The organism is Actinoplanes flavus (assembly GCF_017592555.1).
Taxonomy (GTDB): Bacteria; Actinomycetota; Actinomycetes; order Mycobacteriales; family Micromonosporaceae; genus Actinoplanes; species Actinoplanes flavus.
The window spans coordinates 169,212-274,782 of sequence record NZ_JAGFNS010000012.1; the positions used below are offsets into that span (position 1 = coordinate 169,212).

Below are 105,571 nucleotides of genomic sequence, written 5' to 3' on the forward strand. Positions count from 1 at the left end.
CGTCCCGCCCACCGACGTCGCGGACCAGACGATCGACCTGTCGGTGCTGGACGAACTGGCCGCCGGGCTGCCGGCCGCGCCGCGGGCGGTGCCCCGCAACTCGGCGCCGCCGGCTCTCGACGCGCCGGATCTCGAGGTGCCGGATCTCGAGGTGCCGGATCTCGAGGCACCGTCGACCGCCGAGGCGCCGGCTCTGGAGACTCCGTCGACGGAGGACACCGAGACGACCGTGTCCCTGCCGGACCTGTCCGGCTGCGTGACCGGCGAGGACGGGCTGCCCCGCCGGGTCCGTCAGGCCAGCCTGGCGCCGCAGTTGCGGCAGGCGCCGCCGGCCGAGGAGCCACCGTCTACCGCACCGCCTCGCAGCCCGGAGCAGGTCCGTACGCTGATGAGCGCACTACAGCTCGGCACCACCCGCGGTCGCGTCGACGCGGCCCGCGCCGAATCGGCCGCCGGACACGCCGGAGCACCCAACGATGTGACGCCCGACGATGCGGCTACCGTCAGTCTCCCGGCCCCGCCGACGGCCGGGGAGAACGAGAACGCACCATCCGGGCCGGAGGTCGGCGTGAGCGGCGACCACGCCGAAGGTCCCGGGGAGAACCTCTTGCTGGAGAAGGACGCATAAGTGGCACAGACGAAGCAGAGCGCGAATCTCACCTGGCTCCTCGACGACCTGGTCGAGCGGGTGCCAACCGCGCAGCAGGCGGTGGTGCTCTCGGCCGACGGGCTGATGCTCGGAGCCTCCGCGGCGATGAGCCGGGAGGACGCGGAGCACCTGTCGGCCATGGCGGCCGGCTTCCAGAGCCTGGCCAAGGGGGCGAGCCGGCATTTCCGGGCCGGTCAGGTCCGGCAGACGGTGGTGGAGATGGAGGAGGCCTTCCTCTTCGTCACGGCCGCGGGCCAGGGCGCCTGCCTGGCCGTGCTGGCCTCCGCCGATGCCGACCTCGGCCTGATCGCCTACGAGATGGCCATGCTGGTCACCCGGGTGGGCCAGACCATGGCCGCCCCCGAGCGGTCGGTGCTGACACCGTCCGACGTCCTTTGAGCAGCCGCGAGTGACCCACGACTGGCTGGACAACGAGGCGGGCCCGGTGGTGCGTCCCTACGCGATGACCCAGGGACGCGTCGCCCCGGCCGACTGTGACTTCGACCTGGTGGCGTTCGTCGTGGCGACCGTGCCCGACATGCCACCCGGTCAGCACCTGCAGCCGGAGCACCACGCCATCGTGGCCGCGGCCTGGGAGCCGATCTCCGTGGTGGAGCTGGCCTCCCAGCTGGATCTGGCACTCGGTGTGATCCGGGTGTTACTCGGTGATCTACGCTCAGCGGGTCTCATCTCGCTGTACGAACCCCCGGCGGCGTCGCAGCCGCATGACGTCGACGTACTCAAGGCGGTTGTCAATGGACTCCGTGCGCTCTGACCGTAACGGCTCGTCGCGCATCCCCGTCGCTCTCAAGATTCTCATCGCCGGTGGGTTCGGCGCGGGCAAGACCACCATGGTCGGGTCGGTCAGTGAGATCCGCCCGTTGCAGACCGAGGAGGTCCTCACCGGGGCGGAGGGTGCCGACGACGTCTCCGGTGTGGAGGGTAAGACCACCACGACGGTCACCATGGACTTCGGCCGGATCACCATCACCGAGGACCTGCAGCTCTACCTGTTCGGCACGCCCGGCCAGGACCGGTTCTGGTTTCTGTGGGACGAGCTGTCCCAGGGTGCGCTCGGCGCGGTGGTGCTGGCCGACACCCGGCGGCTGGCCGACTGCTTCCCGTCGATCGACTACTTCGAGCAGCGGGGCACCCCGTTCGTGGTGGCGGTGAACTGCTTCGACGAGCAGCACCGGTTCGCCCCGGAGGCGGTGGCCCGGGCCCTCGACCTGGACCCGGGTGTCCCGGTGGTCCTCTTCGACGCCCGCGACCAGGTGGCCGCCCGCAACGTGCTGATCGAGCTGGTGGAGTACGTGGCCCGCCGTCAGCTGACGACCGCGGCCCGCCGCTAGCGGATCGCCGGAGGCGGGGCGGCCTGCCCGGGCGGGACGCAGATCAGCCACGGCTGGATCCGGTGCAGCGTGCGGTCGGTCAGCAGTCCGCGCCGGGCCAGATCGTCCGGGCTGTGGTAGGGCCCCCGCTCGTACCGGTCGAGGGCGATCCGGTGCGCCTCGATCGGGGTGACGCCGCGCAGCCGGGCGATCTCCTGCGGTGGCGCGTGGTTCAGGTCGACCAGCCCGCCGTCGTCGAACGACCGCAGCAGATCGGGCCGCCCGATCCCGGCCTGCCGGGCGCCGCCCGGGTGGACCGCCGCGAACTGCCGGGCCAGTTGCCTCCTGGTGCGGGCGCCCCGGGTGTCGCCGGGATGGCAGGCGAGGATCGCGCCGTGCACCGCGGCGACCGGGATGGTCAGGAACGCCAGGGTGAACCCGATGTCCTCGGCCGCGGAGGTGGTCTCGCTGTCCAGGTCACTCGGGTCGATCGCCAGGAAGAAGATGACGGCGAGGAACGCGGCCACGTAGAACGCCGCGGTGAGCACGTCCCGCGGGGTGCGCCGCTGGAACGCCGCGTAGACGAAGTACGCCCAGGCGCCCATCGAGCAGGTGACCACCGGCAGGATCCCGGCCACCACGGCCTCGGCCACCGGGATGCCGGTCCGGCGCGGCGACATCAGGTGACCCGGCATCACGGCCGGCGGCTGGTAGGCGATCGCGGGCCCGTACGGCGGCGGTGACCACGGCTGCGCCGGCACCGGGTCGGCGGCCGGCGGCGGTGGTGGCGGCGCCGGGGACGACGGCGGTGGCGTGGGTTCGGCGCGGTCGGCCCACGGGTCGACCGGTTCGGCGTAGAACGGCTCGTTGCGCAGGATCCGCCGGTGCGTCTCCTGGAGCCGCTCGCCGGGTTCGGCGCCCAGCTCGTCCAGGAAGTACTCCCGGGCGTCCCGGAACGCGGCCAGCGCCTCGGCCTGCCGCCCGCTGCGGTACAGCGCGATCATCAGCTGCGCCCGCAGGCCCTCCCGCAGCGGGAATTCCTGGACCAGGCGGGACAGTTCGGAGACCAGGCCGGCGAACCCGCCCCGGGACAGTTCGATCTCGGCCCACAGTTCCCAGGCGCTGGCCCGCTCCTCGCTCAGCCGCAGCCGGGCGGCCTCGAAGACGCCGCCGGTGAGGCCGCTGAGCGCCTCGCCATGCCACAGGTCGAGCGCGACCCGGGCCCGGCGGGCGGCCTCCTCGAGATCGCCGCCACGGCGCTCCGCGTCGGCCCGGGCCAGTCCGGTGCGGAAGTCCTCGGCGTCCAGGGCGCCGACGCGCAGCACGTACCCACCGTCGGTCAGCGCGATCAGCTCGCCGGGAGTGCGCGGGCTGCGGTCCGGATCGAGCACCCGGCGCAGGCCGGCCACGTACTTCTGCACCACGTTGGTGCCGTTCTCCGGGGGGACGTCACCCCAGACCGCGTCCACGATCCGGTGGACGGGCACCGGCTTGCCGGGGTTGAGCAGCAGGACGGCCAGGACCGCGCGCTGCTTCGCCGGCCCCAGATCGAGCGGCGCACCGTCCCGGAGCGCGCGGACGACGCCCAGGATCTCGAACCGCAGCGGGTCGGCCGCCGGGTGGACGGTCACCCCAGCACCCCCCTGTTGAGCAGCAGTTTCCCCCCATGGCAGCGGAACCGCAGCCGGCAGCAGCATAGCCGCAGCGCATCGGCAGCGGTCTTCCGGAGGCTTCGTCCATCAACCCCGTACGTTCGAGGAAAGACGAAGCGATGAACGTTCTCACCAAGACAGCGAGCACCCTGTTGATCGTCGGCGTGACGCTGACCGGATGCGGCGTGGGCGAGGCCGTCGAGGAGACGGTCGCGCAGGTCTCCGCGGCCACCACGCTGGCCGAGGGTGTCCCGACCACCGAGACCCCGGTGTTCCACTACGTCATCAAGGGCGGCCAGCAGCCGCTCTCCGGTGTGGTCGACGGCCCGCACCGGGCCCTCACCACCGAGGCCCAGGAGAAGATCCCGGACAGCGACATCACCCTGAGCATGAAGTTCCTGGTCGTCGGCGACGAAGCCTGGACCAAGATCGCCTTCAAGAACGCGGGCGCCGGGTCCGGTCTGCCGAAGCTGCCGAAGAAGTGGATGAAGCTGGACCAGACGAAGCTCGCCGCGGACTCCGGCGAGGACTTCACCTACCAGGGCGAGTCCGACCCCGGCTACGTCAGCGACCTGCTGCGGGCCGCCGCGGACCTCAAGGAGACCGGCAAGGGCGTCTACGCCGGCACCACCGACCTGACCAGGTCGACCGAGGCCGAGATCGTCGACGCCGACACCCTGGCCGCGCTGGGCGAGCAGGCCAAGTCCGTGCCGTTGGAGCTGACCCTGGACGCCGAGGGCCGGATCACCAGGGCGCTCGTCACGATCCCGGCGGCCGGCAAGGCCAAGGCCGCCACCTACGAGGTCGTCTACGACCAGTACGGCACCGCCGCCCCGGTGACCGCCCCGACCGACGGGGTGGCCGCTCCGGCCGACGTCTACGACATGCTGAACGGCTGACCTCCGGGCCGGCGCGGGATCACCGCCACCGGCGGCGCGGGCGACAACGGGGGTCCGCGCCGCCGGCCGCGGTGATGCTGCCGTGCGAACGCCCGATCCTGTGGTGGGATCGGGGCATGGGTTCCAGCGATGAATACGTCTTCGTCGGGTGCTACACCGGTGACAAGGGAGGCGAGGGTGACGGCATCACGCTGCTACGGCGTGACCCGGCGACCGGGGATCTGATCCGGCTCGGGTTGGTCGCGCGCACCCCGTCGCCCTCCTTCCTGGCACAGCACCCCACACTCCCGGTCCTGTACGCCGTGAACGAGCTGGACCAGGGCAGCGTCTCGGCCTTCACGGTGGCCGAGGACTGCTCGCTGATCCCGCTGGCGGTCCGCCCGACCGGCGGCTCGGACCCGTGTCACCTGGCCGTCACGGCGGACGGCCGGCACCTCGTGGTGGCGAACTACGCGAGCGGCTCGGTGTCCGTACATCCTCTCGACGCCGAAGGCGCCCCCGGGGAGCGCAGCGATCTGCTCACCCTGACCGGCGGCGGGCCGGACGCGGAGCGTCAGGCCGGACCACACGCCCACCAGGTGGTTCCGGAGAGCAACGGCCCCGACGTGCTGATCTCCGACCTGGGCTCGGACCGGGTGTGGCGTTCCCGGCTGGACCCCAACTCGGGCCGGCTGGGCCTGCCGGAGCCGGCCGTGGAGGCGAAGCCGGGCACCGGCCCGCGGCACATGCTCCACTCGGCCGACGGCGCCCTGCTGCTGGTCGGCGAGCTGACCGGAAACCTCGCGTGGTACCGCCCGGCGGGTGGTCCCACGCTCGAATCGTGGGGCGAGACGCCGTCGAGCACGTCGTCCGGCGCGGTCTACCCGTCGGAGATCACGATGGGCCGGGACGGCAGGTTCGTCTATGTGGCGAACCGGGGCCCGGACACCGTCTCGGTCTTCTCCTGGGACGGCGAGCAGGCCACGCTGGTCGCCGAGGTGCCCACCGGAGGGGTGTGGCCGAGGCACATGGTCCTGCTCGGAGATCACCTCTACGTAACCAATCAGCGTTCACACACCGTGACCGTTTTCCGCATCGATCCGGACACCGGAATTCCCGGTGTCCAGGGTGAACCGACCGGCGAACCGACACCGACCTGCCTACATCGCTGGAATCCGGTAGTGATCAGGCCATAGGTTAGATCAGGCATTGCGGCGTGTCGGTGATTCCCTGGGGCAAATCCGGCACGCCGCGGGTGGATCTCGATACCGATCGGAACGGCGTCATCACGCTTCGTGTTTTCTAGATCAGGAAGCGCCAATCTGAGTAATTTTCGTCCGAACGTATATGGCATTCAGCTTCGGACATGCGCACTATGGAGCGCGTGTCTGGCCGCCATCGTAGAAACTTCAACTCCAAGGGAGCGGGCGTCGTCGGAGGTGCGATGGCGATAGTCGTCGTAATTGCGGGGACGTGGATCGGTTACCAGCAGGTCGCCGACTCCGAGTGCTCCGGAGCAGTGAACCTCACCGTCACCGCCTCTCCCGAGATCGCCCCTGCCGTCGACAACGTCGCCAAGCAGTGGAGCGCCGCGGGCGCCGAGGTGGACGGGACCTGTGTTCAGGTGACCGTCGCCGAGGAGGTCTCGTCGACCATCGCCGGCGCCGTGTCCCGCGACCACGCCGTGACCCTCGTGGGTCTGGACACCGCACCAGATGCGGTCCAGGTGCCCGACGTGTGGATCCCGGACTCGTCGGCCTGGCTGATGCGCCTGCAGCAGGAGGCCGCCGGCTTCCTGCCGAGCAAGGTCACCTCGGTCGCGCAGAGCCCACTCGTGCTCGCCGCGCCCGAGCCGATCGCCACCAAGATGGGCTGGCCGGACAAGAAGATCGGCTGGACCGAGCTGGTCGGCAACTTCAGCGCCGCCGAGCCGCTCTCGGTGGGGATCATGGACCCGACCGTGGACGCGTCCGGTCTGACCAGCCTCGTGGCGATGAACCAGGCGACCGGCAACGCGTCGCCCGCCGCCCTCCAGGCGAAGACCCGCGCGCTGACCGCCGTGTCGCAGAACAAGTTCAAGCTGCGCGAGGAGCTGCTGGCGAAGTTCCCGAAGTCGATCGGCGAACTCACCAACCCCGACTCGGTGGCCATCGCGCCGCTCTCCGAGGAGGACGTGGTCGCCTACAACGCCCAGCGCCCGGCCGTGCAGCTCAGCGCCATCTACCTGGAGCCGTCCCCGGCGCCGCTGGACTACCCGTACACGATCATGCCGCAGGTGGTGGACCAGCAGAAGTCGGCCGCCGCCGAGGGCCTGCTCAAGCAGCTCGCCGAGAGCGGCGCCAAGGACGCGCTGGCAGCGGTCGGTCTGCGGGCGCCGGACGGCACCTACGGCGCGGCCTTCAACGCCCCGATGGGCGCCCCGCAGGCCTCGCCGGCGGTCACCGCCTCGGCCACCAAGGCCGCGGACGGCGGCGCTGCCGCGGGTGGCGTCACCGGTGCCGAGCTGAGCCAGGTGGTGGGTAGCTGGATCGCCCTCACCAAGCCCGGTCAGGCCCTCACCGTCTTCGACGTCTCCGGCTCGATGGGCGACCCGGTGCCGACCGCCGGTGGCAAGACCCGCGCCCAGGTCACCCAGGCTGCGGCGAGCGTCGGTCTGTCGCTGTTCAGCAACAAGTGGTCGGTCGGTGTGTGGCGCTTCTCCACCCGGCTGAAGGGCAAGCAGCCGTGGGAGCAGTTGGTCCCGATCAAGTCGCTGGCCACCTCCCGTCAGGAGGTGCAGGACTCGATCGGCCGGCTGGACCCGACGAACGGCGGCACCGGTCTCTACGACACGATCCTGGACGCCTACAACCACGTGAAGGCGAACTACGCCCAGAACAAGTCGAACTCGGTCATCCTCTTCACCGACGGTGAGAACCAGAACGCCGACGGCATGACCCGGCCGCAGCTCCTGTCCGCGCTCAAGAAGGCTCAGGACCCGAAGACGCCGATCCGGCTGGTGCTCATCGCCGTCGGCCCGGACGTCAACCTGGACGAGCTGAAGGAGATCAGCGGCGTGGTGAAGGGCAGCGGCGTGTTCCCGGCCGAGGACCCCACCAAGATCACCGCGATCTTCGCCCAGGCCATCGGCAGCCGGACCGGCGTCAGCTGACCCGGCGCGGACCCTACTGAGAACGGCCGTCGTCCCCTCGGGGCGGCGGCCGTTTCCGTGCGGTGGGGGCGGCTTTACGCGTACCGCTCGGAAGAGCGACGGAGCCAGGTCGCGGGATTCTCCCGGACCGCCCGGATGATCGCGTCCGCCGCGCCGCGCATGGCCGCGTCGGCGCCGAGCGCCGCCGGGCGCAGCACGACCGGCGCGAGACCCGACGTGAGGACCCGCTGCCGCAGCTCGGCCTCGATGCCCTCCCGCAGCCTTTCGAAGATCGGGGCGTACGCCCCACCGAGCACGATCACCGGTACGTCGAGCAGGTTGACCACCGCGGACAGGGCGATCCCGAGCGCCGCCGCGGCGAGCGGCTCACCGGACTCCAGGGCCTCCTGGCCGGCGTACTGCTCCAGGCAGCCCCGTGAGCCGCAACGGCACGGCCGCCCGTCGGGGTAGACGGTGACGTGCCCGATCTCCCCGCTCCAGCCGCGCACCCCCCGGTAGAGCTCGCCGTCGAGGACCAGCCCGGCGCCGATGCCGATCTCGCCGGAGATGTAGAGGAAGGTGGGGTCGCCGCCGGTCACCCGCAGCTCGCCGAGGGCGGCCAGGTTGGCCTCGTTGTCCACGGTGACGGGCAGGCCGGCCAGCTCCGGTACGCGATGCAGTTCGGCGACCGCGTCGATGTCCTGCCAGCCGAGGTTGGGCGCCACCCGGACCAGGCCGCCACCGGCCACCAGGCCGGGCACCGCCAGCGCCGCCCCGGCGACGGTCAGCCCGTCGGCCTCGGCGGCGAGCCGGGCCCGGGCGGCCAGCGCGCCGAGCGTGGCCAGGGCCCGTGCCGGGTCGGCGGGACGCTGGTCGGCGTGCTCGACGAAGCGCTGCCGCACCGCGCCGGTCAGGTCCACCACGCAGGCGGCCAGGTAGTCGACGTTGATCTCGAGCCCCAGCCCGGCGGGCCCGGTGGAGGTGAGGGTGAGCCCGACCGCGGGCCGGCCCGCGCCGGTGCGCGGCGGCGGGTCGACCTCGACCAGCAGGCCGCCCGCCACCAGGTCGTCGACAAGGGCGGAAACGGTCGCGCGGGTGAGCCCGGTGGCCGCGGACACCGCCGCACGTGATGGCTGATTTGTGCTGTTCGCGACTGTTTGCAGCACCAGCGCGAGATTATGGGCCCGCACGCTTGCCTGGCGAACCGGTGTCGTGGATGGGCTCAACACGCCCTTGACAGTGCCATACCCCAGCCAAATAATTCAACCACTAAACAATTTCGGGGAGGTAACCCGTGTCCGTGCAGGCCACACGCGAAGACAAGTTCTCCTTCGGTCTCTGGACCGTCGGCTGGCAGGCCCGCGACCCGTTCGGCGACGCGACCCGGCCCGCGCTCGACCCGGTCGAGGCGGTCCACAAGCTCGCCGAGATCGGCGCCTACGGCATCACGTTCCACGACGACGACCTGGTGCCGTTCGGCGCCGACGCGCAGACCCGGGACGGCATCGTCGCGGGCTTCAAGAAGGCGCTCGACGAGACCGGCCTGATCGTTCCCATGATCACCACCAACCTGTTCACCCACCCGGTGTTCAAGGACGGCGGCTTCACCAGCAACGACCGCAACGTCCGGCGGTATGCGGTCCGCAAGGTGCTGCGGCAGATGGACCTCGGCGCGGAGCTGGGCGCCAAGACCCTGGTGCTGTGGGGCGGCCGCGAGGGTGCGGAGTACGACTCGGCCAAGGACGTGAAGGCCGCGCTCGACCGCTACCGGGAGGCGCTCAACCTGCTGGCGCAGTACTCGGAGGACCGTGGCTACGGCTTCCGCTTCGCCATCGAGCCCAAGCCCAACGAGCCCCGCGGCGACATCCTGCTCCCGACCGCCGGCCACGCCATCGCGTTCACGCAGGAGCTGGAGCGCCCCGAGCTGTTCGGCATCAACCCGGAGGTCGGCCACGAGCAGATGGCCGGTCTGAACTTCACCCAGGGCATCGCCCAGGCGCTGTGGCACAAGAAGCTCTTCCACATCGACCTGAACGGGCAGCACGGCCCCAAGTACGACCAGGACCTGGTCTTCGGTCACGGTGACCTGCTCAGCGCGTTCTCCCTGGTCGACCTCCTGGAGAACGGCCCGGACGGCGGCCCGGCCTACGAGGGCCCGCGCCACTTCGACTACAAGCCCTCGCGTACCGAGGACTTCGACGGCGTCTGGGAGTCGGCCAAGGCCAACATCCGGATGTACCTGCTGCTCAAGGAGCGGGCCAAGGCGTTCCGCGCGGACCCCGAGGTGCAGGCGGCGCTGGCCGCGTCCAAGGTGGCCGAACTGAGCACGCCGACCCTGAACCCGGGCGAGAGCTACGCCGACCTGCTGGCCGACCGCAGCGCGTTCGAGGACTTCGACGCCGACGCCGCCGGCGCGCAGGGCTACGGCTTCGTCAAGCTGAACCAGCTCGCCATCGAGCACCTCATCGGGGCTCGGGCGTGACCGACCGAAGGGAGGGCGCGCCCGGCCCTTTCCCCGCTCGTGAATCCTGAGAGGAGGGACAGCTGATGGCGCTCGTGGCCGGGATCGACAGCTCCACCCAGTCCTGCAAGGTGGTGATCCGCGACGCCGAGACCGGTGAGCTGGTCCGGCAGGGCCGGGCGGCGCACCCGGACGGCACCGAGGTGCACCCGGACGCCTGGTGGGCCGCGCTCCAGCAGGCGATCGAGGAGGCCGGCGGCCTGGACGACGTGGCCGCCGCCTCGGTCGCCGGGCAGCAGCACGGCATGGTCGTGCTGGACGAAGACGGCGAGGTGGTCCGGCCGGCGCTGCTGTGGAACGACACCCGCAGCGCCGGCGCGGCCGCCGACCTGATCGAGGAACTCGGCGGCGGCGACAAGTGGGCGGACGCGGTCGGCATCGTGCCGGTCGCCAGCTTTACCCTGACCAAGCTGCGCTGGCTGGCCCGCAACGAGCCGGCGAACGCGGCACGGGTGTCCACGGTCTGCCTGCCGCACGACTGGCTGACCTGGAAGCTGTCCGGCAAGTCCGGCCTCTACACCGACCGCAGCGACGCCAGCGGCACCCTCTACTGGTCGGCCCAGACCAACGAGTACCGGCACGACCTGCTGGAACTCGGGTTCGGCCGGTCCCTGCGGGTCCCGGAGGTGCTCGGCCCGACCGGGATCGCCGGTCACCTGCCCAACGGTGCTCCGCTGGGCCCGGGCGCCGGGGACAACGCGGCGGCCGCCCTCGGCACCGGCGCGCTGCCCGGCGACGTGATCGTCTCGATCGGCACGTCCGGCACGGTCTTCGCCTCGTCCGAGGTGGCGCCGAACGACCCGACCGGAACGGTGGCCGGGTTCGCCGACACCACCGGCCGGTTCCTGCCGATCGTGGTCACCCTCAACGCGGCCCGGGTGCTGGACGCCGCGGCCAAGCTGCTCGGGGTGGACCACGACGAGCTGTCCCGGCTCGCGCTGTCCGCTCCGGCGGGCGCGGACGGGCTGGTCCTGGTGCCGTACCTGGAGGGCGAGCGGACCCCGAACCGGCCGGACGCCACCGGCGCGATCCACGGGCTCACCCTCCGGACGTCGACCCCGGCGCACCTGGCCCGGGCCGCCGTCGAGGGCATGCTCTGCGCGCTCGCCGACGGTCTGGACGCGCTGGTCGCGACCGGTGCGGTGGCCGACCGGATCGTCCTGGTCGGCGGCGGGGCGCGCAGCGAGGCGGTCCGCCGCATCGCGCCCGCGCTCTTCGGCCGGCCGGTCGTCGTACCGCCGCCCGGTGAGTACGTCGCCGACGGTGCGGCCCGCCAGGCCGCGTGGATCGCCCTGGGCGGGGACGTTCCGCCCGCGTGGTCGGCGGCAACCCCGGAGGTGTACGAGGACGGCGGCGTCCCGCTGATCCGGGAGCAGTACGCGGCGGCCCAGCAGGCGGTCCTCGACCGCAGACGCTGACGCTGACGCGCACGCCGGCCGGTTCTCCAGGTGAGAACCGGCCGGATCATTTTCCCGGGTTTTTGTCGTCACCCCGCCCACGCGGCATCTACGTGCACAGGAACACCGGCCGACATCCCCGATCGGCCGTCATCCCCGCACGTGAGGAAGGACCGCAGTGGCAGAGAGAAAGTCTCGCGAACGGCACTGCTCGGCGTGGCGGCCGCACTGGTCGTGCCCACCGCGTTCGTCGGCTGGTCGGTCATGCCGTCGAACGCGGTGGCGGCTCCGGCCCCCGGCAACACCTACACGCTGGCCGTGAAGAAGAGTGGCATGTGCGTCGACGTGCCGGGCGCGTCGACCGCCTCGGGCGCGTCGATCATCCAGGAGACCTGCACCGCCAACTCCAACAAGCAGTTCGCCGTCACCCCGGTGACCGGGTCTTCCACCGGCCGCACCTGGGCGTCCACTCCGGACGGTTTCGCCTCCACCGGCGGCGGCACCACCGGCGGCGCGGCCGGCGCCACGGTCACCGTGACCAACCTGGCCGACCTGACCAGGTACGTCACCGCCACCGAGCCCTACGTGATCAAGGTGGCGAACGCCATCACGATCACCCCGAAGGGCACCGAGCTGAAGGTCGAGTCGAACAAGACCATCGTCGGCGCCGGCACCAAGGGCGAGATCGTCGGCGGCGGCTTCTTCCTCGGCACCGGGGTCAGGAACGTCATCATCCGGAACCTCACCATCCGGGACACCCAGATGACCGAGGACGACCCGGACGACAAGACGTACGACTACGACGGCATCCAGATGGACACCGCGGACCACGTCTGGATCGACCACAACAGGATCACCCGGATGAACGACGGCATGATCGACAGCCGTAAGGACACCAGCTACCTGACCGTGTCCTGGAACATCCTGGACACCGGCAACAAGGCGTTCGGCATCGGCTGGACCGAGAACGTGACGTCGCGGATGACGATCCACCACAACTGGATCAGGAACACCGTGCAGCGGAACCCGAGCACCGACAACGTCGCGTACGCGCACCTCTACAACAACCACATGCAGAACATCACCTCGTACGGCAACCTGTCCCGGGGCGCCACGAAGATGGTTCTGGAGAACAGCTACTTCGACAACGTCGTGAACCCGTACTACAACGACACGTCGGCCGCCCAGCTCAAGCAGTCGGGCAGCATCGTCAAGAACTCCTCGGGCCGGCAGCAGACCAACGGCTCCGCCTTCGACCCGAAGAGCTTCTACCCGTACACCCTCGATGCCGCGGCGGACGTTCCGGCGCTGCCGGCGAAGTACGCCGGTCCGCAGGCCGACATCGGCGGCTGAGCATCACCGGGGGGTGAGGAGGAGGCGGCGCCGCCCGGTGCGGCGCCGCCTCCTCGCCCGTCCGGCAGGAGCCGGGTGCAGCGGATAGCCTCTACCGGGTGATGAGCAGGGGCGGAAGCGTGCACCGGGCGTACAGCGTGGTGGTGTTCGTGATCCTGGCCGCGCTGGACAACGTGGCGATCGGCCTGGTTCCCCCGCTCTACGGCAGCATCGGCGCCGATCTCGGGGTGAGCGAGGGCCACATCGCGCTCGCCACCACGGTCATGTTCCTGATCAGTGCGGTCGCGGCGATCGGTTTCGCGTACGTCGGGGACCGCACCGACCGCAAACCGGTGCTGATCGTGGGCACCGTCATCTGGGTGGCCGGCACCACGTGGTCCGGGCTGGCCGGCGACTACGGGCAGTTCCTGGCCTCCCAGGCGGTCGCCGCGTTCGGGCTCGGCGGCGTCGCCTCGGTGAGCTTCTCGGTGGTCAGCGACCTGATCTCGCCGCGGCGCCGGGGTCTCGTGATGAGCTTCTGGGGCCTGTCGCAGGGCGTCGGCACACTGGCCGGCACCCTGGTCGGCGGGATTCTCGGGCACGACGACTGGCGGCGGCCGTTCCTGTTCGCGGCGGCCGCCGGGGTGGTCGCGCTGCTGGCCTACCTGTTCACCTACAGCGTGCCGCGCGGCGACAGCCAGCCGGAGCTGGCCGGGGTCGACTACGAGGAGCGGATCCACCACGAGGACCTGCCGGTCATCCTGAAACGGCGCACCAACGTCTGGCTGATCCTGCAGGGCGGCACCGCGCAGATCGCGTTCGGCTCGATGGTGTGGCTGCCGGTGCTGTTCCGGGCCCGGGCCGAGGACCAGGGCTACACCACCGGCACGGCGGTGCTGATCGGCAGCGTCTTCGCGACCGTGTTCCAGCTCGGGGCGGCGCTGTCGATCCTCGGCGGGCTGGCCGGCGACCGGCTGCAACGGCGCACACCCCGGGGGCGGGCACTCGTCGCGTCGATCGGGGTGCTCGCCGCCGTACCCCTCTATGTGGTGTTGTTCTTCGTGCCCATGAAGATCACCGTTCCGGACGGCGCGGGCGCCGGCGCGGTGATCAGCGGGGTGCTGACCAACGTCCTGACCGAGCCGACCGTCGGGATCTGCCTCGCGGTCGCGGTCGTGGCGGTGATGCTGACCTCGGCGAACTCGCCGAACTGGTTCGCCATGATCGCCGACGTGAACCCGCCGCAGCACCGGGGCACCGTCTACAGCCTCGGCAACCTGATCAACGGAGCCGGCCGGGCGGGCGGCAACGTGCTGGTGGCGGTGGCCTTCGCGAGCCTCGCCGGGGCCTTCCCGCCACCGCTCAACTACGCCGTCGGGCTGGCCGCCTTCCAGTTCTTCTTCATCCCGACCGGGATCATGTACTGGCTGGCCAGCCGGACGGTGGCGAAGGACATGGCCGACACGCACACCGCCCTGCTGGCGGTCGCCTCAGAGCATCGCCCAGACCGTCACGTCGGTGGGGACCAGCCCGCCGGCGTCCAGCGGCTCGCTGCTCAGCAGGATCTGGGCCCCACCGGGTAAGGCCACCGGCTCGTCGCCGAAATTGGTGACCACCACGACGTCGCCGTTGCGGAACGCCAGCGCCCCCGGATCGGTCGCCAGCCAGACCAGCTCGCCGGAACCCAGCTCGTGGGTACGCCGGGTGCGCAGCGCCGACCGGTACAGCTCGTACGTCGAGCCGGGCACGCCCACCTGCCGGTCCAGCGCGTACTCCGCCCAGACGGCCGGCTGCGGCAGCCAGCTCGCGTCGGCCGGGCCGAACCCGAAGGACGGGGCGTCGGCCTCCCACGGGATCGGCACCCGGCACCCGTCCCGGCCGCGCTCGACGTGCCCGGACCGCTCCCACGCCGGGTCCTGCCGCACCTCGTCCGGTAGCCCGGTGTGCTCCGGAAGGCCCAGCTCCTCGCCCTGGTAGAGGTAGGCCGAACCGGGCAGCGCCAGCATCAGCAGGGTGGCGGCGCGGGCCCGGCGCAGGCCCAGCCCGGCGTCCGGTTGCGGGTCGCCGATCCCGATGCCGGGCCGGCGGCCCTCACCGGGCGGGAAACCGAGCCGGGACGCGTGCCGCACCACGTCGTGGTTGGAGAGCACCCAGGTGGTGGTCGCGCCGACCTCGTCGTTGGCGGCCAGCGACGAGTCGATGATCTCCCGCAGTTCGGTGGCGGCCCACGGCGCCTCCAGGTAGGGGAAGTTGAACGCCTGGTGCATCTCGTCCGGGCGCACGTACCGGGCCAGCCGCTCCTCCGGCTGCACCCAGGCCTCGGCCACCAGGATCCGGCCGCCCGGGTACTCGTCCAGGACCGACCGCCACTGCCGGTAGATCTCGTGCACGCCCTCCTGGTCCCACATCGGCGGCGGCGGGCCGGCCGGTTCCAGACCGCCGAGGACCACCGACGGCGCGGTCCAGTCGGTCAGGTCGGCGTCCTTGATCAGGCCGTGCGCCACGTCCACCCGGAACCCGTCCACCCCGCGGTCCAGCCAGAACCGCAGGATGTCCAGGAACTCGGCGCGGACCTCCGGGTGATCCCAGTTCAGGTCGGGCTGCGAGGCGTCGAACAGGTGCAGGTACCACTGGCCGTCCGGCAGCCGCTCCCACGCCGGGCCGCCGAAGACGCTCTGCCACGAGTTGGGCGGCTCCGCACCGTCGCGGAAGATGTACCGCTGCCGCTCCGGGCTGCCCGGTCCGGCGGCCAGGGCGGCCCGGAACCAGGCGTGCTCGCTGGACGTGTGGTTCGGCACCAGGTCGACGATGACCCGCAGGCCCAGCTCGTGGGCCGTGTCGATCAGCTTGTCCGCGTCACCGAGCGAACCGAAGCGGGGGTCGACGCCGCGGTAGTCGGCCACGTCGTACCCGGCGTCGTGCTGCGGGCTGGGGTAGAAGGGCGAGAGCCAGATCGCGTCGACGCCGAGCCGCCGCAACTCGGGCAGGCGTGCGGTGATGCCGGGCAGGTCACCCATGCCGTCGCCGTCCGAGTCGGCGAACGACCGGGGATAGATCTGGTAGATGACCGCATCGCGCCACCAGGCTTCAGTAGGCATGGCCCCACCATAGGTCGGGTATCCCGCTCACCCCCCTCACTCGTCCAGGATGGCGGCGAAGCGCTCCTCGGCGAGGTCGAGCTGATCCAGGATGTGCTCCTTGGCCTGGGTGGAGAGCGGCGTGTCCGGGCGCCCGACCAGCTCACGCAGCTTGGGTACGAGAGGCCGGTACTTCGTCGCCGACCGGTACGCCTTGTCCATCGTGGTGTGGATGACGCCGACCCCGTTGTCGGTGAAGTCGGAGATCTTGATGATCCGGGCCCACGGGTCGCGCTCCAGGTTCTCCGCCACGTGGGTGCGGTACTGCTCGTGCTTGTCGCCCTCCGGGTCGTACTCCGGGTTGGTGACCGACCGGACCAGCTCGGCGACCCGCGGGTTGAAGCGGCGGGACAGCTCGGCCAGGGCGGCCTCGGTGGCCTCCGCGCTGGGCGCCTCCGGGTCCGTCCCGCCCAGCTCGGCCGGGTGATCCTCGACGGCGTCGTGCAGCAGCGCGGCGACCAGTACGTCGGTGTCCCGCACCCCGTAGTAGCGGATGATCCGGATCGCCACCCGCAGCAGGTGGTTCAGGTACGGCTCGCGCACCCGGCGGTCGGCGGCGTGCAGGTCGGAGGCCAGGTCCAGCGCCTCGGCGAGGGTTTTGCGGTCGTCGGGCGGGAAGGACTCCAGCTCCAGAGCGAAACGGTCCCGTAGGCCGGCTTCTCCGTACACCTCGGTGATGGCGTGCAGTGGCATCGAGAGCAGCATCCGTGGCGCCATGCCGTTCAGGTATACCGGATCCCGGGCGGCGACGGGTTTCGATCAGCTACCGGATGTGGCGGGCGGCACCGCCGACGACGGCGCCGCGGCGGGACGGGGTGACGGCCGCGGCCCGGGAGAGGGACGGACGGCGCCGGCGTTCCGGTTGCCGACCACGGCCCGCGCCGCCGGGCTGAGCCGCATGGCGCCCGCCGAGGACTGCTTGACCGACCACGGCTGCGGGGACTCGGCGTGCACGCCGCGTTTCGGGGTGCCGGCCCCGTCGGTGAACTCCTCCTCGGTCATCGCCTGCAGCGCGCTCAGCGCCACGGCGACCATGGTCGCCGTGGTGATCAGGATGATCGGCACCAGCATGGTGAGCGGCCGGATCCCGCCGGACGCGGGTGCGCCCGGGTGCAGCTCGATCGACATGGCCGCCATACCGGTGTAGTGCATGCCGCAGACCGCGACGGCCATCACGGCGGCCGCGCCGGTGATCTTGGCCCAGCCCCGGACCGAGACGGCGAACCACAGCGCCACCGTGCTGGCCGCGATCGCGATCAGGGCCGAGGCCACCATCAGCGGCGGCGAGTAGTGGATGGTGGCGGGGAGCCGGATGCCCTCCATGCCGGTGTAGTGCATGGCGATCACGCCGGTCCCGGTGAGCAGGCCGGCCGCCATGGTCTTCGGGACGCTGCGCGCGCCGTGGCCGGCCACCATCAGCCCGATGCCGACCGTCACCACCGCGAAGGCCAGGCTCAGCAGGGTCATCGCGAGGTCGTAACGGACCGGGCTCTCCGGGACCTCGAAGCCCAGCATCGCGGAGAAGTGCATGAGCCAGATCCCGCCGCCGATCGCGAACGCCGCGATCACCAGCCACCGGTTGCGCCGGCCGCGGGTGCGCGCGTCCCGGGCCCGGCCGGTGAAGAGCAGCCCGAGAAAGGAACCGAGGAACGCGAGCAGATACGCGGCTATCGGATTGAACACGCCGTAGGCGAAGTGATGGACGTCGGCCACGCCCGGGATTGAGTCAGAAATCAGCGGCAGTACAACGCACCCGCTGTGCGGTGGATCCCTAAAGAGGACCGGGGCCGCCGGGGCCGGGTCCGAATCGGACCCCGCCCCGGCGACCCCGGTCCGGGTCGGCGGGATGGCGGATGACGAGGAGAATCAGGTGAAGATGCTGACGCCGCCGGGACCCACCAGGAGACCGACGATGATCAGCACAACGCCCCACAGGATCTGCCGCCGGAACAGCGCGAGGATGCCGGCGACCACGAGGATTACGGCGAGAATCCAAAGCAGTAGGTCCATGTCTCAGCGATTACCCGGACCGCCGAAACCGGAAACCTGACATCAGGCGGGTACGAGCGGCGCGTCCACCGACTCGGACAGCAGCTGATACACGTTGTACGCCTGCTTGATGACCGGGTGGGCGACGTTGCGGACCGGCACCCCACCGGGCGTACGGCCGCGCTCCGAACCGTGGTGGGCGTGCCCGTGCAGGGCCAGGGCGGTCGGCGCCGAGTCGATGGCGTGACCGAGCTGGTAACAACCCAGGAACGCGTAGATCTCCAGTGGCTCGCCGACCAGGGTGTCCGGCACCGGCGAGTAGTGGGTGAGCGCCACCAGCGCGTCACATCGGACCGAGCGCAGCGCCTCGCCGAGCCGGGCTGAGATCTCCTCGGTGGTGCCGACGAACGTCTTCATCTCCCGTTCGCCGAAGTTGCTGGCGCAGGCGCCGGCGAAACCCCCGCCGAACCCCTTCGCGCCGGCGATGCCGAGCCGGTGCCCGCGGATCTCCAGCACCGTGGCCGAGCACTCCAGGACGGTGATCCCGGAGTTGGTCAGCACCTCGGCGACCTGCTGCTCCTGGTCACTCTGGTGGTCGTGGTTGCCGAGCACCACCACGACCGGTACGGCCAGCCCGCCGAACTCCGTGGCGAAGCACTTCGCCTCCTCGACCGTCCCGTGCCGGGTCAGGTCGCCGGCGACGAGCAGCGCGTCGGCCCGGTCGGGCAACTCCTCGAGGGCGGGCCGGAAGCGGCCCACCACGTCCTTGTCCACGTGGACGTCGCCCACGGCGGCGATCCGGATCATGAAATCTCCTCCACCTCGCTGGGTGCCTGCGACCGGGTGATGCCGATGTCGCAGGTGATCGCCATGTCGGGGAAGTGCGAGGTGATCTGCCGGCAGATCTCGTCGCGCCGGTGGGTGCTCTCCACCTCCCCGCAGAGCACCACCACGTTCTCCCGGCGGTGCACGGTGATGCCCTGCTCGGCGATCTGTTCGTGTTCGATGAGCAGGCGATGGATCTCGGCCTCGAGATCGATCTGGTTCGTCATGTCATCCCCCAACCTTGAGTTCCGTCGCGCCGGGGAAGGAGACGACGTCCAGACGGTCGAGCAGCACCAGGAACGCCTCCGCGTACGGCGACTTCATGGTCTCCCGGCGGACCCGGCCCCAGTCGATCTGTTCCCGCAGCGAACGGGCGACCGGCAGCCCGGTCGCGAAGTCGCAGTAGTGCTGGCTGTAGCTGAGCAGCTTGTGCACCATGAGCCGGGTCGCGGAGAGCACCGGCATGTAGATCGCCTCGACCGAGATCTGATCGGTGTCGTGCAGTGTCTCGTCGTCCACCGGCGACTCCACCGGACGGTAGATGAGATCCACCATCCGGCCCTCGTCGTATACCTTGACCAGCCAATCCTCGGGGGGCTGTTCGGTGCGGCAGCCGACCGCGGCCAGCTCCTGCAGAGCCCGGTCCTTGTCCTGCTCGCGTATCAGGAAGTCGACGTCATGGTCACTGGAATAGCCGCCCCTGGCGTACACCGCGAAGCTTCCGCCCAGGGCGAAGGGTATGTCCGCGCTCTTGAGCGTCGATGCGACGCGCTTGAGGGTGATGGCCAAACCCTCGTCCACACGGTGTGGCATGGCGACCTCCTGTCCCTTTCCGGTGGATGACCGACTACCCGGAGTCGCGACACCTTGAACCCCTGCGCTCATTCTGGAGGACCGGCACGCCCCGCGGCGTGGAACAGAAGGTGCGGTACCCGGCTACCGTCAGTTGGTATGGCCCTCCCCGCGCAGTCCAGGCCGGCGGCGCTCCCCGCCCGTGGCGACCGACGGTCGCCGCGCACCATCGCGCTCGTCGGCATAGACGGCTCCGGCAAGACCACCCAGGCCCGCGGTCTGGCCGCCGGCCTGATCGCGGACGGCTTCCCGGCCGCCTACCGGCAGAACGCCGGTGGCCGGCACTGGTTCGGCCGGATCGCGGTGCTGGTCGGCCGGGCGGACGCCGAGGACCTGTTCGGCCGCCGGGGCACGCTCGCCGTCGAGTCGGCGCTGCGCTGGCTGGCCATCGCCCGCACCCTGCTGCGCCGGGCGGTGCGCCGGGAGATCGCGGTGATGGACCGGTACGCCGTCTGCCAGTACGCCAGTCTCCGGGCGCACGGTGCCCGCCCGACCGCCGAACGGTTCGCCCGGCTGGCCTACCGCCTCTTCCCCAGCCCGGACGTGACGTTCTTCCTCGCCGTCGACCCGGAGATCGCCCAGGAGCGGATCGAGCGGCGCGGCTACGACCACGAGTCGCTCGAGTACCTGCGGGCCGCGACGGACGCCTACCGGTCGCTGCCGGAGTACCCGGGCTTCGTCGTGATCGACGCCAACGGCACGCCCGACCAGGTCCTCAAGGCACTCCGTACCGAGCTCGGCCTGGATCAGGCCGGACCGTAGACCGGGATCTGCGCGCCACTGGTCGGCGCCGACGCGTCCGAGGCCAGGAAGAGGATCACCGCGGCGATCTCCGCCGGGCTCACCCAGCGGCCGTGGTCGGCGTCCGGCTGGGCCGCCCGGTTGGCCGGCGTGTCGATGATGCTGGGCAGCACGGTGTTGCAGCGCACGTTCCGCTTGCGGTACTCCACGGCGACCGCCCCGGCGAAGCCCAGCACGGCGGCCTTGGCGGTCACATAGCCGGCCGCGCCCGGGAACGGCGACACCCCGGCCCGCGACGACACGCACACCACCGAGCCGCCGCCGGCCGCGACCAGGTGCGGCAGGGCCGCCGCCGTGGTCAGGTAGGTGGGCCGCAGATTGACCGCCAGCATCGCCTCGAACTCGGCGACCGGGGTGTCGGCGATCAGGCCGCTGCCCGCGTACCCGCCGACCAGGTTGACCACGGCCCGCAGCGGCGCGTCCGGTTCCCCGGCGGCCACCGCGGCCGCCGTACGGACGTCCGCCTCGACGGTGAGGTCGGCGTCCACGGCGATCGCGCCCTCCGGCAGCCGGCCGGCCGTCCCGGGGCGGACCGGCGCCACCACGCGCCAGCCGTCGGCCAGGAACGCCGTGATGGTGGCGGACCCCAGCCCGCCCGTGCCGCCCGTCACCAGAGCCGTACGCGTCGCAGTCATGGGGAGCAGCTTGTCACACCGTAGGGCGTGTGCTTTTCCTCACGCAGCCGGCGATCCCGCCCTCGACCTGGGGTTGTTCGGGCCCGCTGAAGCGTCACCCGTGCGGGCGAGTGATGTGTGGCGTGCCGAGGCGCATCGTGACCGGTGGTCCCGTTGGACCCTGGAGATCCCGAATCTTTCGCGGGCGTTTGTTTCAGGCCCGTCTTTACCCGGCCGACAGTGCATATGAACCCCGCGGGCACGAAACCCGTACTCGGGGGTGACGAGCATCGCGGAGCCCAGGGTGATGCCCGTCGCTGTGACGAGAAGAGGCCGATGGTGTTATGAGGAACGCGCGAAGGGTATCCGGACGTCTGCACAGCAGTCGCGAAGACGTCGCACTCAGGTACCGCGCACTGGGCTCTCAGCTATTACCCAGACATTCGTGACACTTTCGACTCACCAGCCGGAATCAGTGCGGCCAGCGTTTTGTTGTGTAGATGTGTCAGCAACCGCAATGCACGAGCTGCGGACGTTACGGGAGAGGGCTGATGGACGCAGGTAATGCCCGTAACAGGGTTAGTGACGGCAATGAGGGGACCGTGGGCAACGTGGAGAAGAGCACCGTGATGCGTACCGATCAGGTCGCCGAAGAGCGCGACCTCGTCGGAGTCTACCTGCACGAGATCTCCCGGACGCCGTTGTTGGACGCCGAGCGTGAGGTCGAGCTCTCCAAGGCGATTGAGGCGGGCCTCTACGCCGAGCACCTGATCGAAACGGGCGAGGAGCGTCGCGGCGTCAGCCGGGAGGAGCTGGAGCGCCTCGTCACCGAGGGCCAGCGCGCGAAAGACCTGTTCATCCGGGCCAACCTGCGGCTGGTCGTCTCCATCGCCCGCCGCTACGTCCGGTCCGGCATGCCGATGCTCGACCTGATCCAGGAGGGCAACACCGGTCTGGTCCGCGCCGTCGAGAAGTTCGACTACGTGCGCGGCTACAAGTTCTCGACGTACGCCACGTGGTGGGTGCGCCAGGCGATCAGCCGGGCCATCGCCCAGCAGGAGCGGACCGTCCGGCTCCCCGTGCACCTGGTCGAGGACGTCAACCGGATGCGCAACGTCACCCGTCAGCTCGTCCGGGAGCTGGGCGGCGACCCCGAGCCCGAGCAGGTCGCGGCCGCCCTGGGCGTGACCGTGGAGCGGGTCAACGAGCTCACCCGCTGGGCGCAGGACACCGTCTCCCTGGACACGCCGGTCGGCGACGACGGCGACACCAACCTCGGCGACCTGGTCGCCGACAGCGACGCCCCGAGCCCCGAGGAGATCGTCCTCAACGCGCTCGAGCGGCAGCGCATCGAGGGCCTGCTGAACCACCTGGACGACCGGTCGGCCGGCATCATGCGGGCCCGGTACGGCCTGGAGGACGGCCGCGAGCACTCCCTGACCGAGGTGGCGTCCCGCTTCTCGCTGAGCCGGGAGCGGATCCGCCAGCTGGAGATCCAGGCGCTCGGCCGGCTGCGCGAGCTGGCCCGGGCCGAGGGCCTGCAGGCCGCCTGAGCCTCGGCTCACCGAAACGATGAAGGCCGGTGCCCCCTCGGGGGCGCCGGCCTTCGCCGTCGGTACGGAGTTACTTGATCCGGCCGTAGCCGTTCGGGGTCATGATGTCGATCGAGCGGTGCAGCACGTCCCGGCCGGCGGACGGGGCGTCGATGATCTTCCCGCCACCCACGTAGATCGCCACGTGGCCGTTGCTGCGGTAGAACACCAGATCACCGGGTTGCAGATCGGACCGGCTGATCCGGGCGGTGGCGCTGTACTGTGCGGCGGCGTTGTGCGGCAGGGACTTGCCCGCGGCCGCCCAGGACGCCTGCGTCAGGCCCGAGCAGTCGTACGAGTTCGGGCCGGCGTCACCGTAGCCGTACGGCTTGCCGATCTGGTTGAACGCGAACGTGACCGCCTTGCCGGCCGAACCGGGGATGTCCGGGATCTCGCCGGTGTAGGAACCGGTGTCCTCGGTGGCGCTGCCGAAGGCGGCCTCGCGCATGTCGTACAGGTCCTGGAGGTCGTCCTCGATCTTCTCCTTGCGCGCCGCCAGCTCCTTGACCTGCGCGGTCTGCTTGGTCTGGGTCTGGGCGAGGGCGGCCTTGCGCTCGGCGAAGGTCTGGGTCGTCTCGGTGAAGGCGTCGATGTCCTGCTGGTTCGACCGGGTGACCTGCTCGAGGAACGTCATCCGCTCCAGCAGGCTCCCTTGATCTCCGCTCACCAGGACGTTCATCGGGCCGACACGGCCCTGCATGTACGTGGTGGCGGCGATGGTCTGGACCTTCTCGGTGGCCGCGGTGAGAGCCGTCTGGGCCGGCTTGAGCGAGGCCTCCAGCTTCACCGCGTCGGCCTTCGTCTTCTTCAGGTCGAGCCGCATCTTGTTGTACGACTCGGTGACGTCCTCGAGCTTCGCCGACGCGGCGTCGATCTTCTTCTTCAGCTCGTTGGCGGACGGGGCGGCGTGTGCGGCCGTCCCTCCGGACGTGGTGATCGCGAACGCCGTCAACGCGACCACGAGCGCCCGGAGCCGGGTTCGGGGGTGTGGCACTGGTCAGGGGCCTTTCTTCCGCTTGGCCGCCCACCGGGTCGGCGGGAGAGCAGGGCTGGAAGAGAGGCCCTGTCCGCGTTTGTTCCCGGCCGGGTTCACGGCGGCCGCCGCCCGTGGGGTGGGGCGCCGGATCGCCGCGCGTCATTCGGCGGCGTTGGCCGGCGCCACCCGAGGGGTTGTGGCTGCGGACCGGACCAACCGCATTAACCTATCGACGGAAGAAAAGAAATCAAGGCCTGAGCGAGTGATTTTTACCAATAGCCGGGCTTACGTCATTAATCCCGATAACGGGCTGTTATTCGACCGCCGCTCAGCGTTATTACAACGCGATAAACGGACTATTCGCTCAGGGCCGGTTCGGGGGCCGGAACCCAGCGCCGGGTCACCTGGCGCTCGGCCCAGAACGAGAAGAACGGGATGGTGCCGGCCAACATGACGAGGACCATCCGGCTGAACGGCCACTTCGCGCGGCGGGCCAGGTCGAAACTGCAGACCAGGTAGACCATGTAGAGGAAGCCGTGGAACGGGCCCACCGTCTCGACCACGATCGGGTTGTCGGCCGGGCCGTACTTGAGCGGCATGCCGACCACGACGAGGACGATCAGGACCACGCCGACGATCCAGGCGATGATCCGGTAACGGGTGAGGGCTCCCTGCACGGCGGGTGACTCCTTGATCGATGTCTACTGGGGGATGCGGCCGGGGTAGTCGGCGGGGCGGGCGCCCGGGTTCGCGGCGAGCCAGGCCAGATAGTCGTTGTACGCGTCGAGCTCCGGATCCGCCTCGGCGGGCGCCGCCGCCCGGGAGCCCACCCGGACCGGGCGGCCCAGGGTGACCGCCGAACCCGTGGCGGGCGGCTCCTCCTCCGGGGCGGTCAGCGGCTCACCGGCCGCCTTGCGACGGGCCACCTGGATCTCGCGGACCCAGATGAAGACGACGAAGCCCCCGAAGACCGGCCACTGGAACATGTAGCCCCAGCTGATCGCGTTGCCGTCGGCGGCGCGACTGAACTGCCACCAGCCGAGAGCCAGGCAGCCCGCGGTCAGCACGATCGCGAGCAGATGCCGGGCCATCCACGCCGGAGTCCACAGCCCTTTCATGCCCCGAGCGTACCGGCGGGTTTGGCGGGCGCCCGCATGGGCAACCCGTGCTCACTGGCGGATCGACGCGAACGGAGACGGACGATGATGGAAGCGCGCTTGGAGGAGGGGGCGATGGTCAATTTCGACATCGGCATCGACCCCGCGGGCCTGGCCGACGACGACCTCTTCCGGGAGCTGGCGAGCCTCTACCGGACCCGGTTGCAGACGCTGCGACACGGGCCGGACGCGGCACTGGAGAACCACTTCAAGCGCACCGCCGAACTGGAGACCGAGTACATGGCGCGCAAACCGGGCCGCGAGGTCGACCCGGACCGGCTCACCCAGGACTTCTGACGGTGGTGCGCGAGCGGATGAAGCGGGTCGCCCGGCGGTACGCCCCCCACGAGCACCGCCCGCTGGACGGTTACCTGGTCGCCATCGGCGCCTACGGGGCGATGACCGGGTTCCTGGCGGCGGCCACGAGACTCAGCGGCCGCCCGGTGCCGGAGCGGCCCGCCGTGTCCGACGTGGCCCTGCTCTCCATCGCCACCCACAAGCTCAGCCGGCTGGTCGCCAAGGACGCGGTGACCAGCCCGCTGCGCGCCCCCTTCACCCGGTACACCGAGCCGGCTGGCGCGGCCGAACTGAACGAGGAGGTGCGGGACGAGGGCAGTTCGGTACGGCACGGGATCGGTGAGCTGATCACCTGCCCGTTCTGCCTGGCCGTCTGGGTCGCCACCGGGCTGACCGGCGGACTCGTGCTGGCGCCCCGGCTGACCCGGCTGGCGGCCACCGCGCTGACCGCCACGGCCGTCTCGGACTTCCTCCAGATGGCGTACTCGATCGCCAAGGAGAAGGCGGAGCGCCCCGAACGCTCGGACGAGAGCCCGGCGCTGAGCCCGGTCACACGTTGATGGCACGCAGCGCCTCGGCGGCCTCGTCCTGGGCGTACTCGCCCTCGGGCAAGGCGTCGATGCGCGTCAGGGCGGCCGCCGGAAGGTCCGCGGCGATCGCCCGCCGTCGCAGGTCTCCGCTGGTCAGCCGCTCCTGGGCGTCGTAGGCCGCGTCCAGGAAGGTGTCCAGCTCTCGGATGTCGTCGGTCACGGCGGGTGGACTACCCGGGCCGGCCGCGGCCAAACACGCGGGTGTAATCCAGGTCACAGATGCTCACGGAATCATGAGCCGGTGCCGACGGTTGTGAACGGATGCCGGTGTGCCCAGTGTCCCCGGGCCTCAACCATCGCCTGCACGGAATACCGTTCGGCTGGAGCCGTGTTGAGCCACTCGCCGCGAGGCGACCTGCACACCGGCCTCCGCGTCCGCCCTCCCGGTCTCACCGGGAGGGCGTCGCGGTTTTCCGGGCCGCTTGTGGGGTAACCGCCGGCACATGACCGACGATCGCATCGGCCGGCGCGCCGCGGACCTGCTTCCGGAAGAAGCCGTGACCGGCAGCGCCGACCCGCAAGCCCAGGCCGAGGCGGTGCTCGCCGAATCCGACGAACGGCAGGACGACCCCGGAGCGGCCCCTGACTCGTTCCTCGAAAAACGTCGTTCCGACGAGACGGTTTATTCCGGCAACACCCCCCATTAGGGGCACCTCGTGGCGCGCTTTTCCGGATAGACGTGGCAATATCCCTCGGGTGTCCGCACCGAAACGCCGAGTCCCGGCCGCGCAGCGTGGCGCCCGGCTGGCCAGGCGCACCCCCGTCGACGGCACGGCCCAGCCGTCCCGCCGTGGGGCCGCCCGGCGCTTGTCCCGCTTCTCCGGAGCGCCGTCCGCCGGCCCGCACCCGGTGGAGCTGGCCGGGCTGCTGCACGAGCTGACCGTCCGGTTGCTCTCCGCCGACTCGCTCACCCAGGCGCTCGACCGGCTCGCCACGTTCGCGGCGGGGGCGCTGCCGGGCGTGGTCCGCTGCTCGGTCGCCCTGATCGGTGAGGGCGGGCCGCTCACCGGGGCCGCCGCCGGCTCCGCGGGCGAGACCTTCGACCAGCTTCAGTACGCGGGAAGCGCCGGCCCCGGTCTCGAGGCGGCCCGGACGCGTTCCGTGGTGACGTCGGTGGATCTGCCGGCCGACGAGCGCTGGCCGCAACTGCGTGCCGCGGCCCGGGCCGACGGGCTGGCCGCGGTCGCCGCGGTCCCGCTCGACGTGCGGCGCAGCGCGGTCGGGGCGCTCAGTGTCTACCCGGACCGGGCTGGTGAGGTGAACCCCGAGGTGCTGGTGACCGCGATGGCGCTGGCCGGGCAGGCGGAGGTGCTGCTCGGCGAGTTGCACCGGCGGGAGGCGCTCACCGAGGGCGCCGAGGTGGACCGTGCGGTCGGCGTGATCATCGCGCAGCGTGGTTGCGGTGTGCAGGAGGCCTACGCCGTCCTCCAGGAGAGCGCCCAGCGCCTCGGCCTGGACCGGAGCACGGTCGCCGGCCGCCTGGTCGCCGCCGCCGCGCGGAACTCGGCCTGATCGCTCCGCTTCGCTCCGCGCGACGGTGAGGTGCGCGTGTCTGAATCGTCCAAGATCGCCGTGTGGCGGGTGTGGGCGGCCTGGTTGCGAGCGGGTTCTAGCTGTTCTTCTCGACGTGCTGGACCACCTCGAACTCGAGGAGGGAGGCGCCGGTCGCGACGGGCTTGGATCGTTCGCCGGCGTGTGCGGCCTTGGCGTCGCCGTTCGCCCAGTTCTGGAAGGCCTCCTCGCTCTCCCAGCGGGTGTACACGAAGTAGCGGGTCTCGCCGCCGACCGGGCGCAGCAGCTCGAAGCCGAGGAAACCGGGCGAATTCTCCACCGCGCCGTGCCGGGCGGCGAACCGCTTCTCCAGTTCGGGGCCGGCGCCCTCGGGGACCTCGATCGCGTTGATCTTCACAACAGCCATGTGGTCACGCTACTGCGCCCGGCTGAGAAGACGGCGGAGGCGGGGTACGGGCGGGTGCTCCCACCCGTACCCCCAAGGTTTGATCTAAGCGGGAGCGTCGCCGGTGGCCTGGAGCTCGTCCTCGGCGCGGGCCTGCTGCGCGGAGCGCTGCGACAGCGGCAGTTCCGGCAGGAAGAAGACCACGATCAGGCCGAGGATCATCACGAAGAACGCGATCAGGTAGACGACGTGCACGCTCTCGGCGAAGCCGACCTTGAACGGGTGGGCGATCACGTCGGCGAGGCGGTTCAGGAACGAGGTGTCCGCCAGGCCGGCGCCGCCCATGGCGGTCTCGAGCAGCTCGCCCTGAGCCGGGTCGGAGGCCAGTGCCTGCTGGAACCCGGGTGTCGTCCGGGCCGCGGCGTAGGCGTCCCTGATGTTGCCGGGCAGCACGTTGAACAGCACCGACAGGAAGACCGCGGTGCCGAGCGTGCCGCCCATCGAGCGGAAGAAGGTGACCGCGCCGGTAGCGGTGCCGATCTCCCGGGGCGAGACGGCGTTCTGCACGGCGGTGATCATCGGCTGCATGTTGCTGCCCAGGCCGAGGCCCATCAGCACCATGACCAGCATGGTCCGCCAGAGCGGGGTGTCCGCGCCGATCAGCGAGAAGAGGAACAGCGCGACGACCATGAAGACGCTGCCGACGATCGGGAAGATGCGGTAGCGGCCGGTCTTCGCGATCAGCTGGCCGGAGATGATCGAGCCGCCCATGATGCCGACCACGAACGGGATCATCTGGAGACCGGCCACCGTGGCCGAGGAGCCCTTCACGATCTGCAGGTAGAGCGGGACGGTCATCAGGCCGCCGAACATCGCCATGCCCAGGATGGTGCTGGCGGTGACGCCGACCGCGACGGTGCGCTTGCCCAGCAGGGCGAGCGGCAGCAGGGCCTCGTCCTTGTAGGCCCGCTCGGCCAGCACGAAACCGATCAGGCCGACCACGCCGATCACGTAGCAGAGGATCGAGCGGCCGGAGGTCCAGCCCCAGTCCCGGCCCTGCTCGGCGACGGTCAGCAGAGGCACCAGGCCGAGGATCAGGGTGAGCGCGCCGGGCCAGTCGATCCGGTGGTCGACGCGGTGGTGCGGCAGGTGCAGCACCCGGGCGACGACCGCCATGGCGGCCAGGCCGATCGGCACGTTGAGGTAGAAGACCCAGCGCCAGCCGTCGGTGAACAGGATCTGGTCGGCGCCCGCGAAGAAGCCGCCCAGGATCGGGCCGAGCACGCTCGCGGTGCCGAAGACGGCCAGGAAGAAGCCCTGGTACTTGGCGCGCTCGCGGGGCGGGACGATGTCACCGATGATCGCCAGAGCGAGCGACATCAGGCCGCCGGCGCCGAGGCCCTGGATGGCCCGGAAGGCGGCCAGCTGCCACATGTTGTCGGACAGCCCGCACAGGAACGAGCCGACGATGAAGATGGCGATGGCGAGCAGGAAGAAGGGGCGCCGGCCGTAGATGTCGGAGAGCTTGCCGTACAGCGGCGTGGAGATGGTCGAGGTGATCAGGAAGGCGGTGGTGGCCCAGGCCTGCAGGTCGAAGCCGTGCAGGTCGTCGGCGATGGTCCGGGTCGCGGTCGCCATGATCGTCTGATCGAGCGCGGCGAGGAACATGCCCATCATCAGCCCGCCGAGGATCGTCAGGATCTGGCGGTGGGTGAACTCCACCGGTTTGGCGTGGTTCACGCGGGCTCCCGTCGGGGTGTGGTCGGGTCGGTGCGCAGCAGCGCCTCGACCGCGTGGTTGAACTCTTCGAAAAGGTCGGTGAAGGCGGTGATCCGCTCGGCCGGCCAGTCGGCGAGGGCCCGCTCGACCATCGCCGCACGGGCTTCCCGGACCCGCTCGCACGCCCGCACGCCGGCCTCGGTGACGGCCAGCCGCGAGGCGCGGCCGTCCGCCGGATCCGCCTCCCGGCGGGCCAGGCCCGCCTTGACGAGCTGGGCGGCCTGACGGCTGATCGTCGAGGGATCGGCCCGCTTGAACTCCGCGAGGTCGGTGACCCGCATCGGGCCCATCGCCTGCAACGGCGGCAGCAGCATCAGCGCGGAGAACTCGGCGCCGAGATCCCCGGTCCTGAGCATTCCCCGGAATCGCGCGCCCATCCGGACCAGCCGGGCGATTTCGTCGGCGAGGCGGGTGGATTCCTGCTCATGCACTCGTGGCCTCCAGGGGGGAATGTGTGTGTAGCCTACAACTTGTTGTACGGGTCATCGACTTCTTAGTCGCCACACCCCGGTGACCAGGGACTCGGTGTCCTCGAGAGCGGCCGGGACCGGCACCACGTATTCGGCGACCAGGTCGAAGAGATGCCCGGGGAAGAAGCCGCGGCCCGGGTCGCCGACCAGCACGGTCGCGCCCGCCCGGTGGGCCGCGCGCAGGGTGGCGACCATCTTCGGGGTGACCGTGGGGCTGTAGAAGACGTCCCCGGCGAGCACCACCTGCGGATCGTCCAGGTGACCCGCCAGCGACAGGCCGTTCGCCGACGCGTTGCGGTGGGCGGCCTCGACGGCGGCCGGGTCGATGTCCGTCACGGCCACCGCGGCGGCGCCGCAGTAGGCGGCGGCGATCGCGGCCACCCCGGAGCCGGTGGCCACGTCCAGCACGCGGCGGCCGGCCACCTCGTCCGGATGGTCCAGCAGGAAACGGGCCAGCGCCTGGCCGCCGGCCCAGGCGAACGCCCAGAACGGCGGCGGCCGGTCGCTACGGAACTCGCCGCCGGTCAGATCGAACAGGCCGACCGGGCGGTTCACCAGGAACAGGGAGATCTCCGGGGCCAGTGGCACCGGCGTCAGAGTGGTGGGCAGCACCCCGTGATTCTGCTGGTCCTACCTGATCGGCTGCGGAGTGCTCGCCATGATCAGTTTGGCGCGGTACTCGGCACGGGCCTCGGCGGCCCAGGGCGCGTCCTCGTCCTCCAGCAGCGGACGCGACGCCAGCACCCCGGCGGCGGCCAGCGGACGGGTGGCCCGGTCCGGGGAACGGCCGGCCGCCACGGCCAGCAGCTGATCGAAGGTGGCGGCGTCGACGTGCACCCGATCGGGGTCCAGTCGCAACGAGCCCCGGCGGCCGGTGATCACTGACTCCCGGTCGCGGGCGCCCGGCTCCAGCCGGTCCCGCAGCACCGCCAGATCCGACTTGGCCGTGGCCGGGGCGACACCCAGCGTGTCCGCCAGCTCCACAAGCGACCGGCCTCCACGCAGCGCCAGAAGCGCGAGCAGATGACGGGGCCGGGCGCCGCCGAAGTCCTCCCCGGAGAGGACGATGCCGCGGGTCCGGACCTCGATCGGGCCGAAGAGCTGGATGTCGAACATGATCCAGAACTCTGCGCGTCCGGCGTCCGTGGCGACAAGCCCCAAAGCGAGGGGGTGAGTGGGCCGAACGACGGGGCATCCGGTCCGCTCGGAGGCAACCGGTCGTCGGGCGTACCGGCGGGCAGCCTGTTGGTAGGTCGGGCACCTCGTCGGGTAATCCTTAGACTGCGCGGAGCCCGACGGGGGCGGACTGAGGAAGGTGACGTATGGACAGCGACGATGCGATCACGGTGCTCGTCGTCGATGGCCACCAGACCTTCGCCGAGTTGCTCGGGCACGCTTTGGCTGGTCAGCCCGATCTGCGCTGGGTCGGGCACGCCAGGACGGGGGCCGAGGCGGTCAGTCTCGCGGCCGAGTTGCGACCCGATGTGATCGTGCTCGATCCCGAGCTGTCCGATGCGGACGGCATCGCCATCGCCGAACTCATCCGGGTGCGACAGCCGGATTCACGTGTGGTGATCCTCACTGCCAGCGAGGAGCCGAGTCTGGTGAGGAGGGCCACCACCGCCGGTGCGGCCGGATTCCTCTCCAAGAACGGTGCGCTCGGTGACGTGCTGAACGCTCTGCGTACCGCGCACCGGGGCAGCATGACCGTCTCCACCGACATCCTGGCCCGCCTGCTGCGCAGCACCACACCGGCCACCGCCCCGCGCGGCGGCGTCGCCAACGGTGGGCTGACGGTGCGGGAGAACGAGGTTCTGCAACTGATGGCGGCCGGTTTGGACGCCCGGACAGTGGCCCGCCGGCTGGGCATCAGCGTGCACACCTGCCGCGGATATCAGAAGGCCGTGCTCGCCAAACTGGGGGCGCACAGCCAGTTGGAGGCGGTCGCCATCGCCACCAGGCGCGGGCTCGTTCGACCTGACCCACGGTAAACATCCCTGTCACTCATCCGATAGTCGATTCCTTACGTACTTCCATCGGGGGACATACCGAGGTGCGCTGCAGGGAGGAATCGCGTGGACCGTACCGCCGCCGTCGGCTCATCTCCCGACTCGGCTGGAGCCGGGGCGGGGGAGGAGCGTACGGCTTCGGGGCTGCCGTTGCGGCGGCCCAAGAAACCACCGCTCGAACCGGAAGGGGAACCGGTCTCGTGGTTCGGCGGCGCGCCGGACGACGGCCCGCTCTCGTCGCCGGTCGCGGCGCCGCCGCCCGAATCGGAGCCGTCGGAACCGTCGCCGCGTTCGGTGTCGTCACCGCCCGCGTTCGGCCCCGCGTCGCCGGCCGGGCCGGGGCGGACGTCCTTCGGCTTCAGTGACGGGCCGATCGGTCGATCCCGGACGGGGCGTGCGCCCGGTGAGGCCGACACCGTGGGGGCCGGGGAGCCGCCCGTGCGGGAGCGGTCGGCCGGCGGCTCGATGGGGGCCCTGGCGGCCGCCTCGGGCGCGCTGCCGGTGACCGGTGACGTGCCGCCCCTCCGGCGGCGGAGGAGCCGATCCGATGTGCCGTCGGAGGAACTGCCCGCCGTGCGCCGGACCGGAAGCACGGATCCGGCGCCGGCCTTCGCGGACCCGCAGCCGGTCGCCGAGCCGCCGGCTTTCGCGGAGCCGCCCGCGTGGGGTCCTATCGGGAGCCCGGCCGGGGAGATGTTCTGGAGTGGAGCGCGGGAGCAGCCGGCCACCGAGCCGGCCGTCCGGGGCGAGAACCCCGCGCCGGCTCCGTCCTCCGTCCGGCCGCGGCAGTCCCGGCTGGTCACCGCCGGCATGGCGCTGCTCGGCGTGGTGGCGCTGGCCGTCGTGACGTTCACCGGCGTCGTCTACTACACCGGCGATGACAACCAGATCAGCGACATGCTGCAGCTCGGGGGCGACCAGCGGGTGGTGACCGGGCCGCTGGAGTCGCGGACCATCGCCACGTTCGAGATGATGGCCGCCACCGACCGGGTGCGGTTGACCATCGCCGACCTGGGCGCCGACATGTACCGGATCAGTGCACCGGACAACGCCGGCATCCGGCCCAACGCCGAGTTCCGCGACGACCGGCTGCGGGTGGACGTGGCCCGGGACGAGACCGGCACCGGCGGCGAGGTGGAGGTCGTGCTGTCCGCGAAGGTGCGGTGGACCATCCGCTTCTCCGGCTACTCGGCCGAGCGGATCGTCGACCTCAGCCAGGGCCGGATCCGGGGTATCGAGATCGTCGGCGGCACCCGGCGGGCCGAGATGACCCTGGCCGACGCCTCCGGCACGGTACCCATGAAGATCACCGGCGGGATCGAGGAGCTGGTCCTGCGGGCGCCCAGCGGCAGCCCGGTCCGGGTCAAGGTCGGCGGTGGCGCCGGGACGGTGACGGCCGGCGCCCGGACCCTGCGGAACGTGGCGCCCGGGTCCACGCTCACGCCGAAGGACTGGACCAGCGGCAACCGGTACGACGTCGACGCGGCCGCCCCGATCACCCTGCTGACGGTCGAGACCGCCTGACCGTCCGGTCAGGCGGTCTCACACCGCTGAGTTTCGCCGGTGGGGTGTCAGTTCAGAACGCGCAGGCGGACGGTCTGCTCCATGGCACGGAGCTGGTCGAGCACCTCGTCGCTGTAGCCGCGGGCGATGTCGGTGATGAGGTAGCCGAACTCGCCGCGGGTGCTGAGCATCTGGCCCTCGACGTTGACGCCGTGCTCGGCGAGGATCCGGTTGACCTGCGCCAGCACGCCCGGCGTGTTCTTGTGCATGTGCACGATGCGGTGCATGCCGGGCAGCTCGGGCAGGGTCACGCCGGGCAGGTTCACGCTCAGCGTGGTGTTGCCCTCGGTCACGAACTTGGCCAGCTTGTTCGCCACGAAGCCGCCGATGTCGGACTGGGCCTCCTCGGTCGAACCGCCGATGTGCGGGGTGAGGATCACGTTCGGCAGGCCGCGCAGCTCGGACAGGAACTCGTCGCCGCGGCCCTTCGGCTCGGTGGGGAAGACGTCGACCGCGGCGCCGGCCAGGTGGCCGCTCTGCAGCGCGTCCCGCAGGGCCAGATGGTCGACCACGATGCCGCGGGACAGGTTGAGGAACAGGCTGCCCGGCCGCATCTTGGCGAACTGCTCGGCGCCGAAGAAACCGGCGTTGCCGGGCCGGCCGTCCACGTGCAGGGTGACGATGTCGCTGGACTCCAGCAGCTCGTCCAGGCTGGCGCAGCGGTGCGCGTTGCTCAGCGCCAGCTTGTCGGCGGTGTCGTAGAACGAGACCGACATGCCGAGGTTCTCCGCGAGCACCGACAGCTGGGTGCCGATGTTGCCGTAGCCGACGATGCCGAGGCGGCGGCCGCGGATCTCGTGGGCGCCGTCGGCCGACTTGTCCCAGACGCCGGAGTGCATCAGCGTGTTCTTCTCGGTGAGCCGCCGGGTCAGCGCGATGATCTCGGCGATCGCCAGCTCCACCACGGAGCGGGTGTTGGAGAACGGCGCGTTGAAGACCGCGACGCCGCCGGCGGTGGCGGCCGGCAGGTCGATCTGGTCGGTGCCGATGCAGAACGCACCGATCGCGACCAGGCTGTCGGCCGCCTCCAGCACCTTCGCCGTCACCTGGCTCTTGGACCGGACGCCGAGCAGCTGCACTCCGGAGATGCGGTCGATCAGCTCGACCTCGTCGAGCGCGTTGCGCAGGGACTCGACCTGGAATCCGTCCTCCTCGAGCCGGGAGACGGCGTCGGGGTGGATGCTCTCGAGAAGCAGGACACGCACCTTGGGCTGGTCGATCATCATCTTCCGTTCCATGTTTCGGTTGGCCGCCCGGGCCGCCACGCCGAAGCCCAGTTCAGGGCGTCCAGCCTAGTCCTCCGGCATGCCGGGTCCGGTGCGGTGTGCTTGAGGTCCCATCTACCGGTCAACCCCGTAACTGTTACGGGACGGCCGCGGGTGTGGTTCAGTCCGGTTTCACGGCGGCGACGCTAACGAGGGAACCTTTCTTTTTCCTTGCACCGTCGCGTGTCCCGGTCAGTCGCCGAGGGCGTCGCGCAGCCAGGGCAGCAGGGCGTCGCCCTGGAAGCGCTGGAAGGCGCGGACCGTCGGCAGGCCCGGTGGTGGCGCGAGACGGGAGCGGTGCTGGAAGTAGGCGGCGGCGCCCGCGACCACCCCCACCACGGCGTCGTGGTCGACGCCGGCGAGCAGCGGGCCGGGGTCGCCGCCGTGCACGATCACGTTGATCGCCAGCAGCGTGGCGTCGAGCCAGGCGGGGCCCACGCAGCCCCACGGCCAGTCGATGAAGACCAGCCGGCCGTCGGCCCGGACCAGGATGTTGTCGGCCCGCAGATCGGTGTGCACCATGGTGTGCCCGCCGGACAGCGCGGCGATGCCGTGGTCGGCGGCCGCGCGCAGCGCGCCGAGCCGGCCCGCGGCCCAGGGGTCGAGGTCGTCCGGCGGCGCGACGGCGATCAGGTCCCACGAGGCGAAGTCGGCGGCGAGGCGGCCGGCCGCCGTCGGCAGGCCGGGCACCGGCGCCGGGGTGAGCGCGCCGGCCAGGTCCCGCAGCGCGGCCGCGGCCGCGTCGATGTCGCCGGCCAGCCACGGGACGCGCGGGTGGGTGCCCGCCACGTCCTCCAGCACCAGGACCACCCAGGTGCCGTCGTCGAAGCCGCCCAGCATCCGCGGCACCGGCGCGTGCTCCGGCAGGGCGGCGGTGATCCGCAGCTCGCGCCGGGCGAGATCGGCCGACTCCTGGTTGAGCGCCGGGGTGACGGCCTTGACGAACGCCCGTGCCCCGGACGCGGTACGGACCCGGTCGGCGGTGCCGGGGGAGAAGCCACCCGGCTGGGAGACCGCCGCGACGACCGGGCCACCGCCGATGATCTCCTCCACCGCGTGCTGGACCGGGCCGGGCAGATCCGCCCAGCCGATGCGGGTGCCACCCGCCGCCGCCGTCGTCATGCCGGGGATCGTGGCAGGCCGTGGACGGCCCGCGAAACAGGTTTTCGCCACCGGGGCGGGGTCCGGCAGCCGCGACGGAACCGGGTTATCGCCGACGATTCCGGGTAGATCCTGCCGGTTCGGGGCGATCCGATGCGGTCGGCGCTCGGTATCGTCGATGGTAAGGACCGGTTCCGGTCGGCCGCGCGACAGCGAGGTGGGGGCGATGGGATCGCTGGGGTGGGCCGTCGTGCTCTCCGTGCTGTCCGCGGCCGCCTACGCCGGCGCCGCGGTGGCGCAGGAGAGGCTGGCCGGGCGCGGGCATCGCGGCCGGTCCCGGTGGGCGGTCGCGCTGCTGCTCACCGGGGCCGGGGTGGCGCTGCACGTGCTGGCGCTGAATTTCGGCACGGTCGCCGTGGTGCAGGCCCTGGGCACGCTGACCCTGCTGTTCGCGCTGCCCATCCAGGTGATCCGCTATCACACCCGGCTCAGCCGGGCGGCCTGGCTGGAGGCGGCCATGACGGTGGCCGGACTGGCGCTGATCCTGTCGCTGTCGGTGGAGTCGGAGGCGCCGGCGCTGCTCACCGAACCGGCGGTGGAGGTGGTCGGTGCGATCACCGCCGGGGTGGTGTTCGCCTGCTCGCTGGCCGGGTGGCGGTCCGGTCCGCGGATGCGGGCGGTGCTGCTCGCGGCGGCCGCCGGCGCGGCCTTCGGGATCGCCTCGGTGCTGTCGAAGGCGGTGCTGGCGGCCTTCACCACCGGCGGGCTCGCGGCGGTGTCCGTGACCGCCGCGACGCTGGTCGGCGCGTTCTCGGTCACCGGCTACGCGATCGGCCAGCTGTCCTATCGCGGGGCCGGGCTGGCCGCGCCGCTGGCCACGGTGAGCGTGACGAACCCGCTGGTCGCGGCGTTCGCCGGCGCGGTCCTGTTCGAGGAGAGCGCCCGGTTCGGGGCGGCCGGGCTGATCGCCGTCGCCGCCGCGGCGCTGATCATGGGGTGGGGCGTGGTGGGGCTGGCGCGGCGGTCCGCCGCCTCGTCCGGGAGCGGGGTCCCGGAACCGGTCAGGGGGCCCGGGGCAGAAGGACGGTGACGATCAGCCCGCCCTCGTCGCGGGCGTCGGCGTGGACCCGGCCGTGATGTGCCTCGACGACCGACCGGACGATCGACAGGCCCAGCCCGGCGCCCGGCCCGGCCAGGCGTTCCCGGTGGTAGCGGTGGAACGGCTGGAAGAGGCCGGGCACCTCGTAGCGGGGGACCACCGGGCCGGAGTTGACGACCCGTAGCTCCACCCAGCCGTCCGGCCGGGTCCGGGTGGACACCCGCACCCAGCCGTTCTCCGGCACGTTGTGGCGGACGCCGTTCTCCACCAGGTTCTGCACCAGGCGTTCCAGCAGCACCGGGTCGCCGAGCACGGCCGCCTCGCCCGGTTCGGCGACGACCTTGACGGTGTCCGCGACGGCCACGTGGTCGACGATGTCGGCGAGGTCCACGTAGGAACGCTCGGTCACCTCGCGTTCCGAGCGGGCCAGCAGCAGCAGACCGTCGATCAGCCGGCCGTGCCGTTCGTTGATGGCCAGCAGCGTGGTCCCGAGCTGCCGGACCTCGGGTGAGGCGGTCTCCGGTTCCAGCGCCACCTCCAGCAGCGTCCGGTTCAGGGTGAGCGGGGTGCGCAGCTCGTGCGAGGCGTTCGCGATGAACCGCCGCTGCCCGTCGAGCGACCGGTCCAGCCGGGCCAGCATCAGGTCGAACGTGTCGGCCAGCTGCTTCAGCTCGTCGTTCGGCCCGTCCAGGGCGATCCGCTCGTGCAGGCCACGGTCGGCGGCGGGCGACTCGGCGATGCGCCGGGCCGTCTCGGTGATGGTGTGCAGCGGGTGCAGCATCCGGCCGGCGATCAACCAGCCCAGCGCGATCGTCGCGGCGCTCACCACGGCCAGCGCGATCGCTCCCTGGGTCAGCACCGTGTACAGGGTGCCGGCCTGGAACCCCTCCACGGTCTGCCGGGTGACGGCGTCGGGAGGCGCGGCGCCCCCCGCCTCCAGCTTGACCGATTCCCCGGCGATGTTGCCCTCGAACACCATGGGCGCCCGCCGGTCGATCAGGATGTAGATGACCGCCAGCAGCACCATCCCGGCGGCCACGAACAGGCCGCCGTAGACGAGGGTGAGACGGCCGCGCACGGTGAGTCTCATCGGATCCGGTACCCCACTCCCGGCTCGGTCAGCACCACCGGCGGATCGCCCAGTTTGCGGCGCAACTTGAGGATCGTCATCCGTACGGCGTGGGTGAACGGGTCGGCGTTCTCGTCCCACGCCTTCTCCAGCAGCATCTCGGCCGACACCGCGGTGCCGTCGGCGCGCAGCAGTTCGGCGAGCACGGCGAACTCCTTGCGCGACAGCGGCACGTACCGGCCGTCGCGGTGCACCTCCCGCCGGTACGGGTCGAGGCTGATCCCGGCCCGGCGCAGCACCGGCGGGGCGGCCGGCCGGGCGCGCCGCCCCAGCGCCGCGACCCGCGCCGACAGCTCCCGGAAGGCGAACGGCTTCGGCAGGTAGTCGTCGGCGCCGAGGGCCAGCCCGGACACCCGGTCGTCGATCCCGGCCGCGGCGGTCAGCATCAGCACCCGGATGTCGGCCTTGCGCTCGGCGAGCACCTCGCACACCTTGTCGCCGTGCACCACCGGCACGTCCCGGTCGAGGACCACCACGTCGTAGTCGTTGACGTCGATGCGTTCCAGTGCGGAACCGCCGTCGTAGACGACGTCGACCGCGTGCGCCTCGCGCCGCAGGCCCTGCGCCACCGCGTCGGCGAGCAGGGGCTCGTCTTCCACCACCAGGATCCGCATGCCTCCATCTTGAACCGGATCGCTGTCAACTCGGCGTCATCGTTTTCCGTGACGGCCGGGATACGCGCTCACCGCTTGACTTCGGGGCGTGGCGGCCGACCGGCCGCCGGCTGAGGAGACGAGATGAGAACCAGGACGGTGCTCGCGCTCGGCGTCCTGCTCGCGGTGATGACGGCGGGATGCTCGGCGGGCCAGGACGAGAATCCGGGAGTAGCCACCGCCGTCAGCGGCGATCCAGGCCCGGTGAGCAGCGCGGCGGCCGACACCGGCCCCGACCCGGATGCCTCGCTCAAGTACGCCAAGTGCATGCGCGAACAGGGGCTGGAGTGGTTCCCGGACCCGAAAGCCGACGGCCGGATGGAGGTCGCGGTCCCGCAGGGCACCGACATGGACGCCATGGACAAGGCGGACAAGGCGTGCAAGAAGTTCCTGCCCAACGGCGGCGAGCCCCCGCCGCGCTCGGCCGAGGACATCGAACAGGAACGCAAGTTCGCCCAGTGCATGCGCGACAACGGGGTGAGCAACTATCCCGACCCGAACGAGAACGGCGAGATCGCCATCGACGGCTCGAAGCTCGGCACCGGCCCCGGCGACCCCACCTTCGACGCCGCCGAGAAGGCGTGCGCCAAGTACCACAACGGTCAGGGAACCCGCAGCGAGCACCACGAGGGCGGGGGGACGACGTGAGCCGGAAATGGACGACGACCGCGGTGGCGGTGGTCCTGGTGACGGGCGGCGCGGCCGCGTTCCTGCTGGCCGGCGGCCTGCCGGAGAGCGAGGGCAACGGCGCGCGGGCGAGCAGCGCCGCCGGCCCGGCGACCGCGGACATCACCCGGCAGACACTGATCGACAGGGAACGCCACGACGGCTCCCTCGGGTACGGCGACGCCGTGAGCCTCACCACCCGGCTGTCCGGCACCGTGACCTGGCTGCCCACCGAAGGCGCCACCATCAAACGGGGCAAACCGCTCTACAAGCTCGACAACGACCCGGTGGTCCTGCTGTACGGGCCCCTGCCGGCGTACCGCGCGCTCTCCCCGGGACTCGACGGCCCCGACGTGAAGCAGTTCGAGAGAAACCTGTGGGCACTCGGCTACCGCGGCTTCACCGTCGACGGCGACTACACCTCGTCGACGGCGTCCGCGGTCGAGGACTGGCAGGAGGACCTCGGCCTCGACGAGACCGGCACCGTCGAACTGGGCCGCATCGTCTACGCCACCGGCGCGATCCGGGTCGCCGACCGGTCCGTCGACGTCGGCGCGACCGCCCAGCCCGGCACCGAACTGGTCACCACCACCGGAACCGGGCGCGTCGCCACGGTCGAACTCGAGATGAGCGACCAGCGGCTGGCCAAGAAGGGCACCAAGGTCGAGGTGACCCTGCCGGACGGCAAGACCGTTCCCGGCCACATCTCCGGCGTGGAGAGCACCGTCGAAACGGCCGACAACCCCACCGAGGAGGACCGGACCACGCTCAACGTGACGATCGGGTTCGACCAGGCCCCACAAGGCCTCGACGAAGCGGCGGTGGGCGTACAGTTCGTCTCCTCCCAGCGGGAGAACGTCCTCACCGTGCCGGTCAACGCCCTGCTCTCGCTCGCCGAAGGCGGATATGGGCTGCAGGTCGTCGACGGCGCCGGCAGCCGCATCGTGGCGGTCGAGACCGGCCTGTTCGCCGACGGCCGCGTCGAGATCACCGGCGACGGCCTCACCGAGGGCATGAAGGTGGGTGTCCCGGCATGAGCCCGGTCATCGAGCTCGCCGAGGTCACCAAGAGCTACCCGGGCGGGGTCCACGCGCTGCGCTCGGTCGACCTCAGCGTCGAGCCGGGTGAGCTGATCGCCATCGTCGGCCCGTCCGGCTCCGGCAAATCCACCATGCTCAACGTCATCGGCACCCTCGACCGGCCCACCACCGGCACCGTCCGCATCGACGGGCACGACGTGGCGCGGCTCTCCGACCGGCAGCTCTCCGCCCTGCGGGCGAGCCGGATCGGATTCGTCTTCCAGTCCTTCCACCTGGCCCCCGGCCGGGACGCGGTCGCCAACGTCGCCGACGGGCTCCTCTACGCCGGACTGCCGAAGCGGGAACGGGAACGGCGTGCCAGAGCCGCCCTCGTCCGGGTCGGTCTCGGCGACCGGCTCGGGCACCGCCCCCACCAGCTGTCCGGCGGCGAACGGCAGCGGGTCGCCGTCGCCCGCGCCGTCGCCGGCGACCCCACCGTGCTCCTCGCCGACGAACCCACCGGAAACCTCGACACCGCCTCCGGCCAGGGCGTCATGGACCTGCTGCGGGAACTCAACGCGGCCGGCACCACCGTCCTGGTCATCACCCACGACCACGACATCGCCGGCACCCTGCCCCGGCAGGTGCCGATGCGTGACGGGCAGGTGGTCTGAGATGGCACTGCTGCGCCCGGCCCGGCTGCGCCCCTCCGACCTGCTGCGCCTCGGCGGCTACGGCCTGCGCTCCCGGCCGTTGCGGGCGGTGCTGTCCGCGCTCGGCATCGCCATCGGCATCGCCGCGATGGTCGCCGTCGTCGGCATCTCCTCGTCCAGCCAGGCCGACCTGGACCGCAAACTCGCCGCCCTCGGCACCAACATGCTGCGCGTCTCGCCCGGCCACACCATGATGGGCGACGACGCCACCCTGCCCGACGACGCCCTCTCCATGATCAAAAGGGTGGGGCCGGTCATCGCGGCCACCGCCACCGGCAGCGTCACCGACACGTCCGTCTACCGCAGCGACCGGATCCCCGAACAGGAAACCGGCGGCCTGTCCGTCCTCGCGGCACAGCTCGACCTGCTCGACACGGTCGGCGCCACGATGGCCGACGGCACCTGGCTCAACGCGGCCACCGCCGAGTACCCGGCCGTCGTGCTCGGCTCCGGTGCGGCACGCCGCCTCGGCGACGTACCGACCGTCTACATCGACGGCCGCTGGTACAGCGTGATCGGCGTCCTCGACAGCGTCCCGCTCGCCCCCGAACTCGACACCGCCGTCCTCATCGGCTGGGACGCCGCCCGGTCGTACCTCGGCTTCGACGGGCATTTCACCACCGTCTACACGCGGGCCGTCGAATCACAGATCGAAGCCGTCAAGGCCGTCCTCGGGCGGACCGCCAACCCGCAGAGCCCCGAGGAGGTCGACGTCTCCCGCCCCTCCGACGTGCTCATCGCCAAACGGACCGCCAACGCCAGCTTCACCGCGCTGCTGCTCGGCCTCGGCGGCGTCGCCCTGCTCGTCGGCGGCATCGGCGTCGCCAACACCATGGTCATCTCGGTGCTGGAACGCCGATCCGAGATCGGGCTGCGCCGCTCCCTCGGCGCCACCCGCGGCCAGATCCGCACCCAGTTCGTCTCCGAAGCCCTGCTGCTGTCCCTGCTCGGCGGAGCCGGCGGCGTCCTCGGCGGATTCGCGGTCACCGCCGTCTACGCCGGCACCCAGGACTGGCCGGCCGTCGTACCACCCTGGGCGATCGCCGGCGGGCTCGGCGCCACCCTCGCCATCGGCGCCGTCGCCGGCCTCTACCCGGCCATCCGGGCGGCCCGCCTGGCGCCCACCGAAGCGCTCGCCGCCGCTTGACGGATCTTCTCGCGGCCCGCTCAGTCCGACTGGACCGGGCGGGTCAGCGAGACCGAACCGCCCATGCACAGGCCCGGCTCCTTGCCCAGCTTCTCGGCGATCTGCAGACAACGCGCCACCTGGTCGACGCTCGCGTCCGTCCGGGTGATCTCCGCCCGGGTCTTCGCGTTCGCCTTGTCGATCTCCAGATTCCGGGCCTCGAGAATCTTCTGACCGTACGCCGCGATCGCCTGCGTCGTCGGCTCGTCGTAGCGCGGCGACTCGAACGCCACCGACTTCACCACGATCTCGTCACCCAACTCGGTGGTCAGCGCCTTGATCAACGGCTCCTTGTACGTCTTGTTCAAATCCGGCGCCGGAGCGTCCCCGCTCGTCACGTCCACCGAACCCAACGGATCGAACGAGGCGAAGATCGACGTCAGCGAACCGTTGATCTGCGGATTCACCCGCCGCTCCACGAACACCTCGAACCGGGACCTCTCGCCCACCTCCCGGTAGGCCGCCCAGTTCTCCGGCGCCTTCTCCGACTTCGCCGACCACTCGATCTGCACCGGAATGCACGCCCGCCGCTGCGCCGCGATCGTCACCCACACACACTGGTCACCCAGATGCGCGTACGTCTGACCCGACGCGTCCCACTCGTCGATGTCCTGCCAGGGCGCCGTCCACTGCAAGCCGGCGCCGGTCGTCCGGCCCGTCGGCTTACCCCAACTCGTGACGATGCCCACGTTCCGCGTCGGCACCACCGAGATGCACGACCCCACGATGAACGCCAGCGACAGGAACAGACCGATACCGAACGTGGCCCACGCCCCACGGCGCACCCGATCGGCCTTACCGAACACCACCGTGGCCAGCGCGAACAAGGCGACCCCGGCCAGCAGAACACCGAACACGAACAACGAAATCAGAACTCCTGATCCAGCTTCACCGGTTGATGACAGTGAAGATAGATCGGCAGGTCAAAGCGCGCCCGGCAGGATTCGAACCTGCGACCCACGGATTAGAAGTCCGTTGCTCTATCCGCTGAGCTACGAGCGCTGGCCAGCACATACTAGGCGGTCGTGCCGGACTTGTCGTCCGCCTCGTCGGCAGCGACCTCCACCGCCGCCTCGGCCGCCTCCAAAACGGTCGCTATGCCCGCTTGATCCTCCGGTGCGGGCGGAACATCCACCTCCGGAGTCCCCGGAGCCGGCAGGAACGCGTCCACCCAGCGTCCCAACTCGCGGAACACCTCAGCCCGCACATCCTTGCCCGACAACGTCAGATCATGCATGCCACCGTCGAACCGGGCGATCGTCACCCGCGGACCCAGACCCGGCGCCCACCGCACGATGTGCTCCACATCCAGCACCGAATCGGTCAACCGCACATCGTCATGCCACTCCCGGCCCCGGAACGTCCGCGTCGAACACGCCACCATCACCGGCGCGTCGATCGCCAGACCCGAACGCAACTTGCGCTGCCCCCGCCGGATCGCCTCCAGCCAGCCCATCCGCACCGGGAAACCCAGAATCGGCTTCCACGCCAGGTCATAGGTCCACTCGCCGTGATGGTCCGCGTGCAGACTCTTGCCGTACAGGCCCAGCGACGCCACCGGCATCTTCCGGTACGGCTTACCGCCGCTCACCGCCAGCACCATCGACATCAACGGCCGCCGCATCAGCCACGGCAGATTGAAATCGAAGAACGGGCTGTTCAGGAAGAGACCGTCGATCATGCCCCGCTCACGCCGGCAATGCGCCCACAACGACGTGATCAGACCACCCGTCGAATGCGCGCTCACCAGCAGCTGATCATGACCGTCCTGCTCCCGGATGATCCGGACCGCCTCGTCCAGCTCCGGGAAGTAGTCGGTCATGCTCCGGGCGAAGTTCGGCGTCTGATGCGGCAACAGGCTCCGCCCGTACTTCCGCAGATCCAGCGCGTAGAAATCCCAGCCCCGCTCGACGAAGAAATCCGCCAGATGCGTCTGGAAGAAATAGTCCACGAACCCGTGGACGTGCAGCACCGCCCGCCGCGTCGGCGTCTGCGCCCGGCGGCGCACCAGCGTCGCCACCACCGGACCCTCGTCGTCACTGCCCAGCTCGATGGTGTGCCGCTCGTACGGCCATCCGAGGACGTCGGTCTCCACGCCCACAGGTTACCCATGAGTACCGGTCGGTGCGCCATACCAAAATCCCGCCCGAACCGGCCGCCGTCCACAATCCGCCGCCGTCCACAGCCACCGGCGCACCCACCCCGCCGCATCCGCCAAGCTCGGCGACGACCGAAACACCCCACACCCCACCAGGGAGACGGCACCGTGTTCGAAACCAACATCGTCATCGTCGGCAACGTGCTCACCGCACCCGAATGGAGACGCGTCGGCGACAGCAACCGGCTCGTCACCAACTTCCGGATCGCCTCCACCGCCCGCCGCTACGACCGCGAGACCGGCCGCTGGACCGACGGCAACAGCCTCCGCGTCCGCGTCACCGCCTGGCGCCGGCTCGCCGAAGGCGCCGCCGCCTCCATCACCGTCGGCGACCCCGTCATCGTCTACGGCCGCATCTACACCCGCGACTGGGTCGACGACGCCAACAACAACCGCGTCACCTACGAGGTCGAAGCCTTCGCCATCGGCCACGACCTCGCCCGCGGCCGCTCCCAGTTCTTCCGCAACAAACCCGCCCCCGCCGACAGCACCGTCGAAGGCCCGGACACCGACGCCCTCATCGGCGGAGAACCCGCCGCCCTCCTCCCCGACGACGAAATCCCCGTGACCTTCGGCGACGGCCTGCCCGAACGCGACCCCGACGACGAAGGACCCACCTTCCAGGAAGTCGTCGCCGGCATCGCCGACCAGACCGCCGAACCCGGCGACGACCCCGGCACACCCCAGACCCGCCCCGTCCGCCGCGCCAAACGGCGCGAACCCGTCGCTGCCTGAGACCTTCCCCACCGCCGCCACCAGGCATCGATCACCCTGCCGATCGCCAGGTGCGCGGCGCCCGGTGGCCCGGCCGGAGACACCCCCGGCCGGGCCACCGCGAGGCCACCACCGCCCGGCTCCTTCTATCAGGATGGGCCGATCGTGCCGAAGCAACCGGCCACCAGTCGGAGCGGCCCGGCTGGGCCCCGGGTACGGCAACCGGGCAGACTGAACCCGTGCTGCTGAAGGACATCCGCGCCATCGTGACCGAGCAAGTGGTGCTCTCGCCGGAGGACCAGACGGCCGAGGAGACCAACACCAACTGGTTCGGCGCGCCACCCCACGAACGCATGGGCCTGTCCGCGGACGAGGTCGTCACCGCGTTCGAGGAGACCGCGGCGGTACTACGCGACCAGGTGGCCGGCTCCGGCCACCGGGGCACCGCCACGTTCTACGTCTGGCACGACACCATCGCCGGGCAGCTGCGCTGCTCCGCCGGCACCCGCAAACCCAGCGACCTGCCGTTCAACGACGAATACCGGGTCACCGAAGACCTCCGGGGCATCGTCGTCGAATTCCTCGAAGACCGGGCCCCCGGCTCCATCGCCTGGGGCGAACTCGAACCCGTTCCCTACCCCGACGACCTCGAACCACCCGCGCTCGCCGTCTGGGCGTTCGACCTCACCCCGTTCGGCCGCTGACAGTGATGCCACGGTGGACCGCGGACGCGGCCGGCCTCATCGGCGGCTACCTGCTCGACGCGGCACTCGGTGACCCACGACGGCTGCACCCGGTAGCCGGCTACGGCACCGCCGCCGCGGCGCTCGAACGACGGCTCTACCGGCCCCACCGGCGCGCGGGGACGGCCTACACCGCCATCGCCGTCGGTGTACCCGTCCTCGCCGGGCTCGCCGCCGCGCGGGCCACCCGTGGCCGGCCGGTCGCCCGGGCCGCCGTCACCGCGGCCGCCACATGGACGGTGCTCGGTGGGCGTACCCTCCGGCGCGAAGCGCGAATCATGGCCGGTCACCTGGAAAGCGGTGACCTGCCGGCGGCCCGGGGACGCCTCGGGCACCTGTGCGGGCGCGACCCGTCCGCACTCGACGAGCCGGAACTCGCCCGCGCCACCGTGGAATCCGTCGCCGAGAACACGTCCGACGCGGTCGTCGCCCCACTTCTCTGGGGCGCGCTGCTCGGGCCGGCCGGACTGCTCGGATACCGGGCGGCGAACACGCTCGACGCCATGGTCGGGCACCGGTCCGATCGGTACGCCCGATTCGGGACGCCGGCCGCCCGGCTGGACGATGTCCTCAACCTGGCGCCCTCGCGGGTCACCGGGGTCGTCACGGCGGCCGTCGCACCGGTGGCGGGCGGGTCCGTCCGGGAGACGCTGCGGGTGTGGCGGCGGGACCGCGGAGACCATCCGTCGCCCAACGCGGGGCAGTGCGAATCCGCCATGGCCGGGGCGCTGGGGGTGCGGCTCGGTGGGCGGAACGTCTATTTCGGACGCAGTGAGGTGCGGCCGTTCCTGGGGGACGGGCCGCGGCCGTCGGCGGGGCATCTGCGACGGGCCGCCCGGGTGTCGGGGGCGGTCGGGGTGGTGGCTCTGGGGATGGCTGCCGCCGTGGCGGCGGCACGAGGTTTGATCATGGCCGGTGGTGGCGGGGGCGGGGCGGGGCCCGAAGGGCCGCACCAAACCACGACGCGGTTCCGTCGATGACCGGCGCCCTTCTGGTCACCGGCACCACCTCCGACGCCGGCAAGAGCATCCTCACCGCCGGCATCTGCCGCTGGCTGCACCGCAACGGCGTACGCGTCGCCCCCTTCAAATCCCAGAACATGTCCAACAACTCCGCCGTCGTGGTCACCGCGGACGGCCGCGGCGGCGAGCTGGGCCGGGCCCAGGCCATGCAGGCCGCCGCCTGTGGCATAGCCCCCGACCTGCGCTTCAACCCGGTCCTGCTGAAGCCCGGCAGCGACCGTTCCAGCCAGGTCGTCCTGCTGGGCGAGGCGGTCGACACGGTCACCGCCGGCAACTACCGCACCCTGCGCCCACGCCTGGCCGAGACCGCCTTCGCCGCGTTCGAGGAGCTGCGCTCCGCGTACGATGTCCTGATCTGTGAAGGCGCCGGGAGCCCCACCGAGATCAACCTTCGCGACGGCGATTTCGTCAACATGGGTTTGGCCCGTCGTTTCGGCCTGCCGACCGTGGTGGTCGGCGACATCGACCGTGGCGGCGTGTTCGCCGCCTTCTTCGGCACGCTGGCCCTGCTCGCTCCGGAGGATCAGGAGCTCGTCGCCGGCTTTGTGATCAACAAGTTCCGCGGGGACCTCGGCCTGCTGCGTCCCGGCCTCGACATGATCACCAAGGCGACCGGCCGGCCGGTGCACGGTGTCCTGCCGTTCCACCTGGACGTCTGGCTCGACGCGGAGGACTCCCTCGCCTACGGCCGGGTCCTGGGCCGTCCCGGGCCGCCACGCGGGACCGAGTGGCTGCGTGTCGCCGTGGTCCGCCTGCCGCGGATCTCGAACGCCACCGACGTCGAGGCGCTCGCCGCCGAGCCCGGCGTACAGGTCAGGTTGACGATCGAGCCGGGCGAGATCGCCGACGCCGACCTGGTCGTGCTGCCCGGCTCCAAGGCCACCGTGAGCGATCTGGCCTGGCTGCGCGAGACCGGCCTGGCCGGCGCGATCGGCGCGCACGCCGCCGCGGGCCGTCCGCTGCTCGGCATCTGCGGTGGCTATCAGATGCTCGCCGAGTCCATCCACGACGAGGTGGAGAGCGGCGACGGCACGGTGCCCGGCCTGGGCCTGCTGCCGGTCGGCATCACCTTCGCGGCCCGCAAGACGCTGGCCCGCCCGGCGGGGAGCGGCCTGGGCGCGCCGGTGCGCGGTTACGAGATCCATCATGGGTACGTCTCCGCCGGCGCCCCCGACCCGCTGCTCCGGTACGACGACGGCCGTCCCGAGGGTGCGGTGGCCGGCAACGTCTACGGCACGCACTGGCACGGCGCCTTCGAGTCGGACGAGTTCCGCCGCCGTTTCCTCACCGAGGTGGCCCGGCGGGCCGGCCGGCGCGGGTTCACGGTGGCCCCGGACACCCGGTTCGCCGCCGTCCGCGAGCGCGCGCTGGACGTACTCGGTGATCTGGTCGAGGAGAACCTGGACACCGCCGCCCTCTGGCGGCTGATCGAGCAGGGCGCCCCGCCGGGGTTGCCGTTCCTGCCTCCGGGGGCTCCCTAGGGATCGATCTCCGGGTCTTCTCCGGGTCGCGGGCGGGGACACGCGTTGCGTCGCGGGCGTACGTTGGGCCCGGAAGCGCGGCCCTGCGCCGCGGCAGCGGCGAGGACGGGGTGACACAGATGACCACCGAGGATGACAGCCGGCCGGTGCGCCGCCGGGTGACCCTGACCGGGATCAGCTCGCGCGCCTGGGAGCATCCGGCCGACAAGGGCGCGCTCTCCGCGCTGCGTGAGTTGCGCGGTTTCGACGACGTGGTGAAGACGTTCTTCGGCATGTGGAACGAGCGGGGTTTCCGGCTCATGTTCCTGGCCGGCGCCATTCGCGTGGATCACCGGCAGTACCCGCGGGTCTACCAGCGGTTCACCGAGGCGGCGGCGGCGCTGGACGTGCCCGATCTGCCGGAGCTGTACGTGACGCAGGACCCGCGGATCAACGGTCAGGCGATCGGTCTGGACCGGCCGTTCATCGCGCTGACCACCGGCGCCGTGGAGAAGCTCGACGACGACGAGTTGCGGGCGCTGCTCGGCCACGAGCTGGGCCACGTGCGCAGCGGCCACGCCGTCTACAAGACCATCATGACGATCCTGACCAGCTGGGCGGCGAACCTGAGCTGGCTGCCGGTCGGCGCGATCGCGTTGCGCGGGATCATCGCGGCGATGCTGGAGTGGTGGCGCAAGGCGGAGCTGTCGGCCGACCGGGCCGGTCTGCTCGCCGGTCAGGATCCGGCGGCCTCGCTGCGGCTGCTGATGAAGCTGGCCGGCGGTGGGGACCTGTCGCAGATCGACACGGCCGCGTTCCTCGAGCAGGCGGCCGAGTACGAGGGCGGCGGCGACCTGCGCGACAGCATCCACAAGATCGGCCTGACCGCGTGGAACAGTCACCCGGTTCCCGTCGCCCGGGCCGCTGAGCTGCGGAAGTGGATCGACTCGGGGGAGTACGGGCGGATTCTCGGCGGTGACTACCCGCGCCGGGACGACGACGGCGACGCCTCGGTGTCCGAGGACGTGAAGGCCGCGGCCAAGGCGTACCGGGACGACTTCACGAACTCCCAGGATCCGCTGGTGACCCTGGTGCGGCGGTTCGGTGGTGGCGCCGCCGATCTGGCCGGGTCGGCCGCCGGGAAGGCGTACAACTGGGCCAGCGACGCGGCCCGGCGAGGCCGCGGCGACAACGGCGGTGAGGGTACGCCGGACGCATGATCCGCATGCCGCCGGTCCGGGCGGGCCGGAGGATGTCACACTTCCGGCCTACGATCGGCGGCATGAGCCTGAGTGAATCCGATCTGCGCGCCGCGATCCGGCGCGAGATGCCCGGTGTCCGCGCCGACCTGGAACGACTGGTGCGTATCCCGGGTGTCGCCTTCGAGGGTTTCGACCACTCGCACGTCGAGCGGTCCGCGGTGGCGGTCGCCGAGCTGCTGCGCGGGTGCGGGCTCGACACCGAGATCGTCCGGCACGGCGGCCAGCCCGCCGTGATCGGGCGTAAGGCGGCGCCGGCCGGCGCGCCCACCGTGCTGCTCTACGCGCACCACGACGTCCAGCCCGCCGGTGACCCCGCGCTGTGGACCAGCGATCCGTTCGAGCCGGTCGAGCGGGACGGGCGGCTCTACGGCCGCGGCGCCGCCGACGACAAGGCCGGGGTGATGGCGCATGTCGCCGCGCTGCGCGCGTTCGGCGATCAGCTGCCGGTCGGCGTGGTCGTCTTCGTCGAGGGGGAGGAGGAGTACGGCTCCGACTCCCTCGACACGATCATCCACGAGCACCTGGAGGAGTTGCGGTCCGATGTCATCGTGATCGCCGACTCCGGCAACTGGGACATCGGCCGGCCGGCCCTGACCACCTCGCTGCGCGGCCTGGTCAACATGTTCGCCGAGGTGCGGGTGCTGAAGAGTGCGGTGCACAGTGGCATGTTCGGCGGCCCGGTGCCGGACGCGCTGATCACCCTGGCCCGGCTGCTGGCGACGCTGCACGACGACGACGGCGAGGTGGCGGTGCCCGGGCTGGTGGGCCGTGAGGGCGCGAGCGTCGACTATCCGGCCGACCGTTTCCGGCACGAGGCCGGGATCCTGGACGGCGTCGACCTGATCGGCCGGGGCACCATCACCGACCGCATCTGGACGAAGCCGTCCATCTCGGTGCTCGGTGTCGACGCGCCGCGCACCCTGGAGGCGGCGAACGCGTTGCAGCCGACCGCCAAAGCCAAGATCAGCGTCCGGCTGGCGCCGGGCGAGGACCCCAAGTCGGCGTACGACGCGGTCCGCGCCCACCTGGAGAAGAACGTGCCGTGGGGCGCCCAGCTCGAGGTCACCCTGGAGAGCGACGGCCAGCCGTGCGTGATCGACGCGACCGGCCCGGTGTACGACGCGGCCCGCGCCGCCTTCCGCTCCGCGTGGGACGGCACCGAGCCGGTGGACATGGGCGTCGGCGGGTCGATCCCGTTCATCGCCACCTTCCAGGAGCTGTTCCCGGCCGCCGCGATCCTGGTGACCGGCGTCGAGGATCCGTATTCGGGCGCGCACGGGCCGGACGAGAGTCTGCATCTCGGTGAGTTCGAGCGCGTGTGTGTGGCCGAGGCGCTGCTGCTCAAGAACGTCGCGGAGACCATGACGAGGTAGATCGGGGTGGCTGATGGCCGAGCTGTCGTGCGAGGTCCTGGTGGTGGGCGCCGGCCCCACCGGGCTGATGCTCGCCAACTGGCTGACCAGGCTCGGGGTTCAGGTGATCGTCGCGGACGGCAAGGACGGCCCGACGATCGAGTCCCGGGCGCTGGTGGTGCAGGCGCGCAGTCTGGAGATCTACGATCAGCTCGGCATCGGCGATCAGGTGCTGGAGGCGGCGCACCGCGCCGAGGCGTTGTCGCCCGGTTTCGGTGCACGCAGCTTCGGGCGGATCCCGCTCGGGCCCCTCGGCGGGACGGTCACGCCGTTTCCGTACATCGAGGTGCTCGAGCAGAGCCGTAACGAGGAGATCCTCTACGAGAATCTGCAGAAGCTCGGCGGCGAGGTGTATTGGGAGTCGCCGGTCACCGCAGTCGTGCAGACCGAGGACGGGGTGGAGGCGAAGGTCGGCAACCACACCGTCCGGGCCCGGTTCTGCGTCGGCTGCGACGGCGCCAACTCGATCGTCCGGAGGGCGCGGCGGATCGACTTCGAGGGCGTCACCAATCCGCACCGGTTCTTCGTTCTCGACGCGGCCGGCGCCGCTGGACTCCAGCCGGACGCGATCAACGTCCGCCCGTACCGGGACGATTTTCTGCTCGGCTTCCCGATGCGCGGCGAGGGCAACTGGCGGCTGATCGGCCTGGTCCGAGACGAGGACGGCGACGGCGCCCTGGATGAGGAGGACGCCCGCACCCGGATGCGGCGCACGTTCGGGGTCACCTATGGCCGGTCCCGCTGGTTCGCGACGTACCGGGTGCATCACCGGGTCGCCGCGGCGTTCCGGGACGGCCCGTTCCTGCTGGCCGGGGACGCCGCCCACGTGCATTCGCCGGTCGGCGGGCAGGGCATGAACACCGGGCTCCAGGACGCCCACAATCTCGCCTTCAAGCTCGCCGACGTGCTGCGCGGGGTCCGCAAGGACAGCTGGCTGGACCGTTATGAGGCCGAGCGCCGGCCGGTCGCCCGGAAACTCGTCGCCACGACCGACCGGGTCTTCGGGGCCGTCACCTCCAGCCGATGGCCGCTGCGCGTGCTGCGACGGATCGCGGTGCCGCTGCTCGCGCCGGTCGGGGTGCGGGCGCTGCCCGGCTCGGCCGGCGGTTCACGGCTCTTCCAGTACGTGTCGCAGATCCGGATCCACTACCGGCTGGACCCGGGTGACACGCCCGGGCGGCGGCGGGACCCGGTGGTCGGGCGGCGGCTGCCGTGGGCCGACGGCAACCATGCGGCACTGCGCGCCGCGTGCTGGCAGATTCACGCGTACGGCGGGGTCACCGCGGCCGACGCACCCGACGTCGGGGTGCCGGTGCACGTCTTCCCGCCGGCGCCCGCCACCGCGCTGCGTCCCGGCCTGTTCTACCTGGTCCGGCCGGACGGTTTCGTCGCCGCGCGAGCCGAACCGGCCGAGGCCGACACCCTGTTCCGGCATGCCATGGCCAGGTGAGACGCGGTTGTCCACAGGGTGGATCTACGGGTGGCGCCGGCGATCGATCCTGTTAGGATTCGAACATGCGTTCGACTGCATCGAACACTCCGGCCGCGCAGCCAGGTCCGACCGCGCAGCGGCTCTCCGCCGCGCAAAGCATGTCGGCCGCGCTGGCCGGCCGTGCGGCCCGGGTGACGCCCGGTTCCGCGCGTGCCCCACTCGACCGTCTCCGCACGCGTGAGCGGATCGAGTCGATCGCCCGGCTCCGTGCCGCGGCCCGCGCTCTCGGAGACGTCGACGTCTCCGGGTGGGACGACGACACCCTCACCGATCACCTCGACGATCTCTCCCGGGTGCTCTGCACGCTCGATGCCGAGCTGGCCCGCGTCGCCGACGCGGTCCGGGCCCGTGGCTTCCGCATCGCGGAGGAGCCCAAGGCCGCATGACCGTCCCCCTGGCCCCGGTGCCCTTCTCGTGCGCGTGCGGGGACACGAAAGACGTAACCGGCTGTCAGGATGGGGATCGTGCGGTTTCTCGACATAGCAGCCACCTCGGCCGCCGTCGCAGCGACCTCGGGCCGCAAGGCCAAGATCGAGCTGCTGGCCGCGGCGCTGCGGCGTCTCGACCCCGGTGAGATCGTCGCCGGGGCGGCGTTCCTGGCCGGCGAGCTGCGTCAGCGGCAGACCGGTGTGGGCTACGCGTCCCTGCGTGAGCGGCCACCCGCGGCCGCCGAGGCGACGCTCACCGTGGCCGCCGTCGACGACGCGATCCAGGAGATCTCGACCGTCGCGGGAGCCGGCTCCCAGGCCCGCCGCAGACACCTGCTCGGCACGCTGTTCGCCGCCGCCACCGAGGAGGAGCAGCGGCTGCTTCTCGGCCTGTTCGGCGGCGAGCTGCGGCAGGGCGCGCAGGCCGGGCTGCTGGCCGAGGCGGTCGCGGTGGCCGCCGAAGTGCCGGTGACCGCGGTCCGCCGGGCGCTGCTGCTCTCCGGCGACCTCAGAGCGGTGGCCGTCGCGGCGCTGTCCGGCGGCGCCGCCGCGCTCGCCGAGATCCACCTGCGGGTCGGCACCCCGCTCAGCCCGATGCTGGCCGGCAGCGCACCCGACGTCGCGACCGCCCTCCAGGCCACCGGCGCCCCCGCGGTCGTCGACGTGAAACTCGACGGCATCCGCATCCAGGTGCACCGCTCCGGCGACGAGGTGGCCGTCTACACCCGCAGCCTCGACGACATCACCGCCCGCCTGCCCGAGGTGGTCGCCGCCGTCCGTGAGCTGCCGCTGCGCGAAGCGATCCTCGACGGTGAGGCGATGGCTCTCGACGACGCCGGCCGGCCGCGCCCGTTCCAGGAGACGTCGAGTCGCGCGGCGACCCGGGGTGCCCCGGCGAGTGGCCTCCGGCCGTACTTCTTCGACCTGCTTCACCTCGACGGCGCCGATCTGCTCGACGAACCCGGCCGGGTGCGCTGGGCGGCCCTCGCCGAGACACTGCCGGATTCCCTCGTCGTCGGCCGCACCGAGGCCGGGAGCGAGGAGCAGGCGGCCGCCGCCTTCGCCGCCGCCCTGGCCGCCGGGCAGGAGGGTGTCGTGATCAAGGCGCCCGACGCGGCGTACGACGTGGGCCGCCGGGGCGCCGCCTGGATCAAGGTGAAACCCCGCCACACCCTCGACCTGGTCGTCCTCGCGGTCGAGTGGGGCAACGGCCGACGCCGCGGATGGCTCTCCAACCTGCACCTCGGCGCCCGCGACCCGGACTCCGGCGGGTTCGTCATGCTCGGCAAGACGTTCAAGGGCCTGACCGACGAGCTGCTGCGCTGGCAGACGGAGCGTTTCAAAAATCTGGCCGTCTCCGACGACGGCTGGGTCGTCCGGGTCCGGCCGGAACAGGTCGTCGAGATCGCCTTCGACGGCGTCCAGACCTCACCCCGCTATCCGGGCGGGGTCGCCCTCCGGTTCGCGCGGGTGCTCCGCTACCGCGACGACAAGACCGCCGCCGAAGCCGACACCATCGCCATGGTGCGGGCTCTCCACGCCGGAGTCGCCTCCACCGGGCCCTGAACCGGCCGGGTCAGAGCGCGGCCAGACTCCGGACGTAGTTGACCTGCTGGTTGATCGACGCCACATCGCCCTCGTGCTGGACCGGGACACGGGCCACGTACTGATGGGTGCCGCTCGTCACGGTCACATGCACCGTGCCCTGCGGGACCGTCTCCTTGACCAGCAGGAGCAGCAGGCTGAGGCCGCCGGTCGGGCAGATCGCGAGAAAGGCCACCACCTTCGCCCACATCGGGGTGCGCCGCTGGGAGAGCCAGTGATCGGTGACATGCCACCGCGAGCCGGCCAGCGGAAGATCACCCACCGGCGTCCGGACCAGCGACGAGGTGACGTGGATCTCGGCGATCTCCACGATCACCGGCCCGGACGTCTCCGGGACGGCCGGGCTCTCCGGCTCCGGCGAGGGAGCGGGCGCGCCCCACGGATCACCAGACGGAAAGGTCATGCCGCCACCCTATTCGCCCTCGCCGATCGTCGCGAGGCGGCGCTCAGGGCGCGCGCCGGCCTCTACTCGATACGGCGATTTCAATGGCGTTGGCGACACCGCCGCGACGATGAGTGCTAGTCGGTCTCCGGCCGGTCGGCCGTCACGGTCGCGGCCCGCGATGCGGCGGCCTCGGCGGCCCGCCGGTCCGCCTCCGCGACCCGGTCACGCTCACGCGGAGCCGCGGCCTTGCGCTGATCGGCCGCCTCGACGCGGTCGCGGGGGCGGTCGGCCGTCCGCACCGGCCCGGAGCCGGACGGCTTCCCGGGAGCGCCCGCCGACTCGAGGGCCTCCCGCCGGGCCTGCCAGCCGTACAGCACGAAGACCATCCCGGCGAAGAGCCACCACTGGACGGCGTAGCCGCCGTTCTGCCAGGAGTCCTCGTGCGGGATCGGGATCGGGACGAAAGCCGGATCGGCCGCCGGTGTCTGTTCGGTCAACAGGACATACGCCCCGTACACCGGGAAGGGAAGCTCGGTGGCCAGACGCGGCAGATTGATCCGCCGGGTGTCCAGGCGCCCGTCCCGCCTGTCCACCGGCGCGGGTCGGCTTTCCGACAGGTGGATCTGCCCGACGACCGTGACCTGCCCGGTCGGGGCGGGCGGAACCTCGGGTGCGGCGAGCGCCCCGCCGGGCGGCGCGGGCACCCAGCCACGATCCACCAGAACGGCCGTGCCGTCCTCCAGGACGAGCGGCGTCAGGATCTCGAAACCGACCTTGCTGCCCACCGTGCGGCCCCGCGCCTGGATCTCGTTGGCCGGGTCGTAGCGGCCGCTGAGAGAGACCTTTGTCCAGGCCAGAGCCTTGCCGGGGGCGGCGCCCGGCGTGCCCGCCGCGGTCGGCGCGCTCAGCAGCGAGGTCAAGGCGACGGCGTCGACGGCATTCGCGGCGTCGATCCGGTCATTGATGGCCGTGCGTTCCTCATGCCGGTGCAACTGCCAGTTGCCGAGCATGACCATCACCACCGAGGCGACGACGGTGAGCGCGGCCGCGGCCAGCCAGCGGGGGGTCAGCAGGAACCGGTACACCCCCTGAGGCTACCCGGCTAGGCGATAGTCGCTGCTCCAGCCAGGTAGTCTGCGACATCCGGCAGTCGACGAGAAGTGGCGGCCGCCTGCGGAAACCTCGGGGGAGACATTGATCACCGCCCAGCCTCGTCTGGTCGTGAGCGCGCCGTCGTCCGGCCACGGCAAGACGGCCATCGCCGTGGGACTGCTCGCCGCGCTCAGCGGACGCGGCATCCCGACCGCGGGCTTCAAAGTCGGCCCGGATCACACCGACGCGGCGTACCTCGGACTGGCCGCCGGACGCCCCGGCCGCAACCTCGACCCGCGCCTGGTCGGCGCGCAGCGTGTCGCGCCGCTCTTCGCGCACGGCGCGTCCGGTGCGCAGGTCACCGTCATCGAAGGCGCGATGGGCCTGTTCGACAGCCTCACCGGTCAGCCCGAGGTCGACGGCACCGCATCGGTGGCCGCCGCGCTGCGGGCCCCCGTCGTGCTGGTGGTGGACGTCGCCGCGATGGGCCACTCGCTGGCCGCGCTCGTCCACGGCTTCCGGATGTTCGACGAGATGGTGCACCTCGGCGGCGTCATCCTGAACCGGGTCGCCTCCGAACGGCACGAACAGATGCTGCGCAGCGCGATGGACGACATCGGCATGCCGGTGCTCGGCGCCCTGCATCGCGGTGATCTTCCCAACGTGCTGCCCGCCCGGTCACACGGGCTCGTTCCGGTCGCCCACCGGACCGTCGAGGCCGGCCGCGCCGTGCGCCGCCTCGGCGAGGCGGTGGCGAGCGCCCTCGACATGGAGCGGCTGATGGCGCTCGCCGCGTCGGCGCCGCCGATCCCCGGCCCGCTCTGGACCCCGGCCGAGGCGGCCGGGGACGTCCCGTTCGACCAGCGGCCACTGATCGCCCTGGCCGGTGGCCAGGGCGCCCCCTACACCTACGTGGAGACGGCCGAGTTGCTCACCGCGGCCGGCGCCGACGTCGCGGTCGTCGATCCGCTGCGCGACGAGGCACTCCCTCCGGGCACGCGCGGCCTGGTGGTCGGTGCGGGCCTTCCCGAGGGGTACGCGGAAGAGCTCTCCGCCAATCGCCGCCTCTGCTCGGCCGTCGCCCAGTTCGCCCGCGACGGCTGGCCCGTGGTGGCCGAGGGCGTCGCCCTGCCGTGGCTCGGCCGGGAACTCGACGGGCGACCCATGTGCGGCGTCCTCGACGCCACCGCCACCACCGGGGAGCAGACCGTCGCCGGCTACCGCGAGGCGACCGCACCCGGCATGTCCGTGCTGGCGCCCGCGGGCGCCCGGATAACCGGCTACAAACAGCACCGGGCGGTGGTCACCCCCCGCTCCGGCGCGAACCCGGCCTGGACCTGGTCCGGCGGCAATCCGGAAGGCTTCGTCTGGCGTCAGGTGCACGCCTCACAGCTGGGCCTGCACTGGGCCGCCGCCCCGGAGATCGCCCGCCGCCTGGTCGCGGCCGCGCACGCCGGCCCGCAGGGCCCCGGATCGTCCCACCCGTCCGCGGGCATGCCCCCGTCTCCGTCGCAGGGCATGCCGCCCGGTCCCCCTTCCGGCCAGCCGCAGGGTGTTCCGTCCGGCCCGCAAGGTGTTCCGTCCGGCCCGCAGGGTTCGCCGCCCGGCTCGCAGGGCATGCCGGCCGGTTCGCCCTCCGGGATGCCGCCCGGAATGGTGCCGTCCGGCCACCCGGCCATGGCGCCGGCCGGTGCCGGTCTGCCGCCGGTTCAGGGATCGCCCGCCGGCCCCGGCACGAGTGGCACACCCGCACAGGGCGTCCCGGACACGGTGGTCCTCACCACCTCGGGCCCGGGCTCCTCGAGCGCGGCCTCCGGCATGCCGCACGGCATGAACCATCCCGGTCACGGCGCTCCCGGCTCCGGCCTGCCGGGCGCAGACGCCTACGGCCAGGATTTCCCCGGTCATGACGCCCCGGGCCAGAGTGCCTTCGGTTCCGATCGCCCGGAGCGGGGCGAGCCCGGCCAGGGCACCTTCGGTCCGGATTTCCCGGAGCGGGGCGTGTCGGGTCAGGGTGGCTTCGGTCCGGATTTCCCGGAGCGGGGCGTGTCGGGTCAGGGTGGCTTCGGTCCGGATTTCCCGGAGCGGGGCGCGTCGGGTCAGGGTGGCTTCGGTCCGGACTTCCCCGAGCGGGGCGCTTCCAGCCCCGGACCATCCGGCTCCGGCCAGTCCGGCCCGGGCGGTTTCGGGCCCGGTTCCGGTTCCGGTTCCGGCCAGTCTGGTCCGAATGGGTTCGGTTCCGGCTCCGACCAGTCTGGTCCGAACGGGTTCGGTTCCGGTTCCGGTCAGTCTGGTCCGAACGGGTTTCGGCCCGGCTCCGGGCTACCGGGTCACGGCGGGCCCGGACAGGGCATGCCGACCAGCCCCGGCCCGGCCATGGCCCCCGGACCGGCGATGTCGTCCGGCCCGGTCATGCCACCTGGCCCATCCATGTCACCTGGCCAGCCCATGTCGTCCGGGCCGTCCATGCCGCCCTCGGCGGGGCCGATCGTGTTGCAGGGGCAGGTGCTGCCCCCGCTCGGCCGGCAGAGCAACGGCAGGCCCTCCGGCCCCGACATGCCCGGCTCGGACCACGGGATGCCGGCCGGCCCCGACGACCACCCGGCCCCGGACTTTCCCGTCCATTCCTGACCGTTCCTCCCGCGAAGTGCTCCGCCAACCGAGGATCCCGTCTGTTCGAGGGCGATTCCCCAGCCTCGACGGGTGAGCTGAGGCGAAGCGTCGCCGGTTGGGGAAGGTCGCCGGCCGGCTGAGACGGCTCACCGTCCCGTCGGCGCGAGAAGACCGTGCGGCGTCCCGCCGATGCCGTCCGTTGTCGCCGTGCGATCTTCTCCGTCGACAGGGCAGGCCCGAGCCGGCTGTCCGCTGCCGCGGCGAGTGCGGCTCCGCCGCCGGAAGCGACCCAGCGTGCGAAAGGCCGGATCTCGGGCTGCGAAGTTGTCGTACCCCCCTCGTACCGTGAGGGCTACGAGAACCGAAGGAGGTGGATCGTGGCCGATCGTGTGCCGCTGGATTTCGACCCGCCGGTTCGTCAGATCAGAGCCCTGCTCCTGGGGGTCGACGATCGTGACCTGACCGCCCCGACGCCCTGCCCGGGCTGGCCGGTCGCCGCGCTGCTCGATCATCTGATGGGTCTGGCCCACGCTTTCACCTTGGCCGCCCGCAAGCGTTCGGGCCTCGACGGCCCACCACCCGAGCCGTCCGCCGACCACCTGTCCCGGCACTGGCGCAGCCGGCTTCCGGTGCTGCTGGCCGAGTTGTCCATGGCGTGGAAGGATCCGGCCGCCTGGACCGGCACGGCGCAGGCGGGCGGTGTCACCCTGCCCGCCACCGCGATGGGCGCCGTCGCGATGACTGAGCTGGTCATGCACGGGTGGGATCTCGCCCGGGCGACCGGCCAGGACTACGCGGCCGACCCGCGCGCACTGGAGCAGTTGATCGAGTTCCTCGGGCAGGGGCCGGCCGAGGGCACGCCGGGCCTGTTCGGTCCACAGGTGCCGGTCGGTCCGGAGGAGGACCTGCTGGCCCAGGCGCTGGGCCTGGCCGGCCGCGATCCGGCCTGGCGACCGCCCCGCCGCCGACCAGCCAGGACCGCCCGGCCGATTCTCCCCGCCCGCGACTGAGGTCAGCCGGTCCACCTTGCCGGGCGGCCGTTCCGGGCCGCGGCAGGGCCGGCCGGGTGGCTGGTGCGGGTCCGCGTTGCCGGGCGGTCGTTCTGGGGCGCGGCAGGAGCGGCGGGTGGCTCGTGCGGGTCCGCGTCGCGGGCGGTCGTTCCGGGTCGCGGTAGGGGCTGGCCGGGTGGCTGGTGCGGGTCCGCGTTGCCGGGCGGTCGTTCTGGGGCGCGGCAGGGCCGGCCGGGTGGCTGGTGCGGCCGGGCGGGGCCGTCACCAGACGAGCTTGTCGGAGGGTGGGGTGAATTTGAGTTTGGGTTCGTCCTGGAGGGCGTCCCGCAAGGTCTGGGCGACCGTGTATTTCGACAGCGTCGAGCGGCCCGACCCGACCAGGTGTTCCGGGTTGTCCGGGTCGGCGACGAAGGCGGAGGCCGCCAGCTGGGGGGTGTAGCCACTGAACCAGGCGGTCTTGTTGCCGTCGGTCGTGCCGCTCTTGCCGGCGACCGGGCGCTGCAGGACGCCGTAGACCATCGAGGAGGTGCCCCAGCCGCAGCGGCCGCGTGCCGCGCCGTAACCGGTGACGCAGCGGGCCGCGTCGGTGGCCGCGCGTGCGACGTTCTCCTTGACGGCCTGGTGGCAGCGGGGTGCGGCGACCAGGCGTTCCTGGTGGACGGCGTGGGTTCCGTCGGGGTTGCGGATGCTGAGCACCGGCAGCGGCTCGCAGTAGCGGCCCTCCGCGGCCAGGGTGGCGAAGACGTTCGCCATCTCGACCGGGGTGGCGTCGCTGACGCCCAGGGTGAAGGCGCCCCAGTCGGCGGCGTGTTCCCTGGTGGCGAGCTCCTTGTCGACGGCGGTGCGCCAGCGCAGCCCGAGACGTTCCGCCATCCGTACCGCCTTGTCCGCGCCGACCCGCTGTTCCAGCTGTACGAAGTAGGTGTTGACCGATTTGCCGAAGCCGCTCCACATGGTCTGCGTGCCGGTCATCGACTGGCTGGAGTTCTTCGGGCACCAGTAGATGCCGCAGGTCGCCGGCCCGGGCGCGGTGATGTATTGGGAGACGTAGCGTTGCGGCGCGTAGAAGGAGGTGGACAGTGGCAGCCCGGCGTCCAGGGCGGCCAGCAGCGTGAAGATCTTGAAGGTGGAGCCGGCCTGGTATCCGGCCATGTCACCGCCGCCGAGCAGCGGGTTGACCGTGTTGGGGTAGTTGCCCTTCTCGCCGTCCTTCCTCCGCCAGTCGGTGTGCCGCCCGTTGTCCTCCTGGTCCAGCGAGTAGTTTCGGTTGACGGCCATGCTCAGCACCCGGCCGGTTCCGGGCTGCACCACGACCTGCCCGTGGGCGAAGGGGCTGCCGCGTCCTTCCTTCTCCAGTACGTGCCGCAGCGCGTACCGCTGGATCTTGGGGTCTATGGAGGTGACCACCCGGTAGCCGCCGCGGCGCAACTGGGCCTCGCGTTCCTGGGGGTTGGCGCCGAAGGCGGGCTGTTCTCGCCACCAGCTCTTGAAGTAGTCGCAGAAGAAGCCCCAGTCGTTGTGCTTCGCCGGCACCGAGACGCAGTCGTTGGGCGGGGTGCTCAGCTTGAGTTTGATCCTCGAACGGAGGGCGGTGGCGGCCTGCTCGGCGGTGATCGCGTTCATCTTCCGCATCTGGTCGATGACGTAGTTGCGGCGGTCCAGGGCGGCACCTCGGTCGTTGGTCGCCGGGTCGTAGGCGGAGGGTGCCTTGACCAGCCCGGCGAGCAGTGCCGCCTCGGTGAGGGTGAGGTCGCGCGGCGCCTTGGAGAAGAAGACCTGGGAGGCGGCGAAGATGCCGTAGGCGCGGTGCCCGAAGTAGGCGGAGTTGAGGTAGCGCTCGAGGATCTCGTCCTTGGTGAGCCGCTGTTCCACTTCGATGGCGAGCCGCATCTCGCGCAGTTTGCGGGTGGCGGTCTGCTCGGTGGCCTTGAGCGCCGCGGTCGGTGTCTTGGCGCTGTCCCGCAGCGCCATCCGCACGTACTGCATGGTCAGTGTGGACGCGCCCTGGGAGACGCCGCCGGCCTGCTGGTTGGCGACGAAGGCCCGGGCCACGCCTTTGGGGTCGACGCCGTTGTGTTCGTAGAAGCGGGCGTCCTCGGAGGCCACGATCGCCTTGACCAGGTAGGGCGACATGTCGTCGAGGTCGGTGTGCTTGCGGTGTTCCTCGTAGAACATCGTGAGCAGTGTCCTGCCGTCGGCCGCGTAGACGTAGGTGGTCTGGGCCGGTGGTGTCTCGGTGAGCTGTTCCGGCATGTTCTCCAGCGCCTCGGTGCCGGCTTTGACGCCCATCCCGGCCAGTGCGGTGAAGGGGTAGGAGAGGCCGGCGAGGACCAGTCCGGCGATGAGCCCGGCCCGGATCAGCATGGCGACTTTTCCGGCTACGGTGAGGCGTCGGCTCGTCACCCTTCGAAGGTATGACAAAAAGCCTCATGTTCTCCCGAAACGGCCGAAGTGTGGCGTGGTCGGCCGTCCGGCATGCTGAGCCCATGAGTTTCGACCTCGATCATCATGGCGACGCCGAGGTGGGCGCGGGCCTGATCGATCTCGCGGTCAACGTGCGGCACCAGGCCATGCCCGCCTGGCTGGCCGGGCCGATCACGGCGTCGCTGAGCGAGCTCTCGGCGTACCCGGACGACCGCGCCGCCACCGCGGCCGTCGCCGCCCGGCACCGCCGCGACCCGGCCGAGGTGCTGCTCACCGCGGGCGCCGCCCAGGGTTTCGTGCTGCTCGCGCAGGCGTTGCGGGGCGCCCGGCGGCCGGTCGTGGTGCATCCGCAGTTCACCGAGCCGGAGGCGGCCCTGCGTAACGCCGGCCACCGGGTGGAGCGGGTGATCCTGCGCGAATCGGACGGCTTCCGGCTCGATCCGGGGCTGGTTCCGGACGACGCCGACCTGGTCTTCGTCGGCAACCCGACCAACCCCACGTCGGTTCTGCACCCGGCCGCCGACCTGGCGAAACTGGCTCGCCCGGGGCGCGTGCTGGTGGTCGACGAGGCGTTCGCCGACACCACCTTCCGGCCGGGCGTGCCGGGTGAGCCGGAGTCCCTGGCCGAGCGCCGCGACCTGCCCGGCCTGGTGGTGCTGCGCAGCCTCACCAAGACCTGGGGCCTGGCCGGCCTGCGCATCGGCTACCTGCTCGGGCCGGCCGACCTGCTGCGCCGGCTGGCCGCCGTACAGCCGCTGTGGGCGGTCTCCACACCGGCGCTCGCCGCGGCCGCCGCCTGCGCCTCGCCGGTCGCTGTCGCGACCGAGCGGGAGATCGCGGCGGCCCTCGCCGCCGAGCGTGCCCATCTGGTGGAACGGCTGCGGCGAGTGCCGAGCGTCACGGTCCCGGGCGACCCGGCCTCCGCGTTCGTTCCGGTACGCCTCCCCGCCGCCGATCAGATACGCGCTGAGCTGCGCCGACGCGGCTACGCGGTACGACGTGGCGACACCTTCCCGGGGCTGGGCCTCGACTGGCTCCGGATTGCGGTGCGCGACACTGCCACCACTGACGGATTCGTGCAGACTCTGACCGAAGTGATCGAGGAGCGACCGTGACGCTGGAGACCACCCTGGCGGCCATCCGGCCCGCCGATGACGGGGCCATGACCGCCGCCCGCGAGTTGCAGGCGCGGCTCACCAAGCCGGCCGGTTCGCTGGGCGCGCTGGAGGAGTTGTCGGTGCGCCTCGCCGGGCTGGCCGGGGTGTGCCCGCCGCCGCTGCCGGAGCCGGCCACCGTCGCGGTCTTCGCCGGCGACCACGGGGTGCACGCCCAGCGGGTGACGCCGTGGCCGCAGGAGGTCACCGCCCAGATGGTGGCGAACTTCGTGGCCGGCGGCGCGGTGGTCAACGCGTTCGCCCGGCAGGCCGGCGCGGACGTCATGGTGGTCGACGTCGGCGTCGCCGTCCCGCTGCACGGCGGGCCGAACCTGCTGGACGCGAACGTGCGGCGTGGCACCCGGGACATGACGGCCGGCCCGGCGCTCACCCGTGCGGAGGCGCTGGCCGCCGTCGAGGTCGGCATCCAGGTCGCCACGACCCTCGTCGACCAGGGCGCCCGCGCGCTGCTCACCGGCGACATGGGCATCGCCAACACGACCCCGGCCGCGGCGCTGATCGCCGTGTTCACCGGCGCGTCCGCGGAGGCGGCGACCGGGCGGGGCACCGGCGTCGACGACGAGACGTACCACCACAAGATCTCCGTGGTGGCGGCCGCCCTCCAGCGGCACGTACCCGATCCCGCCGACCCGCTGGGCGTGCTCGCCGCGGTCGGCGGCCTGGAGCACGCCGCGCTGACCGGGTTCATCCTGGGCGCCGCCGCGCGCCGCGTACCGGTGATCGTCGACGGTGTGATCGCGGCGTCGGCCGCGGTCGCGGCGGCGGCCTTCGCCCCGGACTCGGTGGCCGCCATGGTCGCCGGGCACCGTTCCGCCGAGCCGGGCGCGACCGTGGCGCTCGCCCACCTCGGCCTGGAACCGCTCCTCGACCTGGGCATGCGCCTCGGCGAGGGCAGCGGCGCGGTGCTGGCCCTGCCCGTCGTGTCGGCCGCCGTGCGCGTGCTGCACGAGGTGGCGACGTTCGATGCGGCGGGAGTGTCCGAGAAGTGAGCATCTATCCGTTGGGCCTGCGGATCGAGGGCCGCCGCGTGCTGGTGGTCGGCGGGGGCACCGTCGCCACCCGCCGGGTGCCGGCGCTGATCGCGGCGGGCGCCCGGGTCGAGATCGTGGCGCCGGAGCTGACCCCCACGCTGCGCGGGCACGTCGACGCCGGCCGGGCCGTCTGGACGCCGCGGCGCTTCGCGCCCGCCGACGTCGAGGGCGCGTGGCTGGTCCATGTCGCGATCGACGATCCGGAGGCGGCCGCGCAGGTCAGCCTGGCGGCCGAGGATCAACGGATCTTCTGCGTACGGGCGGACGACCGGGACGCGGCCACCGCGTGGACCCCGGCCGTCACCCGGCATGGCCAGGTGACCGTGGCGGTCACCGACGGTGGCGACCGTCGCCGGGCCATGGCGGTGCGCGACATGGTGGCCGGTGTCCTGGAGGCCACCCCGCCGGCCGCGCCCGAGCTCAAGGGGGTGGCCCTGGTCGGGGCCGGCCCCGGCGACCCCGAGCTGATCACCGTGAAGGGCCGTCGCCTGCTCGCCGCCGCCGACGTGGTGGTGGCCGACCGGCTGATCCCCGGCATGCTTCTCGGCGAGCTGCGCCCCGAGGTCGAGCTGATCGACGCCGCCAAGATCCCGTACGGTCCGCAGGCCGCCCAGGAGGAGATCAACCGCATCCTGGTGGACCGGGCGAGCCAGGGCCGTTTCGTGGTCCGGCTCAAGGGCGGCGACAACTTCGTCTTCGGCCGTGGCGGCGAGGAGGCGCTGGCGTGCGCCCGGGCCGGTGTGCCGGTGCTGGTCGTCCCCGGGGTGACCAGCTCGATCGCGGCGCCCGCCCTGGCCGGCATCCCGGTCACCCACCGCGGGGTGGCGCACGAGTTCACGGTCGTCTCCGGGCACATCCCGCCGGACCATCCGGACACGCTCGTCGACTGGGCGGCGCTGGCCCGGATGCGCGGCACCGTCGTGGTGATGATGGGCCTGAAGAACCTGCCGCTGATCGCCGCGCGGCTGATCGCCGAGGGCCGCTCGGCGGACACCCCGGTCGCGGTCGTGCAGGAGGGGTCGACGGCCCACCAGCGGTCGCTGACCAGCACGCTGGGCACGGTGGCCGAGGAGGCCGCGACGGCGGGGATCCGGCCTCCGGCGGTCGTCGTGATCGGCGACGTCGTCGCGGTCGGCGAGAGCGTGACGCCCGTTTCGAGCTGAAGCGCGCGTCACCCGTACCGGAAAGAAGGGACGCCGGGCCGAAAACGGCCCGGCGCCCGATCTCAGTCCCGGGTCTTCTCGTCGTCGACGCCGAGCTCGTCGAGGAACGTCTTGGCCCACCGGGCCACGTCGTGGGTCCGCAGATGACGCTGCATGACCCGCATCCGGCGCTTGAGCTCGGCCCGTTCGGCGCCGACCGCCCGCAGCAGGGCGTCCTTCACCCCGTCCGGGTCGTGCGGGTTGCAGAGGAACGCCTGCCGCAGCTCGGTGGCGGCGCCCGCGAACTCGCTGAGCACCAGCGCGCCGCCGGTGTCGCCCCGGCAGGCGATGTACTCCTTGGCGACCAGGTTCATCCCGTCGCGCAGCGGGGTCACCATCATCACGTCGGCCGCCGCGTACATCGCGGCCAGCTCCTGTTTGCTGACCGACTGGTGCAGGTAGTGCACGGCCGGCGTGCCGACCCGGCCGAACTCGCCGTTGATCCGGCCGACCTCGCGCTCCACCCGCACCCGCAGCGTCTGGTAGTGCTCGACCCGCTCCCGGCTCGGCGTGGCGACCTGCACCATCACCGCCTCACCGACGTTGAGCTTGCCGTCGGCGAGCAGCTCCCGGAACGCCTTGAGGCGCAGCTCGATGCCCTTGGTGTAGTCCAGCCGGTCGACGCCGAGCACGATGGTCTTGGGATCGCCCAGCTCGGCCCGGATCTGCTTGGCCCGGGCCTGGACCGCCGGGTCGGCGGCGAGCTTCTCCATGTCGGCGGTGTCGATGCTGATCGGGAAGGCGCCGGCCTTGACCCGCCGGCCGTCCACCTGGATCGACTGGCCCTCGTAGCGCAGCCCGAGCAGGTGCCGGGCCAGGCGGACGAAGTTCTGCGCGGCCAGCCGCTGCTGGAAGCCGACCAGGTCGGCGCCGAGCAGCCCGCGCAGGATCTCGGCCCGGAAGGGCATCTGCATGAACAGCTCGATCGGCGGGAACGGGATGTGCAGGAAGAACCCGATCCGCAGGTCCGGCCGCATCTCCCGGAGCATGGCCGGGACCAGCTGCAACTGGTAGTCCTGCACCCAGACGGTGGCGCCCTCGGCGGCCACCTCCGCCGCGGCCTGCGCGAACCGGTGGTTGACCACCCGGTACGTCTCCCGCCAGCGTCGTTTGTAGACGGGTGTCTCCACCGCGTCGTGGTAGAGGGGCCAGATCGTCGCGTTGGACTGCCCCTCGTAGTAGCGCTCCAGCTCCTCGGCGCTGAGTGGAACGGGATGGATGTGGATGCCTTCGAGTTCGAATGGCTCGGGCGCTGGTCCGTCCCCGCCGGCCCAGCCGATCCAGGTGCCGCGGTGCTGAGCCAGCACCGGATGCAGGGCCGTGACCAGGCCACCCGGACTGGGTCGCCACTGTTTCTCACCGTCCGTCGTGGTGACCTCGTCCACGGGCAGACGGTTGGCGACGACGACGAAGGAACTTCGTTGGGCCACGCTGAGTACACCTCCGAGTGGTTTCTGTTCCCAAGATGAGCCTACTGTGTGTAAGCTCCCGCTCTCTCACCACCTCCACCCGACCGCCCGGGCCGAGGCGTGATGGACCCGCCGGGAACCGGGTGTCATCCTGTGCCGGTGACACCGCTCGATGATCATTCCCAGCGACGGCGGCCGTTGTTCATCCCTGTGGTGATCGCCACGGCGGTGCTGACGGTCGGCGGCTTGGTCACCGGGTATGTGCTCTCCCGCGGCCGTGAGGCGAAGAACCCCGAACCGGGCATCTCGCAGGGGCCCAGCCTGCTGGCGGTGGGGCCGCTGTGCCGGCCGGAGACGCAGGCGATGGGCGAGAAGGCGGGCGCCGTCGGGGAGTTGCGCCAGGTGCTGCGCGTGCGGACCGAGAGCCGTACGGTCGTCTGGATCTGCCAGGACGAGGCGGCGCACCTCTACTACCACGCGAACAAGGGCGGCGGGGAGGCGAAGTGGGTGGAGAACAAGACGGCGCTGTTCCTGGACAACGTGAGCCACGACGATGCCGGCCGCGAGTTCTGGGCGGCGGCCGAGGACGGCGCCATCTTCGCGGTCAACGCCGACAAGCTGATCATCACGCACGAGGACGGCCGGGTCGAGGAACAGGACGTCGTCCCGGAGTGACAGCCGGGGTTGCCGTTCGCCGCGCGCGGGCAGGTGGAAAGATTGTCCTTTGATTCCGGCACCGACAACCCACGATCTCGGAGGTAGGGCACACCGTGGCCCAGTTCATCTACGTCCTGGAGAAGGCGCGTAAGGCGCACGGCGACAAGGTCGTGCTCGACAACGTGACGCTGAACTTCCTGCCAGGCGTCAAGATCGGTGTGGTCGGCCCGAACGGCGCCGGTAAGTCCAGCCTGCTGAAGATCATGGCCGGCCTGGACACGCCGAGCAACGGCGAGGCCCGGCTCATGCCCGGTTACACGGTCGGCATGCTGGCGCAGGAGCCGCCGCTGAACGAGGAGAAGACCGTCCTCGGCAACATCGAGGAAGCGGTCGCGGAGACCAAGGACAAGCTCGAGCGGTTCAACAAGATCGCCGAGCAGATGGCCACCGATTACACCGACGAGCTGATGGAGGAGATGGGCCGGCTCCAGGAGGAACTGGACCACTCCAACGCCTGGGACATCGACGCCCAGCTCGAACTCGCGATGGACGCGCTGCGCTGCCCGCCGCCGGACGCCGACGTCACCCAGCTCTCCGGTGGTGAGCGCCGCCGCGTCGCGCTCTGCAAGCTGCTGCTCGAAGCGCCCGACCTGCTGCTGCTCGACGAGCCGACCAACCACCTCGACGCCGAGAGTGTGAACTGGCTGGAGCAGCACCTGTCCAAGTACGCCGGCACGGTCATCGCGATCACCCACGACCGGTACTTCCTGGACAACGTCGCCACCTGGATCCTCGAACTGGACCGCGGCCACGCGTACCCGTACGAGGGCAACTACTCCACCTACCTGGACAAGAAGGCCGCCCGCCTCGCGGTGCAGGGCCGCAAGGACCAGAAGCTGCAGAAGCGCCTCACCGAGGAGCTCGAGTGGGTCCGGTCCAACGCCAAGGCCCGGCAGACCAAGAGCAAGGCCCGTCTCGAACGGTACGAGGAGATGGCCACCGAGGCGGAGAAGACCCGGAAGCTGGACTTCGAGGAGATCCAGATTCCGCCGGGCCCGCGTCTCGGCAACACCGTCATCGAGGCGAAGGACCTGGTCAAGGGCTTCGACGGCCGTACCCTGATCGATCATCTGTCGTTCTCGCTGCCGCGCAACGGCATCGTCGGCATCATCGGCCCCAACGGCGTCGGCAAGACCACGCTGTTCAAGACCATCGTCGGGCTGGAGCAGGCGGACGCCGGTTCGGTGCGGGTCGGTGAGACGGTCAAGCTGTCCTACGTCGACCAGAACCGGGCCGGCCTCGACGGCGGCAAGACCGTCTGGGAGGTCGTCTCCGACGGCCTCGACTACATGATGGTCGGCAAGGTCGAGATGCCGTCCCGCGCCTACGTGGCCGCCTTCGGCTTCAAGGGCCCGGACCAGCAGAAACCGGTCAAGGTGCTGTCCGGTGGCGAGCGGAACCGGCTCAACCTCGCGATGACGCTGAAGATCGGCGGCAACGTGATCCTGCTCGACGAGCCGACCAACGACCTCGACGTCGAGACCCTCTCCAGCCTGGAGAACGCGCTGCTGGAGTTCCCCGGCTGCGCCGTGGTCATCTCCCACGACCGGATGTTCCTGGACCGGGTCACCACGCACATGCTGGCCTGGGAGGGCACCGACGAGGACCCGGACAAGTGGTTCTGGTTCGAGGGCAACTTCGAGGCGTACGAGAAGAACAAGATCGACCGGCTGGGCGCCGAGGCGGCCCGACCGCACCGGGTGACCTACCGCAAGCTCACCCGTGACTGAGCGTTTCATCTACGACGTGCCCGTGCGCTGGTCCGACATGGACGCGTACGGGCACGTCAACAACGCTCGCTTCCTCACTCTCTACGAGGAGGCGCGGGTGGCGATGTTCTTCGTCGGGGCCAAGGCGCACGGCCTGGGCTCCTTCGAGGAGGGCATCGTGATCGCCCGCCACGAGATCGACTACGTGCGGCCGATCGACTTCGGTGACCCGGTCCGCATCGAGATGTGGGTCTCCGAGCTGCGGGCCGCGGCGTTCACGGTCTCCTACGAGCTGTTCGACGACGGTGTGCTGGCCAGCCGGGCGAAATCCGTGTGTGTGCCGTACAACCTGGTCAAGGGGCATCCGCGCCGCCTCTCCGACGCCGAACGGGAGTTCCTGGCGCCGTACGTCGACGCCGAGGACCGGTCATGAGTTCGCACGGCCTGCTCGGGGTTCCCGACGCGGGCGCGTTCCTGGCGCGGCTCACCCGGCTCGATCCGGCCGCGCCGGTCCGGCTCCGGTCCTCCGGCGGGCGGACCGCGCTCTGGGCCCGGCTTCCCTGGGAGGTGCTGGTCACCCGTGAGGTGGCCGGCCCCGGCCCGGGCGACGCCACCGTCTCCGCCGCCGAACTGCTGGCCGTGCTGGCCGCCGGCGGGGAGGCCCTGCCGGAACGCCGGGACACGCAGTGGCGGTGGCCGCTGCCGCCGGCCGCCAGCCGGGCCGTCGAGTCGATCTCCGGCGCCGAGCTGGCCCAACTCGCCGCGGCGGCCGCCGGGACGCTGCGGGAGGTCGCTTCGGGCGGTTTCCCGGGCCGGGCGGTCGGGCAGCGCGCGGTTCGCGACGCGCTCCTGGATCACGTCGCGCTCGTCGTCACGCCCGAGGACGGCGCTCCCGTACAGATCTCCCAGCGTCTCGTCCAGGCCGTCGCCCGGATGGGTTTCCTCGGTCCGCGGGACGCGGATCCCGCGGAGGTGAGGGTTCGGGTGGCAAGCGGCTGGGTGGGAATTTCTGCACCATATGGAGTAGCTTGGCGACAGAGCGTTCACAAATTGACTGTTATGCCGATGGTGAGTCACCCGAAAGGGTGACGCCACCTCGTTCTTCCGGTCCCGCCCTCTCGTTAGGGGGATGACCTTCAGGAACGGTACGGGTACCGTCTGCCCTCGGATCCACTGCAACACCCGGCTCTGGGTCTGTTGGGGAGTGAGGTGCACACGATGCCGTGGTGGTCATGGCGTCCGGGATCGGCTGCGAGCGATGAGCCGGATACCGGTGGCGAGGTGGCGGTGCAGAGCTCCGTTCGCGTCGGTGTCCCGGCCCAGCGCGAGCCCAGCCGCTCCGGAGCTCCGTCCGAACTGTCCGCGACCGGATCGTCCGATCTGGTCCTGCCGGTGCAGCTCGCGCGCGTCGGTAAGGCGCTCGATCTGCTCGACATCCGGTTCCTCGCCGACGGCGGCGGCAGCCTCCTGGCGATGTGGGAGCGGCACGCCGTGCTGTTCACCCTGGAGGGGCCGGACGACGAGATCCTGGTGATGCGGGCCCGCCCGCACGCGACCGTCCCGCCGGACTGGGCCGACCGCGCCTACCGGGTGGTCAACGAGTGGAACCACACACGCCGCTTCTGCAAGGCCTACGTCGGCGACCCCACCGAGCGGGGGCAGCTCCCGATCTACGCGGAGCTCCAGGTCCCCCTCGCCGCGGGCGTCCATGACACCCTGCTGGTCGAGCTGCTCGACTGCGGCGCCGCGGTGGCCACCTCCTTCGTGGACTGGCTCCACGACGAGGGAGCATTGCTCTGATTGCTCCGCTTCGCTCCGCGGCGATTCGCCTGGTAACCGGTGACTCAGGGCACGATTTTCCGCCACCGCACACCCCGCGGCGTCGAAAAATCGTGCCCTGAGTCACCGGCGGCGAATCGCGGGATTCAGCGCAAGGGGAACATGCCGATTCGGCCGTGGTATTCGCGGCCCAGCTGGTCGGTGTCCGAGCCGACGAGCAGGCCGTCCGGGGTGACCAGGAAGGTCCGCACGCCGACGCCCCGGGACCGGGTGGGATTCCACTCCAGGGCCTTGCCGGTGCTCGGGCTGACCGCGCCGATACCGGGCCGGGAGACCGCGCCCGGCCCCGGCCCGTTGCCGTCCGTGCCGTACGGGTTGTCGAACCACCGCTGGTGCCCGCCCAGGTAGACGGCCGGCCCGGTGATCGCCACCGCGTACAGGGAGTCGCCGCCGGTGCGCTGCACCCACGTCGGGTTCTGCCGTCCGGTGCTCCGGACCTCGAACCGGGCGGCCGAGTCGCACAGCTTCTGCGCCGACGACGCCCGGCCGGTCGCCGCCACCACGACGTACGACCCGTCCGGTGAGAACTTCACCTGCCGCAGGTACGTGTCGAAGCCCTTCATGCAGGTCGGCTTGAACGCGTCGGTGTACCAGTTGGTCAGGCCGGCTCCGGAGCCGCCGACGTCGAACTGCGCGATCTGCGTACGATCCGCGCCGCCCGACCGCAGGAAGGCGCCGACCGCGATGAGCCGGGTGCCGTCCGGTGAGACGTCGAAGTGCTCAACCCGGGTCCGTTTCAGGCCCGGTCCGGCCAGCCGCGCGTCGAAGCCCTGGTCCACGGAGCCGGTTTCGCCGTTGAGCCGGACCAGCCCGACCCGCTGCACCCCGTTGACCGCCGAGAAGGTGCCACCGGCGTAGAGCCGTTCACCCCGGCTGACGATCGCCCGGATGTCACCCCAGTTGACCCGGGCGTTGAAGGAGCCGTAGCGGCTGCCGTCACGCATCGACATCCGGGCCAGGCCGCGCTGCTGCGCCCCGTTGACGGTCTTGAACGCGCCACCCATGTACACCGAGTGGTCGGGGCCGGCGGCCAGCGAGTAGACCGCACCGTCCACCCGCGGGGCGAAGGTCCGGATCTCGCCGTCGTGCAGCCCGAACGCGAAGATGTTCTTCCGCTCGTAGGTCTGCCGCCGGCTGCTGTCAGCCACCTTGGTGAAGGCCCCGCCGACCACCACCGTGTCGTCGACCAGCGCCATCGACCACACCGTCCCGTCGAGCACGTGCGGCGTCCAGTCCACCGGATTGTCGGAGACCACCGACGGGTGGGCGCGGTCGGCCGTGGCCGGCACGGTATCGATCACCGCCGGAACGGCGACGACCGCGACAGCGGCGGCAGCGAGCAGGCGACGGCGCATGAGACGGCTCCCGAGATCGTTAGTGACATTACGATCAACGAGTCATCGCCGGTCGCGACACTGTCAGTGCGCGGGCTCCGCGGTATCCATCGTGTTCACCATGAAATGTGCCGCTCGCTCGAGATAGTCCCAGAGCTCGGCCTCGTACGGCGTGGGCAGACCGAGGGAGTCGACCGCCACCCGCATGTGCCGCAGCCACGCGTCGCGGGCCTCCGCGTCGACCCGGAACGGCGCGTGCCGCATCCGCAGCCGGGGATGCCCGCGACTGTCCGAGTACGTGCTGGGGCCGCCCCAGTACTGGATGAGGAAGAGCGTGAACCGGTCGGCGGCCGGCCCCAGGTCCTCCTCCGGGTACATCGGGCGCAGCAGCGGGTCTTCCGCGACGCCCTCGTAGAACTTGTCCACGAGGCGCCGGAACGTGGGTTCGCCGCCGACGGCTTCGAAGAGGGTCACCTCTCCATCCTGCCAGCACCCGCGGCGGGTTCCGGTGCGCCCTGACGCGGCCAGGACAGAACGATGAGAAGCATCACCACGGCGCCGCCGATGCTCCACAGCCCGACGACGAGCGGCAGCCGGAAATGGTCGGCCAGGGTGCCGGTGACGATGACGGCGGTGAACTGGGTGATCTGCACCCCGCTGCCGACGACCCCGAAGGCACGGGCCCGGTAGCCGTCCGGCAGGGCCAGCGTGAAGTTCGCGTTGAGGGTCGGCAGCAGCGCGCCCTGGGTCAGCCCGGAGAGCATCACCAGCGCCGCGACGAACGGCGCCGGCGGCGCGAAGATCGACGGCACGAGCAGCAACGGCATGGACACCGCGAGGTACGGGACGAGCCGCGCCCGGCGGTCGGCGGGCACGAGCCGGCTGAACAGGATGCCGCCCAGGACGAACCCGAACGGCCCGGCCGCCATGATCAGGCCCTGGTCGAGGTTCGACGAGCTGTGACCGGGGGTGCCCTCGACGGCCCAGGCGGCGGCGAGCCCCTCCGGGACGATGGCGAAGACGGTGACCGTGAACACCACGGTCACGATGGAGCGCAGCAGCGGGTGGGAGAAGACCAGCCGGAACCCCTCGCCGGTCTCCCGCAGCAGGTGGGTCCGCCCGCCGTCCGGGTTCGTGGCCGGCCGCGGCCGCACCCCGGACGCCACCAGCAGCGCCGACACCAGGAAGGTCAGGACGTCCAGGCCGAGCGCGATCCGCGGGGTGAGGGCGACGGCCAGGGTGGCGCCGGCCAGGTAGCCGACCACCTGGGCGGTCTGGCTCGCGGTCTGCTGGAGCGCGGTGGCCAGCGGCAGCCGTTCCCGTCCGACCAGCTCCGGCAGCAGCGCCGAGCGGGCCGCCTGCGCGGGCGGCGCGGCGAGCCCGGCCAGGAGCAGGATGAGCAGCATCAGCGGCACCGGCATGTGCGGCACGAGCAGCAGCGCGATCAGGGCCATCCGGGTCAGGTCCGCGACGATCATGACCCGGCGGTACGGGTAGCGTTCGGCGATCGCGGACAGCAGCGGCCCGACGATCCAGGGCAGGAAGCCGACCGCGAACGAGGCCGCGGAGAGCAGCACCGACTGGCTCTTGTGGTAGACCAGCACCGTCACGGCGGCCCGGGACAGGTAGTCGCCGAGCCAGTTGATCAGGGTCGCGAGATAGACCGCGCGGTACTCCCGCAGGCGGAAGAGGCTTCGGAAAGTAGCGTTTCCCCCACTGTGTGTAGCCGTTCTGGGGTCGTTCGCCACCGAAGCCTCCATCGCTTTCGACGATCGCCGAAGCACGACGAAGGCCGTGCGCGCCCGCTGATCTCGGGGGATGGGCGCGCCGCATGAGCAGAATCTGTAGCGGATTCTGCCCGATCGTCCTAGTCGATGCTAGTGAAGTCGAGTCGAAGATTGGCCGTTCGGGCGAGGTGGAATCGGGTCCTGTGCCTTAAGTGCTGGTCAGGTGGGTCCACCGGGGCGTTGCGGCTCGGTCGCGGAGGGCGAGGAATTCTCGTTGCCGCCCATCCACGCGGGCGGAACGGCGCTGCGCGGCAGGAGCCGGGACGCCGCGATCCGCTCGGACAGCCCCGAGGTCTCCAGCGACTCGGTCAGCGCCCGGCGCAGGTCCCGCTGGATCACCACCTGACTGTCCGCGGTGGTCTTGGCGATCGTCCGGATCACCGCGCCGTCCACGGTGAGCTGTTCGACGCCGATCACCTCCGGCGGCTCCAGGAACTCGGTCTGGTGTTCCGGCTCGCCCGCCACCGACTCGGCCGCGGTCCTCAGTACCGCGATCGCCTCCTCCGAGCTGACGAAGCCGATCGGGATGTCGACCACGACCATCGCCCAACCCTGGCTCTTGTTGCCGACCCGGACGATCTCACCGTTGCGGATGTACCACAGCACACCGCGGGCGTCGCGGACCGTGGTGATCCGCAGCCCGACGCTCTCCACCACACCGGTCGCCTCGCCCAGGTCGACCGTGTCGCCCACGCCGTACTGATCCTCCAGCAGCATGAACAGGCCGGCGATCAGATCCTTGACCAGGCTCTGCGCGCCGAAGCCGAGCGCCACACCGACGATGCCGGCGCTGGCCAGCAGCGGTCCCAGGTTGAAGCCGAGCTCACCCATCACCAGTAGCGCGGCCATCGTGAAGACCACCGCGCTGACGAAACTGCGCAGCACCGAACCGATCGCCTCGGCCCGCTGGCGGCGCCGCTCCGGGATGAACTGTCCCTCCTCGGCGGTGACCGTCACCTTCTCCTTGAGCGGCCTCAGCAGCGCCGGCATCGAGGCGCGCGAGGTGCTCGACGCCAGCCGGGAGATGGCACGGTGCAGCAGCCACCGGATGAGCATCGCGATCAGGATGATCCCGATGATCCGCAGTGGCTTGATGACCACCACGTAGCTGCTGTTGCCCAGCCACTGGCTGCCGGTCCACTCGACGATCCGGTCACAGAGAACGTTCTCGCCGCAAGCCTTTTTGACGTCGGGGCTCGTGTAGAGGTCCGGCGACGAAGGTGAAGGGGTGGGGGGAGCTAAGAGGAACACGGGGACAGAAGCTACCGGGTCCGGCCGGGTGAAGACCTCTGACGTTTACCGCGTAGCCACAGATTGTGCTCGCAATTTGGTTATTCATCAGGGACTATTGGCGCACGGGCCCCGTACGGCGAGGCCCACATCACACACGCATGGGCTATGGGAGCGGTCAAAAGCAACTGACACCGGAAGGGTGATTGCGATGCCTGACATACGACCCACGGTTGGCTCTTCCGCGTTGGTGCTGAACGCTACCTACGAGCCGCTGTGCGTCGTATCGGTGCGTCGAGCGACCATCCTCGTCCTGACCGCCAAGGCGGAGTGCGTCTCCGACGGCGACGGCATCCTGCACAGTGCCCACCACACCCTCCCGGTCCCCTCCGTGGTTCGTCTCACGCGGTATGTGAAGGTTCCGTACCGCACGCATGTCGGGCTCTCCCGCCGGGCCGTCTTCGCCCGTGACGGCGGCCGCTGCGCCTACTGCCGCGGCTCCGCCGAGACCATCGACCACGTCTTCCCGCGCAGCCGGGGCGGCCTGCACGCGTGGGACAACGTGGTCGCCGCCTGTGCCAAGTGCAACCACAGCAAGGGTGACAAGACCCCGGCCGAGCTCGGGTGGCGCCTGCACGCGCTGCCGGCCGCCCCGCGCGGCGTGGCCTGGCGGGTGCTCGGGCACCGGACCCCCGATCCGCGCTGGATGGACTGGCTGGACCTGCCGCCCGCCCCGGTCGAGACCGCCGAGGCGGCCTAACCCTTCGCGACCAGGGAGGCGAAGACGACGATGTTGTCCTCGTAGCCCTCCTCCCCGCCCAGCCATCGCCCACCACACGTCATGAGGCGCAGCAGCGGGCGCGTGTAGTCGCCGTAGACCCGCTTGGCCGGCAGCTCGTTCTTGTCGAACCGTTCCACCGAGTTGACCTCGAAGACCGCCTTCGTGCCGTCCGCGCGCCAGACCCGGATCTCCTGGCCCGGCTTCATCGTGTCCAGCTTGTGGAAGACCGACGGGCCGGTGCGGGTGTCGGCGTGCCCCACGATCAGCGCCGGGCCGTACTGTCCCGGGGTCGGGCCGCCCTCGAACCAGCCGGCCTCGTTGTGCCGTTTCAGCGGTGGGACGTCCACCGAGCCGTCGTTGGCCAGCCCCACCTCGAGCACCGGCGCCGACACCCGCAGCGCCGGGATCTCCAGTCGTTCCGGGCGGCTCGGATCCAGGACCGGGTACTCCCGGGGCGGTGGCTTGTCCGGGCCGCGGAACAGGCCGCCGACGTCGAAGCCGGTCGCGAAACCCAGACCCATGCCGACCACGAACAGCCCGAGGAAGAGCAGCACCAGCGCGATCACCCCGATGGTCCCGGCGCGGCGGCCCCGCACCGGGGGCGGCGTCGGCATCCGCCGGGGCAGCGGGATCCGGAACGGTGACCGCCCACGGGTCACCGGCGTGGGCGGCAACGGCCCGGTGACCACCCCGGGCGGCGGCGCCGTGATCACCTGGGCCGGGCGCTTGCGCGCGACCGCCTCCGGCACGCGAGCGCCGGACGGCGGGGTCTCCTCCCGGGCCACGGCCGCCTCAGCCGAGTCGCCGGCGGCGCAGCGACACGACGCCGAGACCCAGCCCGGCCAGTACGGCGAGCAGGCCGCCGCCGATCAGCGTCGACCCGATCGCGCCCCCGGCGGTGCCCCCGCCGCCGGTGGCCGGGCCACGGCTCGGCTCGACGCCCGCGACCACGTGCAGGGTGGTCGTCGCGGCGCCGCCCTCCTGGCAGCGCAGGGCCACCGGGTAGTCGCCGGGTTCGGTGTCGGCCGGCACCCGTACCGTCGCGGTCAGGAAGCCGAACTCCGGTGAGACGGTGACCGAGCCGATCGGCTCGGCCGTCACCGTGGCCGCTTTGAGATTGTCCTCGCAGGACGCCCGGATGGAGAGCTCGTCACCGGCCGGGACGGTGCTCGGGTTCAGCTCCACGAAGACGGCGGCCGCCCGCGCTCCGGACGGGACACCCAGAAGAACGAGGATGAGCGCCGCCGCAGCGGCGGGGACGGACGTACGCATAGGATCCCCCTCCTGCCGTTCGCGACCGAAAGCACGCGGACGGCGCGTGAGGGTGATTTTCGCACCTGCGAGCGCGATCCGCGTAGATCCCGACGGCGTGAGACCCCGGTTCGAGACCCGACGGTCCGGTACGACCAGCGCTCCGCTACGGTGATTGATGTTCGGAATACGCAGGATCATCCGGCGCCTGGGGGCGTTCAGTTGTCAGTAATCAGCACCGTTCTGGTCTTCGTGATCATTCCGGTTGTGATCATCGGGACGATCTCGACTCTCGTCTTCGCCGGCTCCGACCGGTCGAAGCCGGATCGCCGTTACCGCCCGGGGCGTCCCTACGACTTCCCGGCGATGTGGTTCACCGCGACGCCGAAGCAGGTCGCACCGGCGTCCGCCGGTCACACCGGACTGGTCATCGAGGACAGTTCCGGCGCACCGGTCCGGCCAGGTCCCACAGGAGGCGCAAGTGACAGTTGGTGAGGTCACCCCGCTCGAGCAGCCCGCCGAGGGTCCCTTCTCGACCCGGCAGCTGCTGCGTCTCGACGAGGCGCTCCGGGTCGCCGACCAGGTGACCGGGCTCAACTTCAGCATCTACCTGGGCGACCTCGGCGAGCCGCTGCGCGACGCCGCCGAGGAACTGCACCGGCAGACCCGTGACCCGCAGCGCGCGGTCCTGATCGCGGTGTCGCCCAACCAGCGCAAGCTGGAGATCGTCACCGGCGCCGACGCCCGCAAGCGGATCTCCGACCGGGACGCGAAGCTCGCCGGCCTGTCGATGGCGGCGTCCTTCGCCGGCGGCGACCTGGCCAACGGCCTGCTCATCGGGATCGACCAGCTGGCCACCCACGCCGGGGCGGCGTAACCCGCCTAGCGCCACTGGGCGGGGTTCACCCGGATCGGGTAGGGACTGTCCAGCTCGACCTGGCCGTCGGCGTCCTCGAGCGCCTGGTAGGACTCGCCCACCAGCGCATGGACGCGGAGCACCGGCCCGGCCTCCACCCGCCAGTAGGCGGGGATGCCGGCCGCCGCGTACACGGCCGGTTTGAGCAGCCGGTCGTAACGCCGTGTCTCCTCCGACTCGATCTCCACCACCAGCGCGACGTCCGCCGGGTCGACCCAGATCGACCCGGAGGAGTGCGGCCGCAGCACGGTCACGTCCGGCACCAGGTTGCTGGTGCCCATCTCGATGCCGAGCCGCGCGCACACCCACCAGCCGGGCGGGGCCGCCGAGCGCAGCGTGGTGACCACGCTCTCGACCATCGAGTCGTGTCGCGGGTCGGCCGGTGGAGTGACGTGCAGGCTGCCGTCGAGGATCTCGTACCGGTGCCCGTCCTGGGGGAACAGGTGCAGGTCCGGCTCCGTCCACCGGCCTTCCGGCGCGCTCCACCGCACCGGGGAAACCTGGCTCAGCATTGTCAAGGCCACCTCCATCACCGGGGAGTGTCAGACTACTCACACTGAGTTGTTTCCCGTGGCCAACGCGGCGGCAAGTTGCCACATGTGAAAGGCCCGCCCCACCAAAGTGGGACGGGCCGTCATCACATCCGGTCAGGCGGAGCGGTCCTTCGCCCGGGCCTTCAGCGCCCGCAGCACCCCGTCCCGGCCCTCGGCGACCAGCCGCCGCAGCGACGCCGGATGCCCCTCCCGGGCCAGCCACGCGTCGGTGAGGGCCACCGTCTCGTCGCTGATCTGGTAGGCCGGGTAGGCGAGCATCGCGAACTCCTGCGCCGGCTCACTGTCCGAGTGCGCCCACACGTCCGCGACGACCTCGAAGAACTTCTCCGCGTACGGCGCGGTCAGGGCCACCTGCCGGGTGCTCTGGAAGCCCTGGAGCAGCGACCGGTTCAGCCAGTTCGGCGGCGCCTTCGGGCCGGTCAGCTCGGCCCACACGCGCGCCTTGTTCTCCGGCGTGGGCAGCAGCGCCCGGGCGATCGCCGCCTCCCGCTCGCCGCTGGCCGTCTTGTCGGCGGCCAGCTCGTCGTCGATCTCGGACTCCCCGGCGGCGCCCAGCGCGGACAGCGCCTGCAGCAGCGACCAGCGCAGCTCGGTGTCGACGACCAGCCCCTCCGGCTTGGACCCGCCGGTCAGCCAGCCGCGCAGCACGGCCGCCTGCTCCGGCGTACGGGCGGCGGTGATGAACGCCCGCGCCCAGGTGAGCTGCCACCCGCTGCCCGGCTCGGCGGACGCCAGCTGTGTCTCCGCCAGGCCGGCCAGGGCGGCCCAGCCGTTCGGCGCCCACTCCGGGTCGGCGAAGCTGGTCAGCGCCGTGGCGGCCTGCCGCAGCGTGGCGGTCGCCAGGTTGACGTCGTCCTCGGCCGGCAGCCCGGCGACCACCAGGGCCACGTAGTCGCGGGTCGCCATCTCGGCGTCGCGCAGCATGTCCCACGCGGCCGCCCAGCACAGCGCCCGCGGCAGCGCCGAGTCGAACCCGGCGATGTGGCCCACCAGGGTGGCCAGCGACCGCTCGTCCAGCCGCAGCTTCGCGTAGGTGAGGTCCTCGTCGTTGAGCAGCAGCAGGTCCGCGGCCCGCACCCCGGTCAGGGCGGTGATCGCGGTCCGCTCGCCGGCCACGTCCACCTCGATCAGCTCGCGCCGGACCAGCCGGTCGCCGTCGAGGTCGTACAGGCCCACGCCGATCCGGTGGGTCCGCAGCGTCGGGTAGTCGGCCGGCGCCTCCTGCGACACCACGACGCTCGCGTAGTTGCCGTCCGCGTCGATCTCGACGACCGGCCGCAGCGTGTTGACCTGGGCCGTCTCCAGCCACTGCGCGGCGAACTTGCGCAGCTCCCGGCCGGACGCCGCCTCCAGTTCGGTGAGCAGGTCGTCGAATGTGGCGTTGCCCCAGGCGTACTTGCCGAAGTAGGCGCGCAGACCGGTCAGGAACGGGTCCAGGCCGACGTACGCCACCAGCTGCTTGATCACGCTGGCGCCCTTGGCGTACGTGATCCCGTCGAAGTTGACCTCGACGGCCTCCAGGTCCGGCATCTCGCAGTACACCGGGTGGGTGGAGGACAGCTGGTCCTGCCGGTAGCCCCAGGCCTTGCGGATGGACAGGAACGTCGACCAGGCGTCGGAGAACCGGGTGGCCTCGGTGTTGCACCAGTGGCTGGCCCACTCGGCGAACGACTCGTTCAGCCACAGGTCGTTCCACCAGCGCATGGTGACCAGGTCGCCGAACCACATGTGCGCCAGCTCGTGCAGGATCGTGTTGGCGCGCTGCTCGTACTCGTAGTCGGTCACCTGCGACCGGAAGATGTAGTGCGACTCGGCGTGCGTCACGCAGCCGAAGTTCTCCATCGCGCCGGCGTTGAAGTCCGGCACCCAGAGCTGGTCGTACTTCGGCAGCGGGTAGCGCACCCCGAACTGCTCGTGGAAGAAGTCGAAGCCCTGCTTCGTGATCAGGAACAGGTCGTCGGCGTCCAGGTGGCGGGCCATCGAGGCGCGGCAGAAGACGCCCAGCTCGATGCCGTCGTGCGAGTCGCGCACCTCGTGGTAGGGACCGGCGCAGATCGCGGTGATGTAGGTGCTCATCCGCGGTGAGGTGGTGAAGTGGACGGTCTTCGCGCCGAAGCCCGCCTCCTCCTCCGACTCCACCGGCATGTTCGAGACGACCTTCCAGTGCCCGGGAGCGGTCACGTGCCACGTGAACACGCTCTTGAGGTCGGGCTGGTCGAAGCACGCGTACGCCCGCTGGGCGTCCGCCGTCTCGAACTGGCTGTAGAGGTAGACCTCCTTGTCGACCGGGTCGAGGCTGCGCTGCAGGCCCTGGCCACTGGCCGAGTACTTGAAGTCGCCGGAGACCACCAGGGTGTTCTCGGCGGCGAGGCCGGACAGCGGCAGGCCGGTCTCCGGGGACCATCCGCTGAGGTCCAGCGGGGCGCCGTTCAGCGTCGCGGAGTGGATCTCGGCGGCCGCCGCCTCGGCGAACGTCGCCGCACCGGGCTCGGCGCACCGGAAATTGATCACTGCGGTGGACCGGAACGTGTCGGAGCCGGGGTTGCCGTGCCCGTCGGTCAGGTCAAGGGTGATGTCGTACCCGGTCACCTCGAGCAATCGACCACGCTCGGCAGCCTCGACCTGGGTCAGGTTGTGAACACCGGCCACGTGCACTCTCCTTCGAGCTGACTGCGTTTACCCGAAGCCTATGCGGCGACGGCGACGCAACTCACCCCGACTGGCGGCGGAAGAAGGAGGAAGATCGAAGCATGACAGAACGTGCCACCGTCGACATGTGGTTCGACCCCCTCTGCCCGTGGGCCTGGATCACCTCCCGCTGGCTGCTGGAGGTGGAGAAGGTCCGTCCACTGGACGTCCGGTTCAACGTGATGAGCCTGTCGGTTCTCAACGAGGGCCGCGACGAGCTTCCCGAGCGCTACAAGGAGCTGCTGGCCAAGGGCTGGGGCCCGGTCCGGGTCTGCATCGCGGCCGCCGAGGCCGCCGGCCCGGCGGTCCTGCGTGACCTCTACACCGCTCTGGGCACCCGGATCCACCTCCAGAAGTACGACATCGAGGACCCGAAGCTGTTCCAGGAGGCGCTGGCCGAGGTCGGCCTCGACCCGGGCCTGGCCGAGGCGGCGCACACCGACGCCCGCGACGAGGCGCTGCGGGCCAGCCACAACGCCGGCATGAAGCCGGTCGGCACCGACGTCGGCACCCCGGTCATCCACGCTCCCGGCCCGAACCCGGGGGAGACGGTCGCCTTCTTCGGCCCGGTGATCACCCCGGCGCCCAAGGGTGAGGCGGCCGGCAAGCTCTGGGACGGCGTGGTCCTCGTCGCCGGCACCCCGGGCTTCTACGAGCTGAAGCGCAGCCGCGACCTCGGCCCCATCTTCGATTAGTTGCTTTTCGGGGGCGAAGGCCCCCGAAAAACGATGCTCGGCCTTTCGCCCGTCGTTGGATGGGGTGATGTACACCTCACCCAACGCGGAGGCGGGTATGCCGCAGTGCGAGCCGATCGGTTCGAGTTTCAGCGTCCAGCGCGGATTCTGGACCGATTTGTCACCAGAAGTGGCTTCTATGCTGGCTCCTCCGGTGACCGTCACGGCAGCGCCCGCCGAACGCGCGGTGAATTCCTCCGCCGGGGCACGGTTGAGCAGGTCACCCCGGACGACTCCGGCTGGTGGGCGCAGGCGGCATGCCGGGTAAGTTGCCTGCCATGACGGTCGTGCACCCGATCAGCCGGGCCTGGATCACCAACGGGGGTACCGGGGCCCAGAACTACGACGAGTTCGCCGACGACGCCGAAATCACCGACATCATCAAGGCCAACCCGCACAGCGCGTTGGCCGTCGAGATGCCGCACCTCGCGCCCGAGTCCCTCGGGAAGTCCTTCCTCGAGTCGCTGCCGGACGCCGTGGTCCGCCTGCAGCGCGATCAGGCCGAGGAGAAGTACCGGCAGGCTGAGCACGTCGTGGTGCTCTACCGCATCACCGCACCGGGCGAGGCGCCCGCCTACGGCCTGTGGAGCATGGTCGAGACCGGCCAGATCTCCACCAGCGCCGACGAGCCCGGCCTGGTCATCCGCAACGAGGACGTCTTCATCAGCAAGGTCCGCGAGCGGGTCGCGCTGGCCGAGGCGGTCAACACCCTGCTCTCCCCGGTGCTGCTGCTGCAGACCGGCCGCGGCGAGGAACTGCACGCCGCGCTGGCCGAGGCGATCGACGCGGCCGGCGAGCCGGCCGCCACCGATGTGGACGGCTCCGGGCGTACCCATGCGATCTGGCCGGTCGGCCCCGGCGAGTCGCAGGACCGGCTGCTCGCCCTGGCCGGTGGCGGCGAACTGGTGGTCGCCGACGGCAACCATCGCAGCCTGGCCGCGCAGACCGGCGGGCTGGAGCGCTTCCTGGCCGTCGTCACCACCCCGGCCTCGGTGTTCATCCAGCCCTACAACCGGCTGGTCAGCGAGCTGCCCGCGTCACTCGACGAGCTGCGCGAGAGGCTCCGCGCGGCCGGCGCGACGGTCACCGAGCTGCCGCGCGCCGCGCAGCTGCCACCCAAGGGCACCATCGAGATGTACGCCGCCGGCCGCACCTTCGCCCTGGAGTTGCCCACCGATCCGGCCGGCAGCACGGTGGAGAACCTGGATCACGCCCTCGTCGAGCGCGTCCTGCTGCGCGACTCGCTGGGCCTCGACCCGGGCGACAAGCGGATCTCCTACATCGGCGGCGACTACCCGGTCGAGTGGTTGCGCGGCGAGGTCGACGCCGGCCGTGCCGAGCTGGCCGTCCTGATCGCCCCGGTCACCGTGGAGGACTTCGTCGAGGTGAACCTGGAGCGGCTCAAGCTGCCCCGCAAGAGCACCTGGTTCACCCCGAAGGCTCGCGGCGGCCTGGTTCTCGCCGACATCCGCTGATGCTCCACCCGCAGGTCACGGCCGCCGCCGCGTTGCGTCGGCGGCCGTCTTCGGAGGAGCTGGCCGCCGACCCGTACCAGCGTCTGCTCGGCGTGCGGGCGGCCATGGAGGAGTCGAACGAGGCGGAGACCGGCCCGGCCCTGCCCCTGCCGGTGGTCGCCGACTTCGACGCCGACGGCGTGCCCTGCCGTCTCTACGCCACCCGGACCGGGACTCCGGTCCTGGTCTACCTGCACGGCGGCGGCTGGTGCTACGGCAGCATCGAGACCGTCGACCGGTTCTGCCGCCGGGTCGCCGAGCGCTCCGGCTGCGCCGTGGTGTCGGTCGGCTACCGCCTCGCCCCGGAGCACGTCTTCCCGGCCGCCGTCGAGGACGCCGAGACGGTCGTGTCCTATCTGCGCCGCTCCGGCGCCGACTTCGGGCTCGACGTCTCCCGGCTGGCCATCGGCGGCGACAGCGCGGGCGGCCAGCTCGCCACCGTCACCGCCCGCCGGCAGCGCGACGCGGCCACCCCGCTCGACTTCCAGGTGCTCATCTACCCGGCCCTCGACCCGCTGACCTCCGCCGAGTCGTACGACGAGGTGGGCCGGTACGGCCTGGACCGGGCCTCGATGAAGCTGGCCTGGGAGACGTTCGTCCCCGATCCGGTGCGCCGGCTCACCCCGGACGTGGCGCCGCTCGCGGTCGCCGACCTGTCCGGGATGCCGCCCACCCTGCTGATCACCGCCGAGTACGACGCGCTGCGCGACGAGGGCGCCGACTACGCCGACGCGCTGATCGCCGCGGGCGTCCCGGTGGTGCACACCCGCTACATGGGTGTGAACCACGGCTTCGCCCGCAAACTGGCCACCATCGACGCCGCCCGGGCCGCGGCTGATCAGGTGGCGTCCGCCCTGCGTTCGGCCCTCACCTTCTGAAAGACTTCTGTCATGCGTCTCTACCTGGGTTCCGACCACGCCGGCTTCGAGCTGAAGAACCATCTCGTGAACCACCTGAACAAGCAGGGGCACGACGTGGTCGACGTCGGACCGCACGTCTACGACGCCGAGGACGACTACCCGGCGTTCTGTTTCCACACCGGTGCCAAGGTGGTCGCCGACCCGGGTTCGCTCGGCATCGTGATCGGCGGCTCGGGCAACGGTGAGCAGATCGCCGCGAACAAGGTCCCCGGCGTACGCTCCGCGCTGGTCTGGAAGACCGAGATCGCCGAGCTGGCCCGGCAGCACAACGACAGCAACGTGATCGCCATCGGCGCCCGCCAGCACACCCTCGACGAGGCCACCGCGTTCGTCGAGGCGTTCATCGCGACGCCGTTCTCCGGCGACGCCCGGCACGCCCGCCGGATCGGCCAGCTCACCGACTACGAGGTCGCCCGCGAGCTGCCCGAGCTGCCGGACTCCGCCGCCGTCGCCTGAGCCTCACCTCAGCTGGTCGTCAGAGCTGTTTCCCACGCGTGGAAACAGCACTGGTGACCAGCTGAGGCACTTCAGCGGCGGGGCAACTCCTCGCGGGGCAGCCAGTTGCGCCGGACGATCGGCAGGCTCTCCTCCGCCTCGGCCAGGTCCTCGTCGGTGGGCCGGGAGGCGTCCCTGGCCCGCAGCGCGGCTCCCACGCTCACCTGCGACGACCCGGAACCGACCAGGCCGCGCAGCCCGCGTTCGGCCTCCCGGTCCTCGCCGCCCGGCCCGGAACCGGCGCGGCGGGGCGGACCGCCACGGGACGGCCGCTGCCCGCCGTTGTCGGTGGACGGCCGAGGGCTCTCACTCTCCGGAGCCGTCACGGCGGCCGAGCCGGACGGCCGTCCCGGTGCTCCGAGCGCCGTCACGGCGGCTGAGCGCGGCGGCGGGCCGGGCACCGGCGGTGGGGCGGGCACCGGCGGACCCGGCACCGCCGGACCGGGCACGGCCGGACCCGGCATCGGTGGACCCGGCACCGGCACGGTGGAAGCGGCCCCCGGCTCGGTGACGGGCTCGGCCGGTGCGGTGGAGTCGGCCGTGGGCGTGCCGGTGGCCGCCCCGGCGGATGCCGAGGAGGGGCGCACGCGGCGGCGACGGCGTTCGGGCTGGCCCATGACGCCGACGGTACCGCCGCGGACACCGGCACGGCACACCCCGCTCAGAAGACCTCGGTGGAGCTGGGCCGGCGGTGCCAGCCGAACGCGACGGTCGGATCGTTCCCGGTCAGCAGCCGGACCCGCCCGGCCGCCACCAGCGCCGACAGCGGGGTGCCGCCGAGGTAGACGGCGCCCAGGTCGGTCACCGAGCAGGTCACGTCGGCCGGGTCGGTGGACGGCACGCACACCGCCCCGTCCGGGCCGCCGGTGAGCCGCCAGCGCCCGGTGTTGCGCTCCAGGATCGGGTCGGTGACCTCGAGGACCACGTCGACCGGGGTGGCGTACCGGCGGGCGGACAGGGCGGCCGGCACGTTGACGAGGCGCACCCAGAGGGCGTCGAGCACCGCCGGGCCGAGACGGCGCGGCTCGTCGACCAGGTAGCGCAGCGGTTCGTCGACGGCACCCAGCCGGAAGGTCACGCTGCGGGACAGGTCGATGCTCAGCAGGAAGCGCCAGAGCGCCTGGTACGTCTCCGGATCGGTGGCCACCACCTCACGGACCTGCACCTCGCAGTCCGGGCCGTGGCCGTTCCAGCCGTTCTTGACCCGCCACAGCGCATACCCGGTGGGACCTTCCGGGCCGTCGTGGACCACCGCGTACCGCTTGGTGGCGCCGTCGCGGTGCGCCTCCAGATCGGTGAGGACGTAGCGCCACCACCGGTCGTCGCGGCTGGACCAGCCGGGACGGTCCGGGCGCAACTGCTCGTACACCTTGGTGAGGTCGGCGAGCAGGCTGGTCGGCTCGGCCATCCGCAACCGGCCCGGCGGCTCGGTGGGCGGGACGGTGAGACCCACCTCACGGTTCATGATCGTGAAGGCGAGCCGGGAGGAGGCGGGGCCGTAGCCGTACCGCGGGTAGATCGAGGTCTCGCTGGCCCAGAGCACCGCTATCGGCTCCCGGCCGGCGTCGGCGATCTCGGTGAGCTGCCGCCGCATCATCCGGTTGAGCAGACCCCGGCGCCGGTGGGTGGGGACCACACCCACCCCGGACACGTGCGCGGCCGGCACGATGGCCCCCGGCACGGTGAGATCACGGGTGAAGGCGTCGATGTGCCCCACCACCTGACCGGCGTCGTCGGCGACCAGCGACCGGTCCAGCTCCAGGACCCCGGTCTCCCAGTCGCGGACCTCGTCCGGGTAGTCCTCGTGGAACACCGTGCCGAGCAGGTCCAGGATCGCCGGAACGTCCGCCTGGGTGGTGGGGCGGATCGACATCTCTTCCTTCATGTCTCGTGTGTAACGGACGGCTGTCTGGCGCGGCGACTGATTTGTCGGCTCGCTACCCTCGAACTGTCGCGGTCGCCGACCGCAGACGGAAAGGGGAACGATGCCGGAGCAACCGCAGTGGTCCGAGCGGACGCTCAACATGCCGCCGCAGGACCCGTGGGCCGACCAGCCGACGGCGCAGACCGGTCCCGCCAGCGTGCCGCCGGATCCCGCTCCGGCCGCCCCGGAGCTCGACCAGTCCCCGTTCAGCCGGGGCCGCGCCCGGGTCACCCAGCGCACCCACCAGTTCACCGGGCAGTTCGGAGCCGAGCACGAGCCCACCGGCACCGGCTGGCCCGACGACCACGGTCAGCAGCAGCCGCAGCGCAGTCTGGGCTGGCACATCCGGCGGCTGCGCCGGGGCGGCGAGTGGAGCAGCGCCGCCGTCCTGTTCGCCTTCGTCTGCTGGGGCATCTGGGCGCTGTCCGAGGGCGGCGACCTGTTCACCCCGATGGTGCTGTTCGTGGTCGAGCTGTGCGTCGCCGCGGGCGTGTTCGCGCTGGCCCGCCTGGTCGGCCGCCTCGTCCTGGAGCGGCAGATGGGCCGGGTGCGGCACACCGCCCGCGGCGCGCACATGATCACCGGGGTCTTCATGGTCGGCGTCGGTTTCTCCTACCTGCGCCAGACCGGCTGGGTGATGGACGCGGTCAACTGGGTGACCAGCACCTTCTGATCAGCTGACCGGTTTGCCGCCGGTGATCCCGAGGACCTCACCGGTGGTGTAACTGGATTCCGGGCTCGCGAAGTAGACGTAGGCCGGGGACAGCTCGGCGGGCTGTCCGGCCCGGCCCAGCGGGGTGTCCCCGCCGAAGGACTCCACCTTCTTCTCCGGCATGGTCGCCGGGATCAGCGGGGTCCAGATCGGGCCGGGCGCCACCGCGTTGACCCGGATCCCCTTCTCGGCCAGGTCCTCGGCGAGCGCCTTGGTGAAGGCCACGATGCCGCCCTTGGTGGTGGCGTAGTCGAGCAGCGCGCTCGACGACAGGTAGGCCTGGATCGAGGCGGTGTTGATGATCGCCGAGCCGGGCGGCATGTGCGGGACGGCGGCCCGGCAGAGCCAGAACATCGCGTACAGATTGGTCTTCATGACCCGGTCGAACTGCTCGTCGGTGATCTCGGTGATCCCGCCCGGTTGCGCCATCTGGTAGGCGGCGTTGTTCACCAGGATGTCCACCCCGCCCAGTTCGGTGCGGGCCCGGTCGATGATCGCCCGGCAGTGCGCCTCGTCCCGGATGTCGCCGGGCATCAGAACCGCCTTCCGGCCGGCCTTCTCGATCCACTGCGCGGTGTCGGTGGCGTCGGACTCCTCCTCGGGCAGGTAGGAGATCAGCACGTCGGCGCCCTCCCGGGCGTAGGCGATGGCCACCGCCCGGCCGATGCCGGAATCGCCGCCGGTGATGACCGCCTTGCGCCCGGTCAACCGCCCACTGCCCCGGTAACTCTCCTCACCGTGGTCCGGGCGGTCCGGCATCGCCGAGGTCAGACCGGGCGGTTGCTGGTCGCCGCCGTCCAGCGCGGGCTTCGGGTACTTGTCACGCGGGTCCACGTCGCCTCCTCGTCTCGCGTCGTCGCCCTCCCGATTCCCCGATGACGTGCGGATAACCGGATCGTGGGTATCCCGGCACCCATGGGCGATCCACGAGTGAGCGTCGTCGTCATCACCTGGCAGCGGCGCGCGGAGGCGCTGGCCTGTCTGAGCCGGCTGCGCGACCTGCCGGAACGGCCGCATGTCGTGCTGGTCGACAACGGCTCCACCGACGGGACCGCCGCCGCGGTCCGCGAACGGCATCCGGACATCGAGGTGGTCGCCCTGCGCGAGAACCTCGGGGCGGTGGGCCGCAACATCGGGGTACGCCGTACGCGCACGCCGTACGTGGCGTTCTGTGACGACGACACGTGGTGGAGCCCCGGCTCACTGTCCCGCGCCGCCGACGTCCTCGACGCCCACCCGCGACTGGCCCTGGTCAACGCCCGGATCGTGGTGGAGCCGGCCGGGACCGAGGACCCGATCGTCGCCGAGCTGCGGGACTCGCCGGTGCCCGCCCCGGAGTGGATGCCCGGCCCCGCCCTGGGCAGCTTCCTGGCCGGCGCCTCGGTGGTGCGGCGGGACGCGTTCGAGGCGGCCGGCGGTTTCAGCGAGCGGCTCTGGCTCGGCGGCGAGGAGGAGCTGCTCGCCACCGATCTGATCGCGTCCGGCTGGGAGCTGTGCTATCGCGGGGACCTGACCGTGCACCACCGGGCCTCGCCGATCCGGGACAGCCCGCACCGGCGGCGGGTGGGACTGCGCAACACGCTGTGGTTCACCTGGCTGCGGCGGCCGTTAGCCCCGGCCGTACGCCGTACGCTCTTCCTCGCCCGCACCGTCCCACGGGACCGGACCTCCCTGCTCGGGGCGCTCGACGCGCTGCGCGGCGCGGGCTGGCTGCTGGCCGAGCGGCGGCCCCGCCCGGCCGTGGTGGAGGCCCGGCTCGGCCGGCTCGACGAGGCGCAGCGCCGCTCCACGGCCCGCCGCTACGTCGGCTGACGCGCCGGTTCCGAGACGTGTGCCGTGACGATCCGCCACCCCTCCGGCAGCCGTACCCAGGTCTGCGACTGGCGGCCCAGCACGTCGCGGCCGGGATAGCCGAACAACGTGGTCACCACGGCCACGCTCGCCCCGTACCCCGCGATGATCGTGTCCTTGAGACGACGGCCCGGCGGCAGGCCGCCCTGCGCGCGCCGCCACCTGGCCTGTTCCTCGATGCCGACCTGCTGGTCGGCGATGCCGAACCGCACGGCGGCGGGGGCGAAGAAGGAGAGGATCTTCTCGACGTCGTCGGCGACCAGCGCCCGTTCGTAGGCCTCGAACGCGGCGGTGACCTCGGCGATCACGTCCGGAAGGTCTCTTTCCACGGATGTCCTCTCCTTCTCGCCCGGGACGCGGATCTCAGTTGGCGGCGGCCGGCTCGCGGGCCGGCTCCGGCTCGGGCGTCTCATCCGCCTCCGGCGCCCGCGGCGCGGGCCTGCGCAGCGCGAACAGCACGCAGACCAGCGTCAGGAAGAGATAGCCGAGGGTGACCTCGCCGTCGGCGTTCCACTGCACCTTCTCGGCGTGGATCAGGCCGATGAACGTGAGCACCGCGCCGCTGGCCGCGAAGGCCGCCGCGTGCCAGAACCGCTTGTCGATGAGGAACGCGACGATCGCGCCGAGCACCAGACCGGCCAGGATGGCGCCCTGACCGAGCGTCTTGAGGCCGTCGTAGACCACGCCCGCTCCGGCCAGCGCCTCGGTGCCCACCTGCGCGGCCGAGGTCCCGGCCGCGGCCAGCGCGTTGTCCATCTGGCCGGTGGCCCAGGAGGCGATGTTCGGGATGAGCGCGGCCACCACGGCGGCGGCGTGCGCCTTCGGCGTGGCCTGGAACGCCTGCGCGCCGATCAACAGGCCGATGTAGAGCAGGATCGGCACGATCGCGGCGGTCGGGAAGATCGAGCCGAGCAGCCCGAACAGGCCGAAGAAGCAGAGCAGCGCGATCACCACGCCGGTGGCCATCGAATATCCGGTACGCCCACCGGCCGCCTTCCAGCCCGGATGGCCGACGTAGACGGCCGGCGGGAACGGCGACCCGAGGCAGGAACCGATCACCGCGCCGGCGCCGTCGGCCAGCAGCACGCTGCGCAGGTTGTACCGGTCACCGGCGGTGGCGGCGCTCTCCACATTGGTCATCGCCTCGGTGAAGTTGTAGACGCCCAGCGGGATCGCCGTCGCCAGCAGCGGCGCCATGTCCCTCAGCCCGTCGATCAGCAGGTCGACCTTGAGGTGCGGGAAGGCGAACGCGATGTCCTTCGCGGCGCTCTGCACGTCCGGCACCGACATGGCGCCGCCGATCCAGCCGATCGCCGTGCCGACCAGCAGCGCGGCCAGCCCGATCGGGAAGTTGAACGGCAGCTTCACGTCGGTCAGCAGGCCGATCAGCAGCAGGCCGAAGACCGGCAGGGCGATCCACGCGTAGTTCCACATGCTGGCGGCCGGGTTCATCGAGATGAACGTGATCGAGATGCCGGCCAGGGTGCCGAGCAGCGCGGCCCGTGGTGTGTACCGACGGATGTACGGGCCGACGAACGCGCCGATCAGCACGATCACACCGATGATGAACGCCCATGCGATGCCGGCCGTCCACGCCGCCACCGGATCCTTCGTGGTCAGGTAGATCGGCAGCATGATGACGAAGATGACGATGAACATGTGCGGGACGCTCGGGCCGTAGGGCAGGGCCGTCACGTCGGTGCGGTTCTCCCGGACGGCCAGCCGCCGGGCCAGGAAGGTGTAGTAGACGTTGCCCGCGACCAGGGCGATGCCCAGCGCCGGGAGGATCACGCCGAAGACGTCGCCGGCCGGCATGTTGATCACGCCGAGACAGAGGCCGGTCAGGGTGAGCACGTTGACCAGGACGTTGACACCGAACCCGAAGAAGGCGTTGGTGTCGCCCCGGACCCAGTAGGCGAGTTTCATCGCTGGATCTCCTTGATGACCGCGGGGGAGTCGGCGACCCAGCCGAAGATCCCGCCCTGCGCGGCGATCATCTGGAGGCCGACCTGCTGGAACTCGGGGAAGTAGGAGCCGACGCAGTCGGCCAGGACGAGGCATTCGTAGCCACGGTCGTTCGCCTCACGGACCGTGGTGTGGACGCAGACCTCGGTCGTGACCCCCGTTACGACCAGTCTTCTGACGTTGAGTTCTTCCAGCTTTTCGGACATCCCGGTCGCGTAGAAGGCGCCCTTGCCCGGCTTGTCGATGACGATCTCGCCGTCGCGTGGCTGGAGTTCGTCGATGATGTCGTGGCCGTACTCGCCCTGGATCAGGATTCTCCCGAATCTGCCCTCCTGGCCGATCATCGGGCCGCGCTTGAGCTTCGCCGGTGGACAGTCGGACAGATCGGGCTTGTGGCCCTCGCGGGTGTGGATGATCGGCATGGTCGTGGCGCGCCAGGCGTCGAGCAGTTCGCCGAGCGGCCCGATGGTCCGCCGGAGCCGGGCGACATCGTTGCCGAGCGACTCACCGAAGCCGCCGGGCAGAAGAAAGTCCCGCTGCATGTCGATGACCAGCAGCGCGGTGGTGTCCAGATCGAAGGTGAAGGGGGTGGGCCGGGCATCGACGGCAGGCATCTCAAACCTCCGTTGCCGCTATCACGTCGTCCGAGGTGGCGACGCAGCCGAAGACGCCGCCCTGCATGGTGACCATGTGCAGGGCGGCGGTGTGGTTGGACGGATCGGTGGCCCCCGTGCAGTCGCTCAGGATCAGGCACTCGTACCCCCGGTCGTTGGCCTCGCGCATGGTCGTGTGCACGCAGACGTCCGTGGTGATTCCCGTCAAGATCAAATGCGAGATGCCATGGGTACGGAGGACGAGGTCCAGATTCGTCGCATAGAAAGCGCCCTTGCCCGGTTTGTCGACCACCACCTCGCCCGGCGCCGGAGCCACCTCGGGCACGATCTCCCACCCCGGCTCGCCCTTGATCAGGATCCGGCCGCACGGCCCCTGACCGCCGATCTCCGCCCCGATCCGCTTCGACCGCCACCGCTTGTTGGCCGGCAGGTCGGACAGGTCCGGATCGTGGCCCTCCCGGGTGTGGACGACGAGCATGCCCAGCTCGCGGACGTGCGACAACAGTTTCGCGGTGGCCGGCAGCCCGGCCCGGGTCAGCCCGATGTCGTAGCCCATGCTGTCGACGTAGCCGCCGGGGCCGCAGAAATCGGTCTGCCAGTCGATACAGAGCAGGGCGGTCCGGTCCACCGGAACCGAACCGTCGTAGGGCCAGGAGTACGGGTTGGCGGGCACCGGCCCGATGCGTGCGGTCATCAGTCAGATCCCTTCGAGCGGTGATTCCGCCAGCCGCCGCTGGCGGTGATGTCCCGGGCGCCGCGCACCGCGTACGCCTCGCAGAGGAATCCGGTCACCTCGGCGCCGTCCTCCAGCACGAGCCGGCCCAGCGACAACGGCGCCGGGATGCCCGCGAGGAAGCCACCCACCTGGGCGGCCGGCAGCCGCCAGAGCTCGATCTCGATGGCGGCGCCACCATCCGTCACCCGGACCAGCCCGGGAGCACCCGACGGCAGCTCGTACATCCGATAGCAGGGCGCGGTCCTGGTGACGCTCTGCAGCGTGCCGCCGCGCTCGCGAAGCTCCCCGTTGCGCGGCTCCCCACTCAGGTGCAGCCCCACCACCCCGACGGTCATCCCATCCACCCGGCCACCCCGGCTCCGGTTGCCTTTTGTGCCGGTGTCCGGTTCGGCGGTGAGCGCGCCGGCCAGTTCCATCAGCAGGTCGTCGCTGAAGGCCGGCCCGAACAGCGTCACCGAGGCCGGCCGCCCGTCCCCGGTGAACCCGTTCGGGATCGTCACCGCGGCCATGTCCAGCAGATTCGCGAACTGCGTGTACCGGCCCAGCAGCAGATTGCGCCCGATCGGGTCCGCGGCGATCTCGGCGTGCGTGAACGTGGTCCCGACCGTGGGCAGGGCCAGCACGTCGATCCGTTCCCACATCCGTTCGGCGGCCGCCCACAACTCCCGCAACCGGTGCTGGGCCCGGAAGGCGTCCGCCGCGGTGAATGCCAGGCCACCCGCCAGCACCTGCCGCGTCACCGGCAGCACCGACGCGGGATGGGCGGCCAGGAAATCCCCGAGATCAGCGAGCCGCTCCGCCACCCAGGGGCCTCGATACAGCAGGTCCCCGGCCTCCAGCAGAGCCTCGATCGCCACCCCGCCGACCATCTCGGCCCCGAGTTGCCCGGCGCGTGCGGTGATCTCGTCGGTGAACCGGGTGAACGCCTTCTCCTGCCCGCTGTCACCGAAGAAGTCGAGGCCCGCGGGCAGGCCGATCCCAGGCCGGGGGGCCACCGGCCGGCGTCCGTCCCGCGACCAGTCGAGGCCCGCGGGCAGGCCGATCCGAGGTCGGGTGACCGCCGGCCGCTGTCCGTTCCGCGACCAGGGGTCCGCGTACTCCCGCCCGCGCGCGACCCGCATGACCCGGGCCGCCGTCGCGACGTCCCGGCCGAAGATCGAGACACAGTCGAGCGACCGGCATGCGGGCACCACCCCGAGCGTGCTGATCAGGCCCCGGGTCGGCTTGATCCCGACGATGCCGTTCAGTGCGGCCGGCACCCGCCCGGACCCGGCGGTGTCGGTGCCGAGGGAGAAGCCGACCGACCCGTCCGCGACCGCGACCGCCGATCCGGAACTGGACCCGCCGGAGATCAGGCCACCACCGAAGACGCTCTCCGGAGCCCCGTACGGCGACCGCGCCCCGGTCAGCCCCGTCGCGAACTGGTCCAGATTGGTCTTGCCGACCACGATCGCACCGGCCGCCCGCAGCCGCCGGACCACCGCGGCATCCGCCTCCGGCGTGTAGGCGAAGTCCGGGCAGGCCGCGGTCGTGGGCAGCCCGGCGACGTCGATGTTGTCCTTGACCGCGAAGGTGACCCCGGCCAGTGGCGCCGCCGGATCGATCCGGCGCGCCTGCTCGTGCAGTTCGGCCGCGGAGAACCGGCTGATCCAGACTCCGTCCGGACCCGATTCCGCGAGCACCGCATCGACGATCGCATCCACGTCCACATCGTCGATTGTCGACAATTCTGTTTCGGTGAGACCTGCATCACGTAACGGCCCGATTTCCCGGAGCTATCAAAGCCCTCGTACCGGATGAAAGCCCGACTCAGATCAGGTAGGTCCGGGCACCATGCGTGCCGAGAGCCTCCAGGATCTCAACGGTGCCGCCGCTCTCGACCGCCGCGAAGAGCCGCTCGTGCCGCAGCACCCCCTCCGCCGCCCGGGCGGTCTCCGCCTCACGTCGCATGTTCACCGCCATGAAGAGCTGGATCCGCACGAGGATCGACTCGTACAGGGCGGTGAGCTGCCGGTTCCCGCTCAGCGCGACCACCTCGACGTGGAACCGCCGGTGCGCGTTGGCCAGCTCGAGCCGGTCGTCGGTCGCCGTGGCCCTACGGATCGCGTCGAGCGCCGCCCGCAACCGGGTGAGGTCGGGCGCCACCGGAGTACTGGTGACCGCGTGCCGCTCCAGGACGTCACGCACCTCGTACAGCTCGCGCACGTCGTCGTCGGAGAGGGTGGCCACCCGGGCGCCCCGGCGCGGGATGTGCTCGATCAGGCCCTGCTCGGCCAGCAGGCGCATGGCCTCGCGCAGCGGCGCCCGGCTGATGCCGAGCCGGCGGGTCAGTTGCTCCTCGACCAGTCGTTCACCCGGATCGGTCCGGCCACTCAGGATGTCCCGCCGCAGCCGGTCGACGGCGAGCTCGACGAGACTGTAAGTCTCCAACTCCCCGTCGCTCACGCGGCAAGTCTGCCAGCCCGCGCCGTGTGGGCACGGGCTGGCCCCGACGGCTGTTACGAGCCGGCCATGACCTTGCCGGTCTCCAGCAGGGACTTGAGGTCGCTGAGGACCCAGGCCCAGCCGCCGCCACCCTCGGCGCCGGCGTCTGGGCTCCCGGACACCATCGCGGAGTGGGCAGGCGCGCCGGTCAGCTCGTGGGTGATGGTGACCCGGCAGACGCCCGGACCGGAGTCCTCGATCTCGTAGGTGAGCGTGGTGAACGGCTCGACCGCGGTGCTCGGGTCCATGAGCATCCGCCACGTCTGCACCAGGCGCCGCGGCGGCTCCGCCTCCAGCACCTCCCCGTCGATGATGGTCTCGGGCAGCTCGAACCCACCGGCGGCCGCGTACGCCTTCATCTCCTCGGTGGCCGTCGAGTAGAACCGGCCGCCCTTCTTGAGCTCGTAGAACTGCGGGGCGGCGTACGCATACTTCGCGGTCCACTCCGGGTCGGTGATGGCCGTCCAGATCTTGTCGGCCGGCGCCTTGATCCAGATGCGGAAGACCTTGGTGTCGCTCATGACTCCTCCAGAGTGTGCTTGAGATCGATCAATGCGGTCACGTGTTGTTCGGTGAACTTGTCGATCCACCGGTCGTGGATCTGCCGGATCGGGATCGGGTTGAGGAAGTGCAACTTCTCCCGCCCCGACCGGCGCACGACGACGAGACCCGCCTCTTCGAGCACCCGGAGGTGCTTGGCGACGCCGAACCGGGTCATCTCCAGCTCGGACTCCAGTTCGGTGAGCGTGCGGCCATCACGCGCGAAGAGCAGGTCGAGCAGGAACCGGCGGCTCGGGTCGGCCAGCGCCTTGAACACCCGATCGTCGTCCGTCATGACGCTAAGTTAGGTGACCATTTGGTCACCTGTCAAGCCCGGCAACGGAAGCGGTGGATCTTCCGGGATGGTGCGGAGAGTCCTACGCTCACCGGTCGTGTGGTCTTTCAAGAAGCGGCGCGAGGCCGCCCCCGCCGCCCCCGAGTTCTGTAGCCTGCTCGGCGATCCCGACGCCGAACGACTGACCGAGGCGCTGCTGAAACGCGACTGGGGAACCGCCCGCGGGATCCTCGCCACCCCCGATCCGGAGCACCGCTCCTACTACCTGAGCCTCACCGGTGGCATGCCCGGCCTGGAGGAGTGGATCACCGGCCCGGTCCGGGACGAGCCGGACTCCACGCTGCCGCTGCTAGTCCGCGGCGCCCGCTACATCTCCTGGGCGTGGGAGGCCCGCGGCACCGGCTGGGGCGACACGGTGAGTGAGGAGGCGGCGAAGCTCTGGTTCGACCGCCTCCGCCGCGCCGAGGACTGCCTCGACGAGGTGGTGGAGCGCGAACCGGGCAACGCCGACGCCTGGCGTTACCTGATCACCCTGGGCCGCGCCCGCGACCTGCCCCAGGAGGAACGCCGGCGCCGGTTCGACGGCCTGATCGCGGCCGACCCGACCCATTATTTCGGCCACGTCCAGATGCTGGAGGGCCTGATGCCGAAATGGGGCGGCAGCACCGAGGCGATGTTCACGTTCGCCCGCGAGCGCGCCGCCGCCTGCCCGGGCACCCACATCCCGACCCTCGTCGTCCTCGCCCACCTGGAGAATCGTCGCGGCAACGGCGGCAACGACTACCTGGAGCGGGACGACGTCGCCGAGGACATCTGGCAGGCGTCGCAGCTCTCCGTCTTCCACGACGACTACCAGGAGACGCTGCTCACCCCGATCGTCTGGAACAACTTCGCGTTCGCGCTGACCTTCACCGGCCAGTTCCCGTCGGCGTGCAGCATCTACGACGTGATCGAGGACGACTGGATCATGAAGTCACCCTGGGGCGACATGGACTTCTTCGTGGAATGCCGGGACTACGCCCGCTCCAGCCTGGAGGACGACGACTGAGCCAGCCGGCCGGCGCCTTCCACGGCGACCCCGGCAATGACCCGGCCCAGGTCACCTGACCTGGGCCGCCGTCAGTCTGGCATCCATGCGCGGACTGACTCCGTGACGCCAGTGCATGCCGCCCCGATACGTGGCGTTGATCACTGTCGCTGCGTTCTCCGGACTCCGCTGGGGCGAACGGGCCGCGCTGAGGCGGTGCGATGTCGATCTGGCGGCCGGGACCGTAGGCGTACCCCCGAAGACGGCCTGGAGTTCGGGCTGCCGAAGCCGGCCGCGGGCATCCGGGTGGTCGCTCTTCCGGGAGTTGCCCACAGAGCCCTTGGCGAGCACGTGAAGCGCTACCCCGGCAAGCACCCGGCGGCGCTGGTTCATCAAACCGGCAACTTCCGCCGGGCGGTGAAGTGGTCGACGGCGCTGTCGGACGCGGGGATGCCGGCGGGGCTCCACTTCCATGACCCCCGGCACGCCGGCAACAGCATCGCGGCGGCCGGCGGCGCCGGCACGCGCGAGTCGATGCACGGAATGGGTCACGCGAGCATGCGGCTACCAGCACGCGACCAACGAGCGGGACCGCGAGATCGCCCGAGAACATGGACAAGCGGATCACGAAGGGTACGAAGGCCGGTCGCGGCAAGCGACCGAAGCGCAGCAAGCCGACAGATGGCGCGGCCGGTACAGGTAAGGCGGCCGAACACGACCGCGAGCCAGAGTCCGGGACCTGATGGCACGCTAATGGCAAGCAAGATCATCCACCGGGGTGAACGACGAAGGCCCTGGTCGGAGAATATCCTCTGACCAGGGCCTTCTCAGCGGAGCGGGCGACGAGAATCGAACTCGCGTAATCAGTTTGGAAGACTGAGGCTCTACCATTGAGCTACGCCCGCGTGATCCCCGATCAGCTCGGGGCTCGTGCACAGCTTACTGAATCATCTCCCGTCCGCGCGAACCGGATTCCCCAGCAGGTGACTCCAGCGCACACGCAGGCAAGCGGACCGCATACACTGGCCGTCGCCACGGGGTGTGGCGCAGCTTGGTAGCGCACTCGCTTTGGGAGCGAGGGGCCGTGGGTTCAAATCCCGCCACCCCGACTGACACCAACATCCGCAGCAACAAGGAGTACGCCTGTGAAGAGCACCGTCGAGACTCTGAGCCCGACTCGGGTGAAGCTCGCCATCGAGGTGCCGTTCGAGGAGCTCAAGCCGAGCCTGCAGAAGGCGTACCGGGAGATCGGCGCGCAGGTCCAGGTGCCGGGCTTCCGTAAGGGCAAGGTTCCGCCCGCCGTGATCGACCAGCGGGTCGGCCGGGGCGCGGTGCTCAACGAGGCGGTCCAGGAGGCGATCCCACAGCAGATCCTCGCCGCGGTCCAGGAGCACGAGGTCAAGACCCTCGGCCGCCCGGAGGTGGAGATCACCGAGTTCGCCGACAACGCGCCGCTGAAGTTCACGGCCGAGGTCGACGTCCGCCCGGAGATCACCGTGCCGGACCTCTCCGCGATCACCGTGACGGTTCCGGCCGTCGAGATCGGTGACAACGAGATCGACGAGCAGGTCAACGGTCTGCGCGAGCGCTTCGCCACCCTGAAGACCGTGGAGCGCGCGGCTGCGGAGGGTGACTACGTCCAGCTCGACCTGAACGCGACGGTCGACGGCGAGGACGTCCCCGGCGGTTCGGCCACCAACATCTCCCACGAGGTCGGCAGCAAGCAGCTGCTTCCGGGCCTCGACGAGGTGCTCGTCGGCCTCTCCGCCGGCGAGGAGGCCACCTTCACGACCCAGCTCGTGGGCGGCGACTTCGCCGGCCGTGACGCCGAGGTGAAGGTCGTCGTGAAGACCGTCAAGGACAAGCAGCTCCCCGAGGTCGACGACGAGTTCGCCCAGCTGGCGAGCGAGTTCGACACCCTCGACGAGCTCCGCGACGACCTGCGTACCCGCCTCACCCGGGTCAAGAAGGTCGAGCAGATCTACGCGGCCCGTGACGAGGCGCTCAAGCAGCTCGTCGAGGCGGCCGAGATCCCGGCCCCCGAGGGCGTCGTGAAGGACGAGGTCGATGGCCGTAAGCAGGCCATGACCGACCAGCTCGAGCGGATCGGCGCGACGCTGGCCGACTACCTCGCCTCGGAGGACAAGACCGAGGAGCAGATCGACCAGGAGCTGACCGAGGCGGCCCAGGAGGGCGTCCGGATCCAGCTGCTGCTCGACACCGTCGCCGACGCCGAGGACGTTCAGGTCACCGACGACGAGTTCGGTCACGAGATCGTGCACCGGGCGCAGCGCGCCCAGATGCAGCCCCAGCAGTACTACGACCAGCTGGTGCGTTCGGGCGCCGCGGCCTCCGTCTTCGGGGACGTGCGCCGGGGCAAGGCGCTCGCGTCGGTCATGGAGCAGGTCACGATGAAGGACTCCGAGGGCAACACGCTCTCGCTGGACGACCTGCGCACCGAGGACGACCACGCGGGTCACAACCACTGATCTGAGTGCCTGGCCGGCCACCGCGCATCCCTTCCGGGTGCGCGGTGGCCGTTGTCTTTTCCGGGGGTACGGCCACGCGATGCGCTGTCAGCGAACACCTGCCCGAGCGGGAAGCTGATGCGCATCCGACCAGTTAGGTTGGTCGTACGACGGACAACCTGCCGGCCGGATCCTCGGCCGACACAGCAAGCTGTGAAGGGCTGCCATGACCGATCTCCACATCCCCACCGGGCCCGTGTCGCGGCGCGGTGGCGACACCCTGAGTGGCAACCTCGACGACTCGGTCTTCAACCGGCTGCTGCGGGAGCGGATCATCTTCCTCGGCAGCGAGGTGACCGATGCGAGCGCCAACCGCATCTGCGCGCAGCTGCTGCTGCTCTCCGCCGAGGACCCGGAGGCCGACATCCACCTGTGGATCAACTCCCCGGGCGGCTCTGTCTACTCGGGTATGGCCATCTACGACACGATGCAGTTCATCGACAACGACGTGCAGACCGTCGCGATGGGCATGGCCGCCTCGATGGGGCAGTTCCTGCTCTGCTCCGGGACGCCGGGCAAGCGCTTCGCCCTGCCGCATGCCCGGATCATGATGCACCAGCCGTCCGGTGGCATGGGCGGCACCGCGGCCGACATCGCCATCCAGGCCGAGCAGATGCTCTACACCAAGCGGATGTTCCAGGAGCGGATCGCGTTTCACACCGGTCAGACCCAGGAGCAGATCGCGGCCGACTTCGACCGGGACCGCTGGTTCACGGCCGAGGAGGCCAAGGACTATGGCTTCATCGACAAGGTGATCACCGGGGCCACGCAGGTTCCCGACGGTGCCGGAACGCTGAACTGAGGAGCTGACCCATGACCGACCTTTCCATGCCTCCCGGGTTCGCTCCGGTGCACAACCGCTACGTGCTGCCCTCGTTCTCCGAGCGCACCTCGTGGGGCATCAAGGAGTCCAACCCCTACAACAAGATGTTCGAGGACCGGATCATCTTCCTCGGCGTGCAGGTGGACGACGCGTCGGCCAACGACGTGATGGCCCAGCTGCTGACGCTGGAGAGCACCGACCCGGACCGCGACATCCTGATGTACATCAACTCGCCCGGTGGCTCGTTCACCGCGATGACCGCCATCTACGACACCATGCAGTACGTGCGCCCCGACATCAGCACGGTCTGCCTGGGCCAGGCGGCCAGCGCCGCGGCGGTTCTGCTCGCCGGCGGCACCCCGGGCAAGCGGATGGCGCTCCCGCACTCGCGGATCATCATCCACCAGCCGGCTACCGAGGGTGGCTACGGCCAGGGTTCGGACATCGAGATCCAGGCTCGCGAGATCATGCGTATGCGGACCCAGCTGGAGGAGCTGATCTCGCACCACTCCTCGAAGCCGATCGAGCAGGTTCGCAAGGACATCGACCGCGACAAGATCATGACGGCGGACGAGGCCAAGGAGTACGGCCTGGTCGACGTCGTCCTGGCGACGCGTAAGAAGAGCCTGCAGACGGCCGGGGTCTGACCCAGGGTCCGCGGTGTCAGGGGGCCGGCCGGCGAGCGCTAGACTGGCCGACCCCTGACACGCCCGTTTTGGGGGGTCGGAGAACAGCCCCTTTGCGGGTAACGTCGAGTCTGCAGCCTCAGTTACGCGGGTCGGCGGACGATAGATGGCAACGAGGCAATCCGTCCTCGCACAAGGTCCGGTCGACGGCCGGCCAATGAACGCAGGGAGAACGTAGGTGGCACGGATCGGCGACGGTGGCGACCTACTCAAATGCTCCTTCTGCGGGAAGTCGCAGAAGCAGGTCAAGAAGCTCATCGCGGGCCCCGGGGTCTACATCTGCGACGAGTGCATCGATCTCTGCAACGAGATCATCGAAGAGGAGCTGGCTGAGACCGGCGAGGTGAAGTGGGAAGAGCTTCCCAAGCCGATGGAGATCTGCCAATTCCTGGACAACTACGTCGTTGGCCAGGAGCAGGCTAAGCGGGCACTCTCCGTCGCGGTCTACAACCACTACAAGCGGATCCAGGCCGAGTCGAACGGCGCTCCCGGCGCGGGCAGCGACGTCGAGGTGGCCAAGTCCAACATCATGCTCATCGGCCCCACCGGTTGCGGCAAGACGCACCTGGCGCAGACCCTGGCCCGGATGCTCAACGTGCCGTTCGCGATCGCGGACGCCACAGCGCTCACCGAGGCCGGCTATGTCGGCGAGGATGTCGAGAACATCCTGCTCAAGCTCATCCAGGCGGCGGACTACGACGTCAAGCGCGCTGAGCAGGGCATCATCTACATCGACGAGGTCGACAAGATCGCCCGCAAGAGCGAGAACCCGTCGATCACCCGCGACGTCTCCGGTGAGGGTGTGCAGCAGGCCCTGCTGAAGATCCTCGAAGGCACGGTGGCGAACGTCCCGCCCCAGGGCGGCCGTAAGCACCCGCACCAGGAGTTCATCCAGATCGACACGACGAACGTGCTGTTCATCGTGGGCGGCGCCTTCGCCGGTCTGGACCGGATCATCGAGCAGCGGGTCGGGCAGAGCGGCGTCGGCTTCGGCGCCCGCCTCCGGTCGATCTCCGAGCGGAACACCGACGACATCTTCAGCAAGGTGATGCCGGAGGACATGCTCAAGTTCGGCCTGATCCCCGAGTTCATCGGCCGTCTCCCGGTCATCACGACCGTCCGCAACCTCGACCGTGACGCTCTCATCAAGATCCTCACCGAGCCGCGGAATGCCTACGTGAAGCAGTACCAGCGCCTCTTCGAGCTCGACGGCGTCGAGCTGGAGTTCGACGAGGGCGCGCTGGAGGCCATCGCCGACCAGGCCATGCTCCGGGGGACCGGCGCCCGTGGTCTCCGGGCGATCATGGAGGAGGTCCTCCAGAACGTGATGTTCGAGGTGCCCAGCAACCCCGACGCGGCCCGGGTCGTGATCACCCGCGAGGTCGTCGTGGAGAACGTGATTCCCACGATCGTCCCGCGTGAGTTCGGCGGCCGTCGTCGCCGCCCCGAGCGCGAGGAGAAGTCAGCCTGACCGGCTGACCCTCAGTTCGTCCCACTCGCCGCCGCCCACCCCGGGCGGCGGCGAGTGCGCTTCAGCGGCCGCGGATGGTCACGAAGCGGCGCGGGTCGCCGTACCCTTCGATTTATGCGCGCCGCCGTCTGCCAGCTGAACTCCCGCGAAGACCGTGCCCACAACCTGGCCGTCGCTCGTGATCTTCTCGAGCGCGCCGCCGCCGGCGGCGCGAAGCTCGCGGTCCTGCCGGAGTATGTCGACTTCCTCGGCCACTCCGCCGACGCGCCGAGACCGGAGCCGGTCGACGGCGAGTTCGCCGCCTTCTTCGCCAACGCCGCACGGGAGCTCGGCCTCTGGGTGCACGCCGGCTCGTTCCACGAAAAGGGCCCGGACGCGGGCCGGACCTTCAACACGTCGCTGCTGTTCGCTCCGGACGGCACTCTCGCCGCCACCTATCGCAAGATCCATCTGTACGACGTGGAGATCACCGGCCGCATCTCCTACCAGGAGTCCCGCACGGTGGCGCCCGGCACCGACCCGGTCCTCGCCGACGTCGACGGCGTACCCACCGGCCTGACCGTCTGCTACGACCTCCGCTTCCCGGAGCTGTACCGGGCCCTCGCCATCGCCGGCGCCCGGATCCTGGTCGTGCCCGCCGCCTTCATGCTGCACACCGGCCGCGACCACTGGGAGGTGCTGCTGCGGGCCCGCGCCATCGAGAACCAGTGCTTCGTGCTGGCGGCCGGCCAGATCGGCGACCACGAACCGCGCCGCACCTGCTTCGGCCGCAGCATGATCATCGACCCGTGGGGCACCGTCCTGGCCCAGGCCCCGGACACCGTCGGCGTGACCTTCGCGGACCTCGACCTCGAACGTCTGGAAACCATCCGCACCGAGCTGCCCAGCCTCGCCAACCGCCGGATGGAAACCTTCCCGCTCCGCTGAACGCCCCAACCGGGAGGGCCACTCCCGGCGAGCCTCGGTCGAGCCCGACCCGAACGGTCCCGGCCCGGATCACCTGAACCCTGCCTCGCGCGTGCCGCGACCCAGCCGCTGCTTTCGCCACCGCCGCGGCACCGGTCCGCGCCACCCGATCCCACTGCAAACCCCCCCGATCCGGTACGCGCGGCGAAGCGTCGACCGGGTCGGCATGAGACGACGTGCCAACCGCTGCTCTGTGAAAGTTCGGGATGCTGACGGCGACCATGCGAGGGGCGGGGTTCCGGCTGCGGCACGACTAGCGGCCGGGGTGCCAGCTGCGGTCCGCGAAGGGCCGCGTGCCGACCGCCATTCTGTGAAGGGTCGGCGCGCTGACCGCGGTTCTAGGAGGGGCCGGCGCTGGCCGCGCTTCTCTGAAGGTCTGGGGTGCGCGCTGCGGTTCTGTGGGGGCCGGTGTGCTGGCCGTGGCTCTAGGAGGGGCCGGTGTGCTGGCCGCGGTTCCGTGAGGGCTGGGTGCGCGCTGCGGTTCTGCGAGGGGCTGGAGTGTGGGCTGCGGTTCTGTGAGGGGGCGGCGTGCTGGCTGCGGTTCTGCGAGGCGCTGGCGCGCTGACTGCGGTGCGGTGTGGTGGCAGATCGGGCCGGCTAGGGGACGGAGTGAGAACCCGGCCGAAAGGTCGCCGCCAGTCTCCGGTCGCCAGCTGTATCCGGCGTCACAAACTGTCCATGAGATAGCTGAGCGCGGTCAGAGCGAGCACCGCTGCGCCGGCCAGGAGTAGTGCCCCGCCCATCCGCGTCGGGCCGCGCATCAACAGTTTCCGGGCTGACAGCACGACCGTGACCAGCACAAGTAGGCCGATCGCCCACTGCCAGACCGGGACGAGCAAGCCCAGGACCGCGTCGGCCGCCAATGTCGGGGGAGTGGCCATGAAGCCACTCTGTCACGGGATGGCTGCGTCATGTGTAACCTCGCCGCTTCCGCAGGCATGAGCGTCGATTTGCGGTCACCCGCATGGGTCGCGTAACTTTCTCTCTGCCCGCGGGAAACCGGTACGGACAGCCACGAAAGTGACAATCCGGAAGGCGCCTCGGGGGCGGTCGAGAGCGAGTTATGCTCGAACTCGGCACCCGGGAGGTGCGGCAAAGATCCAAGAAATTGGATTTGCGATCGCGAAGCCGGCCGGGTAGAGTGGCAAAGCCGGTAGAGAACCGGGCGGGCTGATCGCGGAAGTGATCGTCGGCCGGTCTACCAGAGCCACTCCTCCGCATCGCGGAGAAACACTTGGGCGTTGTCGACAGGGTCCCTGATTCTGTCTGGCGAAAACGACCGGGTAATATCGAGCAGTTGCCTTGAGGGCGAGCCTTGACGGGCTTTACTTCGATGTGCGGTTGTTCTTTGAGAACTCAACAGGGTGCTTGATAAGCCAGTGCCAATTATGGCAATACCCCGGCTCATCGTTTAGGCGATGGGTGGGAGATTCCTTTGGCAACATTTATGTTGCCGGGACGATTGTTCAACAGATTTTGTTGGAGAGTTTGATCCTGGCTCAGGACGAACGCTGGCGGCGTGCTTAACACATGCAAGTCGAGCGGAAAGGCCCTTCGGGGTACTCGAGCGGCGA

The 105,571-nt window shown here is 71.0% G+C and carries 107 protein-coding genes, 3 tRNA genes and 1 rRNA gene (1 of these 111 running past the window's edge); 60 read left to right on the top strand and 51 right to left on the bottom strand.

Annotated features, from left to right (window positions below):
• From J5X75_RS19865 to J5X75_RS19880, 4 genes are all read left to right on the top strand, one after another.
• Window positions 1-628: the final stretch of a sensor histidine kinase gene (locus J5X75_RS19865; RefSeq protein WP_208468894.1), read on the top strand. 2,186 nt of this gene lie to the left of the window's left edge; the window shows 628 of its 2,814 coding nt (coding positions 2,187-2,814); its start codon lies off the left edge, out of view; the stop codon is at window positions 626-628.
• On the top strand, window positions 629-1,048 hold the full coding sequence (locus J5X75_RS19870) for a roadblock/LC7 domain-containing protein (RefSeq protein WP_183224812.1): 420 nt from the start codon (window positions 629-631) through the stop codon (window positions 1,046-1,048).
• Between the two features lie 64 nt (window positions 1,049-1,112).
• On the top strand, window positions 1,113-1,424 hold the full coding sequence (locus J5X75_RS19875; RefSeq protein WP_229795301.1) for a DUF742 domain-containing protein: 312 nt from the start codon (window positions 1,113-1,115) through the stop codon (window positions 1,422-1,424).
• On the top strand, window positions 1,405-2,001 hold the full coding sequence (locus J5X75_RS19880; protein ID WP_208468896.1) for a GTP-binding protein: 597 nt from the start codon (window positions 1,405-1,407) through the stop codon (window positions 1,999-2,001). Before J5X75_RS19875 ends, J5X75_RS19880 begins: the two co-directional genes overlap by 20 nt.
• On the opposite strand, the gene J5X75_RS19885 is transcribed toward J5X75_RS19880, so the two are convergent.
• Window positions 1,998-3,611 (bottom strand): AfsR/SARP family transcriptional regulator, encoded by a 1,614-nt coding sequence (locus J5X75_RS19885; RefSeq protein ID WP_208468897.1) that lies wholly within the window; start codon window positions 3,609-3,611, stop codon window positions 1,998-2,000. The two genes, J5X75_RS19880 and J5X75_RS19885, sit on opposite strands and share 4 nt — an antisense overlap.
• 140 nt (window positions 3,612-3,751) lie before the next feature.
• Here J5X75_RS19885 and J5X75_RS19890 point away from each other — a divergent pair, with 140 nt between their 5' ends.
• The 3 genes from J5X75_RS19890 (at window position 3,752) to J5X75_RS19900 (ending at window position 7,661) form a co-directional block, all read left to right on the top strand.
• Window positions 3,752-4,531 (top strand): hypothetical protein, encoded by a 780-nt coding sequence (locus tag J5X75_RS19890; RefSeq protein ID WP_208468898.1) that lies wholly within the window; start codon window positions 3,752-3,754, stop codon window positions 4,529-4,531.
• Between the two features lie 116 nt (window positions 4,532-4,647).
• Entirely contained in the window at window positions 4,648-5,706 is a 1,059-nt protein-coding gene (locus tag J5X75_RS19895; protein ID WP_208468899.1) for a lactonase family protein, read from the top strand.
• A gap of 248 nt (window positions 5,707-5,954) precedes the next feature.
• Window positions 5,955-7,661: a VWA domain-containing protein gene (locus J5X75_RS19900; protein ID WP_208468900.1), complete on the top strand. Its 1,707-nt coding sequence runs from the start codon at window positions 5,955-5,957 to the stop codon at window positions 7,659-7,661.
• A gap of 74 nt (window positions 7,662-7,735) precedes the next feature.
• On the opposite strand, the gene J5X75_RS19905 is transcribed toward J5X75_RS19900, so the two are convergent.
• Window positions 7,736-8,806, bottom strand: a complete 1,071-nt coding sequence (locus J5X75_RS19905) for an ROK family protein (protein WP_443607218.1) — start codon at window positions 8,804-8,806, stop codon at window positions 7,736-7,738.
• Window positions 8,807-8,934: 128 nt separating this feature from the next.
• On the opposite strand from J5X75_RS19905, the gene xylA reads away from it, so the two are divergent.
• The 4 genes from xylA (at window position 8,935) to J5X75_RS19925 (ending at window position 14,473) form a co-directional block, all read left to right on the top strand.
• On the top strand, window positions 8,935-10,122 hold the full coding sequence (gene xylA, locus J5X75_RS19910) for a xylose isomerase (protein WP_208468902.1): 1,188 nt from the start codon (window positions 8,935-8,937) through the stop codon (window positions 10,120-10,122).
• Window positions 10,123-10,187: 65 nt separating this feature from the next.
• Window positions 10,188-11,579 (top strand): xylulokinase, encoded by a 1,392-nt coding sequence (xylB, locus tag J5X75_RS19915; RefSeq protein WP_208468903.1) that lies wholly within the window; start codon window positions 10,188-10,190, stop codon window positions 11,577-11,579.
• Window positions 11,580-11,774: 195 nt separating this feature from the next.
• Window positions 11,775-12,911, top strand: coding sequence for a pectate lyase family protein (locus J5X75_RS19920; protein WP_307798167.1), 1,137 nt, complete (start codon window positions 11,775-11,777; stop codon window positions 12,909-12,911).
• Window positions 12,912-13,012: 101 nt separating this feature from the next.
• A complete protein-coding gene (locus tag J5X75_RS19925) occupies window positions 13,013-14,473 on the top strand; it encodes an MFS transporter (RefSeq protein WP_208468904.1) in 1,461 nt (486 codons plus the stop codon).
• Here J5X75_RS19925 and J5X75_RS19930 read toward each other — a convergent pair.
• The 7 genes from J5X75_RS19930 to J5X75_RS19960 form a co-directional block, all read right to left on the bottom strand.
• Window positions 14,381-15,988, bottom strand: coding sequence for a glycoside hydrolase family 13 protein (locus J5X75_RS19930; RefSeq protein WP_208468905.1), 1,608 nt, complete (start codon window positions 15,986-15,988; stop codon window positions 14,381-14,383). The two genes, J5X75_RS19925 and J5X75_RS19930, sit on opposite strands and share 93 nt — an antisense overlap.
• A 36-nt stretch (window positions 15,989-16,024) precedes the next feature.
• Window positions 16,025-16,744 carry an HD domain-containing protein gene (locus J5X75_RS19935; RefSeq protein WP_208468906.1) on the bottom strand — a complete coding sequence of 240 codons (720 nt, stop codon included), beginning with the start codon at window positions 16,742-16,744 and terminating at the stop codon, window positions 16,025-16,027.
• A gap of 42 nt (window positions 16,745-16,786) precedes the next feature.
• Entirely contained in the window at window positions 16,787-17,740 is a 954-nt protein-coding gene (locus J5X75_RS19940; protein ID WP_208468907.1) for an MHYT domain-containing protein, read from the bottom strand.
• A 153-nt stretch (window positions 17,741-17,893) separates the two neighbouring features.
• Window positions 17,894-18,037 carry a GPGG-motif small membrane protein gene (locus J5X75_RS19945; RefSeq protein WP_014688232.1) on the bottom strand — a complete coding sequence of 48 codons (144 nt, stop codon included), beginning with the start codon at window positions 18,035-18,037 and terminating at the stop codon, window positions 17,894-17,896.
• A gap of 42 nt (window positions 18,038-18,079) precedes the next feature.
• Complete coding sequence (locus J5X75_RS19950; protein ID WP_208468908.1) at window positions 18,080-18,823, bottom strand: metallophosphoesterase family protein; 744 nt, start codon at window positions 18,821-18,823, stop codon at window positions 18,080-18,082.
• Complete coding sequence (locus tag J5X75_RS19955) at window positions 18,820-19,068, bottom strand: hypothetical protein (protein WP_208468909.1); 249 nt, start codon at window positions 19,066-19,068, stop codon at window positions 18,820-18,822. Before J5X75_RS19955 ends, J5X75_RS19950 begins: the two co-directional genes overlap by 4 nt.
• A gap of 1 nt (window position 19,069) precedes the next feature.
• Window positions 19,070-19,654: a nucleotidyltransferase family protein gene (locus J5X75_RS19960; RefSeq protein WP_208468910.1), complete on the bottom strand. Its 585-nt coding sequence runs from the start codon at window positions 19,652-19,654 to the stop codon at window positions 19,070-19,072.
• Window positions 19,655-19,792: 138 nt separating this feature from the next.
• On the opposite strand from J5X75_RS19960, the gene J5X75_RS19965 reads away from it, so the two are divergent.
• Window positions 19,793-20,455 (top strand): dTMP kinase, encoded by a 663-nt coding sequence (locus tag J5X75_RS19965; protein ID WP_208468911.1) that lies wholly within the window; start codon window positions 19,793-19,795, stop codon window positions 20,453-20,455.
• Here J5X75_RS19965 and J5X75_RS19970 read toward each other — a convergent pair.
• Window positions 20,440-21,129 (bottom strand): SDR family NAD(P)-dependent oxidoreductase, encoded by a 690-nt coding sequence (locus J5X75_RS19970; protein ID WP_208468912.1) that lies wholly within the window; start codon window positions 21,127-21,129, stop codon window positions 20,440-20,442. The genes J5X75_RS19965 and J5X75_RS19970 overlap by 16 nt on opposite strands.
• A gap of 530 nt (window positions 21,130-21,659) precedes the next feature.
• Between J5X75_RS19970 and J5X75_RS19975 the strand changes: the two genes are divergently transcribed.
• On the top strand, window positions 21,660-22,661 hold the full coding sequence (locus J5X75_RS19975) for a sigma-70 family RNA polymerase sigma factor (protein ID WP_208468913.1): 1,002 nt from the start codon (window positions 21,660-21,662) through the stop codon (window positions 22,659-22,661).
• Between the two features lie 70 nt (window positions 22,662-22,731).
• Here J5X75_RS19975 and J5X75_RS19980 read toward each other — a convergent pair whose 3' ends face one another.
• From J5X75_RS19980 to J5X75_RS19990, 3 genes are all read right to left on the bottom strand, one after another.
• A complete protein-coding gene (locus tag J5X75_RS19980) occupies window positions 22,732-23,694 on the bottom strand; it encodes a C40 family peptidase (RefSeq protein WP_307798168.1) in 963 nt (320 codons plus the stop codon).
• A gap of 338 nt (window positions 23,695-24,032) precedes the next feature.
• Window positions 24,033-24,353: a DUF3817 domain-containing protein gene (locus tag J5X75_RS19985; protein WP_208468914.1), complete on the bottom strand. Its 321-nt coding sequence runs from the start codon at window positions 24,351-24,353 to the stop codon at window positions 24,033-24,035.
• A 24-nt stretch (window positions 24,354-24,377) separates the two neighbouring features.
• Window positions 24,378-24,794: a hypothetical protein gene (locus tag J5X75_RS19990; protein ID WP_208468915.1), complete on the bottom strand. Its 417-nt coding sequence runs from the start codon at window positions 24,792-24,794 to the stop codon at window positions 24,378-24,380.
• 84 nt (window positions 24,795-24,878) lie between these two features.
• On the opposite strand from J5X75_RS19990, the gene J5X75_RS19995 reads away from it, so the two are divergent.
• Window positions 24,879-25,130 (top strand): DUF6158 family protein, encoded by a 252-nt coding sequence (locus tag J5X75_RS19995; protein WP_208468916.1) that lies wholly within the window; start codon window positions 24,879-24,881, stop codon window positions 25,128-25,130.
• Window positions 25,127-25,690: a DUF1360 domain-containing protein gene (locus J5X75_RS20000; protein WP_208468996.1), complete on the top strand. Its 564-nt coding sequence runs from the start codon at window positions 25,127-25,129 to the stop codon at window positions 25,688-25,690. Before J5X75_RS19995 ends, J5X75_RS20000 begins: the two co-directional genes overlap by 4 nt.
• Here J5X75_RS20000 and J5X75_RS20005 read toward each other — a convergent pair.
• The gene (locus J5X75_RS20005) at window positions 25,680-25,880 is read right to left on the bottom strand and encodes a hypothetical protein (RefSeq protein ID WP_307798169.1); all 201 of its coding nucleotides are present in this window, start codon (window positions 25,878-25,880) and stop codon (window positions 25,680-25,682) included. The two genes, J5X75_RS20000 and J5X75_RS20005, sit on opposite strands and share 11 nt — an antisense overlap.
• 283 nt (window positions 25,881-26,163) lie before the next feature.
• Between J5X75_RS20005 and J5X75_RS20010 the strand changes: the two genes are divergently transcribed.
• Both J5X75_RS20010 and J5X75_RS20015 read left to right on the top strand, forming a co-directional pair.
• On the top strand, window positions 26,164-26,367 hold the full coding sequence (locus J5X75_RS20010) for a hypothetical protein (protein ID WP_208468918.1): 204 nt from the start codon (window positions 26,164-26,166) through the stop codon (window positions 26,365-26,367).
• Window positions 26,368-26,416: 49 nt separating this feature from the next.
• Entirely contained in the window at window positions 26,417-27,232 is an 816-nt protein-coding gene (locus J5X75_RS20015) for a GAF and ANTAR domain-containing protein (RefSeq protein ID WP_208468919.1), read from the top strand.
• A 97-nt stretch (window positions 27,233-27,329) separates the two neighbouring features.
• Here J5X75_RS20015 and mhuD read toward each other — a convergent pair whose 3' ends face one another.
• The 5 genes from mhuD to J5X75_RS20040 form a co-directional block, all read right to left on the bottom strand.
• Window positions 27,330-27,638, bottom strand: coding sequence for a mycobilin-forming heme oxygenase MhuD (gene mhuD / locus J5X75_RS20020; RefSeq protein ID WP_208468920.1), 309 nt, complete (start codon window positions 27,636-27,638; stop codon window positions 27,330-27,332).
• Window positions 27,639-27,722: 84 nt separating this feature from the next.
• The gene (locus J5X75_RS20025; RefSeq protein ID WP_307798170.1) at window positions 27,723-29,357 is read right to left on the bottom strand and encodes an MDR family MFS transporter; all 1,635 of its coding nucleotides are present in this window, start codon (window positions 29,355-29,357) and stop codon (window positions 27,723-27,725) included.
• Window positions 29,354-29,827, bottom strand: a complete 474-nt coding sequence (locus J5X75_RS20030; protein WP_307798171.1) for a MarR family winged helix-turn-helix transcriptional regulator — start codon at window positions 29,825-29,827, stop codon at window positions 29,354-29,356. Before J5X75_RS20030 ends, J5X75_RS20025 begins: the two co-directional genes overlap by 4 nt.
• 51 nt (window positions 29,828-29,878) lie before the next feature.
• Window positions 29,879-30,475, bottom strand: a complete 597-nt coding sequence (locus tag J5X75_RS20035; protein WP_238488622.1) for a class I SAM-dependent methyltransferase — start codon at window positions 30,473-30,475, stop codon at window positions 29,879-29,881.
• Between the two features lie 21 nt (window positions 30,476-30,496).
• Window positions 30,497-30,982 (bottom strand): AfsR/SARP family transcriptional regulator, encoded by a 486-nt coding sequence (locus tag J5X75_RS20040; RefSeq protein ID WP_208468922.1) that lies wholly within the window; start codon window positions 30,980-30,982, stop codon window positions 30,497-30,499.
• A 206-nt stretch (window positions 30,983-31,188) separates the two neighbouring features.
• On the opposite strand from J5X75_RS20040, the gene J5X75_RS20045 reads away from it, so the two are divergent.
• Both J5X75_RS20045 and J5X75_RS20050 read left to right on the top strand, forming a co-directional pair.
• Window positions 31,189-31,857 (top strand): response regulator, encoded by a 669-nt coding sequence (locus J5X75_RS20045; RefSeq protein WP_208468923.1) that lies wholly within the window; start codon window positions 31,189-31,191, stop codon window positions 31,855-31,857.
• Between the two features lie 456 nt (window positions 31,858-32,313).
• On the top strand, window positions 32,314-33,399 hold the full coding sequence (locus J5X75_RS20050; RefSeq protein WP_208468924.1) for a hypothetical protein: 1,086 nt from the start codon (window positions 32,314-32,316) through the stop codon (window positions 33,397-33,399).
• A 47-nt stretch (window positions 33,400-33,446) separates the two neighbouring features.
• On the opposite strand, the gene serA is transcribed toward J5X75_RS20050, so the two are convergent.
• Together serA and J5X75_RS20060 are read right to left on the bottom strand one after the other, a co-directional pair.
• A complete protein-coding gene (serA, locus tag J5X75_RS20055; RefSeq protein ID WP_208468925.1) occupies window positions 33,447-34,664 on the bottom strand; it encodes a phosphoglycerate dehydrogenase in 1,218 nt (405 codons plus the stop codon).
• A 231-nt stretch (window positions 34,665-34,895) separates the two neighbouring features.
• A complete protein-coding gene (locus J5X75_RS20060) occupies window positions 34,896-35,825 on the bottom strand; it encodes a phosphotransferase family protein (RefSeq protein WP_208468926.1) in 930 nt (309 codons plus the stop codon).
• Window positions 35,826-36,030: 205 nt separating this feature from the next.
• On the opposite strand from J5X75_RS20060, the gene J5X75_RS20065 reads away from it, so the two are divergent.
• Complete coding sequence (locus tag J5X75_RS20065) at window positions 36,031-36,894, top strand: DMT family transporter (RefSeq protein ID WP_208468927.1); 864 nt, start codon at window positions 36,031-36,033, stop codon at window positions 36,892-36,894.
• Here J5X75_RS20065 and J5X75_RS20070 read toward each other — a convergent pair.
• Window positions 36,866-37,993, bottom strand: coding sequence for a sensor histidine kinase (locus tag J5X75_RS20070; protein WP_208468928.1), 1,128 nt, complete (start codon window positions 37,991-37,993; stop codon window positions 36,866-36,868). The two genes, J5X75_RS20065 and J5X75_RS20070, sit on opposite strands and share 29 nt — an antisense overlap.
• Window positions 37,990-38,646 (bottom strand): response regulator transcription factor, encoded by a 657-nt coding sequence (locus tag J5X75_RS20075; protein ID WP_208468929.1) that lies wholly within the window; start codon window positions 38,644-38,646, stop codon window positions 37,990-37,992. Before J5X75_RS20075 ends, J5X75_RS20070 begins: the two co-directional genes overlap by 4 nt.
• A gap of 123 nt (window positions 38,647-38,769) precedes the next feature.
• Here J5X75_RS20075 and J5X75_RS44440 point away from each other — a divergent pair, with 123 nt between their 5' ends.
• From J5X75_RS44440 to J5X75_RS20090, 4 genes are read left to right on the top strand one after another with little or no spacing between them, the layout of a single operon-like run.
• Window positions 38,770-39,333: a hypothetical protein gene (locus tag J5X75_RS44440; protein WP_238488543.1), complete on the top strand. Its 564-nt coding sequence runs from the start codon at window positions 38,770-38,772 to the stop codon at window positions 39,331-39,333.
• Window positions 39,330-40,388 carry an efflux RND transporter periplasmic adaptor subunit gene (locus tag J5X75_RS44445; RefSeq protein ID WP_307798172.1) on the top strand — a complete coding sequence of 353 codons (1,059 nt, stop codon included), beginning with the start codon at window positions 39,330-39,332 and terminating at the stop codon, window positions 40,386-40,388. Before J5X75_RS44440 ends, J5X75_RS44445 begins: the two co-directional genes overlap by 4 nt.
• Window positions 40,385-41,044, top strand: coding sequence for an ABC transporter ATP-binding protein (locus tag J5X75_RS20085; protein ID WP_208468931.1), 660 nt, complete (start codon window positions 40,385-40,387; stop codon window positions 41,042-41,044). Before J5X75_RS44445 ends, J5X75_RS20085 begins: the two co-directional genes overlap by 4 nt.
• A 1-nt stretch (window position 41,045) precedes the next feature.
• Entirely contained in the window at window positions 41,046-42,230 is a 1,185-nt protein-coding gene (locus J5X75_RS20090) for an ABC transporter permease (RefSeq protein WP_208468932.1), read from the top strand.
• 20 nt (window positions 42,231-42,250) lie between these two features.
• On the opposite strand, the gene J5X75_RS20095 is transcribed toward J5X75_RS20090, so the two are convergent.
• From J5X75_RS20095 to J5X75_RS20105, 3 genes are all read right to left on the bottom strand, one after another.
• On the bottom strand, window positions 42,251-43,126 hold the full coding sequence (locus J5X75_RS20095) for an SPFH domain-containing protein (protein ID WP_504739689.1): 876 nt from the start codon (window positions 43,124-43,126) through the stop codon (window positions 42,251-42,253).
• 72 nt (window positions 43,127-43,198) lie between these two features.
• Window positions 43,199-43,271: transfer RNA gene (locus J5X75_RS20100), tRNA-Arg, on the bottom strand.
• 13 nt (window positions 43,272-43,284) lie between these two features.
• Complete coding sequence (locus J5X75_RS20105) at window positions 43,285-44,364, bottom strand: alpha/beta hydrolase (protein ID WP_208468934.1); 1,080 nt, start codon at window positions 44,362-44,364, stop codon at window positions 43,285-43,287.
• Between the two features lie 171 nt (window positions 44,365-44,535).
• Between J5X75_RS20105 and J5X75_RS20110 the strand changes: the two genes are divergently transcribed.
• The 9 genes from J5X75_RS20110 to J5X75_RS20150 all read left to right on the top strand — a co-directional run bounded on the left by J5X75_RS20110 (window position 44,536) and on the right by J5X75_RS20150 (window position 54,526).
• Window positions 44,536-45,162: a single-stranded DNA-binding protein gene (locus J5X75_RS20110; protein ID WP_208468935.1), complete on the top strand. Its 627-nt coding sequence runs from the start codon at window positions 44,536-44,538 to the stop codon at window positions 45,160-45,162.
• Window positions 45,163-45,380: 218 nt separating this feature from the next.
• Window positions 45,381-45,845 (top strand): hypothetical protein, encoded by a 465-nt coding sequence (locus tag J5X75_RS20115; protein WP_307798173.1) that lies wholly within the window; start codon window positions 45,381-45,383, stop codon window positions 45,843-45,845.
• A 5-nt stretch (window positions 45,846-45,850) separates the two neighbouring features.
• Window positions 45,851-46,864 (top strand): cobalamin biosynthesis protein, encoded by a 1,014-nt coding sequence (locus J5X75_RS20120; protein WP_208468936.1) that lies wholly within the window; start codon window positions 45,851-45,853, stop codon window positions 46,862-46,864.
• Window positions 46,861-48,387: a cobyric acid synthase gene (locus J5X75_RS20125; RefSeq protein ID WP_208468937.1), complete on the top strand. Its 1,527-nt coding sequence runs from the start codon at window positions 46,861-46,863 to the stop codon at window positions 48,385-48,387. Before J5X75_RS20120 ends, J5X75_RS20125 begins: the two co-directional genes overlap by 4 nt.
• A gap of 119 nt (window positions 48,388-48,506) precedes the next feature.
• Complete coding sequence (locus tag J5X75_RS20130) at window positions 48,507-49,586, top strand: M48 family metallopeptidase (protein ID WP_208468938.1); 1,080 nt, start codon at window positions 48,507-48,509, stop codon at window positions 49,584-49,586.
• Between the two features lie 68 nt (window positions 49,587-49,654).
• Window positions 49,655-51,001: a dipeptidase gene (locus J5X75_RS20135; protein ID WP_208469000.1), complete on the top strand. Its 1,347-nt coding sequence runs from the start codon at window positions 49,655-49,657 to the stop codon at window positions 50,999-51,001.
• Between the two features lie 13 nt (window positions 51,002-51,014).
• Window positions 51,015-52,490, top strand: a complete 1,476-nt coding sequence (locus J5X75_RS20140) for an FAD-dependent monooxygenase (RefSeq protein ID WP_208468939.1) — start codon at window positions 51,015-51,017, stop codon at window positions 52,488-52,490.
• Window positions 52,491-52,630: 140 nt separating this feature from the next.
• Window positions 52,631-52,918, top strand: a complete 288-nt coding sequence (locus tag J5X75_RS20145) for a hypothetical protein (RefSeq protein WP_238488627.1) — start codon at window positions 52,631-52,633, stop codon at window positions 52,916-52,918.
• A gap of 69 nt (window positions 52,919-52,987) precedes the next feature.
• The gene (locus J5X75_RS20150; protein WP_238488546.1) at window positions 52,988-54,526 is read left to right on the top strand and encodes an ATP-dependent DNA ligase; all 1,539 of its coding nucleotides are present in this window, start codon (window positions 52,988-52,990) and stop codon (window positions 54,524-54,526) included.
• A 10-nt stretch (window positions 54,527-54,536) separates the two neighbouring features.
• Here the strand turns inward: J5X75_RS20150 and J5X75_RS20155 are convergent, their stop codons facing one another.
• Entirely contained in the window at window positions 54,537-54,968 is a 432-nt protein-coding gene (locus tag J5X75_RS20155) for a hypothetical protein (protein ID WP_208468941.1), read from the bottom strand.
• A 116-nt stretch (window positions 54,969-55,084) separates the two neighbouring features.
• Window positions 55,085-56,035: an SURF1 family cytochrome oxidase biogenesis protein gene (locus tag J5X75_RS20160; RefSeq protein WP_208468942.1), complete on the bottom strand. Its 951-nt coding sequence runs from the start codon at window positions 56,033-56,035 to the stop codon at window positions 55,085-55,087.
• 136 nt (window positions 56,036-56,171) lie between these two features.
• Here J5X75_RS20160 and J5X75_RS20165 point away from each other — a divergent pair, with 136 nt between their 5' ends.
• Together J5X75_RS20165 and J5X75_RS20170 are read left to right on the top strand one after the other, a co-directional pair.
• Window positions 56,172-58,673, top strand: coding sequence for a cobyrinic acid a,c-diamide synthase CobB (locus J5X75_RS20165; RefSeq protein ID WP_307798174.1), 2,502 nt, complete (start codon window positions 56,172-56,174; stop codon window positions 58,671-58,673).
• Window positions 58,674-59,032: 359 nt separating this feature from the next.
• The gene (locus J5X75_RS20170) at window positions 59,033-59,665 is read left to right on the top strand and encodes a TIGR03086 family metal-binding protein (protein ID WP_208468944.1); all 633 of its coding nucleotides are present in this window, start codon (window positions 59,033-59,035) and stop codon (window positions 59,663-59,665) included.
• Between the two features lie 261 nt (window positions 59,666-59,926).
• Here the strand turns inward: J5X75_RS20170 and J5X75_RS20175 are convergent, their stop codons facing one another.
• Window positions 59,927-62,068: a transglycosylase domain-containing protein gene (locus J5X75_RS20175; RefSeq protein WP_208468945.1), complete on the bottom strand. Its 2,142-nt coding sequence runs from the start codon at window positions 62,066-62,068 to the stop codon at window positions 59,927-59,929.
• A gap of 83 nt (window positions 62,069-62,151) precedes the next feature.
• Between J5X75_RS20175 and cobC the strand changes: the two genes are divergently transcribed.
• From cobC to cobA, 3 genes are read left to right on the top strand one after another with little or no spacing between them, the layout of a single operon-like run.
• Complete coding sequence (gene cobC / locus J5X75_RS20180; RefSeq protein ID WP_238488548.1) at window positions 62,152-63,204, top strand: Rv2231c family histidinol phosphate aminotransferase CobC; 1,053 nt, start codon at window positions 62,152-62,154, stop codon at window positions 63,202-63,204.
• Window positions 63,201-64,253, top strand: coding sequence for a nicotinate-nucleotide--dimethylbenzimidazole phosphoribosyltransferase (gene cobT, locus J5X75_RS20185; RefSeq protein ID WP_208468947.1), 1,053 nt, complete (start codon window positions 63,201-63,203; stop codon window positions 64,251-64,253). The genes cobC and cobT overlap by 4 nt, the downstream gene beginning before the upstream one ends.
• Window positions 64,250-65,458 carry a uroporphyrinogen-III C-methyltransferase gene (cobA, locus tag J5X75_RS20190; RefSeq protein ID WP_208468948.1) on the top strand — a complete coding sequence of 403 codons (1,209 nt, stop codon included), beginning with the start codon at window positions 64,250-64,252 and terminating at the stop codon, window positions 65,456-65,458. The genes cobT and cobA overlap by 4 nt, the downstream gene beginning before the upstream one ends.
• 62 nt (window positions 65,459-65,520) lie before the next feature.
• Here cobA and J5X75_RS20195 read toward each other — a convergent pair whose 3' ends face one another.
• Window positions 65,521-66,927: an alpha,alpha-trehalose-phosphate synthase (UDP-forming) gene (locus J5X75_RS20195; RefSeq protein ID WP_208468949.1), complete on the bottom strand. Its 1,407-nt coding sequence runs from the start codon at window positions 66,925-66,927 to the stop codon at window positions 65,521-65,523.
• 138 nt (window positions 66,928-67,065) lie between these two features.
• Between J5X75_RS20195 and J5X75_RS20200 the strand changes: the two genes are divergently transcribed.
• From J5X75_RS20200 to J5X75_RS20220, 5 genes are all read left to right on the top strand, one after another.
• Entirely contained in the window at window positions 67,066-67,581 is a 516-nt protein-coding gene (locus J5X75_RS20200; protein ID WP_307798175.1) for a hypothetical protein, read from the top strand.
• A 95-nt stretch (window positions 67,582-67,676) separates the two neighbouring features.
• A complete protein-coding gene (gene ettA / locus J5X75_RS20205; protein ID WP_208468951.1) occupies window positions 67,677-69,353 on the top strand; it encodes an energy-dependent translational throttle protein EttA in 1,677 nt (558 codons plus the stop codon).
• Window positions 69,346-69,765, top strand: a complete 420-nt coding sequence (locus J5X75_RS20210) for an acyl-CoA thioesterase (RefSeq protein WP_208468952.1) — start codon at window positions 69,346-69,348, stop codon at window positions 69,763-69,765. The genes ettA and J5X75_RS20210 overlap by 8 nt, the downstream gene beginning before the upstream one ends.
• Entirely contained in the window at window positions 69,762-70,421 is a 660-nt protein-coding gene (locus J5X75_RS20215) for a DUF8185 domain-containing protein (RefSeq protein WP_208468953.1), read from the top strand. Before J5X75_RS20210 ends, J5X75_RS20215 begins: the two co-directional genes overlap by 4 nt.
• A gap of 129 nt (window positions 70,422-70,550) precedes the next feature.
• Window positions 70,551-71,132 (top strand): type III secretion system chaperone family protein, encoded by a 582-nt coding sequence (locus tag J5X75_RS20220; protein WP_208468954.1) that lies wholly within the window; start codon window positions 70,551-70,553, stop codon window positions 71,130-71,132.
• A gap of 125 nt (window positions 71,133-71,257) precedes the next feature.
• Here the strand turns inward: J5X75_RS20220 and J5X75_RS20225 are convergent, their stop codons facing one another.
• From J5X75_RS20225 to J5X75_RS20235, 4 genes are all read right to left on the bottom strand, one after another.
• The gene (locus tag J5X75_RS20225) at window positions 71,258-72,526 is read right to left on the bottom strand and encodes a delta-60 repeat domain-containing protein (RefSeq protein ID WP_208468955.1); all 1,269 of its coding nucleotides are present in this window, start codon (window positions 72,524-72,526) and stop codon (window positions 71,258-71,260) included.
• 63 nt (window positions 72,527-72,589) lie between these two features.
• Entirely contained in the window at window positions 72,590-72,979 is a 390-nt protein-coding gene (locus J5X75_RS44450) for a globin (RefSeq protein ID WP_307798176.1), read from the bottom strand.
• Window positions 72,976-74,253 carry an MFS transporter gene (locus tag J5X75_RS20230; RefSeq protein ID WP_307798177.1) on the bottom strand — a complete coding sequence of 426 codons (1,278 nt, stop codon included), beginning with the start codon at window positions 74,251-74,253 and terminating at the stop codon, window positions 72,976-72,978. Before J5X75_RS20230 ends, J5X75_RS44450 begins: the two co-directional genes overlap by 4 nt.
• A gap of 198 nt (window positions 74,254-74,451) precedes the next feature.
• Entirely contained in the window at window positions 74,452-75,543 is a 1,092-nt protein-coding gene (locus tag J5X75_RS20235; protein WP_208468956.1) for a mechanosensitive ion channel family protein, read from the bottom strand.
• Between the two features lie 190 nt (window positions 75,544-75,733).
• Here J5X75_RS20235 and J5X75_RS20240 point away from each other — a divergent pair, with 190 nt between their 5' ends.
• Window positions 75,734-76,282 carry an HNH endonuclease gene (locus tag J5X75_RS20240; protein WP_183227749.1) on the top strand — a complete coding sequence of 183 codons (549 nt, stop codon included), beginning with the start codon at window positions 75,734-75,736 and terminating at the stop codon, window positions 76,280-76,282.
• Here the strand turns inward: J5X75_RS20240 and J5X75_RS20245 are convergent.
• Both J5X75_RS20245 and J5X75_RS20250 read right to left on the bottom strand, forming a co-directional pair.
• Window positions 76,279-77,088 (bottom strand): class F sortase, encoded by an 810-nt coding sequence (locus J5X75_RS20245; protein WP_208468957.1) that lies wholly within the window; start codon window positions 77,086-77,088, stop codon window positions 76,279-76,281. The two genes, J5X75_RS20240 and J5X75_RS20245, sit on opposite strands and share 4 nt — an antisense overlap.
• A gap of 7 nt (window positions 77,089-77,095) precedes the next feature.
• The gene (locus J5X75_RS20250; RefSeq protein ID WP_208468958.1) at window positions 77,096-77,575 is read right to left on the bottom strand and encodes a hypothetical protein; all 480 of its coding nucleotides are present in this window, start codon (window positions 77,573-77,575) and stop codon (window positions 77,096-77,098) included.
• 246 nt (window positions 77,576-77,821) lie between these two features.
• Between J5X75_RS20250 and J5X75_RS46560 the strand changes: the two genes are divergently transcribed.
• Together J5X75_RS46560 and J5X75_RS20255 are read left to right on the top strand one after the other, a co-directional pair.
• Complete coding sequence (locus tag J5X75_RS46560; RefSeq protein ID WP_443607219.1) at window positions 77,822-78,049, top strand: hypothetical protein; 228 nt, start codon at window positions 77,822-77,824, stop codon at window positions 78,047-78,049.
• Entirely contained in the window at window positions 78,036-78,431 is a 396-nt protein-coding gene (locus tag J5X75_RS20255; protein ID WP_208468959.1) for a DUF5130 family protein, read from the top strand. Before J5X75_RS46560 ends, J5X75_RS20255 begins: the two co-directional genes overlap by 14 nt.
• Before the next feature lie 5 nt (window positions 78,432-78,436).
• On the opposite strand, the gene J5X75_RS20260 is transcribed toward J5X75_RS20255, so the two are convergent.
• Window positions 78,437-78,982, bottom strand: coding sequence for a Uma2 family endonuclease (locus tag J5X75_RS20260; protein WP_238488655.1), 546 nt, complete (start codon window positions 78,980-78,982; stop codon window positions 78,437-78,439).
• 135 nt (window positions 78,983-79,117) lie between these two features.
• The gene (gene pepN / locus J5X75_RS20265) at window positions 79,118-81,673 is read right to left on the bottom strand and encodes an aminopeptidase N (RefSeq protein ID WP_208468961.1); all 2,556 of its coding nucleotides are present in this window, start codon (window positions 81,671-81,673) and stop codon (window positions 79,118-79,120) included.
• Between the two features lie 101 nt (window positions 81,674-81,774).
• Between pepN and J5X75_RS20270 the strand changes: the two genes are divergently transcribed.
• The 4 genes from J5X75_RS20270 (at window position 81,775) to J5X75_RS20285 (ending at window position 85,336) form a co-directional block, all read left to right on the top strand.
• Window positions 81,775-82,407 carry a mycothiol-dependent nitroreductase Rv2466c family protein gene (locus J5X75_RS20270; protein ID WP_188121362.1) on the top strand — a complete coding sequence of 211 codons (633 nt, stop codon included), beginning with the start codon at window positions 81,775-81,777 and terminating at the stop codon, window positions 82,405-82,407.
• A gap of 317 nt (window positions 82,408-82,724) precedes the next feature.
• Window positions 82,725-83,921, top strand: coding sequence for a DUF1015 family protein (locus tag J5X75_RS20275; protein ID WP_208468962.1), 1,197 nt, complete (start codon window positions 82,725-82,727; stop codon window positions 83,919-83,921).
• A complete protein-coding gene (locus J5X75_RS20280) occupies window positions 83,921-84,838 on the top strand; it encodes an alpha/beta hydrolase (RefSeq protein ID WP_208468963.1) in 918 nt (305 codons plus the stop codon). Before J5X75_RS20275 ends, J5X75_RS20280 begins: the two co-directional genes overlap by 1 nt.
• Before the next feature lie 12 nt (window positions 84,839-84,850).
• Window positions 84,851-85,336 (top strand): ribose-5-phosphate isomerase, encoded by a 486-nt coding sequence (locus tag J5X75_RS20285; RefSeq protein WP_208468964.1) that lies wholly within the window; start codon window positions 84,851-84,853, stop codon window positions 85,334-85,336.
• A gap of 71 nt (window positions 85,337-85,407) precedes the next feature.
• Here the strand turns inward: J5X75_RS20285 and J5X75_RS46030 are convergent, their stop codons facing one another.
• Window positions 85,408-85,839, bottom strand: coding sequence for a hypothetical protein (locus tag J5X75_RS46030; RefSeq protein ID WP_372450914.1), 432 nt, complete (start codon window positions 85,837-85,839; stop codon window positions 85,408-85,410).
• A gap of 197 nt (window positions 85,840-86,036) precedes the next feature.
• Window positions 86,037-87,260, bottom strand: a complete 1,224-nt coding sequence (locus tag J5X75_RS20295) for a GNAT family N-acetyltransferase (protein WP_208468965.1) — start codon at window positions 87,258-87,260, stop codon at window positions 86,037-86,039.
• Between the two features lie 100 nt (window positions 87,261-87,360).
• Between J5X75_RS20295 and J5X75_RS20300 the strand changes: the two genes are divergently transcribed.
• Window positions 87,361-87,972 (top strand): DNA-directed RNA polymerase II, encoded by a 612-nt coding sequence (locus tag J5X75_RS20300; RefSeq protein WP_208468966.1) that lies wholly within the window; start codon window positions 87,361-87,363, stop codon window positions 87,970-87,972.
• On the opposite strand, the gene J5X75_RS20305 is transcribed toward J5X75_RS20300, so the two are convergent.
• A complete protein-coding gene (locus tag J5X75_RS20305) occupies window positions 87,973-88,845 on the bottom strand; it encodes an SDR family oxidoreductase (RefSeq protein WP_372450911.1) in 873 nt (290 codons plus the stop codon). It abuts the gene before it with no gap.
• An 81-nt stretch (window positions 88,846-88,926) separates the two neighbouring features.
• Here J5X75_RS20305 and J5X75_RS20310 point away from each other — a divergent pair, with 81 nt between their 5' ends.
• Entirely contained in the window at window positions 88,927-89,823 is an 897-nt protein-coding gene (locus J5X75_RS20310) for a glycosyltransferase family 2 protein (RefSeq protein ID WP_208468967.1), read from the top strand.
• On the opposite strand, the gene J5X75_RS20315 is transcribed toward J5X75_RS20310, so the two are convergent.
• The 8 genes from J5X75_RS20315 to J5X75_RS20350 all read right to left on the bottom strand — a co-directional run bounded on the left by J5X75_RS20315 (window position 89,811) and on the right by J5X75_RS20350 (window position 96,496).
• A complete protein-coding gene (locus tag J5X75_RS20315; RefSeq protein ID WP_208468968.1) occupies window positions 89,811-90,191 on the bottom strand; it encodes an AtzH-like domain-containing protein in 381 nt (126 codons plus the stop codon). The genes J5X75_RS20310 and J5X75_RS20315 overlap by 13 nt on opposite strands.
• 34 nt (window positions 90,192-90,225) lie before the next feature.
• A complete protein-coding gene (locus J5X75_RS20320; protein WP_208468969.1) occupies window positions 90,226-91,788 on the bottom strand; it encodes a SulP family inorganic anion transporter in 1,563 nt (520 codons plus the stop codon).
• Window positions 91,785-92,441, bottom strand: a complete 657-nt coding sequence (locus J5X75_RS20325; RefSeq protein ID WP_208468970.1) for a cysteine hydrolase family protein — start codon at window positions 92,439-92,441, stop codon at window positions 91,785-91,787. Before J5X75_RS20325 ends, J5X75_RS20320 begins: the two co-directional genes overlap by 4 nt.
• A 1-nt stretch (window position 92,442) precedes the next feature.
• Entirely contained in the window at window positions 92,443-93,135 is a 693-nt protein-coding gene (biuH, locus tag J5X75_RS20330; RefSeq protein ID WP_208468971.1) for a biuret amidohydrolase, read from the bottom strand.
• Entirely contained in the window at window positions 93,135-94,880 is a 1,746-nt protein-coding gene (gene atzF / locus J5X75_RS20335) for an allophanate hydrolase (RefSeq protein ID WP_307798178.1), read from the bottom strand. Before atzF ends, biuH begins: the two co-directional genes overlap by 1 nt.
• Window positions 94,881-94,986: 106 nt before the next feature.
• Complete coding sequence (locus J5X75_RS20340) at window positions 94,987-95,622, bottom strand: GntR family transcriptional regulator (RefSeq protein WP_208468973.1); 636 nt, start codon at window positions 95,620-95,622, stop codon at window positions 94,987-94,989.
• Between the two features lie 53 nt (window positions 95,623-95,675).
• Window positions 95,676-96,182, bottom strand: coding sequence for an SRPBCC domain-containing protein (locus tag J5X75_RS20345; protein ID WP_183227730.1), 507 nt, complete (start codon window positions 96,180-96,182; stop codon window positions 95,676-95,678).
• Window positions 96,179-96,496, bottom strand: a complete 318-nt coding sequence (locus J5X75_RS20350) for an ArsR/SmtB family transcription factor (RefSeq protein ID WP_208468974.1) — start codon at window positions 96,494-96,496, stop codon at window positions 96,179-96,181. The genes J5X75_RS20345 and J5X75_RS20350 overlap by 4 nt, the downstream gene beginning before the upstream one ends.
• Before the next feature lie 97 nt (window positions 96,497-96,593).
• Between J5X75_RS20350 and J5X75_RS20355 the strand changes: the two genes are divergently transcribed.
• On the top strand, window positions 96,594-97,544 hold the full coding sequence (locus J5X75_RS20355) for a hypothetical protein (RefSeq protein WP_208468975.1): 951 nt from the start codon (window positions 96,594-96,596) through the stop codon (window positions 97,542-97,544).
• Window positions 97,545-98,357: 813 nt separating this feature from the next.
• Here the strand turns inward: J5X75_RS20355 and J5X75_RS20360 are convergent.
• Window positions 98,358-98,428 (bottom strand) — tRNA-Gly (locus J5X75_RS20360).
• A 130-nt stretch (window positions 98,429-98,558) separates the two neighbouring features.
• Between J5X75_RS20360 and J5X75_RS20365 the strand changes: the two genes are divergently transcribed.
• The 6 genes from J5X75_RS20365 to J5X75_RS20390 all read left to right on the top strand — a co-directional run bounded on the left by J5X75_RS20365 (window position 98,559) and on the right by J5X75_RS20390 (window position 103,958).
• A tRNA-Pro gene (locus J5X75_RS20365) sits at window positions 98,559-98,632 on the top strand.
• 36 nt (window positions 98,633-98,668) lie between these two features.
• Window positions 98,669-100,012 carry a trigger factor gene (tig, locus tag J5X75_RS20370; protein ID WP_208468976.1) on the top strand — a complete coding sequence of 448 codons (1,344 nt, stop codon included), beginning with the start codon at window positions 98,669-98,671 and terminating at the stop codon, window positions 100,010-100,012.
• A 205-nt stretch (window positions 100,013-100,217) separates the two neighbouring features.
• Window positions 100,218-100,853, top strand: coding sequence for a ClpP family protease (locus J5X75_RS20375; protein ID WP_208468977.1), 636 nt, complete (start codon window positions 100,218-100,220; stop codon window positions 100,851-100,853).
• 11 nt (window positions 100,854-100,864) lie between these two features.
• Window positions 100,865-101,521, top strand: a complete 657-nt coding sequence (locus J5X75_RS20380; RefSeq protein WP_183227996.1) for an ATP-dependent Clp protease proteolytic subunit — start codon at window positions 100,865-100,867, stop codon at window positions 101,519-101,521.
• Between the two features lie 217 nt (window positions 101,522-101,738).
• Window positions 101,739-103,031 (top strand): ATP-dependent Clp protease ATP-binding subunit ClpX, encoded by a 1,293-nt coding sequence (gene clpX, locus J5X75_RS20385; RefSeq protein WP_208468978.1) that lies wholly within the window; start codon window positions 101,739-101,741, stop codon window positions 103,029-103,031.
• Between the two features lie 114 nt (window positions 103,032-103,145).
• Entirely contained in the window at window positions 103,146-103,958 is an 813-nt protein-coding gene (locus J5X75_RS20390) for a carbon-nitrogen hydrolase family protein (protein ID WP_208468979.1), read from the top strand.
• Between the two features lie 704 nt (window positions 103,959-104,662).
• Here the strand turns inward: J5X75_RS20390 and J5X75_RS20395 are convergent.
• Window positions 104,663-104,878 (bottom strand): hypothetical protein, encoded by a 216-nt coding sequence (locus J5X75_RS20395; protein ID WP_208468980.1) that lies wholly within the window; start codon window positions 104,876-104,878, stop codon window positions 104,663-104,665.
• Window positions 104,879-105,473: 595 nt separating this feature from the next.
• Between J5X75_RS20395 and J5X75_RS20400 the strand changes: the two genes are divergently transcribed.
• Window positions 105,474-105,571, top strand: a 16S ribosomal RNA gene (locus J5X75_RS20400); the annotation flags it as partial.

Excerpts from the sequence above, each read along its gene's own strand:
- J5X75_RS19875 (WP_229795301.1), top strand. The coding sequence starts at position 1,113 with ATGACCCAGGGACGCGTCGCCCCGGCCGACTGTGACTTCGACCTGGTG.
- J5X75_RS19880 (WP_208468896.1), top strand. The coding sequence starts at position 1,405 with ATGGACTCCGTGCGCTCTGACCGTAACGGCTCGTCGCGCATCCCCGTC.
- J5X75_RS19890 (WP_208468898.1), top strand. The coding sequence starts at position 3,752 with ATGAACGTTCTCACCAAGACAGCGAGCACCCTGTTGATCGTCGGCGTG.
- J5X75_RS19895 (WP_208468899.1), top strand. The coding sequence starts at position 4,648 with ATGGGTTCCAGCGATGAATACGTCTTCGTCGGGTGCTACACCGGTGAC.
- J5X75_RS19900 (WP_208468900.1), top strand. The coding sequence starts at position 5,955 with ATGGCGATAGTCGTCGTAATTGCGGGGACGTGGATCGGTTACCAGCAG.
- xylB (WP_208468903.1), top strand. The coding sequence starts at position 10,188 with ATGGCGCTCGTGGCCGGGATCGACAGCTCCACCCAGTCCTGCAAGGTG.
- J5X75_RS19925 (WP_208468904.1), top strand. The coding sequence starts at position 13,013 with ATGAGCAGGGGCGGAAGCGTGCACCGGGCGTACAGCGTGGTGGTGTTC.
- J5X75_RS19930 (WP_208468905.1), bottom strand. The coding sequence starts at position 15,988 with ATGCCTACTGAAGCCTGGTGGCGCGATGCGGTCATCTACCAGATCTAT.
- J5X75_RS19935 (WP_208468906.1), bottom strand. The coding sequence starts at position 16,744 with ATGGCGCCACGGATGCTGCTCTCGATGCCACTGCACGCCATCACCGAG.
- J5X75_RS19945 (WP_014688232.1), bottom strand. The coding sequence starts at position 18,037 with ATGGACCTACTGCTTTGGATTCTCGCCGTAATCCTCGTGGTCGCCGGC.
- J5X75_RS19950 (WP_208468908.1), bottom strand. The coding sequence starts at position 18,823 with ATGATCCGGATCGCCGCCGTGGGCGACGTCCACGTGGACAAGGACGTG.
- J5X75_RS19955 (WP_208468909.1), bottom strand. The coding sequence starts at position 19,068 with ATGACGAACCAGATCGATCTCGAGGCCGAGATCCATCGCCTGCTCATC.
- J5X75_RS19960 (WP_208468910.1), bottom strand. The coding sequence starts at position 19,654 with ATGCCACACCGTGTGGACGAGGGTTTGGCCATCACCCTCAAGCGCGTC.
- J5X75_RS19965 (WP_208468911.1), top strand. The coding sequence starts at position 19,793 with ATGGCCCTCCCCGCGCAGTCCAGGCCGGCGGCGCTCCCCGCCCGTGGC.
- J5X75_RS19970 (WP_208468912.1), bottom strand. The coding sequence starts at position 21,129 with ATGACTGCGACGCGTACGGCTCTGGTGACGGGCGGCACGGGCGGGCTG.
- J5X75_RS19975 (WP_208468913.1), top strand. The coding sequence starts at position 21,660 with ATGGACGCAGGTAATGCCCGTAACAGGGTTAGTGACGGCAATGAGGGG.
- J5X75_RS19990 (WP_208468915.1), bottom strand. The coding sequence starts at position 24,794 with ATGAAAGGGCTGTGGACTCCGGCGTGGATGGCCCGGCATCTGCTCGCG.
- J5X75_RS19995 (WP_208468916.1), top strand. The coding sequence starts at position 24,879 with ATGATGGAAGCGCGCTTGGAGGAGGGGGCGATGGTCAATTTCGACATC.
- J5X75_RS20010 (WP_208468918.1), top strand. The coding sequence starts at position 26,164 with ATGACCGACGATCGCATCGGCCGGCGCGCCGCGGACCTGCTTCCGGAA.
- mhuD (WP_208468920.1), bottom strand. The coding sequence starts at position 27,638 with ATGGCTGTTGTGAAGATCAACGCGATCGAGGTCCCCGAGGGCGCCGGC.
- J5X75_RS20040 (WP_208468922.1), bottom strand. The coding sequence starts at position 30,982 with ATGTTCGACATCCAGCTCTTCGGCCCGATCGAGGTCCGGACCCGCGGC.
- J5X75_RS20045 (WP_208468923.1), top strand. The coding sequence starts at position 31,189 with ATGGACAGCGACGATGCGATCACGGTGCTCGTCGTCGATGGCCACCAG.
- serA (WP_208468925.1), bottom strand. The coding sequence starts at position 34,664 with ATGATGATCGACCAGCCCAAGGTGCGTGTCCTGCTTCTCGAGAGCATC.
- J5X75_RS20060 (WP_208468926.1), bottom strand. The coding sequence starts at position 35,825 with ATGACGACGGCGGCGGCGGGTGGCACCCGCATCGGCTGGGCGGATCTG.
- J5X75_RS20065 (WP_208468927.1), top strand. The coding sequence starts at position 36,031 with ATGGGATCGCTGGGGTGGGCCGTCGTGCTCTCCGTGCTGTCCGCGGCC.
- J5X75_RS20070 (WP_208468928.1), bottom strand. The coding sequence starts at position 37,993 with ATGAGACTCACCGTGCGCGGCCGTCTCACCCTCGTCTACGGCGGCCTG.
- J5X75_RS20075 (WP_208468929.1), bottom strand. The coding sequence starts at position 38,646 with ATGCGGATCCTGGTGGTGGAAGACGAGCCCCTGCTCGCCGACGCGGTG.
- J5X75_RS44440 (WP_238488543.1), top strand. The coding sequence starts at position 38,770 with ATGAGAACCAGGACGGTGCTCGCGCTCGGCGTCCTGCTCGCGGTGATG.
- J5X75_RS20085 (WP_208468931.1), top strand. The coding sequence starts at position 40,385 with ATGAGCCCGGTCATCGAGCTCGCCGAGGTCACCAAGAGCTACCCGGGC.
- J5X75_RS20090 (WP_208468932.1), top strand. The coding sequence starts at position 41,046 with ATGGCACTGCTGCGCCCGGCCCGGCTGCGCCCCTCCGACCTGCTGCGC.
- J5X75_RS20120 (WP_208468936.1), top strand. The coding sequence starts at position 45,851 with ATGCCACGGTGGACCGCGGACGCGGCCGGCCTCATCGGCGGCTACCTG.
- J5X75_RS20125 (WP_208468937.1), top strand. The coding sequence starts at position 46,861 with ATGACCGGCGCCCTTCTGGTCACCGGCACCACCTCCGACGCCGGCAAG.
- J5X75_RS20130 (WP_208468938.1), top strand. The coding sequence starts at position 48,507 with ATGACCACCGAGGATGACAGCCGGCCGGTGCGCCGCCGGGTGACCCTG.
- J5X75_RS20140 (WP_208468939.1), top strand. The coding sequence starts at position 51,015 with ATGGCCGAGCTGTCGTGCGAGGTCCTGGTGGTGGGCGCCGGCCCCACC.
- J5X75_RS20145 (WP_238488627.1), top strand. The coding sequence starts at position 52,631 with ATGTCGGCCGCGCTGGCCGGCCGTGCGGCCCGGGTGACGCCCGGTTCC.
- J5X75_RS20150 (WP_238488546.1), top strand. The coding sequence starts at position 52,988 with ATGGGGATCGTGCGGTTTCTCGACATAGCAGCCACCTCGGCCGCCGTC.
- J5X75_RS20155 (WP_208468941.1), bottom strand. The coding sequence starts at position 54,968 with ATGACCTTTCCGTCTGGTGATCCGTGGGGCGCGCCCGCTCCCTCGCCG.
- cobC (WP_238488548.1), top strand. The coding sequence starts at position 62,152 with ATGAGTTTCGACCTCGATCATCATGGCGACGCCGAGGTGGGCGCGGGC.
- J5X75_RS20215 (WP_208468953.1), top strand. The coding sequence starts at position 69,762 with ATGAGTTCGCACGGCCTGCTCGGGGTTCCCGACGCGGGCGCGTTCCTG.
- J5X75_RS20220 (WP_208468954.1), top strand. The coding sequence starts at position 70,551 with ATGCCGTGGTGGTCATGGCGTCCGGGATCGGCTGCGAGCGATGAGCCG.
- J5X75_RS20225 (WP_208468955.1), bottom strand. The coding sequence starts at position 72,526 with ATGCGCCGTCGCCTGCTCGCTGCCGCCGCTGTCGCGGTCGTCGCCGTT.
- J5X75_RS20240 (WP_183227749.1), top strand. The coding sequence starts at position 75,734 with ATGCCTGACATACGACCCACGGTTGGCTCTTCCGCGTTGGTGCTGAAC.
- J5X75_RS20250 (WP_208468958.1), bottom strand. The coding sequence starts at position 77,575 with ATGCGTACGTCCGTCCCCGCCGCTGCGGCGGCGCTCATCCTCGTTCTT.
- J5X75_RS20260 (WP_238488655.1), bottom strand. The coding sequence starts at position 78,982 with ATGCTGAGCCAGGTTTCCCCGGTGCGGTGGAGCGCGCCGGAAGGCCGG.
- J5X75_RS20270 (WP_188121362.1), top strand. The coding sequence starts at position 81,775 with ATGACAGAACGTGCCACCGTCGACATGTGGTTCGACCCCCTCTGCCCG.
- J5X75_RS20275 (WP_208468962.1), top strand. The coding sequence starts at position 82,725 with ATGACGGTCGTGCACCCGATCAGCCGGGCCTGGATCACCAACGGGGGT.
- J5X75_RS20280 (WP_208468963.1), top strand. The coding sequence starts at position 83,921 with ATGCTCCACCCGCAGGTCACGGCCGCCGCCGCGTTGCGTCGGCGGCCG.
- J5X75_RS20285 (WP_208468964.1), top strand. The coding sequence starts at position 84,851 with ATGCGTCTCTACCTGGGTTCCGACCACGCCGGCTTCGAGCTGAAGAAC.
- J5X75_RS46030 (WP_372450914.1), bottom strand. The coding sequence starts at position 85,839 with ATGCCGGGTCCGGCCGTGCCCGGTCCGGCGGTGCCGGGTCCGCCGGTG.
- J5X75_RS20295 (WP_208468965.1), bottom strand. The coding sequence starts at position 87,260 with ATGAAGGAAGAGATGTCGATCCGCCCCACCACCCAGGCGGACGTTCCG.
- J5X75_RS20300 (WP_208468966.1), top strand. The coding sequence starts at position 87,361 with ATGCCGGAGCAACCGCAGTGGTCCGAGCGGACGCTCAACATGCCGCCG.
- J5X75_RS20310 (WP_208468967.1), top strand. The coding sequence starts at position 88,927 with ATGGGCGATCCACGAGTGAGCGTCGTCGTCATCACCTGGCAGCGGCGC.
- J5X75_RS20320 (WP_208468969.1), bottom strand. The coding sequence starts at position 91,788 with ATGAAACTCGCCTACTGGGTCCGGGGCGACACCAACGCCTTCTTCGGG.
- J5X75_RS20325 (WP_208468970.1), bottom strand. The coding sequence starts at position 92,441 with ATGCCTGCCGTCGATGCCCGGCCCACCCCCTTCACCTTCGATCTGGAC.
- biuH (WP_208468971.1), bottom strand. The coding sequence starts at position 93,135 with ATGACCGCACGCATCGGGCCGGTGCCCGCCAACCCGTACTCCTGGCCC.
- J5X75_RS20345 (WP_183227730.1), bottom strand. The coding sequence starts at position 96,182 with ATGAGCGACACCAAGGTCTTCCGCATCTGGATCAAGGCGCCGGCCGAC.
- J5X75_RS20350 (WP_208468974.1), bottom strand. The coding sequence starts at position 96,496 with ATGACGGACGACGATCGGGTGTTCAAGGCGCTGGCCGACCCGAGCCGC.
- J5X75_RS20375 (WP_208468977.1), top strand. The coding sequence starts at position 100,218 with ATGACCGATCTCCACATCCCCACCGGGCCCGTGTCGCGGCGCGGTGGC.
- J5X75_RS20380 (WP_183227996.1), top strand. The coding sequence starts at position 100,865 with ATGACCGACCTTTCCATGCCTCCCGGGTTCGCTCCGGTGCACAACCGC.
- J5X75_RS20390 (WP_208468979.1), top strand. The coding sequence starts at position 103,146 with ATGCGCGCCGCCGTCTGCCAGCTGAACTCCCGCGAAGACCGTGCCCAC.
- J5X75_RS20395 (WP_208468980.1), bottom strand. The coding sequence starts at position 104,878 with ATGGCCACTCCCCCGACATTGGCGGCCGACGCGGTCCTGGGCTTGCTC.